Below are 103,079 nucleotides of genomic sequence, written 5' to 3'. Positions count from 1 at the left end.
TTCAATTCCATTGCCTCCTGAACCAACAACGCCAGGCCATCGATTTGCTTGCGCATGTCCACCGGTTCACGGCACAGATACACGGTCAGGTCAGTGCTTGGACGAATCACGGCGCCACCGCCACTTGCACAAACCGAGCAGGACGATGACGAGGTGGCACCGGCAAACCGCGCACATTCAACCGTTTTTCCCAGAGCAGTAGATCGGCTAAAGTGAGTCTTTGTTGCGTCGCGTACTCGCTGAGGGGAATCTCTCGAACAGAGGCGTGATAAAGATGGCCGAGCCAAAACGCCTGCATAGCATTGAGTTCTTGGACCATGAGGATCTCCTGGATAAAGAATGCCTCAGTGTGATCAGCAAAACTCAGGTTGAGAAGATGTGGTTAGTGGCGCGCTTACGTTGTTGCCACCCCACAATCGCAGTGTGGCATCGGTCGCGACAGAAGAAGGCATCTCTGACGCAACGCTGTATGGTTGGTTAAAAAAGTGTCGAGAAAAAGGAGTGCCTGTGCCGGGTTACACCCAAAGCGATAACGAATGGTCACCCGATGCCAAGCTAGCCGTGGTCATCGAAACCGCCACGATGTCGGAAACAGAGCGTGGTGCTTACTGCCGCGAAAAAGGCCTTTATCCCGAGCAAATCCAGCAGTGGAAAGCCGCTTGTCTCCAAGGGGCTGGCAGGCAAGAAGACCAGGAAAAAACGGCGCAAAAACAGCGTAAAGAAGACCGTAAGACCATCAAGCAGCTCCAAGCGGAAGTGCGGCGCAAAGACAAGGTGTTGGCAGAAACGACGTCGTTACTGGTGCTCTCAAAAAAGCTCGACGCCTTGTACGGCGAGGATCCCAGCGGCGAGGACGACTAACGCCTCTTGAGGAACGTACAAGGCTCATTGCGCTATTTGACGAAGCGGTGGCGGGTGGCGCGTCCCGTTATAAAGCGGCCGTGATTATCGACGTGAGCGAACGCACACTGAAACGCTGGCGATCTGAGTGTGGCGCTGTGGTTGAAGATCAGCGCCCCCATGCGGCGCGAGGCAGTCAGCCGCATCAGCTAACGCACGAGGAAGAACAGGCCATTTTAAACGCCTGCAATCGCCCCGAGCATCAGAGCCTGCCGCCGTCACAGATCGTGCCATTATTGGCGGATCAAGGCGTCTACCTGGCCTCCGAGTCGTCGTTCTATCGGGTACTGAAAAAGCACCAACAGCAGCACCATCGAGGTCGAATGAAACCACGCCGCCCAGTGCCCGAGCCCACCAGTTTTACGGCAACCGGGCCGAACCAGGTCTGGAGCTGGGACATCAGCTACTGTTCTTCCGTTGTGCGTGGCCAGCACTGGTATCTCTACCTGATCATGGATATCTACAGCCGCAAAATCATCGCCTGGGAAGTTCATGACACGGAAGCGGGCGAGCTGGCTAAACAGCTGCTTGAACGCGCCTTATTGCGAGAAGGCTGCTGGCATCAGCCACCGGTGTTGCATTCGGATAACGGTGCGCCGATGACGTCTTAAACGCTTAAAGCCAAGCTGACGGAGCTGGGGATGTTGATGTCTTACAGCCGGCCGAGAGTGAGCAATGACACCCCTTATTCGGAAGCATTGTTCCGCACCGTCAAATATTGCCCAGCGTGGCCCTCACAGGGGTTTGCATCGCTGAGCGCGGTACGTGACTGGATGCTGAGGTTCGAGCGAGCTTACAACGAGCAGCACCTGCACAGTGGCATTCAGTACGTCACGCCCGCTGATCGGCATCGTGGTGTCGATCAAGAACGCCTTGAGTACCGCAAAGCGGTATATGAAAGCGCGAAGGGCCGGCACCCACAACGTTGGTCGGGAAACACCCGAAACTGGGAGATAACCGGCCCGGTATCGCTCAACCCTGGAAAAGTGCACGAAATCGAACGTAATAAACAGGCTGCTTAAGGGCAGTCATTTGGACAACTGGGTTGAAAATCACCGGACTTCTGACAACCTAGACTCACTTTCGAAAACCATTGAGTCTCGCTGGCCTAGAAACTTATACCCATCTTGCTGCTAGTTTATCTAGATTGCTTTTTTATAACTAGCTCATTTAAATGATGCCATAGTGTTTTGCTTTATAGATAGCATGCTTGGCATTGCTAACGTCCAACTTATTGATAATGTTTTCAATGTGAAACTTAACTGTCCTTACTGTTATGCCAAGAATAATGGAAACTTCTGAGTACGTTTTTCCCTGGCTTGCCCAGCTCAATACATCGATCTCCCGTTCAGTAAGCTTAAAAATTACTTTACTATCATTTGTGCAAGAAATTTCTTCTTGCACAGGATTTGGAGATGGGATTAGTTTGGCTAGGGCTTCATGCGATTTCAGGAATAACATCATCAACGTGTTCATTGAACGTGACACGTTGTTTGCGAATTCCGGGTCTTGATCCCGGTTACAAATACTTAAAGCTGCAAAACGGCTTTTTGGATCATGCAGCGGAAAGCTGAAACCCGACTCAATATTGAACTCCCGAGATAAATTAAATACGGAATTATTCGTGCCATTCAAAGCTTCAGACCAAGCATAAGGTGCCACACGTTGCATCCCGAAATTGATGACTGGGTCGTGTCGATAGAGGTTGTCTCGGGAATACTGATTCACCCATTCATTAGGGTAATTTGATACTACTAGGGGCGCTCCGTTATCACGTTTAGATTTCACAAAGTAGGCATAACACCTTATGCCAAAGCGGTTTAGCTCACGTTCCATCTGATAACCAAATTCTTTCTTTATTTCATCTTCTAGATTTTTTTAATCATGATAAATATGACCTTTTGTTGACATGGGTTAATTTTTTTATTGATCATGTGGAGAGTTTGTGAAAGATGTTTTAATGGGACATAGATAGTTACTTTTTTAGTGCTAAGTTATATGTGTAATTTTAATTCGTGAAGCAGTTCAAACGCTCAGGATCTATATAAGACCTCAAGAGTCAAAAGCTTTTTGTCATGCTTAAATCTATGTCAGAGTGATTATAAATCACCCTAAATAAGATTGTGCTATGGCATCTATTGCAACATACAGGCCAGAGGCCTTGTTCCATACATTTGGTTTTTCGTAAAAATTCTCATATTTAAACCATAGCCCGTAAGTCAGATAACATAATTATTGCTGAAGAATAGAGATAAAACCCTCACGCGGATTATTTCGATAGACATCAATATAATACATTTAAACAATTCTTTTATTTTCTTCTCAGGAATGATTGCTATCTGGCATAAGTTAGTGCTAGGTTAAATCCAATCTCAACTTCAAGAAATGTGCCAATAGAAGTTCTACTTAAGTCAAATAGTACGCACTTAAGACACTTTTCTTTTTTAGAGACTATTCCTCCATAACTACTCTAACTCGCTCTCTGCTATTGCTAGCCTAACGCATACAGCTATCCCTTCTGCCGCATCATTAATTTGTGAAAGCGTGGGAAAGGAGGGGGCTATCCGAATGTTGCAGTCTTTATAATCTTTTCTGTAAGGGAATGAGGCCCCGGCAGCAGTCAAAACGATACCTGCATCGGCAGCGAGCTGTACGGTTCTGGTAGCGCATCCCGTTGGTACCTTGAGGTTGATAAAGTACCCTCCCAAGGGTTCAGTCCACTCTACTTCGTTAAGAGATCCCAAAAGGCGATGAAAGGTACTGACTACAGCATTAAATTTCGGTGCTAAAACAGATCGATGACTCTCCATTAACCGATCGAGACTACTCTTAACTTTAAGAAAGCGGGCATGTCGCAATTGATTAAGTTTATCTGGCCCTATAGACCTCAGGTCAGAATGGGACTGCCACCAACTTAGGTTTTGGTCTGATGTCGCCAAGGCGGCAAGACCGGATCCTGATAGCGTAATTTTTGATGTGGATGCAAAAACGAACGCTCTATTTTCATACCCAGCAGTAGCACTGACGTCAAGTATATCTGGAATAAAAACGCTTTTATCTGAAAGATGATGTACGGCGTAAGCATTATCCCAGAATAAGTGAAAATCCAAAGCTGCTGTTTTCATTGAACCTAGACGATGGATAGTCTCCGCCGAGTACGTGATGCCTGTTGGATTGCTGTATTTTGGCATGCACCACATGGCCTTAACCGAAGGGTCTTCAAATACCAATTGCTCTACAGTATCCATATCTGGCCCGTTTTCTATTATAGGCACAGGCAGCATAGTGATTCCGAACGACTCTAGAATGGAAAAGTGGCGGTCGTACCCTGGAACAGGGCAGATAAAGCTAATTTGCCCGGACTTTACCCATGGCTTATTCCCATTTGGAGAACCTTTCAACATGAGAAACGCAATTATGTCATGCATCAGTGCGAGGCTAGAATTTCCTGCAACAGCTATGTTTGCGGTAGATGTGCCAAGTATCCAAGAGAAAATTTGCCGGGCTTCAGATAAACCAAGTGACGGCCCTCCATAATTCCTGCAGTCGACTCCGTCTATTGAGATAAAATCGTTTGCCGATGTCCAAGACAGCATAGGTTGAGAAAACCCTAGCTGTGTAGGCGACGGCTTTCCCCTCGACATATCTAGGGATAGGCCGCGAGCTTTCAGACGGTCATACTTATTCAGAGCATCCTCGTATATCCATTGTTTCTCTTTGAGTGAAGCGAGGCTCTCGTTATCGCAAGATACTGTGATTGATTTTGGATTCGTTTTATTCATCTGAAGAATACTCTAGCTATGCTCTGCTGTGGATTCAAATCGAATGGATCTACAAAGCAGAGGGGTTGATTGGTGCCAGCAAGCCAGTCTAGTAGTAGCCCTGTACCTTTCATTTCATCCTCTAGATATACGGGGACAGCGACTGATTTCTGAAGCTCTGCAAAAGTTAAAAAACTGGCTGAACCATTTTGGTTGACTGCGGTGAGCACGTGTTGAGAAAGAAGGTTGCCGGCTCGGCTTCCTAATGTGAAGATTGCTGGGATATGCTTAAGGTCTTTTTTTTCATGAACCGTAAGTTGTATGTTTTTCTGCTGAGCTACTCTTTCTTTGCTTAAATATTGAAGGGCTATGTACTTGCGGGTTGACTCCCAAGTGACAAGTTGCATAAATGAAAGGGTCTCATCAACAATATTTTCATCTCCAGGAATGGTTACTAGCCCATCAGGTAATGATCGCGGATTTAATAAGCCTAGTATCGCTGTTCGGATCAGGTGCTGCCTGTCTTGGTTTCCTTTGGATTTGAGCCATTTGCAAAGGGAAGGGGGAGTAACAATGCCATGGGGTCTTGTATCTTTACCTCTTCCTGACTCGGAAAATAAATGTGTCCAGTCAATATTAAGCAGTACAGTATTAAACTTTGCTGAGACTTCTTCGTCCTCCACTAGCTCCATGATTGCTGGAGAAGGGTATAGAGGGTGACCCTCAGAATACTGTTTAAGTATTACTTTCCCTTCACCGCATAGAGTATCGGTCATTCTCTGCCGCTGGTTATCGTAGGATCGGCATATCATCGGAGATGTGAACAGTGCCTCGTAGTAACGCGAACCTCCAGTCAATACTGTCAATTGAACATCCTGGTGACAAATAATTTCAGCAGATTGAACTATAGTCGCAAGCGTAATGACTGCGCATACTTCCGACATATCTGCCAATGGTCCTAGTGTTTTAAGCCCCCCTGCATCACGTTTTGACTGCCCCCAAGCAATGACCAACGAAAGCTTTCCGTTTTCTTCAAGTTGTTTATAAAACTCCTGTTGTAAGTAATGAGTATCCAGCCTGCCTGCATTTTTTGAAATGGTAGGGTTTCTGAATATTTCAACCAAAGATGCGGCCATTCTCCAGCGTTTATTGTCCAAATTTCTATAAATACAACCATCTGCTAAATCAGCAATGCTGCCAATTGCTGTCTTCGCAATCTTGGAGGCATCCTGAGATATCTTTTTTTGCCATGATTTAACTGCCAAAGTCATTGCAGACGCATTAAGTTTTAAGCTGTTATAAGGTGGGGGAAGTTTCTTCCAAGTTATAATTTCCTCTAAAAGGTGAGGCGTAAGGTTAGATTCGCTGACTATCTCTCTAACGGGATTGGGTTTGTTGTTCATGTTTATTACTCAGGCTGAATGCGTTAAAAATTTGTGAACACTGTCTATTTTAGTAACATCAACTTCAGACATATACATCAGCGGCTGATCTGAATGTTGCATAAGCCATAGTGGACCGTAGTAGTCTCTGTGATAAGGTGTATCGGGAAGGTTTTCCAATAGAACAGGAATCTCTCCATTAGCCTCTCGTTCAAGACGGTATTTAAAATTCACCTTCGCTGTTTGCCCATTCAGTGACAACCCACCGGTGGAGTGTTGAGCTGTCATCGCGACATGCTTTTTGGTGGCCGAGAGAAAGTGAAGCTCTCCCTTTTTTCCATGAATAGTGAGCTTCAAAGCGTCAGGCCTAACCCGTCTAATGACCTGCAGCTTTCGATCGGTTAATGATATAGCGACATACCTTATAGCCGCCTCCCAGGCCTCGCGTCTCATGGCGATGAAAAGATCGGTATTTAGCTTCGGATCGATATAGTTTTGGAAAAAGTTAATGGAGTTTGATTTGTGACGGGCGAGCACTTGGTTCAATGATAACGTATAACCAATATAAAGCTCCTGCTTTTCATCATCGCAATAAGAGCGTGCAAGATTAGCTTCATAAATTTCACCATAGAGGCTTTTATAAAATGTTGAAGTGACAATTGACCAGTACGTATATGTTAACTGGTTACCTATGTCATCTAATGAAGCGATGCGAGCAAAGGACTCAGCTAAATTTGAGGGATCAAACAATGGTTCGAATCGAGTTGAAATATCGGAGTAGTAGTTTAAAAAAATAGGCTCTCGTTCCCCTGCCGTGTGTTCTTCAAGCCCATCACTAACCCAATCTTCATAGTCAATAATGCTCACAATATCGTCGACGTTGAGCTGGCCAAGCCAAAACTGTAATCCCTGCTGATACTCTGCCACCAAGGCAGCGGGAGTACCACAGGCGCGGTTATACTTAAACCCATCAGCAAGTACAGTCAATTTACATCCTGTAGGGCAGAGAGAATCAATTATCTGGGCTGCTTCAGCAAATCTGGTGATGGAGTGAATTTCACCAAGATCAGGTATCCCTCCTCGGTTCTTGATTGGAGATAAAGGTTTTCTAGAAAATATTGGAAAGAGCAGCTCAAGGGGCTTTCCTTTTTGTAAACAAAACTTCACATGATCTCTGACTTCAATTCGCGAAAGGTTAGCTTCCTGTACTTTATACCAACAGCTGTCGAATAAGGCCTCAGCAACGTATTCTGCTACGCCTGATTTCTTAACACCGTAAGCCCCACTATTTTTTTTTGCTCGAGCTATAGTGGCATTCAGCCGAAGAGCCATTGCGTCGTTCATTCTCATCTGCATGCTAGGAACGAAGCTGTCAAGCCAGTAGTCAGCATGGATGTATCTTGCTTTTGAAGAAACTTATTTCGCGTGTAAAGGTTATGGCGCCTATGGTTGACTAAGCGAATTAGGCGATGGCCATCAGAAATTTGAGTTCGCTGCTGCTCATATATCTTATTGTATGATAGATCCGCGAATTCTATGGCTTTATTACAGGATATATCAATGATTTTCTGTCCCATATCAACTAGCCTCCATACGCTTAGATTCTCTTTTAATAAGATTAAAAGTTATAAAATATTTTAGCTTGCGATATTTTGAGTTCTATCTTAATTAATTTTCACGTCTAAAATTAAATTAAAGATATTATGGTAAAGTAAGCTACACATAACCCTGTAAAAGCTAAGGCAAAGCGACCATGACTGGCCAAGCTCACAGTCCAAGGTGCTGCACCGATAGAAGCGGCGGCAGTCACTGCACTTATTGAAACTGGAGAAACTAGCTGTGCTACCACGAACATAGCTATCCAGATGAGATATTCCAACGCAGGGTCGGCATTAGCAAATGGGTGAAACAGAGGGAAAAATCCAGCAAATAAAATCATCGGATGAATGCCTAGTATTGTTAGTAGCGGCAGCCCCCCTATCACCACGAATGCAAAAACTGTCGTTGACGTCAGATGCTCTGACAGTGCTAGTGGAACCATCTGTTCTAAATTGTCCGCACCTAGCCTAGCTAGCGACGCCTGCAGAGTACCGCAAGCCAGAAATAAAAGGATCTCTGCTCCTGAGCGGTGGAATGTACTATGTATCGCTTTAAATGCTGATAACACTCCATAGCGATATATCATCGATCCTATACCAGCAATAGTTATGGCTAATGCTACGCTTGTGACAGTAGCTTGACCCAACACACCTTGGCTTAATACGAGTATCCCCAGAAAGAGGAAAATAGGCAGCCCCAGATTTAGTTCAGTAGTTTCAGCCGTGTGAGAGATGCTGGGCAAAGCTTTAGTATGAGGGCCAGAGCGTGTTAGAAGAGCTGTAGCTAGTGCTAGTGGTAACCCCATAAGCAGCACATGCATCCAGGGTAAACTTGGAAACATCACACTAACGGCCGCGGCTCCTACCGTGGTTGGGGCCAAAAACATAGTACCCCCGACGGCTCGCATAGCGATACGTAGATGTTGCCGATAGTCAAGAGCTGTTTTTCGAGTCAAAGTTCCGACTATCGGCACCACTGCTAAGCTAAGGAAAAAAGTCATTCCTCCATAGAGCAGAAACAGCAAACGGGGTTTATTAGATAACCATGAGTGGCCTAAAGCCTTCTCGATGATTGTAGCCACGTTCTGCTTTTCCAAATATGTACGCAAAACTCCTATGCCCAGTAGAAGTAGAATGACCGTATCGAAGGCACCAATACCTTCAATAGGAGAGAATTCCAAGTCACTTACGCTGGCGAGTCCGGCGACTATCACTAGGATCCCTACGCCAAAGCGAGCAGAGGCTTTTCTATGCCAACTGGTTGCTGTAAACACTAGAACCAGTACAAGCACCGCAAGTGTTATCCCTCTAGACCAAAATGTATCTGGTAGCCAGGTAAGATGAATGCCGATCAACCAAACCACTAGAGCCGCAGCTACGGTTGAAAGACTTCTAATCTGCAGCGTGTTGAGCCATGACAGACTACGTGTAACCCTTGTGGCCAATAAAAATTCTTTTGGCATGCCCCCGTCCCCTGATTAAGCCTTAGTCGAAGTTATACCTCGTTGATCTAAGCTTCAGACTCAAAGGGAGTGGAGTCCAATAACGATATGTGAATTCGAGTATCAGAAAATGAGATGCCTGTCCCTTGATAAATCAATATTGTGTTTCGACCATGATCACTGCTTCACGCAAGGTGTCAACAAATCGCGCCAGCGCCGGAGTCCATGTATCTGGATCGGTCGTAACGAAATACGTATCGACATCAGAAATAGGTTTCGACAGTTCCAGATAGTGAATACCAAATCTATGTTGGTGTGCTTTGACTGTCGCTAGGGGGAGCATGGCATACCCCATACCAGCAGAGACACAGCCGAGCATTGCATCTAGTGTTCCGAACTCAAAAATTCGAACTGCATTGACCCCATAAGAAGCCAGCAGTAACTCGATACGCTGGCGGTAGCTACATCCTTGTCGAAAGGCAAGAAACGCTGATGCTAACAGCTCTTCCGTGGTAGGCATGGTAGGCATAGGCTTCGGGCCTACCAGTACAAGTTGTTCGCTAAAGTAAAGGCCTTGAACACGTGATAGCGGCCATGCTCTAGGCGTCCCGCTACGAACACGCAATCAACCTGTCCGGCCAGCAATAATTTAGTCAAGTCTGCTGTGGGGCCAGTAGTGAGTTTGATATCGACCTCGGGGTGCGCGGCATAATAAGCGGTCAGAATCGGAGGGAGTCGAAGGGCTGTCGTGGTTTCCATCGCGCCGATTCGAAGTTGCCCGCAAGTCTTTTCATTAGACCTAAATAAGGCGAGCGCTTCATCATGAGTAATCAGAATACGCTCAGCATATTCCATAAGTGCAAATCCGGCAGAAGTAAGACGGGCTTGTCCCGAGCGATGAATAAGCTGGGCCCCCAGCTCTTCTTCAAGTTTTTTAATGTGAGCAGTAACGTTTGATTGCACCGTATGCAGCCGCTGAGATGCTGCCACGAAGCTGCCGGTCTCGGCTACAGCCATGAATAGACGTAACGATTTAAGTTGCATGCATTGCCCCATAAAGCAAGATTATCTTAAAAAAAGATAATTATTATCACTATAAATCGTTTTTAAGGAAGTGTCAGTAGTGCGTACGCTATATCTGCGTCTGGAACGCACTGGGGAGATTATCGGCAGGATGTCCAAACATTAGAATCAGCCGAGAACTTCATATTGCACCATATTCAGGGGAGATAGCAGCAATGCAGCGTGACTCGGTATCGATTGCCATAGTAGGACTTGGCCCACGCGGAATTAACGTGCTGGAGCGCATCACTGCGCATGCCATACATGGATCAAATACACTTCGACTTCAGCTACATCTTATTGATCCAGGCGTACCAGGGGCTGGTATTCACTATCCTTGCCAACCGGACTACCTGCTACTTAATACAGTGGCATCCCAAATTACTATGTTCATGGATCCAACCATTGAGAATGCTGGGCCACTATTGGCTGGGCCTAGTTTGTATGAGTGGGCAGTAGACAAACACTACTTAGACAATTCAGTAGGGCCTAACAGCTATCTTCCACGAAGATTGTTCGGTGAGTATCTCAATTGGGTGTTTCATTATTTACTATTACGGTTAGAGCGATATTGTGATGTTCAACTTCACCCTTGCAAGGCAGTAGATTTACACGTCGAGCCTGATAACCGTTTTATGATAACTCTGGAAGGAACTGAAACTCTTAATACTGACTTCCTATTTCTGACAACGGGGCATGCCGAAAATTATTTTGATCAGCTCGACCAAGAGAGGGAAAATTTCGTAGAGGCATATCACAAGAGTAATAACTTTCTTAACTATATAGTGGCTTCTCCAAATCCTATTGACCAACAGTTAGAAAGAATTTCTTCTGGCACTTCTGTGGCTGTTGAAGGTATGGGTTTGACATCGGTCGATACTATCGCAGCACTCACAATTGGTCGTGGTGGAAAATTTTATCGTAATGATGAAACCAACGAACTTATTTATCGCCCATCTGGCGAAGAGCCGACATTGGCTATTTACTCACGAAGTGGTCTTCCTCTCTCAGCTCGTGCGGCGAATCAGAAAGGTGTTTCAGATCAGTATCGGGCTCGTTTTTTGACTCAGGCTGCGGTTAGCAAATGGCATACTGAGAAAGTCCCTGGAGAGCTGAACTTCTCTAATGAAGTGCTTCCTTTAATTGTACGAGATATGGCTCATGCTTATTACTTAACACATGCGCGCCATCGCCATGGTGACGCCTTCGCTAACTTGTTAGATGAAGCACTTGTACGCCTAAGTGTCGAATCCGCTGATGCTGTGCTTGAGCTTTGCCTTCCAGATGTTCCTATTTTTACATGGAAATCGATTATAGAGCCGATTCCAAGTCAGGCCTTAAAGAACGAAAAGGCATACCAAACGTGGCTTTACTCATTTCTTGAGGATGACATAAAAGAAGCCCATCGAGGTAACGTCGATAGCCCATTGAAAGCTGCTTGTGATGTGCTTCGAGATATCCGTGATAATTTGCGGAATGCTATAGACTTTGGCTCTTTGTCTTCCAATTCGCATCAAGAATTCATTACTGGCTTCTTGCCTGCGATGAACCGACTTGCAGTGGGGCCACCTCTAGAACGTGTCGAGGAGTGGTTAGCACTTGCCAAAGCAGGTTATCTGATCATGACGTTTGGTCCCAACGCCTATGTGACCATGAATCCTGAAAAGGCTTCATTTGTTGTAAATAGTTCGCTGTTTCCCGAGAGTAAATTTTTTGCCGACACACTAATAAGAGCCAGAGTTCCCAAGTCATCTCCAACTATTGATAGGTCGATATTTACCCAAAAATTACTTAAACAAGGCGTTATCCGACCTTTTTTTAATGGCGATATCGAAATCGGAGGAATAGAGGTTGATGCCCACTTACATATTGTCTCATTCGAAGGCAAACCATTACACAATGCATGGGCATTGGGCACGATCTGTGAAGGTGCCAAGTTTTATACATATATCGTTCCACGCCCTTGTGTGAACTCTACTGCACTGGTCGATGCTGGGTGTACAGTTAGAGAGCTATTTGCTCAGATCCAGTCATTAACACCATTTCAAGAAAGTATTCATAGCAGTATGGCTGTATAAACGGGGCTAGGTACTTATGAATAATAGCAGAAACTTACCCGCCCTTTTAAGTGACTCTGCATAAATTATCGTGTATAAAGAACAAAGACCCATCAGAGTAAAACACGGAACCATGTCTCGGCGCTTACGTTTTGTTTCTTTAACACCTGACCAGCAACGTATCTTAAATGAAGCCTACCAGTACGGCGAAAAGAGAGCGCTACGTCGTCGGGCTCACGCCATTCTGCTCAACCACAAGGGCCATACGATTAACCAGATTCGCGATATTATCGGGGTCAAGCGCGATACGGTATCGACTTGGTTATCCCAATGGGAAGCAGACGGTATTGAAGGGCTTCAAGACAAGCCTCGCGAAGGACGCCCCCACCTTCTCAGCGAGAGTGATCTTGCTGTGTTAGAGCAACTGGTTGAAGAATATCCCCATCAATTGCCTGTCCTCCATGCCAAGTTTCAGGAGCAGACGGGCAACGTCGTCAGCCAGGACACGTTGCGGCGCGCGTTAAAAAAAAGGCTATAGCTGTAAGCGGATACGCCGTTCATTGAGGGCACAGCGTGACGAAACAGATTTTCGCCATACGCAAGAGATGATCAATGTATTGAAGGAGTGGGAAGATGAGGGTGAGTGCGATCTCTATTTCTTTGATGAAGCCGGTTTCTCGCAGTCATCGTCACTTCCTTATGCATGGAGCCCGATAGGCAAGCCCTGGGAAGTCACGGCCTACCCACACAGCAAACGGTTGAATGTACTGGGCTTTCTCACCAGAAAAGACGAGTTTTTTTACCACATGACCACCGAGTCAGTGACCACTGAGATCGTTGTAGAAGCCTTTGATCAGTTTGCGGCACATAAAGACCCTGACGCATTCGCCGTCGTGATACTGGATAATGCCAGAATGCACCGTTCCAAGGCATTCCAGCGCAAACTTATTGATTGGATGGCACATCGCATTCATCTGGTCTATTTGTCGCCGTATTCGCCGGAGCTGAACCTGATCGAAATCCTTTGGCGCGAAATCAAATACCGGTGGCTACCCTTAACAGCCTACAGTTCGTTCGATAAGCTTTGTGAAACGGTCAAAAACGTATGCAATGGTTACGGCACTAATTACTCGATAACTTATGCATAACCACTTAGAAGAGGCTGTGCTGCACTATCGAAGATCAATGCTCTAAGTGATGCTGCGGCTAAAAGTAGTTGACCTGAGTCTATTTGAAGGGGCTGCTTACCGACGAGCTCTTCATCAGAAAATGCGTATGCCGTTTTAAGAATAACGCTTAAATGGGTTCTTAGTGCTAATGCCTCTCCCCAGTCTTCTTGGCTTATATAAATTGTTTTATTATCTTTGTTTTCATTGTTCATAATTTCAAAAAAATCCTTGGTAACCTATTTCAGCTAAATTATATGAAATAATGAATTAGCTGTTGATGCCTTTTATCCCACTCACCCTCATAACCTCCCTAGTCACTGCATCATTCAATATCCCGCGCTTAGCTTCAATCAGCGTCAGCCAGTCGCGGGCGCGAGTAATCCCGGTGTAGACCAGCTCGCGGGTGAGAATTGGGTTGGGCGTTTGCGGTAGTAGCAGTGCGGTGTGCTGGAACTCCGAGCCTTGGGATTTGTGTACTGTCATCGCGAACACGGTTTCTACCGCGTGTAGGCGGGAGGGTAACACCCAGCGGATGGGTTTTTCCGGGTCGCTTGTGGGGAAGGCGACTCTAAGTAGCGATTTACCCGGCGTGCGCGGGTCGGGCACTGCTAGCGTGATGCCGATATCGCCGTTCATCAGTTTCAGGCCGTAGTCGTTTTGGGTGACGAGTACCGGGCGGCCTTCATACCAGCCTTTTTCCAGCGTGAAATCACTCCCGTACAGCAGCTTTTCTTGGCGCAATGTTTTGGCGATGCGCAGGTTCAAGCCTTCTACCCCCCACGGGCCTTTGCGCAGCGCGCATAGCAGTTGGAAGTGGCTGTAGGCGCTGAGTACCGCGCCTGCCCAGTCGTTGTAGGCGTCTGCGTTTTCCTCAAATGATTCCCCGCGCGGGCGCTGGGCATTCAGCACGTTCAGATAGTGGCGGTAGCCGGTGGGCGGGGCGATGGGCTCGCCGTTATGGTCGGTGCGGCCTTCGCCGCCGTTGATAAACTTGTCGGGGCTGCCGTGAATGACCAGCTTATCCAGCGCGGCGTCGTCGGTCAGCGTCAGGTGGTGCAGGTCCGGGTAGCCGTGGCGCAGCACCTGGTTCACTGCCTGGTGTTTTTCCTGGTCGCTTTGGGTGTGGCTTGGCTGGTTGATCGCCTGGGCCAGTTGGCCGATGCCGCTGTACTCGTTAAAGCGGTGGCTGACCCGGAGCATGGTAATCGCTTGGTCAAGCGGCTGGCCATGAGCGTCGATGTAGTCCGGCGGCAGCGGCTGGCCGGTGGCGTGTGCAAGCCAAGCGGCGGTCTCTGGCGTGTAGTGGACGGCCTCGGCGCGGCGGCACAGGTCGCCCAGTACGGCACCGGCTTCCACCGAGGCGAGCTGGTCTTTATCCCCCAGCAGCACCAGCTGCGCCTGGGCGGGCAGGGCACGCAGCACGGCGGTCATCATTTCGATATCCACCATCGAGGCTTCGTCGATCACCAGGACGTCCAGCGCTAGCGGGTTGGCGGCGTTGTGGCGGAAGTGGCGGGTATCCGGCCGGGCGCCTAATAAGCGGTGAAGCGTGGTCACCTCAGTTGGTATTGCTGCCTGAAGCTGCCCCGAGCGCGCTTCATCGCCCAATAAATTGGGCTCCCACAAGGTCGTTAGCGCTGTAAAGGGAAGTTGACTGACCTGCCCGGCGATGGATTCATTCAGCCGGGCGGCGGCTTTGCCGGTGGGCGCGGCGAGGCGGATGCGCAACGGTTGGGCATTGGGCTCTGCCAGTTGCAGGGTTTGCAGCAGGGCGAGCAGGCGCACCACGGTGGTGGTTTTGCCGGTGCCGGGGCCGCCGGTAATAATGCCGAAGCGGTTGCGGGCGGCCAGGGCGCAGGCGGTTTTTTGCCAGTCCAGGGTGGGGGTGGTGTCAAATAGAATGTTTAGCGCGTTGGCGAGTAGATCGGGATGACTGGCGTCATCCATCGCCCAATGAATTGGGCTCCTACAGGTGCCCTCTTCGCCGGTGAGGCGGTTGGCGATTTCCTGGTGGAGGGTCTGTTCGTATTGCCAGTAGCGGCGTAGGTAGAGCTTGGTGGTGTTGCCGCTGTTGCTGACCACGAGCGGTGTATTGCCGGGGCCGTCGCTTATCAGCGTGGGGTGGTTGAGCGCGGCTTGCCACTCGGCGAGCGTTAGCGTGGCGAGCACCTGGCTGGGCAGCGGCGGTGGGTCGTTTAGATCATCGCCTTCCGGCGGTAGCGAAAGCGCAAAGTCCGGCGCGCTGAGCGTGGCGTCTAGATCCAGGCACACATGGCCGCGGCCTAGCTGGTGGCTGGCAAGCGCGGCACCGAGTAGCAGCAGCGGCGGGGCGTCCGGTGCTTCCATGGCGAGAAAGCGCACCAGGGCGCGGTCCAGGTCCCGCAGCCAGCCTCGCGCCACCCAGCGCTCACAAAGCGCCAGTAGTTCGGTTGTATCGCTTAGCGCAAGGTGAGCGCTTACTTGCGTAGCATCGGCCGTGGGTGCTGGCTCGCTCGTCTCGCTTGTCTCTCTCATTTCGGCGGCGGTGTCGTCGAACAGGTCAAACGTTTGGGTGTCGCCTGGGTGGCCGTTGGTGCGTTTACTGCTCATAGCGTGGCCTCTTGCGACGTGGTTGAAACCGGCTCACCGGCAAACAGGGCATCCAGGGCTTCGATCAGTTCGACCGGGGCGGGCTCGGCAAAGACCCCGCGCCCTGGGCTGCGGCTGCCGCGCAGAAAGACCGTCATCGAGCCGCCCAGGTGCTGGTGCGGGTTGTAGTCGGGCAGGCGGGCTTTTAACAGCCGGTGCATGGCCAGCAAATATAGCGCGGCCTGTAGGTCGTAGCGTTTGGTCAGCAGCGCCTGGCGCAGAGCCTCGGGTTCGTAGGCGCTGTCATCCGGCCCCAAATAGTTGGATTTCCAGTCCAGCACGTAGAAGCGCCCCTGGTGTTCGAAGGCCAGATCAATAAAGCCTTTGAGCATGCCGTTCAGGGTGTCGGCATCCAGCGCGGGGCGCTCAACCCCTGGCAGTAAGTGCTTGCTAACCAGGGCGTCGATGGCCTGGGTATCGACCTCTTTGGCGGCGAACCAGAACTCCAGTTCGACCTGATAGCTGCCCAGCTCGGTGAGCGGTACGCTGTCGCTTTTGTTCAGCGGTAAGGGCGTGGTCAACAGCGTCGTTAGCCAACCGGCCAGCGGTGCTTGCCATGCCTGCCAGCCGCGCAGCTGCACCCGCCGCCAGAGCATATCATCAAGGCCATCGCTGTCGGTCGCGGCGCTTTCAAAGCCTTCTTTGCCTGCCCATTCCAGCAGGCCATGCAGGAAGGTGCCGGGGCCGGGGCCACGCGGAAACTTGTGCAGGTGGAAAGTCTCCGGCTGGGCCAACTGGGACAGTTCCTGAGACAGTTCCTGCGGTTCATCCAGCACCTCAAACGCCGTGGCTTCCTGGGCGGTGGTGGGTTCCAGGGGCGTGAGCACGGGGGCGGTGAGCGTGCCGGAAAGGCGCAGCGCCGAGTAGCTGGCAATCCACCAGTGTTCCTTGGCGGGGCGCGTGGGCGTGCGGGCGTGCCCCAGGGTGGTGGTTTGCTGGGGCGGGGCAAGGCGCAGCGCCGTGGGCTCGGGCGGCGCATTAACGCGAATGTCGCTGCCTTCCGTCAATTCTGCCAGCTTGGCGGCGAGTTCCTCTGGCGCGAGGGTCTTGCCGCCGTTGATCAGGTGGCCGATGGCGCTGTTTTCCAGCCCCTTGAGCGGCGCCAGCCCCAGCCAGGTGGCGTGGCGGGCGCGGGTGAGCGCGACGTAGAGCTTGCGCAGGTCTTCGCCCAGGCGCTCGCGGTCGGCGGTGGCCAGGGTGTCTTCATCGGCGCTCAGGCTGAGTTGCAGGTTGCCGTGGGCGTCGTGCCAGCGCAGCGGCAGGTCCTTGTCGCTGACCGGGCGGTGGTTGGCGATAAACGGCAAAAACACCAGCGGGTACTCGAGCCCCTTGGACTTGTGGATGGTGACCACCTTGACCAGATCGGCGTCGCTTTCCAGGCGCAGCTTGTGGCTGTCGCCGTGGCTTTCCGGGTCGGCGATGGCGTCATACAGAAAGCGAATCAGCGCGTGCTCGCCGTCCAGTTCCTGGCTGGCCTGCTGGAGCAGTTCGCCCAGGTGCAGCAGGTCGGTTAGCAAGCGCTCACCGTCTTCGAATGCCGTCAGCAAGCGGGCAGGAATGTCGAAGTCCACCATCATGCGGCGGACCAGCGGCAGTACGCCCTGGCGCTGCCACAGGCGGTGGTAGTGGCTGAACTGCTCGACCCGGGCTTCCCAGGCCAGCTCGCTTTGTTGCAGGTGGTCCAGGTCGGCCAGGCTGAGCCCCAGCACCGGCGTGGCCAGGGCGGCGCGCAGGTGGGCCTCGGCCTGGCGGGAGCTGGCCAGTGGCTCGGCGCAGGCGCGCAGCCAGCGCTCTACCTGCCCGGCCATGGGCGAGCTGAATACCTTGTCGTGATCAGAAAGGTAGACGCTTTTGACTCCGCGGCTGGCAAGTGCCAGTCGAATGGCGCGGGCTTCCTGGAGGCCGTTGACCAGTACCGCCATGTCGGAAGGCTTGAGCGGCGTGAGCGGGTCGCCTTTCTGGAAGCCGCTTTCTGCCTGTTGGCCGGCGCTGAGCAGTTCGGTCATGTGCGAGGCGCAGCGCTCGGCCATCTCGGTCTGGTAGGCGGTTTTGGAAAGCGGTTCGTCGCTTGGAAGCGCCCAGAGCGTCATGGCGGGTAGCGGTTGACCCTGGTGTACCAGCTGTTCGTCGCGGCCTTTGGCGGTCACGGGCTGGAAGGGCAGCGGGTTGTCGCCGCCTTCCTCGCGGAACAGAAAGGCCCCGGCGGGTTGCCGGTCGGCGTAGGCGAAGCAGTGGTTGACGGCCTCGACCATGGCGCGGCTGGAACGGAAATTGGTGCCAAGCGTGACGTGGCGGCCAGCGGTGTCCTGGCGGGCTTGCAGGTAGGTGAAGATATCCGCGCCGCGAAAGGCGTAGATGGCCTGCTTGGGGTCGCCGATCAGCAGAATGGCGGCGTCGCGGCGGGGCTTGGCGACCTCATACACCGCGTTGAAGATGCGGTACTGGATGGGGTCGGTGTCCTGGAACTCGTCGATCAGGGCGACGGGGAACTGGCGCAGGATCTGCGCGGCCAGGGCGTCTTTGTTGGGCCCTTGCAGGGCGCGGTCCAGGTGGCTGAGCAGGTCATTGGGGCCCATTTCGGCGCGGCGTTCCTGCTCGCGTTCCAGGCGCACCTTGCACCATTGCACGGCGTGAATCAGCAGGTCGTTGCGCGGTTCGGGCAGGGCCTTGAGGGCAGCGGGCAGCTCGGCCAGCGCTTCCCAGGCCGCTGGGCAGGGTGGCGCGCCGTCTTTCCATATCTCGGCCATGCCGTCCGGGGTGAGGCGTTTCCAGGCGGCGGGCGTCAGCGCGGGGCGTTCCAGGTCGCTTTCGCTCCATTCGCGCAGCGCGCCCAGCCAGTTGGCGCGGCTTTTGGCGTTGAAGCTTTGGCCTTTGAAGGCTTTACGCTTGGCGGCGTCTTCCAGTGCGGGCACCAGCTCGTCCAGCCAGGCGGGCCAGGGGGCTTTCAGGGTGCTCAGCGTTGCCTGGCGTTCGGCTTCGGCGGCGCTCAGGGTCTCCGCCGGGTCGGGGCGTTGGCTGCCGAGGGCGTCGCTTTCGGCGAGCAGCCGGGCGACCTGGGCGTGCAGTTCGTCGGGGGATTTCCAGTAGCGGGTAATGTGGCCGAGTGCCTCGGCGTCCAGCGGGTAGTAGAAGGTGCGCCAGTAGTCGCGCACTACTTCCTGTTCCAGCTCGTGCTGGTCGTTTTCCAGGTCGAGGGAGAACAGGCTGCCGCTGTCGAAGGCGTGTTCTCGCAGCATGCGGTAGCACCAGCTGTGGATGGTGGAAACCGCGGCTTCGTCCATCCATTCGGCGGCCAGTTCCAGGCGGCGGGCGCAGGCGGGCCAGGTGGCTTCATCGTATTGGTCGCGGAGCTGGAGGAGCAACGGGTCGTCCGAAGGCTCGGAAGCAGGCCACTCCGAGGGCGCTGTGAACCCATCCCTGGGCGCTACTTTTTCCATCCCTGGAAAAAGACCCTCTCCGTGACCTGCTTCCTTCGCGTCAGGTGCCTTACGAAAAACGCCAGCGGCTTCCACTAGCCGGTTGCGGATGCGTTCGCGCAGTTCCTGTGTGGCGGCGTTGGTGAAGGTAACGACCAGGATTTCCGGCGGCGTCAGCGGTCGCACAAAAGCGGTGTCGTCGTCGCTGTGCTGGCCGCCCAGTACCAGGCGCACGTATAACAGCGCGATGGTGAAAGTTTTGCCCGTGCCCGCGCTGGCTTCAATTAGTCTGCTGCCGTGGAGGGGGAGCGTGAGTGGGTTGAGTGGGGTGGGTTGGGTCATGCTGCACGCTCGCTCGCTATTCGCCTGTTGTGTCCCACTGAATCATGGGCACTTTAGATAATGCTAGCACGCTGTGCTAAAGAGCGGCGCATCCTGGACACTGCTTGCACTGACTTACGCTATGCCTGGGAGGGCTGGTTGTTTGAGAAGAACTGCTGTCTCTACAGTCGGATTGAGGAGATATTTATTAACCTAGGCCGCCCGGCGTTTGTTGGCCTGCTGGCAGCTGCTGGTGTCCCGCGCAATAGCGCTGCACCACAAGGCACCGATACAGCAATAAAAGAATGGCAGGCCAAACAGCCAGAGCTATTTACCAAGCGGGTAGTTAATCATCCGGGGCCCGACAGTTACTGATACTGAAAGAAGGTTGTTTCAACATTAAGGTGATATTGATCAGGTTTAGAGTTTTGAGAACGGCTTTTTTTGAAAAAGGATACTTAAATGTCAGGGTATATCAGCGATAGACGGCTTCAAGCCAGGTGTTTAGACCCGCATGCAGGGCACTCTGCTCATCCAGGAGGCCGGCCTCAACGGCATAGTACAGCCCTTCACCAGGGCGCCCCTGCCAAGCCAGCCAGGTCGCTACCTCGGCCTTAGGGCGCCGTAGCGCTTTGAACTTGGCAGGCCAAGGCAGCTCATCGATCACCCGAATGGCATGATCGAACCACGGTCGTTCGGCTGCCGTCAGGCATTGGGCCATCCAGTGTTCCAGCATGCCTTCATCGGCATTGTTGGGCATAACCCAGAGCCCCAGATCGTTCAAGCCATCATCATGACTGAATAGCAGTCCGTCCGGCGACCGTGCCCCAGTGGTTCTTCGTCGATAGCCATACTCACCCACAACATCAGAGAACTGCCTAACGGTCCGCTCGAAGCCACCGCCATGCACATGGCTATCGGCATCCAGCACCACGGCCAGCCTACCATCCTCGCGATCAATCAGGTTCTCGAGCAGCGTCGGCAGGGTATGGAGTGCCGCCTGCTTGGTGTCTTGATTGGCACCGAATCGCCGCGGCGGCGATACTTCCACATGGGTATCTAGATCCAGTGAGCGGCAAAGCGCCTCGAAGAAGCCGCGGTCCGCTTCGCCCTCGACCAGCAGGATATGATCACTCACCGCCATCACCGCACCTCGATATCGGCTTCGGTGATCTGGTAGAGCCGATCTTCATCGAAAACCGTGGCGATGGTCTTGCCGGCATCGCTCTTGCGAGCGCTCTTGCCCACCCGGAACAGCACGCCCTCAGTAGATGAGTGATCCAGAGCAGACTGGGCGAAGGTCTGGATGCAATCCCAACTGTGTGTCGTCGCAAACACCTGGATATCCAGGCGCTCGGCCAGTTCGAACACCAGATCCCACACCTTCTTCTGCACACTGTAGTGCAGCCCATTCTCAAACTCGTCAATCAGCAGCACCCCCCCTTTGGCAGGGAACATCTTCAGCACCAGTTGCAGCAGGCGCAGCATGCCATCCCCCATGCTGTTGAGCGGCACCGGCTCCTCGAAGCCCTGGAGCCTCACCTTGGCCGTGCGCTGAGCCTGTCGGCGCCGCTGCCAGTTACCCGAGGGCTCACGGCGTGAATAGCGGTCATCCTTGCTGACGAACGCCAGGTCCTCGAATTCCGGTGCGATGATCCGCAGCACGGACTTCAAGGTTTCCTCATGATCGGTCAGGGCCACCTGATCCCACTCGGCCGCCAACTCATCCATGTCCACGAAGCGGGTTGGGATATAGCTGCAGGGCAAGGTGTCCGCTAGCTCCGGGCCACGCATGCGCGATCCGATGAGCCCATTCATTTTCTGGAAATCCAGAAGGGTGGACTTCTGCCCCTTGTGCAATAAAAGCCCCTGGCTGACAAGCGAGTCGATCTCCTCATCGGCCAGCTGGGCGGGAGGCACGGCACGACGCCGGTTGCGTGTGACCGTGGCACCGTCCTGGTCAACCGTCTGCTCTTCGTACTCCAGAATCAGCACATGCTGAATGGTCAGCCTCTGTCGATCGGGCAACTCACCTATGTCGATGGCGTCACCGCCTTGAGGAAAGCGCCGTCCGGTAAACAGGTGCTCGAAGGGCAGCTCCCCTGCCTCCGCCTCATCGTCGAGGAAGAAGCGCTCATCGTGATCCGCGGCGATCTGCTCCAGCACCGTGCGATGGCCGCTGGTGGCATAGAGCTGCAGGGCCTCCAGCACGGTGGACTTCCCAGAATTGTTCCTGCCGACGACGAGGTTCACCCGTCCCAGCTTCTCGACCTGGAAGTCCTCCAGTGCACGGTAGTTCTTGATCACGAGTGACTGCAGCATGCGGGAGTCTCGATGGAATTAAGTGTCAACTTATCTAGCTGAGACTATCATTTGACGGCGAAAAGTGCACGGCGGGGTGCGACATGCGCGCGATAGGCCAAGGTATTTCATCTCATGGCCCCAGACCTCAGTAGTTGGAAATCACGCACTAGATCCCTGTTTCTCTCCTCGCTGACTGTAAGCAATGGAGCACCAGGCGCACGTATAACAGCGCGATGGTGAAGGTTTTGCCCGTGCCCGCACTGGCTTCAATTAGGCGGCTGCCGTGGAGGGGGAGGCTCAATGGATTGAGGGGTGCGGGCTGGCTCATAAGAAAATATGTTTAAACCCTGTTGGGAAATCTTGGCTTGCTGAGTAAGCGTCGCTCACTAGGTATTCTTGTCATCAATAGGGCAGGCTTCGGCTAAAACCCTTGCCTGGGTGGGGGTTGGCTCATCAGTTGATGTATAGGTCTCTATATTGACCGGCAGCTTTAGGTATTCTTCAAGTACTTCATTCAGTTCGGCACAAGCCTGAGGCGGTATGTTTGTCTGAGAAATGAGCAGTAGATCAACGCCGCCGCCTTGCTTGGTATCATCAAGCCGCGAACCGAAGACACGAACGTCCACATCAGCGTCAATATACTCTTCCACCCCGGAGAGAATGATTGCTCGATGTGTTTGAGTAATACGCATAAGACAGCTCCTAAACTGTATGAGACCCCCGCCACCCGATAATCTTGTCGCCGAGCCACGCTTGGTACATTGAGTTTACGCTACCGGCCGCTTCGGTTCACTCTAGGTCGGCTCTGCCGGAAAACTCGCCGCGCTCGCTGACGCTTCAGGCCACGTGTATTCATCCCTTTACCGCATAAAACAGCGGCGCGTAGAGCGCTTCGGTCAGTGCGGCGAAGCTGTGTGCCTGTTCGCGGTGGTCATTGAACAGCCGTTCGAATCGCGGCCATTGGTGGGCCAGATAGGCACTTTGCGCAACTTCGCCGGTTTGGAAGCGGCCGCCGTCATAGGCGGTTTCGGCGGCGGCGTAGGCGTCGCTTTCCCGGCCTTTTTCGTCTGCCATCTCCGGCGTGCCTTGCTTGGTCAGCCAGGCAAAGGCGGCCTGGGGCGCCAGCGGCAGTGGGGCTTTGAGGCCTGCTTGCCAGGCTGCCATCTGGGTTTCCAGGTGGGCGCGGGCGGTGTCGGCGGCGATGGGGCCCAGCGTGATGTTGCCCGCCTTGGATAGCAGCTGAGTGGTCATCGGGCCGCTGAGATTGCCCGCCAGGTGCGCGACCCAGGGGCGCAACAGGTGGGTCCAGCGGTATTGGCCGCGTCCGCTGCCCTGGCTGATCAGGCTGCTGCTGAGTAGCAGCAGGCGGCAGCGTTCGCCCGCTTCGTTCTGGCGCAGCTCGTTCAGCCAGTCCTCCAGCACGATGCCGTCGGCGCTTTCTACGCGAACGGGTTCAGGCGCGGTTAAGGCGATGGGCCACTGGGCCAGTGCTTCTTCGTAGGCGCTGAACAGGTCGTCCATGGGTTCGGCCAGCGATTCACGCATGCGCTCGCCAAAGGCGCCCATGGCGAGCACGCCCTGGCCCTGAAAGCGTTCCAACTGGGCGTCGAGGGCTTCCAGGCGCGGCTCGCCGTTGTCCACCGCGTGGCGCTGGGCGGCGATTAACCGGTCCTGCAGCTGCCAGTTTTGCAGGCCGTCCAGCGCGAAGGGTTCGGCGTCCAGCTCGGCGATGGCTTCCTGCTCGAAATACACCCCCAGCCGGGTGTTGAAGAAGCTGCGCACCGGCTCGCGGAGAAAACCGCCGAGCTGGCCGAGGGACAGGCTCGCTGGGGCGTTTTCCAGTGGGGGCAGTTTTTCTGGCTGAGACGGTGGCGTTCTCGGGGCGTGAACGTCGCGCCATTCGTGTGCCCCACGCCATTCGTGTGCATAGGTAAACAGTCGGTCGGATTCAGCGCTGTCTTCGAAATAGCGGCGGCTAAACGGTTGCAGCGGATGTTCGGTGGTCAGGGTATCCAGCAGCGGCGCGTCGTGTTCAAAGTGCCAACCAGCGTCTAAGTGGTCGCGCAGTTGGCCCACCAATACCGAGGGCGGCAGCGGGGTGTTGTCGATCTGGCTGCGGCCGACCCAGCTAATGTAGAGCTGGTCGCGGGCGGAGAGCAGCGCTTCGAGAAACAGGTAGCGGTCGTCTTCCCGTCGGGAGCGGTCGCCGGGGCGGTAGTCGCTGCCCATCAGGTCGAAGTCCAGCGGCGGCTGGGAGCGCGGGTATTCGCCGTCGTTCATGCCCAGCAGGCATACGCGCTTGAACGGAATGGCGCGCATCGGCATCAGGGTGGCGAAATTGACCGCACCGGCCAGAAAGCGCTGGGAAAGGCTGTGTTCGTCAATCTGTGCCAGCCAGTGTTCGCGCACCAGGGAAAGCGGCAGCGGGTCCTCCAGCCGGGCTTCTCGGCTGCTTTCGAGGATTTGCTGCAGGCCGTTTTCCAGCTTGGTGAGCATCACGCTTTCCTGGGCGTCGTCGGTCAGGAAGAAGGTTTCCAGCAGCGTGCGCAGCCGCTCGACCCAACTGGCGGGATCGGTGGGCTGGCGGAAGGTCTCCCAGGTGGCTTCGAGCTTTTCCAGCAGGGTCGCCAGCGGCCCGGCAAGGCCCGCCTCCAGCCCGCCGATATCGTCAAACGGCTCGATGCCCTGCCAGGCATCGCCTTCGCCTACCGTATAGCCGAGCAACAGGCGGCGCAGGCCAAAGGCCCAGGTGTTCTGGCTAAGCCCGCCGGGTAGCTCCAGGGTCTGGCGCTGCCTGGCATTGAGCCCCCAGCGGATGCCCGCGCCTTCCATCCAGCGCTCGAGCACCGGCAGGTCGCGCTCTTCAAGCCCGAAGCGCTGGCGCAGGGCGGGGACGTCGAGCAGGTCTAGAAGGTCGCTCACGGAAAGGCGCAGCTCCGGCAGGCGCAGCAGCTTTTCCAGGGCAATCATCATCGGCAGGCGGTGGCGGCTGGCCTGGTCGGAAAGCGTGTAGGGGATGTAGCGCGGGTCATCGCTCTGTAGCTGGCCGAACACCGCTTCGATGTGCGGCGCGTAGCGGTCGATATCCGGCACCATGACGATGATATCCCGCGGGCGCAGGTCGGGGTCGGCGCTGAACGCGGCGAGCAGCTGGTCGTGGAGGATCTCGACTTCCCGCTGGGGGCCGTGGGCGATATGAAACACCAGGGAGTCATCCGCCGGGTCGAGCGCTGGCCAGTGGTTTTTTGTTTCGGCCACCGGGCGCAATTCGCGAATGTCGTCCTGGAGTTGTGTCAGCAGGCAGCCCTGTTCGCTTGAGAACGGCTCGAACATATCGATGCGCAGCGCCTGTTGCTCAAACAGGGTCTGGTAGTCGCCGGTGTCGTCGTGCTCATCCAGCAGGCGCAGGTAGTCGCGGCCCTGTTTGCCCCAGGCGGCGAGCAGCGGCTGGGCGTGGAGGTGCAGGGCATCGTCTGCGTCGCCGGTGCCGAGTACATCCAGCGCTTCGGGCATGCCGGTCTTGCGCCGTTGGCGGTAGCGGCTGGCGCGGAGCAGGTCCTTGTGCTCGATGATATCCGCCCAGTAGTACTGGCAGGGGTTGTGTACGCATAGCACCACCTGGCAGCAGCGTGATAGCGCCGCCAGGGCTTCCAGGGTTTGTTGGGGCAGCGACGAGATGCCGAATATCATCAGCCGCCGGGGCAGGCCCGGTGGGCAGGCCTGGCCGTCAAGCTGTTCGGTGGCTTTCAGGAAGCGCCGATGCACCTGGGCGCGGCTGCTGTTGAGGCCCGCATCGCCCTGGGTGGCGCCCACGTCGTCACGCAGAATGCGCCACAATGCGGGCTGCCAACGCTGGTGGTCTTCCAACGGGCGGGCTTCGCCGCGGGCGGTGATCAGCACGTCCTCGCCGTTGGCCCAGGCGTCCAGCCAGTCGGCACGATACACCTGGTACTGGTCGAACAGGTCCGCCAGCCGCTCGGCCAACTGGTAATGCTTGCGCTGGTCACGGTCGACTTCCAGGAACTGCGCCAGCGGGGCGAAGACGTCTTGCTCGGCAAGCGTCGGCAGCAGGCGTAAAAGCCGCCAGACCAGCCGCGACTTATCAAACGGCGAGGTTTCCGGGACGGGGTCTTCATTATGCCCTACACCGTTCTGGACAGTGTGAGTCAGCACCGTGCGGTAAGCCTGCCACAAGAACCGCGCGGGCAGCATCACATCAAGCGCTGCGGCGATGCCCGCGCCGCCGTTTTCCGGGTCTTCCGCCAGCGCCAATTTCAGCCACTGCCCGATACCGTTGCTCTGCACCAGAATGGTTTCATTTTCCAGCGGCCCCAGCGGGTGCAGACGCATCCACTCCACCGCTAGCCCGCGCAAATCTTCCAGGCGGTTGCCGTGAACCACCATAAAACCGGGCGTCAGTGGCGTTTGCGAAAGCAGCAAGTTTGCAGGCATGCACGAGGTTCCTTCACGGCAGTGGTGGTGGCTAAGTGCATGGTGCCATAAGTTAACGTCTTGCGGGATGCGCGATATATCGCCAAGCTATGCCGATACCGTGAACAAAGCTGAGAGATATTTTTCCATGACCGAGCCGACTAACCATTCCCGCCGCCATTCTGCCACCGTGGTTGATGGCCCCGGTAAAGCCGCCAGCCGTGCCATGCTGCGTGCCGTGGGTTTTAACGACGACGATTTCAAAAAGCCTCAGGTGGGTGTTGCCTCGACCTGGAGCATGGTGACGCCGTGCAATAGCCACATTGGCGAGCTGGCCGAGTTTGCTCGCGATGGCGCTGACGCGGCAGGCGGCAAGGGCGTGATTTTTAACACCATCACTATTTCCGATGGTATTGCCAACGGCACCGAGGGCATGAAGTACTCGCTGGTATCCCGCGAGGTAATCGCCGATTCCATCGAGACCGTGGCGGGCTGCGAAGGCTTTGACGGCCTGGTGGCCATTGGCGGTTGCGACAAGAACATGCCTGGCTGCGTGATGGGCCTGGCGCGGCTCAATCGCCCCAGTGTGTTTGTCTATGGCGGCACCATCATGCCCGGCGAGGGCCACACCGATATCGTCTCGGTGTTTGAGGCCATGGGCGCCCACTCGCGCGGTGATATCGACCTGATCGAACTCAAAAATATCGAAGAGACGGCGATTCCTGGCCCTGGTTCCTGCGGCGGCATGTACACCGCCAATACCATGGCCTCGGCCATTGAGGCGCTGGGCATGAGCCTGCCGGGCAGCTCGGCGCAGAACGCCATTTCCCGCGATAAACGTGAAGACTGCCAAGCGGCGGGTGAAGCCGTGCTGGCGCTGCTGGAAAACGATATCAAGCCCTCTGATATCATGACTCGCGAGGCATTTGAAAACGCGATTACCGTCGTGATTGCACTTGGCGGCTCGACCAACGCCGTGCTCCACTTAATCGGTATGGCGCGCACCCTTGATGTGGAGCTTTCGCTTACCGACTTCACCGAGATTGGTAAACGCGTGCCGGTACTCGCTGACCTGCGTCCTAGCGGCCACTACATGATGAGCGAGCTGGTGGCGATTGGCGGCATTCAGCCACTGATGAAAATCCTGCTGGAGGCGGGCCTGCTGAATGGTGATTGTCTGACGGTTACCGGCAAAACGTTGGCTGAAAATCTGGCCGACGTCGAGCCGTACCCGCTGGATCAGCAAATCATCGCGCCGCTAGGCAACCCGATTAAGGCCGAAAGCCACCTGCGTATTTTGTTCGGTAACTTAGCGCCGGAGGGCGCGGTGGCTAAGATTACCGGCAAGGAAGGCACGCGTTTTAGCGGTTCGGCACGGGTGTTTGGCTCTGAGGAAGAAGCTCAGGCGCGGATTAACGACGGCACGGTGGTCGCGGGTGACGTGGTGGTGATTCGCTACGAAGGCCCCAAAGGCGGCCCCGGCATGCGCGAAATGCTCACGCCTACCTCGGCGATTATGGGCCGTGGGCTTGGCAGCGACGTGGCGTTAATTACCGATGGCCGCTTCTCTGGCGGTAGCCACGGCTTTGTGGTCGGTCATGTCTCGCCGGAAGCTTTTGAAGGCGGCCCGCTGGCGCTGGTCGAAGACGGCGACGCGATTACCATCGATGCGGTGGCCGATACCATCGAAGTGGATGTTGCCGATGAAGAGCTGACGCGCCGCCGCGCGGCTTGGCAGCAACCCGAGCCACGTTATCGCCGTGGTGTATTAGCGAAGTATGCCAAGTTAGTGAGCTCCGCTAGCACCGGCGCAGTGACCGATATCGAAGAGTAAAGGACAGTAAACAGTAAAGAGTAAGCTGTCATTGGCATGTCAAACGCCAGGGATAACCTGGCGTTTTTATTGTGGTGAGGGCACGTTTCAATGACGACGCAACCGCACTCCAAAACGTCGCGAATTAGCGAGGTCTTCAAGGCGTTTTTGCTGCTGGGGGTAACGTCCTTCGGCGGGCCGGTGGCGCACTTGGGTTACTTCCGCACCGAGTTCGTTGCGCGCAGAAAGTGGTTGAGCGAAAGCGCCTACGCTGATCTAGTCGCGCTATGCCAGTTTTTACCCGGACCCGCCAGCAGCCAGGTGGGGTTTGCCCTTGGGCTGATGCGGGCGGGCCCCTGGGGCGCTGCCATGGCGTGGCTGGCATTCACGCTGCCGTCGGCCATTGTGCTGGTGTTGTTTGCCTTTGGGGCGGCGGTGCTGGACGGCCCCATCGCCAGCGGCATTATTCACGGTTTGAAGGTTGTCGCCGTGGCGATTGTTGCCCACGCGGTGTGGGGCATGGCGCGAAATCTGTGCCCGGATAAAGCCCGCGTGGGCATCGCGCTGGTGGCGGTGTTTGCCGTGGTGGCGGTGAGCGGGCCGCTAGGGCAGGTGGCGGCCATCACGCTAGGCGGCTTAGTCGGGTTGGTGCTATGTCGTGATAGTGCCGCTGCCCCGGTAAGCGAGTCGCTTTCATTCCCGGTTTCCCATCTCACAGGGCTGGTCGCCTTAGGCCTATTCGGCGGATTGCTTATTCTACTGCCGCTGATAGCGGCGGTGTCTGACGTACAGGCGTTAGCGGTGGCCGATGCGTTCTACCGCGCTGGCGCGCTGGTGTTTGGCGGCGGGCACGTGGTGCTACCGTTATTGGAAGCGGAGGTGGTGCAGTCCGGCTGGGTGTCGGCGGAAGAGTTTTTGACCGGTTACGGTGCCGCCCAGGCGATACCCGGGCCATTGTTTACTTTTTCGGCCTATCTTGGCGCGCTGATTCCCGCAGGCGGTAGTGTGCTGATCGCCTTGCTGGCGCTGCTGGCGATTTTTCTTCCCGGTTTTTTGCTGCTGGTGGGCGTGTTGCCGTTCTGGAGCCGCTTTCGTCAGTGGGGGAGTGCGCAGGCGCTGATGCGCGGTGCTAACGCGGCGGTGGTGGGTATCTTGGGTGCGGCGCTCTATCAGCCGGTATGGACCAGTGCGATTCTCGGCCCCTACGAGTTTGCCCTGGCACTGACCGGTTTCTTGCTATTAACCGTGTGGAAGTTGCCCGCGTGGGCGGTGGTGATCGTGGTGGCATTGGGTGGTGTTTTTATCGCACCCTAAACATGCTTCGCTAAATACTCATCTTAAACAAAGCCCGGCATAAAAAAACGGCCCCAAAACGCGTGAGGTGAACTGCGTTTTGGGGCCGTTTGTTTTAACAGTTTATTTATGTTCGATAAAGGGCTCTTTTCAGGGCGCGTTAATGCAGTGGCGCCTCCGTCTCTAAGGTGCGACGCAAATCGTAGAGCTCGTCTACGTTAAGGTGCTCAAGCCTTCCGGCGAGAAGATCGCTTACCTTCTGTACCGGTAGCCCCGCCCGCTGGGCAATTTCACGGCTGCCGAGTTCGGAGACGGCGATAAGGCGGATAATAATACGCATCAGGCGCGTACGTTTTTCTAACTCCCTGACGTCAAGTTCGTCAGGGCAGCTTCGCGGAGGGTCGGTCAATTCCGCATTTGCATATGAGCGTGCCGTACTCATGAGGCTCCATCAGGTCTGAAATGACACCGATACAATGCCGCTAAGTGACGGGCTTTTCAATACCTGTGCGCGGTAAATTTGGTGGTACCTCAAAGCGCCCGCATGGGGGTGTGCTCTGGTAGACTATCGGCCTTATTTTTAACGTGGCGTTGAAATCGCCGAGGAGAAAAGCATGTCGTCAAACAGCGCGCCCAAAGTGGGGGTGATTATGGGGTCTAAGTCGGATTGGCCCGTCATGGAACATGCCGTTGCCATGCTGGAGCGTTTAGGCGTGGCGTATGAAACGCGCGTGGTGTCGGCCCACCGCACGCCTGATCTGCTGTTTGACTACGCAAAAGGCGCGGCTGAGCGGGGGCTGCAGGTCATTGTGGCCGGTGCCGGCGGTGCCGCGCACCTGCCTGGCATGGTCGCCTCGCAAACGCCGCTGCCTGTGTTGGGCGTGCCGGTGGAGTCGAAGGCGTTGAAAGGGCTCGACTCACTGCTTTCTATCGCGCAAATGCCTGGCGGTATCGCCGTGGGGACGTTGGCGATTGGCAAAGCGGGTGCGACCAACGCAGGCCTGCTGGCGGCACAAATCGTCGGCCTGCAAGAGCCTGCCGTGCGCGAGGCCGTCGACGCTTTCCGGGCTGAGCAAACCCGCACCGTGCTCGATAACCCTGACCCGCGCCCTGACGCAGAGTAAAGGAGGTGAACATGAATATTGGCGTCTTAGGTGCAGGCCAACTCGGGCGTATGCTGGCATTAGCGGGCTATCCGCTGGGCAATCGCTTCACCTTTTTGGACACCACCGGCAAGCCAAGCGCCGGGATCGGTGAGGTGATCATAGACCCTGATAACCAGCATTTGGCGGAGTTTCTCGCCAACGTCGACGTGGTGACCTATGAGTTTGAGCATCTGCCGGTATCGCTTGTGCGCGAAATCGAAAAGCACAAGCCAGTCTACCCCAACAGTCGTGCGATTGAGGTGTGTCAAAACCGTGTAGAAGAGAAAGCGCTGTTTGATCGGCTGAATATTCCCACTCCCGCCTACCGTATCGTCGAGAGTGCCGAGCAGCTTGAAGCCGCCGCCCACGAGCTGGGTTGCCCGGCGGTGGCGAAATCGGTCACCGAAGGCTACGACGGCAAAGGCCAAGCGGTGCTGAAAGCGCCGGAACAGGCGCGCGAGGCGTGGGCAAGCATCGGCCACACACAGCTGATCGTTGAAGCGTTCGTGGACTTTGTCCGTGAAGTCTCGATGATTGCTGTGCGAGGCCGTGACGGCGAGGTCAAGTTTTACCCCATGGCGGAGAACCAGCACGTTGATGGGATTTTGCGTTACTCCATCGCACCGCTGCCGGATCTCGATGCCACTGTACAACACACCGCCGATAACTATATTCGCGCCTTGCTGGATGAGCTGGACTACGTCGGTGTGCTGGCGCTTGAGCTGTTTCAGGCCCGTGATGGTGGCTTACTGGCCAATGAGATGGCACCGCGTGTCCACAACTCCGGCCACTGGACCATGAATGGTGCGGTGACCAGCCAGTTTGAAAACCACCTGCGCGCGGTTCAAGGCTTGCCGCTGGGTGAGACACAAGCGATTGCGCCGACCTGCATGGTGAATGTGATTGGCCGTGAACCGCAAAGTGCTGAGGTGTTGCGCCTAGGAAATGTACACTTGCACCGTTACGACAAAAATGAGCGCGCCGGTCGCAAGCTTGCGCATATTAACCTGGTGGCAACAAACCATGCCGAGCTTTTGAAAAAGGTTCAGGCGTGCGTGGCACTGCTGCCGGATGCTCCGGCGCCCGCCTTTCATTTTGTGCCCTAACGAGCATGCCGCTGGCACTTTTTTCTCTTTTGTACTAAAAATAGTGGGTTGTTTATTCAGGCCGCCAACGAGCGGCCCGAACAGTCTGAGGCGCTTTAACTTATCGGTTTCACCTAAAACAATTTCTTAATGCTTACAGTATTGGGTACATAACAAAAAGCCACAACCGAATACTGGCACCCAACGTCAGCGCATAAAAACGGAGTTTGCATGCCTAACGCTTCATCTACCGTTCCACCTACCGCGGCAGCGTCGGGGCTGCGCAGTGACTTTCGACGTGATCACTACGTTACGCTCAAACGGCTGCGCAGTGAAAAAGTGCGCTTACTTTACGACAAACTGTGGCAACCGGTGCTGACAAGCGTTATAGCGGCTATGTTATTAGTAGCGGCGCTGTGGCCTGTCGTGTCAACTGGTATATTGCTTGGCTGGTTGGCGGCGGTGATCGTGGTGTCTGCTGTGCGCCTGGGTATTGCGTACCGTTACCATCAGTTGCCAGTTAGGCAACAGCAGCGCCAGCGCTGGTTGTGGCGTTTTACTGCGGGGGCCATCGCTGGAGGCTGTGTGTGGGGAGCGGGAAGCTGGCTGCTGTTTACTCCGGAACATAGCAGTCAAGTGGCGGCACTCTCTATTGTGATGGCTGGCATTACCGCAGGGGGCGTCACTACGCTTTCCGCCGTGTGGTGGGTAGCGCTGGGGTTTGTGCTGCCGATTCTGCTGCCTTTATTCATGCGGTTTATATGGCTCGGTACGCCCTTGGCGATGTTGATTGGGGTGGTGCTGGTGTTGTTTTTGGGGTTGATCTTTGTGGCCAGCCGCCGCTTCAGCTGCATTATCCACGATAACATCGCCCTGCGCGTTAGCATGGCCGCGCGTGAATCCATGCTCTTAGAGAGTGAAAACCGCTATCGCTCGATCTTTAACCATTCCCCGCTTGGGATGTTGCACTTTGACTGCGACGGTAAAATTACTGATTGCAACGATAAGCTGCTGATTATCTTAGGTGTGGAACGCGGACAAATGATGGGCTATAACATGCTGGTGCCTTCCGCTGATCAGGCCGTAGCCAAAGGGGTGCGCGATGCGCTATCGCGTGGTACGGGCTACTACGAAGGTACCTATGTATTGCCTAAAGCCGAGCAGGGCACGCCGCTGCGGGTATTTTTCAATGCGGTGCATAGTGCTGGGGAAGAGCAAGTCGGCGGCGTGGCGATCATCGAAGATTTTACCGAGCGCAAACGCTACGAGGCGATTATTTACCGCCAAGCTTACTACGATGCGCTAACTGACATGCCTAATCGGCGGCTATTTATCGAACGTCTTGAGGTCCTGTGGCGTTCCCAAACGCCATGCCGTGGCATGCTGATGTTTATGGACCTGGACCGCTTCAAGCTGATCAATGACACGTTGGGGCATGCCGCAGGGGATGACTTACTGGTGCAGGTCGCCCGTCGGCTAAATAGTTGTCTCGGCGATAACGACACTGCAGCGCGTCTAAGCGGCGATGAGTTTGTGCTGCTCGCACGTTTTGATGATGCCTCAGATAGCGCTATAAAGACCCACGCCGCGACGTATGCCGAGCGTGTACAGCAGGCGTTATCCGCGCCGTACCAACTGGAAAGCCGCTGGGTCGATGTTACGCCAAGTATTGGGTACACCTGCATTGACAGTGCTGAGTGTGATCATGAAGAGGCGCTCAAACAGGCTGATATTGCTATGTATCGGGCGAAAAGCGCAGGGCGTGACCGCATGTGCCGTTATCAGGCCGAGATGCGCGATGATTTTCAGCGCGACGCCGAGCGGGATATCGCCCCTTATCATTAATTAAAGCGTCGCTAACGCAAAAGCCCGGCAGGTGCCGGGCTTTTGCGCGCATGGATAATGCTTTCGTGCGTATTCTTTTACCTTCTTACCTGATTTCTTACTCTTCGCCAAAGTAGCGCTGGTGAATGTCGTCGTAAGTGCCGTCTTCTTGCAGTGTTTCAAGCGCGTCATTGAACTGCTTGGCGAGTGCGTCATCGCGCTGGCGGAAGGCGATACCAAAACCATCGCCAAAGTACGCTTTTGGCTCAGTGATCATTTCGCCGATCACTTTGTAGTCGCGCGTCTCGCTGTCGAGCAGCGTGGCTTTGCCAACCGGATAGTCGAGGAAAAGAATATCGAGACGCTGGGCTTCCATATCGAGCACCATATCGTCGGCGGTCGCGTAGCGGTTAACGTCGGCGACATTGCCGTACATGTCGGTGACGTAATTGTCCTGCAGCGTGCCGCGCTGAACGCCGATGGTGAGATCTTCAAGCGATGCCTCTGTGGTTTCTGCTAGCTCGCTGTTAGTGGGTGCAAACCAGGCAGAAGGTGGCGTGAAGTAAGGCTCGGAGAAGAGCACTTGCTCACGGCGCTTATCATTAATCGTCATCGACGACATAACAGCATCGTACTTGCGTGCCATTAGGCCGGGGATGATGCCGTCCCAACCTTGTACCACCCACTCGCACTGAATGCCGATTTCGGCGCACAGGGCGTTACCCAGGTCGATATCAAAACCGGTTAACTCACCGTCGGGGGTGCGGTATTCCATCGGTTCGTAAGGCACGTCCACGCCGATGCGAATCTCATCGTAATCGCGCGCTTGAGCGCTGGTGGCGGCAACGGCTAAGCCGAGAAGCGACAATGACAGCACTCTTTTCATGGTGTTGCTTTGCATATGAAAACTCTCCAAAAATGATGGGTTCACCTGATGGTGATCGCCTTTAACTTACCCTAGCAAAGCGTTGAGAGGCAAAGGCACCTCCTGACACCTGTCACCCTGAGCGTGTCGCAGGGCGTTATGTCATTGGCCGCAAATGGGCGAGCAGCTTCTTTTCTAAATAGCGGAAGAAGTAGAGAATCGCAAAGGTGAGGCAGAGATAAATCGCTGCCACAAACAAAAACGCATCAAACGGGGCATAGAAACGGGCATAAACAAAGCGGGCGGCACCGGTGAGGTCCATGATCGTAACTACGCTTGCGATGGCGCTGGCATGGAGCATAAAAATCACCTCGTTACCGTAGGCGGGCAGGGCGCGGCGAAAGGCGCTGGGCAACACGATACGGCGTAGGGTGAGTGCCGGTGACATGCCGTAGGCGCGCGCGGCTTCTATTTCTCCTTTGGGGGTCGATTTGATGGCGCCGTGAAAAATTTCGGTGGTGTAGGCAGCTGTGTTGAGGGTGAACGCGACCAAGGCGGGCACGAAAGGCTCTTTCAAAATCACCCACAACCACGTCTCTTGAATTCCATCGACAAATACCACGCCGTAGTAGATCAAATAGAGCTGGATCAAAAGCGGCGTGCCGCGAAACACATAGGTGTAGGCAAAGATGGGCCACTTGATAAAGTGCCGCTTGGACCCTCGGCCAATGGCCAGCGGTACGGCAGCAATTAGCCCAATCAGCAGCGAGAGAAAGACCAGCTGAACGGTCGTGGACAATCCCTCGCCGTAATAGGAGAGCGTTTGTAGGGTAAAAATGCTGTTCTCAGCGAGCAGCGATTCCACTTGATTAATGAGCGCTTCCATTAGTCCGCCTCCCCATAGCCGATGTTATAGCGCTTTTGCAGGCGAGCAAACATCCATTCGGACACGCTGGCAATCAAAAGGTAAATCACCGCGACGGTCATCATAAACACAAACGGCTCGCGGGTGGCTTTCGACGCTTCAGCGGCCACGCGCACCATGTCTGATAGGCCGATGACCGAGACAAGCGCCGTGGTTTTTAATAGCACCATCCAATTATTGGAAAGCCCGGGAAGCGCATGGCGCATCATCTGGGGGAAGCGAATACGCCGGAACACCAGCGCGTCACTCATGCCGTAGGCTTTGCCTGCTTCAATCTGGCCTTGATCCACCGCCATGAACGCGCCGCGAAAGGTTTCGCCCATGTAGGCACCAAAAATCAGCCCGATGGTGACAACCCCGGCAACAAAGGCGTTGATATTGATAAAAATATCAACATCAAACTGGTAATAGAGAAAGTCAGTAATGACATTGACACCTATCTGGCCGCCAAAGAACAGCAGCATCATCAGCACAAGATCCGGCACGCCGCGAATTACCGTGGTGTAAAACGTAGCGGTACGGTGCGCGAGCCAACTGCGCGACATTTTGGCACTGGCGGTCACAAGCCCCAGCACAATTGCCAGCGCCAACGCGAGGAGGGCTAGCGAAATCGTAACCCCGGCCCCCTCAAGCAAACGCGGGCCGTAACCGTGTAGGTCAAGCATGGTGAGCCTCGCAAAACATATCAGTATTTAGGCGCAAGAAATTGCTTTAAGCGCGGCGATTGGGGGTTGCCCAGCACATCGGCGGGTGCCCCAGACTCTTCAACCAGGCCTTGATGCAAGTAAATCACCTGGCTGGACACATCGCGGGCAAACCCCATTTCATGGGTGACCACAATCATCGTGCGGCCCTCGTCGGCCAGGTCGTGCATGACCTTGAGCACATCACCGACCAGTTCTGGGTCGAGCGCGGACGTCGGCTCGTCGAAAAGCATGACTGCCGGGTCCATGGCCAGCGCTCGGGCGATGGCGCCACGTTGCTGCTGCCCGCCGGACATTTGCGCCGGGTAGGCATCGGCGCGATGAGAAAGCCCCACCCGCTCAAGCAACGCATTGGCGTGTTCAATGGCCTCTTTCTTGGGCTTACCCAGTACGTAGATAGGTGCCTCGATGATATTTTCCAGAAGCGTCATGTGTGCCCAAAGGTTGAAGCTTTGAAACACCATCGACAGACGAGCGCGCATCCGCACGACCTGTTTCCAATCGGCCGGCTCGCGCCCACGCTTGGTAGTTTTAAAGCGAACTTCTTCACCGTGAACGATCAAATCGCCTTCGTTGGGCTGCTCTAACAGGTTCATGCAGCGTAAAAAGGTGCTTTTACCCGAGCCGGAGGCGCCAATCATCGTGATGACGTCGCCCTTATGGGCGTGGAGAGACAGGCCTTTGAGGACTTCCGTATCGCCAAAGCGCTTTTTTATATTGCGCACTTCAAGGGGAATAGGCGTTGCGGCCATAGCAGGGCTCCAAAACATTGGCTCTAAAAACAGAGGCTCCAAAACGTGAGCGCCAAGAACGGGATGTCGCGCAGCTGGCGCGATTATTCTCGTGAAATAGCGCTCAGCGCGAAAAAGGGAGCGATTCTATCATTGATTATCATTATGTGGGGCGGCGCTTGATGTGACTAATAAGCCAGCACGGGCGCCAATGTCTACGTTGGCATTGGGGAAAACGACGTGTAGTGGCGCCTCAAGAACACGGATGTCTCCTTGTTTTCCGTCGTGCGCAAGAAGCGTGCCGGGTGAAAAGGCGGTGAAATTGGGCGTTTCATCGGCAAAGTAAAACTGAAAATCCTCGGATTGGCGTCTAATTTCATGCGCGACGCGGAAAAACGCCATCTGCTCGGGGGGAGCTTGCGCTGGGGCTTGACCACTCGCCAAGGCGCTAAGGAGTTCAAGCATCGGTGCGAGGGATGCAAGGTCGTTTTGCCCAAAAGGGGCCACGCGCCCGAGTTCAAACGTGAACGCCTGCGCGCCGTGGTAGTGCTTGCTGTAGTGAGAAAAGGTGTCGCTAGGCCCGCGTTGGTGCAATACCGCTTGCATATCGGCCGCCGCCAGCCAGCGCCATTGATGTGGCTTGGTGTCGGTGTCGGCATACGGCTCGACCACAAAGCGGGGGTAGCAGCTATCGCGAATGGCGGTGTGTAAGTCGTAGTGCAGTGGGGATAGTGTGTCGTGGCGAGCGTAAAATGCATCCACTTGTGCCATGAGCTCGCGGGCGCGAGCTGGCTCATGCCCAGTGGCGGACATGCTGCGCTCGAACAAGCGGTTAAGGTTGGTGGTCATAAAGCGCTGGCCTGCACGCAGCGCAGGCAGGTTGCCGAGTATCACCAACACCGGCGCACCCAACGTTAGTACGTTGGCCTCGATGCGCGCGAGAAGTTCACCTACAAGCTCAACCGGCGCGGTTTCATTGCCGTGAATCGCGGCGGAAAAAACGCAGGCCTGAGCGTTCTTGGTATAGGTAAACGGCGTAAGCTCTAGCACGCCAGGGGCGAGCAGTGTGTAGTGACCCGAAGAGAGCGAGCCTTGACGATGCGACGTCGGTGCGCCTTCAAGCGTCCAATCAAGCCATTCGTTCAGCATGGCCAACTCCTGTGAAGTAATTCGATGTTCTTTGTCGAAATCATTCGCTTTTATCTGCTAATGGCTCGGCTATTGTGTCGTGCATACGTTTTATTGAGCGATCACCATTGTAAAGGAGGTCACGATGACAAAGATATTGGTGCTTGACTACTCCATGTATGGCCATATTGATGCCATGACGCAGGAGCTGGCCACAAAAACGGCGAGGCTTTTTTATAGCGATTATCCGGCAATACGTTCGGCAATCGCATTGCCCAGCGTTTTTGTATTGCCCTGGCCACCCATATCACGCGTTAACACCTCCGGGTTTCCTTCGCCAAGCACGGCTTCGATGGCGTCGACCACCGCCTTTGCGGCGTCTTGATAGCCACTGCCTTGAAAGCCTAAGTGCTCCAGCATCATCGCGCCCGACCAGATTTGCCCGATGGGGTTGGCAATGCCTTTGCCGGCGATATCCGGCGCGCTGCCGTGTACCGGCTCAAACAGGCTCGGGAAGTTGCCTTCCGGGTTGATATTGGCCGAAGGCGCGATGCCGATGGTGCCGGTACACGCAGGCCCTAAGTCGGAGAGAATATCGCCGAACAGGTTGCTGCCTACCACCACATCGAACCAGTCTGGGTGCAGCACGAAGTTGGCGGTTAAAATGTCGATGTGGAATTTATCCACCGCAACGTCTGGGTATTGCTTGGCCATGTTGGCAACGCGCTCATCCCAGTAGGGCATGGTGATGGAGATGCCGTTGGATTTGGTCGCCGAGGTGAGTTTTTTGCGCGGCCGCGTCTGCGCCAGGTCAAAAGCGTACTTCAGCACGCGGTCCACCCCGGTACGGGTCATCACCGTCTCTTGCATGACCACTTCGCGCTCGGTGCCTTCAAACATTTTGCCGCCGACGCTTGAGTACTCGCCTTCGGTATTTTCGCGCACCACGTAAAAATCGATATCGCCTGGCTCGCGGCCTGCCAGCGGGCTTTTAATGCCCGGCATCAACTTGCACGGGCGCAGGTTGATGTATTGATCGAACTGGCGGCGGAACTGCAACAGCGACCCCCACAGTGAGATGTGATCCGGTACCGTGTCGGGCCAGCCCACCGCGCCGTAGAAAAGCGCGTCAAAATCTTTCAGCTGCTCAAACCAGTCGTCCGGTAGCATCTGGCCGTGTTTGAGGTAGTAATCGCAACTGCCAAAGTCAAAAGTATGAAAGTCGAGATCAAGGTTGAAACGCTTGGCGGCGGCTTCAAGGGCGCGCACGCCTTCGGGCATCACTTCGGTACCGATACCGTCGCCCGCAATGACAGCAATACGCTGTGCCATGTCGCTCTCCTGGGATAAATAAAATAAATAGGATAAAAAGGTAACGTTAGGCTGACGGACAGGCTTCGCCGTGCGCTACATTGATGAGTTCATCGGTGGGAAAGTTAAGCTCAGCGGCGCGCTCGCGAAGTTGCGCTTCAGTATCGGCGGCCATCTTCGGTGTACGCGAAAGAATCCATAGATAGTCGCGGTTAGGGCCTGCCACCAGCGCCCACTGATAGTCGTCATCGAGCGCCAAGATGTTATAGCCGCCAAAGAAAGGGCCAAAAAAGCTCACTTTCAGCCGACCAACACTCTCACCTTCAATAAAGTACGCGCGCCCTTCGGCTTCATCCCACGTTTGCTCTTGTGTGTTATAGCCGCGGTTGATAACCCGAACGCCGTCGTCACTGCGCAGGCTGTAGGTGGCGGTTACACAATCTAAGCCGCGCTCAAAGGAGTGGTCTAAGCGGGCGATTTCATACCACTGGCCGAGGTAGCGGTCGAGTTCAAAGTTTGTCACTGGCTCAGTGCCAGAAGGGATACCGGTACAGCCAATAAGTAAAACAGTCGCGGCAAGGCCGCTGCCAAGCAGTTTAAGCATGGTGCATCCTGGTGAGCGGTTGCTGATTAAAGTAGCGACAGAGTAACCCATACAGGTCAGGGTACGCATCGGCGAGCCGCTCGGGGGCTGAGAAAAATGTCTCACAGCAAACGGCAAAGCACTCACCTGGGTGGCTCGCGGCGTAGTCATCGATAGGCGTTGGCCGGGCTTGGACGCCCGCTGCGCCGGGCGGTCGAAAGGTGTTTCTTCAAGCGCTGGATGAAGCGTTATGCGTTTACGCACAAGAAACTGCCAGGCACGCTGGCCCAAGCGTTCAGCCTCCTCCTCTGAGAGTGAGCGCAGCAGCGCCATGCGCTGGCACGCCGCGTGCCAGTCGGCCGCCGGAACGTGCCAGATGAAAAGCGAGAGCTGAACCAGCGAAACAGCAAAAACGGATTTAGCCAGTGTTTGTTACCGTAAAAAATGAATGTTGCCAATTTTCTTGCCATTTTGGTGCAGTCGTGAAGAATGATGCGCCTTCAATGTATTAAAAGGCGTACAAAACCATGGATTTTACTCTTCCACCGGTGTTGACCGCGATGATTGATCGCGGCAACGGTCTGCTCTGGGGTAGCGTGCTGATTTACCTGTTGATTGGTGCAGGCCTATATTTCACCGTGATGACGCGTGGTATTCAGATTCGCTACTTCGGTCACATGTTCAAACTGCTACGTAGCTCCCGCAAGTCCAACGGCGGTATCTCGTCGTTCCAGGCGCTCTCGACAAGCCTGGCGGCGCGGGTGGGTACTGGTAACCTGGCCGGGGTGGCCGTGGCGATTTACTTCGGTGGCCCCGGCGCCATCTTCTGGATGTGGATGACCGCGATGGTCGGGATGGCGACCAGCTTTGTGGAATCCACCCTGGCTCAGGCCTACAAGACAGATCATGGTGACAACACCTTCCGTGGTGGGCCGGCACGCTACATTGAGCGTGGCTTAGGGCTGCGCTGGTTGGCGGTGGTGTTCTCGATTTGCTTGATTATCGCCTTTGGCCTGGCGTTTAACAGCGTGCAGGCAAACTCCATTGCCCAGGCGATGGAGCAAGCATTCGCCATTCCTACTTGGTTGGTGGGGCTGGTGCTGATGGCGGTGGTGGCCCCGATCATCTTTGGCGGGGTAAAGTCGATCGCTAAAGTCGCTGAGTTAGTGGTGCCGCTGATGGCGCTACTATATCTGTTGCTGGCGCTGGTCGTTGTCGGCATGAATATCAGCGATCTTCCCGCCGCCTTCATGACGATCATTAAAAGTGCTTTCGGGTTTGAGCAAGCCGCCGGCGGTGCGATGGGGTATGCGGTGTCGCAGGCCATCATCAACGGTATTCAGCGCGGGCTTTTCTCTAACGAAGCGGGGATGGGTTCAGCCCCCAACGCCGCCGCCACCGCGACCACTCAGCCGGATCACCCGGCGGCACAGGGCTTTATCCAGATGTTAGGGGTGTTTCTCGATACGTTGGTGATTTGCACTGCGACGGCAGCGATTATCATCATGGCCGGGCCGGAGCTATTGGCGAGCGATGAAGCCAACGGCATTCAGCTCACTCAGGCGGCGCTTTCCAGCCATGTCGGCGAATGGGGCGGCATGTTCATCGCTGTAGCGATTCTGCTGTTTGCGTTTACCTCGGTCATCGCCAACTACTCTTACGGTGAGTCCAATATCGAGTACCTTGCCGGTCGCAAAGCGCCATTGGCGGTATTGATCTACCGCCTGGCCGTATTGGGCATGGTGATGGTTGGTTCGGTGGCAAGTCTTGGCGCTATCTGGAATTTCGCCGATCTTTCCATGGGTATGATGGCGCTCATTAACTTAGTGGCGATTCTGCTGCTGTCACCCATTGCCTTCGCGCTGCTCAGAGACTACGACGAGCAGTTGAAAGCGGGTAAGGAGCCGGTCTTTGACCCCGCTAAATTCCCCAAATTAGCGAATAAAGTGGACCCTACCGCCTGGCCGAAGCGAAAGTAAGCAAAGCAACCCACAGTATGTCCCCACCGCGCACCGTTGCGGTGGGGCTAAATGGAGGCAATGTGATGCCACGCGCTGAGCGACTTGAGCAGATTTACACCATCGTCGATCAGATTCCCGCCGGGAGGATAACCACCTACGGCCGCATCGCGGCCATGACCGAGGGCGCCACGCCGCGCATGGTAGGCACGGCGATGCGCAAACTGCCGGAAGGGCACACGCTGCCGTGGCATCGGGTGATTTCAGCCACTCGACGCGTGGCCGATCACGGCGGGGCGGCGCGCCAATTGGAAATGCTACGCGAGGAGGGCGTGGTCCCCGATGCCAAAGGCCGTCTTCCCGCGCATCTTATGTGGCCCTAGCCGCCGGTTTGCTACTGCTCTTCGAGATTGGCGCCAGATTTCCACGACCAATCGCGCCAGCGCAGATCAAACAGATCTTTACGACGGTCTTTTAAGTTAGTTACCGAGCCTTCGGCGCGCAGAACCGTCAATCGCGTTAAGTCGAGATCGGAGAACAGCACCATCTCGGTATTGGGGGTGGTTTCGGCGAGAACCGCATCGTGGGGGAAAGCAAAATCGGAGGGCGAAAACACCGCCGACTGGGCGTACTGAATATCCAAGTTCTCAATTGACGGCAGGTTGCCGACACTGCCGCACAGCACCACGTAACATTCATTTTCGATGGCGCGTGCTTGAGAGCAATGGCGCACGCGTAGGTAGCCGTTCTTGGTATCGGTCCAGAAAGGCACGAACAGGATGTCCATGTCCTGGTCGGCCAGCAGCCGACTCAGCTCAGGAAATTCGGCGTCATAGCAGATCAAAATCCCCACGCGACCGGCGTCGGTATCAAATACCTGCAGATTGTCGCCGCCCTCGATAACCCAATCGCGGCGTTCCTGCGGCGTAATATGCAGCTTAGCTTGGTGCTCGACGTTGCCGTCGCGGTGAAAGAGATAGGCGATGTTGTAGAGGCGGTCATCCTCGCCCACCTCAATCATTGAGCCGCCTACAATGTTGATGTTGTAGGAGACCGCCATGCGCGACAGTTCGGTTTTGAACTTCTCGGTGAAACCCGCTAAAAAGCGAATCGCGCCCATTTGGTCTTGCTGCGCGGCGCGGTCTTGCAGGCCCATCAGCGGGGCATTAAAAAGCTCCGGAAAGACCGCAAAGTCGCTTTGATAGTCGGAAAGCGCGTCGACAAAGTACTCAATTTGCTGAAGGGCTGCGTCCACTGAGTCGAACTCGCGCATTTGCCACTGCACGGCGCCAACGCGCACCTGCGTTGGGCGAGTATCCAGCACATTGTCTGCCGGCTCAAAGAGGATGTTGTTCCACTCTAGCAGCGTAGCGTAGCCTTTGGATTGTTCGTCTTCGGGTAAGTATTTGCGCAGCAGGCGCTTGACCTGAAAGTCATTGGCGAGCTGGAAGGAGAGAATGGGATCGTGAATCTCCTTGCGCGAGACCTTTTCGATGTACTCGGCGGGGCTTAGCTCGTGAGCGTGCTGATAATACTCAGGAATGCGCCCGCCAGCTAAAATGGCGCGCATATTATGCGAACGGCACAGCTCCTTGCGTGCTTCGTAAAGGCGACGGCCGAGACGATAGCCACGATAATCGGGATGAATCAATACATCGAGCCCGTACATGGCATCGCCATCGGCATTATTGAGAATGGTCTCGCGATGGCCGATCAAGTCATCGTATTTGTGCGGGTTGGAGAACTCATCGTAATCCACTTGCACGGTGAGCGCGACGCCAACAATGATGCCGTCGTCTTCGATCGCAATCTGCCCGTCGGGAAACGCTTGAATCAGTTTGTCGATGGTGTGCTTTGGCCAGGCGCCGCCAATGTCGTGATAAACAGCATCCATCAGCATTTTTAACTGAGAGTAATCCTCAGAGGCTAAGTTGCGCAGGTTTAAATGCAGGTCTTCTAAGGACATATCAGGGGTTCCCGTTAATCATTAACATTGCCGCTATCTTAACATTGCCGCTATCTTAACATTGGTGTGCGTTTACTGCTGAGCACGCTTGACACGACGCGTAGCAAGCACCTGTTTTAGCGGCTGGGTTAGCCGCTGCGCCATGACGACGCCGGCTAAAATCAAAAGCCCTCCAAGGACATGAAAAACGGCTAAACGCTCGACCAAAAACACCATTGCAATAACCGCGCTGAAAAGCGGCATCAGGTTAATGAAAATGCTTGCTTGGCTGGCGCCGATCTGGCGCACGGCGCGCATCCACAAAAACGTGGTAATAATCGAAGCAGGAATGCCCGCGTACAGAATTAGCCAAACATTGTGGCTATCGATGGGCGTCATCGGCCCGATTAGGTACGGCGGGAGCAGAAACAGCACCGCAAAGCAGACTTGCGCATAAAGCATGACCCACGGCGGTAGCCCCATCTGCCAGCGCTTGAGCATCACGCCATAAAGGGCGTAGCAGGTGGCGGCGAGGACCATCAGCGCATCCCCTGGCGAAACCTCAAGGCGCATAAGCGACAGCGGGTTGCCTTGCCCCAACAGCACGGTGACACCAAAAAACGCCAGCACACCGCCGGCAATGCCGCCAAGCGTCGGCGGTTCACGAAGAATCAGCGCGCTTAAAAGCACCGTGAGCAGTGGCACCATGGCAGCTAAAATGCCCATGTTGGTAGCAGATGTCGTTTCTGCTGCCACGTAAGCGAGCCCTTGCCAAAGCCCCATACCGAGCATGCCGAGCACCGCAAGCTTTGGCCATTCGCGGCGGATATCCGCGCGGTAGCGCCATGCAGCGGGCAGCACAAACGGTGTTAACACCAAAAGTGCGAGCAGCCAGCGTAAAAAGGCAATGCTACTCGGGGCAATCGTCCCCACGGTAAGCTGATTGATGGTCATATTACCCGACCAGATCAACACTGTGGCCAAGGGCGGTAAGAAGTAAATGAGCGGCATTGTGTCACCTGTTTTGTTAGCCGGGTAATGTGACGTGTCTTGCGTCAGACAGCAAGGGGTGTACGCAGCGCGTCGGATGTCATACGCTTGTTTTAATCAAGACCAAATAATACCAATTTTCTCGTTAGGAGGCCGTGATGACCGCTTATCCACACCTGTTTCAACCGCTCACCTTAGGACCGCTGTCGCTGCCCAACCGCATGCTGATGGGCTCGATGCATACCAATTTGGAAGAGGCACCGGACGGTTTTACCCGCCTGGCGACGTTTTACGCCGAGCGTGTGCGTGCGGGCGTGGGGTTGATTGTGACCGGCGGTATCGCGCCCAATGCCCAAGGGGCGGTGTTTCAGGGCGCCAATGCGCTCACCGATGAGACGCAGCTGGAAGAGCATCGTCACGTAGTGGACGCCGTGCACCGCGAAGGCGGGCACCTGTGCATGCAGATTTTGCACGCCGGCCGCTACGCCTACTCGCCGGACTTAGTCGCGCCGTCGCCGATTCAAGCGCCGATTAATCCCTTTACCCCGCGCGAACTTAGCGGCGATGAGGTCGAACAGCAAATTCACGATTACGTGCGCTGTGCGCGGCTGGCCCAGGCAGCGAGCTACGATGGCGTGGAGATCATGGGGTCGGAAGGCTACCTGATCAATCAGTTTCTCTGCCGTCGGACCAACCATCGTGAAGATCAATGGGGCGGCGATTTTGACAACCGCGCCCGTTTTGCCATTGAGATCGTTCGCCGGGTGCGCGAGGCGGTAGGGCCTGATTTCGCGCTGATTTTTCGCCTCTCGATGATCGATTTGGTCGATGAGGGCAGCAGCTGGGACGAAGTGGTGACCTTGGCGAAAGCCATTGAGACTGCCGGGGCGGATGCGCTCAATACCGGTATCGGCTGGCACGAAGCCCGCGTGCCCACTATCGTGACGAGCGTGCCACGGGCCGCGTTTACGCAAGTGACGCAAAAACTGCGCGCCGAGGTCAAAATTCCGCTGATCACGACCAATCGCATCAATATGCCCGAGGTGGCAGAACGCGTGCTTGCCGAAGGGCACGCGGACATGGTCTCCATGGCGCGGCCGTTTTTGGCCGACCCTGAGTGGGTGGCTAAGGCGCAAAACGGTAAGGCGGACGAGATCAATACCTGTATCGCTTGTAACCAAGCATGCTTGGATCACACCTTCGCTGGGAAGCTGACCTCTTGCTTGGTTAACCCACGTGCGTGTCATGAAACCGAATTCGCCCTTGAGCCTGCCGCAGCACCCAAGCGCGTGGCGGTGGTCGGTGGTGGCCCGGCGGGGTTAGCCACGGCCGTGAGCGCCGCTAGTCGTGGCCATCAGGTGACGCTATTTGAGCGCCATGCCGAGCTTGGCGGCCAGTTTAACTTTGCGCGTAAGATCCCCGGCAAAGAGGAGTTCAACGAGACGCTGCGCTACTTCCGTGCAATGCTCGATAAGTACGCGGTGGAGGTGCGTCTCAATACGGCAGCGAGCGAAGATCAACTGGCGGATTTTGATGATGTCGTGCTAGCCACCGGTGTGCGCCCGCGCGAACTTGCGCTGCCCGGTGCTGACCACCCCAAGGTGCTTTCTTACGCCGAGGCGATTGCTCAGCCAGAGCGTGTGGGCCAAAAAGTGGCGATTATCGGCGCAGGCGGGATTGGCTTTGATGTGGCCGAACTGTTGGTCACTCAAGAAGCGACGGCGTTGGATCTCGCGGCCTGGTGCGACGAATGGGGCGTGGATTTAAGCGTTAGCCAGCGTGGTGGTCTTAAAGCACCCGAGCTGCCCCAGGTGCCCCGCGAGGTCACCATGTTGCAACGCAAAACCTCAAAACCAGGCAAGCACTTGGGCAAAACCACCGGCTGGGTGCATCGCGTCTCGCTCAAACAGCACGGTGTGGCGATGCTTGCCGGGTGCGAGTACGTCAACATCGACGACGATGGCCTGCATATCACGCATGAAGATACGCCGCAGACCTTAGCGGTCGATACGATAGTCGTTTGTGCGGGGCAGGAATCAGTGCGTGAACTGCTGGCGCCCCTTGAACAGCGCGGTATCAACGTGCATGTGATTGGCGGCGCTGACGAGGCATCGGAGCTTGATGCCAAACGGGCGATCGACCAAGGTATGCGCCTGGCGGCGGCTATGTAAAAACCAGTGTGCGGATGACGTCAAAGGACAAAGCGCGCTAGGCTTAGTATGCGGCTCTCTCAGGAGAGCCGCTCGCGCTTTAGGTACGAGTCATCTTCAGATAATAAGGATTTTGCCCATGACGTCAGAATGTAGCCCGCGTTTTTTGGCCAGTGACAATACATCCGGCATGTGCCCGGAAGCGATGGAAATGCTGCTGAAGGCTAATCACGAGGATGACTTAGCGTACGGCAATGACCGCTGGACGGCCCGTGCGGCGGATCGCTTTCGCGAGATGTTCGACTACGACTGCGACGTGTTTTTCGTCTTTAACGGTACGGCGGCCAATTCGCTGGCGCTTTCCGCTATGGGGCGCAGTTATCACAGTGTGATCTGCCATGAGTTGGCGCATATCGAAACCGACGAGTGCGGCGGGCCGGAGTTTTTCTCCAACGGTGCGAAGCTGCTCACTTCGCCTGGCGCTAACGGTAAGCTGACGCCAGAGGGTATCGAGGCACTGGTGACCAAGCGCAGCGATATTCATTACCCCAAGCCCAAGGTTATTTCGCTTACTCAGGCAACCGAGGTCGGCACGGTTTACTCCCGTGAAGAGCTTATCGCCATTCGTGCCATGGCGGATAAATACGATCTGCGCCTACACATGGATGGTGCCCGCTTTGCTAACGCCTGTGTGGGGCTCAATGCCACGCCGGCAGAGTTGACGTGGCAGGTCGGCGTTGATGTGCTGTGTTTTTCCGGTACCAAAAACGGGTTGGCCTTTGGCGAAGCCATTTTGTTTTTCAACCGCGACCTCGCCGAAGACTTTGCTTACCGCTGTAAACAGGCAGGACAACTTGCTTCCAAAATGCGCTTTATCTCTGCACCCTGGCTAGGGCTTTTGGAAAACGACGTGTGGCGGCATAACGCCACGCATGCCAATGCGATGGCGCGTTATCTGGCTGATGGCCTGGCCGATTTCCCCCGTGTTTCGCTGATGTTTCCCGTCGAAGCCAATAGCGTCTTCGTTGAATTACCCGCGGGCGCGATTGAAGCGTTGAAAGCAAAAGGTTGGGCCTTCTATACCTTTATCGGTGCGGGCGGTGCACGGTTTGTGTGCTCTTGGAATACGTCGACGGCATTGCTGGATCAGCTTTTGGACGATATCCGCGCGACCTTGAACGTATAAACCTCCCCGCCTGGCTCGCGTCGTCGCTATGGCGAGGCGGGCGCTGCGTTCAATGTGCCATGTCATATTCAACGCAACTTACCGACGTATTGGGTTCTCTTAAGCATTAGCAACAGGCCACTTTACGCTGCGTTGAAGGAAATGCCATCACGTTTCGCTAATGCTGGCTAAGCTGATAGAGCGATACTTGGAAGTGAATCAACCCGCTGGGTTTTTTAGCTTCCGAGTTTGGGCTATAGGAGAGTTCCATGAGCATCTTTGACCACGTTCAAGACCGTTTCGCCCGTGTTCAGCAAGAAGACATGAGCCTGGAGGAATACCTAGCGCTGTGTAAGCGCGACCCTAAGGCGTATGCCAGCGCGGCGGAGCGAATGTTGGAAGCGATTGGTGAACCCGACGTCATCGATACGGCAAAAGACCCTCGGCTTTCGCGGATTTTTTCCAATAAGGTTATCCGCCGGTATCCGGCCTTTGCCGAATTTCACGGCATGGAAGAGGCCATTGAGCAGATCGTGTCTTACTATCGCCACGCGGCTCAGGGGTTAGAGGAGCGCAAGCAGATTCTTTACCTACTGGGGCCGGTAGGCGGGGGGAAATCATCGTTGGCGGAGCGCTTGAAGCTTTTGATGGAGCGGATGCCGTTTTATGCCATTAAAGGCTCGCCAGTGTATGAGTCACCATTGGGGCTTTTCTCGCCTGAGGAAGATGGCGAGCTCCTGGAGAAGGAGTACGGTATTCCGTATCGCTACTCAAAGAGCGTGATGTCGCCCTGGGCGGCCAAACGGTTGAAAGAGTACGGTGGCGATATTTCGCAGTTTCGCGTGGTGCGGCTTTATCCGTCGCGGCTTAATCAAATCGCCATCTCCAAAACCGAGCCGGGCGATGAGAATAACCAGGATATCTCGTCGCTGGTGGGCAAGGTGGATATCCGCCAGCTGGAGCTTTACTCACAAGATGACCCTGACGCCTACAGCTTTTCCGGCGGCCTTTGTCGCGCCAACCAAGGGGTGATGGAATTCGTTGAGATGTTTAAAGCGCCGATTAAGGTGCTGCATCCGCTGCTCACGGCAACGCAGGAAGGCAATTACAACCCCACCGAGGGCATGGGCGCGATCCCGTTTGATGGCATTATTCTTGCCCACTCCAACGAAAGCGAGTGGCAGGCATTTCGCAATAATCGCAACAATGAGGCGTTTCTCGACCGGGTGTATATCGTCAAGGTGCCTTACTGCCTGCGCGTCTCCGAAGAGATCAAAATCTACCAGAAACTGCTGGAAGACTCCTCGCTACGCCACGCCCCCTGCGCGCCGGATACACTGCGCATGCTGGCGCAATTCTCGGTACTTTCGCGCTTAAAAGTGCCGGAAAACTCCAGCATCTACTCCAAAATGCGGGTCTACGACGGCGAAAATCTCAAAGACACGGATCCGCGGGCGAAGTCGATTCAGGAGTACCGCGACGCGGCGGGCGTGGATGAAGGCATGGAGGGGCTTTCGACCCGCTTTGCGTTCAAAATCCTCTCCAAAGTCTTCAACTTCGACAGTACCGAAGTCGCCGCTAACCCGGTGCATCTGCTGTATGTGTTGGAGCAAGCGTTGGAGCGCGAACAGCTGCCGTCTGAGGTTTTTGAGCGCTACCTGGGCTTTATCAAAGAGTTCTTGGCGCCGCGCTACGTCGATTTCATCGGCAAGGAGATTCAAACCGCGTATTTGGAATCGTACAGCGAGTATGGCCAGAATATCTTTGATCGCTACGTGATCTACGCCGATTTTTGGATTCAAGATCAAGAGTACCGCGACCCGGAAACCGGTGAGCTGTTGGATCGTCAGGCGCTCAACGAAGAGTTAGAGAAAATCGAAAAGCCAGCGGGTATTTCCAACCCCAAAGACTTTCGCCACGAAGTGGTCAACTTTGTGTTGCGGGCGCGAGCGCAAAACAACGGCATGAACCCGAGCTGGCAGTCGTACGAAAAACTCAAAGGTGTGATTGAGCACAAGATGTTCGCCAATACCGAAGAGCTGTTGCCGGTGATTTCGTTCAATGCCAAAGCGTCGAAATCCGATCATAAAAAACACGAAGATTTCGTCGAACGGATGAAAGAGCGCGGCTACACCGAAAAGCAGGTGCGCCTGCTTTCTGAGTGGTATCTACGCGTGCGTAAATCACAGTAGGCGCGGTTTGCGTGTTTTACGCTTGATGCCTGTTTTAGGAGGTCATATGACCTACTTTATTGATCGACGCCCCAATGCCAAGCACAAGAGCGCGGTAAATCGGCAGCGTTTTTTGGAGCGCTATCGCAAGCATATCAAGCGCTCGGTAGAGGAAGCAGTCAACCGCCGCTCCATTACCGATATGGAGCGCGGCGAAAAGGTGTCGATCCCCGCCAAAGATATCGCCGAGCCGGTGTTCCAGCATGGGCACGGCGGAGAGAGAAGCATTGTTGCGCCGGGTAACAAGGAGTTTGTTGAGGGAGACAAAATCCGCCGCCCCGACGGTCAGGGTGGCGGTGGTGGTGCCGGCGAAGGAGGGGCGTCGAATCAGGGCGAAGGCATGGACGAATTCGCTTTCACCCTAAGCCGGGAAGAGTTTCTGGAATTTGTCTTTGACGGCTTGGAGTTGCCGCATCTGCAGCGCAAGCCGCTGAAATCAATGGAAGAAGTAAAAATGGTGCGGGCGGGGTTAGCGCGCGAGGGGGTGCCGTCGCGGATCAGCATTACCCGCTCGATGCGCGAGGCCTATGCTCGGCGTATCGCGATGCGCGCTCCAATCAAGCGTGCTCTGAGAGAAGCAGAAGCGGCGCTAACGGCAGAAGAGCGAAAAGACCCAGTATTACGCAACCCTGCCCGCATCAGCGAGCTAATAGCGGAAATCGAGCGGCTGAAAAAGCGTATCGAAGCCGTGCCGTTCATCGACACCTACGATCTGCGCTACCACCAGTTGCAAGCGCAACCGCAGCCTTCCAGCAAAGCCGTGATGTTCTGTGTGATGGATGTGTCCGGTTCGATGACACAACACCATAAAGATATCGCCAAGCGCTTTTTTTTGCTGCTGTATCTCTTTTTGGAGAAACACTACGAAAAAGTGGAGCTGGTGTTTGTGCGTCACCACACCACGGCCCGCGAAGTCGGCGAGGAGGAGTTTTTCTACTCTCGCGAAACCGGCGGAACCATCGTGTCGAGTGCCTTGACGCTGGTGAATAACATTATCGAGACGCGTTACCCGCCGAACCAATGGAACCTTTATGTGGCACAGGCCAGCGACGGCGATAACTGGGACGATGATTCCGGCACTTGCCGCGAGTTACTGGTCAAAGAGCTGATGCCACAGCTGCAGTATTACACCTATGTGGAAATCACGCCCCACGACCATCAATCGCTGTGGCAGGAGTATGAAAATGTGGCGGCACAATTTCCCGAGCGTTTCGCCATGCGCAAGATTGTCGAAGCGGGCGAGATCTACCCGGTGTTCCGCGAGCTATTCAAGCGCCGCTTGAGCCAAGCCGGTTAAGGAGGTTTTGATGAGTGCTCATGGGAGTAAAAAACGCCAGCCCATTGCGACCGGCTCTGACTGGAACTTTGCCGTGTTGGAACGCTTTGATGCCGAGCTTGCAAGGCTTGCCGACGAGTATCGCCTGGATACGTACCCCAATCAGATGGAAATCATCACCACCGAGCAGATGATGGATGCTTACGCTAGCGTTGGCATGCCGGTGGGCTATCACCACTGGTCCTTCGGTAAACAGTTCTTGGCCGTCGAGCAGGCGTACAAACGCGGGCAAATGGGATTGGCGTATGAACTCGTGATCAACTCCAACCCTTGCATTGCCTACCTCATGGAAGAGAACACGTTGATGATGCAGGTGCTGGTCATGGCACATGCCTGCTACGGTCATAACTCATTTTTTAAAGGGAGCTACCTGTTTCGCACGTGGACAGATGCCGACTCCATCGTCGATTACCTGGTGTTTGCACGTAAGTACATCGCCAAGTGTGAAGAGCGTCACGGGGTGGCGGCGGTAGAGCAGCTGTTAGATGCCTGTCACGCGCTGCAAAACTATGGTGTTGATCGCTACAAACGTCCCTCGCCCATCTCCGCACAGGAAGAGGCCAAGCGCCAAGGGGAGCGCGAAGCGTATCTGCAAACCCAAGTGAACCTGCTGTGGCGAACCATTCCGGATGCCCCCGACGGCAGTGAACCGCTGCCTGGCTCGCTATCGCAGGAGGACGACCCGCTTGGGCTTCACGTCGGCGGTGTATACCCGCCGGAGCCGCAGGAAAATCTACTCTACTTCATCGAAAAGAATGCCCCGCTTCTCGCACCCTGGCAGCGCGAAATGGTGCGTATCGTGCGTAAATTAGCGCAGTATTTTTACCCTCAGCGGCAAACGCAGGTGATGAACGAGGGCTGGGCGTGCTTTTGGCACTATACGCTGATGAACCGCTTGTATGACGAGGGTAAGGTAGACGAAGGGCTGATGTTGGAGTTTTTGCAGTCGCATGCGGCGGTGATTAATCAGCCCGATTTCGATAGCCCCTATTACAGCGGCATCAACCCTTATGCGCTGGGGTTTGCGATTTTTATGGATATCAAACGTATCTGCGAAGCGCCAACGGTGGAAGATCGTCAGTGGTTTCCAGATATGGCAGGAAGCCCTTGGCGAGAAACGTTGGAATTTGCCATGCGTAACTTCAAAGATGAATCGTTTATTCAGCAGTTCTTATCACCCAAGGTCATGCGCGATCTTAAGCTTTTCATGGTGGTGGATGACGATCAAGAAGAGATGCTGAATGTAGCGGCCATTCATAACGAGCGTGGCTATCGTCGCGTACGCGAGGCGTTGGCGACCCAGTACGCGCTATCGGTGCGCGAGCCCAATATCCAGGTGGTTGAGGCGGCGATTCGCGGCGACCGCTCGCTCACCCTGCATCATGTTCAAGATAGCCGCCGACCGCTTGCGCGTAGCGTCTACCCCGTTATTCGTTATCTTCACCAGCTGTGGGGGTTCCCGGTGAAGTTGGTGTCGATGCAGGAGGGCCGTGTCATGCGACATTACCATTGGCCGGTTGAAGACAATCAGGAATAAAGGGAGTGAATGTCGGTCTTTGGCTTTTTAAGCATACCGCATGTTAAACACGACGCTAAACACGAAGAAACCCGCATGAGCGGGCTTCTTTGTGTTTAGCGTCGTAGTGGCGCTAGTTTTAACCTGCTGACGTCCAAGACTGGCACCAGCCAGCGGGTTCGACGCTGTTCTGCGGGAACAGCTGACATCCTTGATTATCTGCTGTATAGAACATGCAGTTATCGCAGCGTTCACCTTCTTCATAAGCCGGGTGGTCGCTGGCTTCACTGGCGACTTCTACGTAATTAAGCGCTTGGGCGTTGGCTGCAGATGGGTCCAGGCGCGGCAGGTCTTGGGCAAAAGCTGTCTTCGACAGGATGCCAGCACCAAGCGGCAAAGCGGCAAGGCCGAGCACGCTGTTACGCATAAAGTCACGACGACTATAATTAGCCATGATATCTCCTTTCTCGTCACGGTCTGACGTTTGGTCACGGTGGTCGGGTGGTTTTCCACCTCTTCAATGCTCCGACACGACCTGCTTTGCGGAGTTCGTCTTCATATTAGCGGAACGCACACCAGAGTGCGAATAACCTTAGTGCGATAGCGACAATTCGCCACGCGCGGTATGTGAAGGATGGCTTTCTTGTAAAGCTACGCGGCTTGGCAGGGCACTGTTATACTTCTGAAGCTGCTTCTACTTTTTATGTTTTTTCTGCGTGTAAGTGAGGTTGTGAAATGCAAAATGCTGTGATTTTAATTAATACCGAAAAGGGCCAGGTCAAAGCCGTGGCAGAGCGTTTAGCCGATGTTGAAGGGATTAGTGAAGTCTACTCGACATGTGGTCGCTACGATTTGGTCGCGATTGCACGTACCCGTGATTTTGAACGCTTGGCCGACCTTGTTACTGAACGCTTGAATTCCGTTGAGGGAATTAGCGATACCGAAACCCTCAATGCGATGCAGGTTCACTCTCGTCACGATCTTGAGACGATGTTCTCACTCGGTTGGTAAGGCGCATCGCCTTGTTGAGGGATATGGGCTGAGCGATCGGCTCACTTAAATTAGCGTTGTGTATCTAAGTGTTAAGCGGTTCGTTATTTCATGATAGGGAGTGTCGTCGTTTGGGTATGTCGTTTTTGCGCTGGCGTCGTCAAGGGCGCCGCTTAGGGGTGTCGTTGCTTTTTGTGCTGATGGCGTCCGGGCTTTGGCAGTATCAGGAGCGCCAGTACCGTGATGATTATACGTGGATGGGGGTGCCCAGTTGGGAGAGCTTAACGCCGACTTCAATACACCGTGTTTTGCGTAATAATGGCTACTTAGCGGGATGGTCCGACGTGCGGGCAGGCGCCCTATGGGTCAGCTACCAAGTAGAGGCGGTGGAAAATACCAGCATTGGCTCTCGCCCTGGCTTTAAAGCCGATTGGCGCACCCTGTGGCCGATCGGCACCGGTAGTTATGCCGGTAGCGGTTATGATCGCGGCCATTTGGCGCCCAATTATGCCATTGCTGCGGTGCATGGTCGTGATGCGCAAGTTGATACGTTTTTGATGAGTAATATGTCGCCGCAGCGGCCAAACTTAAACCGGCAACTTTGGCAGCGTTTAGAAGAAGCGGTGATGGACCACTTCGCGCCTCGTTATGAGCGCCTGCAAGTGGTAACAGGGCCTATTTATCCTGAAAATTTTATGGATAACGCCTTTAACCGCCTTGGCTTTATTGAGGTGCCCGAGGCGTTTTATAAAATCATCGTCGCGCCGCACCCGAAAACACCGCGTGCGTTGGCGTTTATCATGCCGCAGAACGTGCGGGGGAATGAGCCATTAGACGACTATTTGGTCTCCATTGACGAGGTAGAAGCACGCACGGGGCTTGATTTTTTCCCCGAGCTTTCGGCCTCGCAGGAATCAGCACTAGAAAGGCAAGTTCACACGCAAGGCTGGGCCGTTGAGCAAGTGGCGAATCGGCCGGGGCGATTCCAGTAACGTCAGCAGGGTGTGGGGATAGGTATAAGTGTATCTAGCGCGGCGCTGGTCGGTCGCGTTGTTTAATGATAGGGACGTAATAATAGAGGGAATATCGATGTTGCCTTGGTGCCCAGGAGAGGACTTGAACCTCCACAACCATACGGTCACTAGCACCTGAAGCTAGCGCGTCTACCAATTCCGCCACCTGGGCATGTCACATACGGTCTTTTAAGCGTTTTTACAATTTGCGTTCGCGTGGTGCCCAGGAGAGGACTTGAACCTCCACGACCATACGGTCACTAGCACCTGAAGCTAGCGCGTCTACCAATTCCGCCACCTGGGCGAACACAAATCTTACTTTTCTTGCTTTTGCACTAACAAATGACGAAGCATATGCACCGTCAATTATTGGTGCCCAGAAGAGGACTTGAACCTCCACGTCCATACGGACACTAGCACCTGAAGCTAGCGCGTCTACCAATTCCGCCATCTGGGCAAGTGGCGCGTATGATACCGAGGCAGCGATGAAATGCAAGACTTTTTGCGGCGCTCAAGACACCTCGTTTTGAGGCTGCCAGGCCATAAATTAAGCCTCTCTAAAACGGAGCGGCGCACTATTTTCGCTCCTTAGACGGTTGGGTGATTGATCCGGCGGCGCTATACTGCAGTCATGACCAAACAAAACTCCGATATTTTTAGCGTTTACAGCGCTGAACCTGCCCGTTCGCGGCGTATTTCGTCTGCGATATGTCACTGTTTTTTAATAACGCCATCAAGGATGTTGACTGTATGAAGCACTGGTCGTTAAGTGATGATCCGCACGCCAGCCGCGAAGCGCACAAGTACGATAACCCCGCGCCAAGCCGGGAATATTTGCTAGAAGCGCTGGAAACGTATGGCAGGCCGATTACCCATGAGGATATGAGCCGCCTACTGGGTCTTGAAGATGAAGACCTGCAGGAGGCGGTGCGCCGTCGTCTCGCTGCCATGGAGCGCGATGGCCAGGTCCTGCGCGACCGGCGTGGTGCCTATGCCTTGATTGATAAGCTAGATTTGATCAAGGGCAAGGTATTAGGACACCGTGATGGCTTTGGCTTTTTCTTGCGCGACGATGGCAAAAAGCCTGATCTCGTTTTGCCTCCCAGACAGATGCGGCGCGTATTTCACGGCGACTATGTCCTCGTGCGGGTTAGCGGTCGTGACCGCCGTGGTCGTGATGAGGCCACAATTGCAGAGGTGCTGGCGCGCAACACACAAACCATGGTGGGGGTTTACCGCAGCAACACGCCTGAATTTGGCATCCTGATCCCGGAAAATCCACGTATCACTCAAGAAGTCATCATTCCGCACAGTGCTTGCGGTGGGGCAAAAGATGGTCAAGTGATTTCTGCCAACATTACCCAGCAGCCGGCGACACGCGTTCAGCCGGTTGGTGAGGTAGTGGAAGTGCTGGGTGAACGTATGGACCCTGGTATGGAAATCGATATTGCGATCCGCAGTTATGATATCCCTGCAGAATTTCCGCCGGAAGTGCTGGACCAAATCGCCACGATCTCCGCAGAAGTAGAAGAAGATGATAAGAAAAATCGCGTTGACCTGCGTGATGTCCCGCTTGTCACCATCGACGACGAATCAGCCAAAGACTTTGACGATGCCGTCTGCGCGTGGAAAACCAAGTCAGGCAGTTGGAAGTTGCTGGTAGCGATTGCTGATGTCTCCCATTACGTACGTCCCGGTGCGCCGTTAGATGATGAGGGGCGCACGCGTGGCAACTCGGTTTACTTCCCCGGTCAAGTGGTTCCCATGTTGCCGGAGCTACTTTCTAATGGGCTCTGTTCGCTGAATCCGCAAGTGGATCGCTTGGTAATGGTTTGCGAGATGAATATCTCCAAGACCGGGGCTATCAGCCGCTACCGTTTCTACGAGGCGGTAATGAACTCTCACGCGCGTCTGACGTACAACAAAGTCGCGGCGATCCTGGATCAGGAAAGCGAGGAAGGTAAGGCGTTGCGCGAAGAGCATCAAAACCTCGTGGCGCCACTTAAAGACCTGCATGAGCTCTATTACCTGCTGCGTAAGGCGCGGGAAGAGCGCGGTGCGATTGACTTTGATACCACCGAGACGGCGATTATCTTTAATGATGAGCGCAAGATCGAAAAAATCGTGCCGCGTACCCGTAACGATGCGCATAAAATGATCGAAGAGTGCATGCTAGCGGCGAACGTGGCGACAGCGCGCTTTTTGGACAAGCACGACCTTCCGGCGCTGTACCGGATTCACGAAAAACCCACGCCCGAGCGGTTGGATAAATTACGCTTGTTCTTGAACGAGCTGGGGTTAACGCTGCCAGGTGGTGACGACCCAACACCGCAGGATTTCCAAACGCTGCGTGAAACCATCGCGGGTCGCCCCGACGCCGACATCATCCAAACGGTGATGCTGCGTACGATGAATCAAGCGGTCTACTCGCCGCAAAACGAGGGCCATTTTGGTCTGGCGTATCAAGCATATGCTCACTTTACCTCGCCGATTCGTCGCTACCCTGACTTGCTCGTGCATCGCGCGATCCGTTCGGTGCTGCGTGGGCCGCGGCAAACCAATACGGTATTGCGGGTCGAAGGTGCGCCGGTGGAGCCGCCGAGTAAGTGGTGTCCTTACACCTTTGAGCAGATGGTCGAGTTGGGCGAACACTGCTCAATGACCGAGCGTCGCGCAGATGATGCGACCCGCGACGTCGAAAGCTGGCTGAAATGCGAGTTTATGTCGGACAAACTCGGCGAAACCTTCGAGGGAACGGTGGCGTCCGTCACGCAGTTTGGCCTCTTTGTGCGCCTTGATGAGTTCTTCGTCGAGGGGTTAGTGCATGTCACTTCTTTGCCGTCTGACTACTATCATTACGAAGCAGAAAAACACCGCCTTAAAGGCGAGCGCACCGGAGCGTCGTATCGCTTAGGCGATGGGGTGACGGTTCAGGTAGCGCGCGTCGATATGGATGATCGCAAGATTGATTTCAGTCTCGCCGATGAGAAGCCGCGCCCACGCCGTCAGCCGCGCAAACAGCGTAGCGAGCAATCGGCTAAACGTCATAATAATGACGGTCAGCGCCGTTCTCGCCGCGGGCCGCGCAAGTCGTAACCTTGCGGTGGGGTGTTTTGTTATGGCTATTTTCTGCGGCTAAAAGCAAGCAAGATTGGCAACGTATAAGGATTAAGAGTGAAATCAGCGTCATCACGCCGTGGACCGCGTCCACCTGAAGGGTTAGATCAGGTGTTTGGGATTCATGCACTGGAAAGTCTGCTAGAGCGCGGTGAATCGCCTAAGGTGCTATGGATACAGCAAGGTGCGAGCAAGCGGCTTCATGCGATCATTGCACAGGCACAGTCCGCTGGTGCCAGTGTAAAAGAGCACCCGCGGGAGGCGTTGGATCAGCTAACCCAAGGGGCTGCGCATCAGGGGGTGGTGGCTTTTTGCCCGCCACTGATGCCTGAGGGTGAGGAGTCGCTATTGCTTAAGCTGCGCACATGGCAACCGGCGGCAGCGCCGCTGTTTCTTGTGCTTGATGGCGTGACCGATGTGCATAACTTCGGCGCCTGTTTGCGCAGCGCCGATGCGGCTGGTGCCCATGGGGTGATTGTGGCCAAGGATAAAGCGGCACCGCTGAACGCCACTGTGCGCAAAGTAGCGTGTGGCGCGGCGGAATCCGTGCCGGTTTACCAAGTCACCAACTTGGCGCGTACACTGGGTAAACTTAAAGATGCCGGTGTGTGGATTACCGGTGCCGCCGGTGAGGCCAGTGCCAGCGTGTATGAGATGGATTTTATCGGCCCTGTTGCGCTAGTCATGGGAGCTGAAGGTAAGGGGATGCGTCGCCTAACCCGTGAAGCGTGTGATCACTTGGCCAAGCTGCCGATGGCAGGCCAAGTCTCAAGTCTCAATGTATCCGTTGCCACTGGCATCTGTTTGTTTGAAGCGGTGCGCCAACGTCAGCTTGCAAGTCAGCCAATGTCCCACTAAAATGCTTTCGCTTGTTTATCTTGTAAACAAGCATTTGTTATACCAACTGGTTTTACCAGATCTGCTTGATGCCTTGGCACTGCCGATTAGCACGGCGGTGCTGAATGCATTTCAGTTAACTCCTTGCTTCCTTGTGAACGTATTGCCAATGGCATACGTCTCAGTGAAGCTGCCAAACCGCAAGGAGATTCCATGCGTCATTACGAAATCGTGTTTATGGTCCACCCGGATCAGAGCGAGCAAGTGCCGGCAATGGTCGAGCGCTACACAGGCATCGTCACCGAAAATGGTGGCACGGTGCATCGCTTAGAAGATTGGGGGCGCCGTCACATGGCCTACCCGATCAACAAGATCCACAAAGCCCACTACGTGTTGATGAACGTTGAGTGTGCCGGCGAGACGCTCGAAGAAATCGAGAACATCTTCCGCTTCAACGACGCTATCATCCGCAGCCTGGTTGTTCGCTGCAAAGAAGCCATCACCGAAGCGTCACCGATGATGAAGCCAGCTGAAGAAAAACGTCCGCGTCGCGAAGAAAAGCCGAGCGCTGAAACCGCGTAATTCACCCTCATTGCACGTATAAAGGAGCTCATCCATGGCACGTTTTTTCCGTCGCCGTAAGTTTTGCCGCTTCACTGCTGAAGGCGTCAAGCAGATCGATTATAAAGATCTGGATACGCTGAAGGCTTACATCACCGAAACCGGCAAGATCGTTCCGAGCCGTATCACCGGCACCAAAGCACGCTATCAGCGCCAGCTAGCAGGCGCCGTTAAGCGCGCTCGCTACCTAGCATTACTGCCCTATACCGATAGCCACCAGTAAGCCGTTAACGTGATGCTGGCACTTGCCCGATGGCTGATGCAGGCGACGCCTTATGCTGTAGGCGTCGCAGCACTTGCGTCACTAATCCCTTGGCTATTTTGGCTGGGGGCGGCGATAGCCGGGCTTGTCACACTACGTAAAGGGTTTGCCCCTGCGCTACCCGTGATTATTGCCGCCGCACTCCCCGCCGGGTGGTGGTGGATGCAAGGCGATGTGGTACCACTGGCCAGTGTTCTCCTGGTGACTTTGATGGCGGTTGTCCTGCGCGAGCGTATGCGCTGGAGTGAGGCGCTGATACTTGGCGCTATCGCAGCCTCCGTGATGGTGCAATGGGGTATTTTTACCCCGCCAGGAAGTACCGAGGCAATGCTTATGCAACTGCGCGAGAGCTCGCCAGAGGTCGAGCAGGTGCTAAGTGAGTTGACCCAGCAGGGCTTTGACACGCAAACGTTGGCTGAGCTAGTGGTTGGCGGCGTCACGGGGTTAGTGGTTTTAATCGCCGCGGTTGTCTGCTTAGTGTTAGCGCGCAGTTGGCAAGCCGGGCTTTACAACCCGGGGGGCTTTCGCGAAGAGTTCCATGCCTTATGCTTAGCACCAAAAGAACTTGCTGTTCTGTTTGTGTTGGGCGTTGTGAGTATGCTCTTTGATTTGCCCGCGTTTTCGATGCTTCTCTGGGTGCCACTGCTGATTGCGGGTATTGCGTTGGTGCATGGTGTTATTGGATTAAAGGGGATGAACGGGCTGTGGTTGGTGGCATTTTATCTATTGCTGATCACCACTTGGCCCACGATTCTCATTGTGCTGCTGTTAGGGTTAATTGATACATTCGTGAACGTTCGCGCACGCCTTGCCCGCAGCAATTGATAAGAGGTTTACGAGATGGAAGTCATTCTGCTCGATAAAATTGGTAAGCTGGGTAGCCTGGGTGACAAAGTCACCGTTAAGCCCGGTTACGGTCGTAACTATTTAGTGCCTTACGGTTTAGCCGTTCCGGCCACTAAAGAAAATATTGCCGCTTTCGAAGCCCAACGTGCTGAGCTTGAAGCCCAAGCCGCAGAGCGTAAGGCGGAAGCCGAAGCGCGCGCTGAGCAGCTCAACGACATTGAGTTGTCGCTGGTGTCTAAAGCCGGTGATGAAGGTAAACTGTTTGGCTCAATCGGTCCGCGCGATTTGGCAGACGCTATTTCCTCTGCCGGTATCGAAGTGGCGAAGAGCGAAGTGCGCATGCCGGAAGGCCCGATTCGTCAAACTGGCGAATATGACATCGCCCTTCGCTTGCACGCTGAAGTGGATGCCGCGGTTCGTATCGTCGTCGTCGCAGAGTAATTCTGCACGCCGTATACGGCTGGCTTAAAAGGCGCGGGAAATCCCCGCGCCTTTTGCTGTTTATAGTGATCCAATTTCCGTCTCGCTAAGACAGACGTTCCGGATGGGTTACGATATCGCGTTATTACGTCTGATTTTCACGCCTGCTTTTATTACGCTGAGCTAAGGAGTTCGTTATGCAGGACATCGCTGATCAAGAAACGGCAGCGCTGAAACTGCCTCCGCACTCCCTTGAGGCAGAGCAGTCGGTGTTAGGCGGGTTAATGCTCGATAACCAGGCGTGGGATAATATTTCGGACCGCTTGGTCGCTGACGATTTTTATCGTTACGAACACCGCCTAGTGTTCAATGTGATGAATCATTTGGCCGAAGCGGGGCAACCGCTTGACGTGGTGACGCTGTCTGAGGCGCTTGAGGGGCGTGACCAGCTTGATACCGTAGGCGGTTTAGCCTTTCTCGCGGAGCTTGCGCGCAATACACCTTCGGCCAGTAATATCCGCGCTTATGCCGATATCGTTCGCGAGCGGGCGACACTGCGTAAGCTGATTCGTGCGGCGAATCAAATTGCGGAAGGGGCGTTCGCGCCGCAAGGGCGCCCAGCGGATGAGCTTCTGAACGAAGCAGAAAGCTTGGTTTTTCAAATCGCCGAAGAACGGCCGAAAACCGGCGGCCCCATCGGTATGAGCGATCTTTTGACCAAAGCGGTTGATCGCATCGACGAGCTTTTCAACCTCAAAGGCGAGATGACCGGCCTCTCTTCTGGATTTCGCGATCTCGATGAGATGACCTCAGGTCTACAGCCTTCTGACATGGTGATCATTGCTGGAAGGCCCTCAATGGGCAAGTGTTTAATGAGTGGGTCGCGGTTGGTAGACCCTAACACTGGCGCTCTGGTCACTATTGATGAACTAGTGGCTCGTCAACAAGCGCCGCTTCTGACGTTAACCGATGATTTTAGGCTCAAGCAATCGCGTGCATCGGCGTTTGTTGATGATGGTAAAAAGCCCGTTTTCCGTGTTCGCACCGCGACAGGGCGGGAAGTGGCAACAACGCTAACGCACCCGTTCTTAACCGGGGAGGGCTGGCAGCCGCTGCAGAAAATAGCCGTTGGCGAACGCATTGCGGTGCCCCGTGAAATACCCGTATTTGGCCATGAAGCAATACCCGAGCACCAAGTGAAAACCTTGGCGTTTATGTTGGCTGATGGCGGCACAACACAAACCTGCCCCATGTTCACCAACAGTAGCTCGAAACTACGCGCTGATTTCACTCAAGCGGTGAGCCACTTTCCTGGCGTAACGTGTCGCTTGGTTGAACGAGACCTAAAAAGCGCCGATCGAACGCCTGCGTTGCGGGTGAGTCGGGATGCAGTGCGCTTACACCCTTTGAGAGAGCAATTTTCACAAGCGTTGCGTGAGAAGCTTCAGGCGCAAGGCATGACCGGGGAGGCGCTCGCCTCGTTGCTAAACGTGAGTAAAGCGGCGGTTAGTGCTTGGTGCAATGGGACGTCTGTTCCCGTTCAGCCAACGTTTATGCGCCTTTGTGAGACGCTGAACATGCCTTTAACGAGTGACTACTCTGCGTCTGACTATAGCGCTGTGGCAAAAAACGCCCCAAACCCTGTAAGGCATTTTCTTGAAGCGCATGGCGTGTGGGCAAAAAAGGCATTACACAAGCGAGTGCCAGACTGCGTATTTCGGTTACCTAAACAGCAATTAGCATTGTTTCTAAACCGTCTCTTCGCCTGTGACGGCAGTGCCTTTGTGCAGGCGAATGGTCAAGGGCGTATCAGCTATGCGTCATCAAGCCGTGAATTGATCCGTGATGTGCAGCATTTGCTATTACGTTTTGGAATTTTGAGCAAAATTCGTGAGAAGCAAAATCGCTACGCCAATCTGCGCCAATCACCTTGGGAACTTGAGATACTCGACCAGGCCAGTCAAAAACGTTTCATCCGCGACGTTGGTATCTTGAGTAAAGAGCGGGCATTAGCAGCGCTTAGTGTCTGTATTGACACTAAGCGCACGCATAGTAACCGTGATAGTTTGCCTAAATCGGTCAATCGCTATGTACTCGCTAAAAAAGGAGAGCGTTCACGGCGCGAGCTTTTCGAGCAATCGGGTAAAACCTTACCGGTTGGTTATAATCCACATTTGTCAGGAAGTAGTGAACGTAGCCTATCGCGCCACCGAGCTGCCGAGTTTGCCCAGCTGTTAGATGTCGATGTTTACCTCGAAAATTTAGCCTCATCCGATGTTTATTGGGATGAGGTTGTCGCCATCGAACCGCTCGGCATGCGGCAGGTCTACGACTTGACTGTGGATGACACGCATAACTTCGTCGCGGAAGATATTTGTGTCCATAACACCACGTTCGCTATGAATATGGTTGAGCATGCGGTGATTTCAAGTGATAAGCCGGTCATGGTGTTCTCCATGGAGATGCCGGCGGAATCCTTGATGCTCAGGATGCTGTCCTCGCTCGGGCGAATTGATCAAACCCGCGTGCGTACCGGTCAGCTAGAAGACGAGGATTGGCCGCGTCTGACCTCAGCGGTGAATTTGCTCAAAGATAAACAGCTCTTTATCGATGATACCGCGGCACTTTCGCCCAACGAGATGCGTTCGCGGATTCGCCGTGTGGTGCGCGAGCACGGCAATATGGCCTTGATCATGATCGACTATTTGCAGCTCATGCAGATTCCTGGCTTCTCGGAAAACCGCACCGGTGAAATTTCCGAAATTTCACGCTCACTCAAAGGGTTGGCTAAAGAGTTTAATTGCCCAGTGGTCGCGCTTTCTCAGCTGAACCGCTCGCTTGAACAGCGCCCTAACAAACGCCCGGTGATGTCAGATTTACGCGAATCCGGCGCGATTGAGCAGGATGCTGACGTGATTGCTTTTGTGTATCGCGATGAGGTGTATAACCCGGATAACCCAGATAACCAGGGGTTGGCAGAGTTGATTATCGGTAAACAGCGTAACGGACCGATTGGAACGGTTCACATGGCGTTTATCGGTAAATATACGCGTTTCGAGGATTTGGCGCCGGATAGCTATGGTGAAGCATTTGGCGGCTAACTTGAGCCTTGGCGGCGAGCCCGTATAATGCGCAGCCTTTCACGCTTATTTGTGCATTTCATCATACGATAGGGGATTAGCGATGGCAGGTGGTTTTAAACGTGGTAATCGGCAGCGTACACCCAAACTTCAAGGGCGGGGGGAACTTCAGGCGCTGGAGAGAGAAGGGCCGTTTAAAGAATGGCTGGGGATGCCGGATCTGTACCGCTATTTTCTTACTGTCGACGGTGAGAAATACAGCTATCAGACCGAAGACCCGGAGGTGCCGGTGGCTATCGGTGACAACGTGGTATTTCGCTATAAAGAAACCAAAGCGGGGAATTGGATTGACCGCAATTCCTTGGGCAAAGCCATCGACCCTTCCGAGTACCAATAGGGAAAGTGAAAGGCTGTGATGTTACTTGCACGGATGCTTTCTCGCCGGGTATGAGTGAACCAGGTATGAGCGAGCCGAGTATGGATGAATAAGTGAGGAACTCTCTTATATTGCGATCGTCATATGGCTGACATATAAACGCCATTGGAATGTCATTGGGTGACGTCATGCTAACCTGTGTAGGTAAGGGCCTGCACCGGCACACCCAGTGACACGACGTGAATAGCGATAAGGTTGATAATAGGAGGGACCCATGGAACTTAAAGCATTTAAGGCCTTTGTTGAAAAACACGATAATTTCGAAATTCGTGTCATTACGCACGCAGGAAGCCATTTTTATCAAGCCGAGCTGGAAGACGTGGAAGGCGAGCGCCATATGCTAACCCAACGAGGTAAGCCAATGCTCTTTCGTTCGCTTGACGACGTTTACAATGAACTCAAGCGCGCTGGCATCCATCGCGCGTATTTGGTGCAGCATGTGCCTCATGACGAAGTGATCGGCCGCGATGCTCACTATAGCGAGCCATTGACGTCGCGCATGCCACTGGTTTTTTAAGCGCCTATCTTTTAAACACCTATCTTTTAAGCGCCTACCTCGCTCGCGATTGGCGTTTTTCCCACCATTGCCCCAGTTTTACCCGCCGGCGAGCAAAAAAGCGATAACTGGCGTCCATTACGGCGCACGCAACGGGCAAGCAAGAAACCCATACCAGCCGCCGGTAGCCCAGTACCGCATAGAGGGCCCGGCTGGCATCCATACCGATGTACCACCTTCCTTGGTTATCCAGCACGTGCAGTTTGCCCATCATGGCATCAAAATGAGTGTTGTAATCGTCTGCGTAAAAATGCTCATCTTGAATGTCGACCAGTTTAACGCGCTCGCGGTGGCGGTGTTTGCCAAGCCACTTGACCTCAATACGGCAGAAGGGGCAGTGGCCGTCGTGAAACAGCGTCACCGGTGCTTTGGCGTCTAACGTGCGAAAACGGCTCATGATGCTGCCTCTGGGTTTCGATGGGTTTTGTCATAGTAACCGTCGGTGTGGGTGGCATCGCCGTAACCGGGTGCGGTGTCGAGTTGGGCGAGAAAGGCGTCGGCTTGTTGGCGCATGGCGTCACGTTTTTCCGTTTTCATTCTGGCGAGTGAGCCGTATATCAGCTTCATGCGTGGGTTTTGGCTCAGCTCACTCTCATGTGTTTCCAGAAAGTGCCAGTATAGGCTGTTTAACGGGCAGGCTTTGGCCCCGGTGACTTGCTTAGGCGAGTAACGGCAGTGTTGGCAATGATCTGACATCCTGTCGATATATTTACCCGACGCGCAGTAAGGTTTAGAGCCCATCAAGCCGCCGTCAGCGTGGAGTACCATGCCGAGCGTATTGGGCAGTTCAACCCACTCGCAGGCATCGGCGTAGACGGCGAGATACCAATCGCACAGGGCTTCTGGCTTCACACCGCACAGCAGGGCAAAATTGCCCGTCACCATCAGGCGTTGAATATGGTGGGCGTAGCTGTTGTCGATTGTCATCTCAATTGCGCGCTGTAAGCAGCGCATGTCGGTGTTGCCATCCCAATAAAATGCTGGCAAATCGCGAGTAAAGCCCAACCGATTTTCGCGCTTATAGTTCGGCATTTGCGTCCAGTACAAACCGCGCACGTATTCGCGCCAGCCGAGAACCTGCCGAATAAACCCTTCCACTGCGTTAATCGGTGCCGACCCTGTGTCATAGCAAGTGGTAGCGGCTTCGCACACTTCGCGCGGTGAAAGTAGGCCAATGTTCATCGCGACCGCTAAACGCGAGTGAAATAAAAATGGGTCGGTATCGCTGATGGCATCCTGATAGCGGCCAAAATCGGGCAGGCAGTGGTCTAGAAAATGGCGTAGCTCTACCAGCGCCTGGCGCCGTGTGACCGGCCAGTTAAACGTCTCCAGCGTACCCATATGCTGACTAAAGTGTTGCTGTGCCACAGCCAGTGCTTCGCGCGTTAGCGCATCGTGTTGGTGTTGTGGGGGGCGAGGTACTTCAAACGTTTCCGGCAATGGCTCACGGTTATCATGATCGAAGTTCCACTTTCCGCCAGCAGGTTCGCCATTCTCCATCAAAAGGCCGGTACGTTTACGCTGTTCGCGATAAAAATACTCGAGCCGTAGCTGTTTGCGTCCTTTAGCCCATTGGGCAAAATCCTCGGGCGTGGTGAAAAAACGGTCATCTTCAAAAAGCTGCCACGGTAAAGCGGCATCTTCGCGCTTTTGTATGGCGTGCCAAAGTCGCCATTCGCCGGGTCTTACCGCTTGAATATGGTCGCAGTTGTAAGCATTTGCTAACCGCTCGGCTTCACTGAGTATATCGTGCGTGTTATCGGCGTCGCCCAACGCGCTATAGTGAACGGTGAAACCTTTTTCGCGCAGCGTTTGGGCAAAATGTCGCATTGCCGCCAAAAAAACACCGATTTTGTGGATATGGTGAGGGACGTATTGCGCTTCATTTGCCACTTCGCACAGGGCAATGACAGCGTTTTCCGGGGCCTGGCGAAGCGTCGGCAGTGAAAGTGTCAGCTGGTCACCTAATACGACAATAAGCGGCTGGGACATGAGTTTGCCTATAGTTATACAAATTGTACTGATAGTATAACTTCATGCTGCCCATTTGCGAAAAATGTTAAAATGGATTCATACATTACGTGTTTGCCCACGTGGCGCGTTTGCGAGAGGAGATTTGCATGACCACAGAAGTTGCGATGGATCAGCCGGGAGAAGGCCGCCTAGCCCACGCCCAAAGTGACCACCCCCCTATTCCGCGAGCAAAAGTGGGGGTTGTGCTGGCGAACCTTGGGACACCGGATAATACCGACTACTGGTCAATGCGCCGCTATCTCAGTGAGTTTCTTTCTGACAAGCGTGTCGTCGATTATGCCAATTGGAAGTGGCAGCCGCTTTTGCAGTTAATTATTTTGACCAAGCGCCCGTTCTCTTCTGGCGAGGCCTACAAAAGCATTTGGAACACAGAAAAAGACGAAAGCCCGTTGTTGACCATTACCCGCGCACAGACAGAAAAAATGACCGAACGTCTCAAAGCGCTTTACGGCGATGATGTCGAAGTCGATTTCTGTATGCGCTATGGCAACCCATCGACGGAAAGTGTGCTCACACGGATGAAAGAGAAGGGCTGCGAGCGTATCGTCTTCTTCCCGCTCTACCCGCAGTACGGCTCGCCCACGACCGCCACGGCTAACGATCAGGCCTTCCGCACGCTGATGAAAATGAAGTGGCAGCCTTATATCCGCACGGTACCGGCTTACTATGAGCATCCCGCCTATACTCAGGCGCTGGCGAACTCGGTTCAACAAGCGTATGACAGTTTAGACGGGCGACCGAGCAAACTCGTGGCCAGTTACCACGGTGTACCGGAGCGCTATCTGCTCGAAGGCGACCCTTACCACTGCCAGTGCCAGAAAACCACGCGCTTGCTACGTGAAAAACTTGGGTTTAGTAAAGAAGAGGTCGATACCGCGTTTCAGTCGCAGTTCGGGCCCGAGAAATGGGTAGGTCCGCAAACAGTGAACCACGTTGCGGAGCTCGCCAAACAAGGTCATAAGCATATCGCGGTGTTGTCACCGGCGTTCTCCTCGGATTGCGTGGAAACCTTGGAAGAAATCCAAGAAGAGATCCACGACAGTTTCATGGCAGCTGGCGGTGAAACATTCACTTATATTCCCTGCCTAAATGACCGTGATGATCATATCGAAGCGCTGACGCAAGTGGTTAATAATGAGCTTCTCGGCTGGCTTGGCTGATACGCTTGATACAAAACACACGGTATCTAACGGCGAGCATAATGGCTCGCCGTTTGCCTTTCTGCTATGTCTATAATTCATTACCACTTTTTGGTACAACAACACCAGATAACAGATGAATACAACAAATAGCGTCATATAGCATGGCCTGTATTGAGACTAATACGCTGACCGGTATAGTTCCATTCGTTGCCGATAAGGAGAGTCCCTTGATTCAACTGGCTGTGCTGCTGGGGTTTGTATTAGCGGCAGTGTCACCGCTGCTGCACCGTTGGTGTGGGGATCGAACAAGCTTGATGCTGGCTTTGTTTCCAGCGCTTTTGTCAGTGTGGTTACTCCTGCAAGCGCCAACGGTCATGGCCGATGGCGCTATGCTGCTGCAGTGGGCTTGGGTGCCATCGCTAGGTATTAGCCTGTCGTTTTTGCTCGACGGCTTATCGCTGCTGTTTGGCTTGTTGATCACTGGCATCGGCGCGTGCGTATTGGTGTATGCCGGTGAGTATTTGAAAGGCCACCCGGATTTAGCGCGCTTTCACATCGCGCTGATGGCTTTTATGGCGTCTATGCTGGGTCTGGTGATGGCGGATGGGCTATTAACGCTGTTCGTGTTTTGGGAACTTACCAGCATTACCTCCTACCTCTTGATTGGCTTTAACCATAGCGATATCGAAGCGAGAAAGTCAGCACGGCAAGGCCTCTTCGTGACCGTTGGCGGCGGACTAGCGTTGATGGCGGGGGTGACGCTTTTAGGCGTTGCCACTGGCAGCTGGTCGCTTCACGAGATTCGGGCGTTAGATACCGATTTGCGTGAACATGCCCTGTATACGCCGATGCTGGTCTGCTTGCTTCTCGGCGCCTTTACCAAGTCGGCACAGTTTCCGTTTCACTTCTGGCTGCCTAATGCCATGGCGGCGCCCACGCCTGTATCCGCGTACCTTCACTCGGCGACGATGGTGAAAGCAGGGATTTATCTTTTGGCGAGGCTGCAGCCGGAACTTGGCGGCACAGAGCTTTGGGTGGGCACGCTAACGTTAGTGGGCGGTGTCACGATGTTTACTGGCGCTTTTATGGCGATTCAGTTTACCAACATCAAAAAGCTGCTGGCATACTCCACCATCATGGCGCTGGGCACGCTGACGCTGCTCCTCGGCATTGGTACCCAGGGCGCGATGGTGGCGTTTGTGGGGTTTTTGCTCGCCCATTCGCTCTATAAAGGCGCGCTCTTTATGGTGGCAGGGATTTTGGATTACGAAACCGGTACCAAAGACGTGACGGTGATGGGCGGTTTGCGCCCCTTGATGCCAATCACGGCGGGGATCGCTCTGCTTGCGGCTTTGTCCTTGGCCGGTGTGCCGCCGCTGCTGGGGTTTATTGGCAAAGAGCTGATGTTTGAATCCGTGCTTGATGCCAGCCGCTTTGGCGGGTTCCTGATTTTGCTGGCGTTTGTCTCGGCACTTCTGACGATTGCTGTCGCGGCCGTCGTTGCGTTGCGTCCGTTTTATGGCAAGCGCCACCAGACACCGCGTGTGCCCCATGAGGCCCCTCTCAGTATGCTGATAGGGCCGGGGCTGCTTGCCGGGCTGTCACTGATCATCGGCGTGGCGCCTTCGCTTGTAACGGGGATGGTTACCGCGACGGTGTCCGCCATCGCGGGTGAGCCTGTTGAAGCGTATTTGTCGCTCTGGCACGGGGTGAATTTACCCCTTGTGATGTCGGTGGTGAGCCTGGGCTTGGGCTACTGGCTATTCCGGTACTGGGATCGCGTGCACGGTAAATTGTTGTTGCTGGCACCGATTATGCGAAATGGGCCGGAAGCCGGTTATGAGGCCATCATGGCAGCGTTTGTGCGCTTTTCTGAGTGGCAAACGCGTCTGCTGCAAAATGGCTACATGCGTAACTATATCCTCGTTATGCTGCTGACGCTGATTGGGTTGGTGGGCACGTCGCTGCTGGTGCGCCATTCCCCGATTATTGCGTTTGAGTTCGATGTGCGTTTCCACGAAGTGGTGGTGGTCGGCACGATGGCCATGGGGGCGCTGTTTGCCGCGATTGCGCGCTCACGCTTGGGGGCGGTGGTTTCCGTCGGCGTGATGGGCTTTTCGATTGCGATGATTTTTATCCTCTTTAGTGCGCCCGATTTAGGTATTACCCAGCTGCTGGTGGAAACGCTCACCGTCATCCTGTTGGTGTTGGTGCTCTTCCGTTTGCCACGGTTTTCCAACCTATCCACCAGCCTTGAGCGAATTCGCGACGGGGTGGTGGCAGCCACCGTGGGAATATTGATTTGTCTGTTGATTCTCACGGCGTGGAGCATCCAGCAGTTTGAGCCGATTTCAGGTTACATGGTGGAAAACAGCGTGCCGTTGGGTCACGGGCTGAATATCGTCAACGTCATTTTGGTCGATTACCGGGCGCTGGACACCCTCGGTGAGATGTTCGTGCTCGCGCTTGCCGCGATCGGCGTCATTGCCATGTTAAAGCTTCGCCACGACGCTTCAGCAATACCTCCATCAGCCACTGGGGGTAAAAAAACGGTGGCCAAGGAGTCCTACGATGGTTAAGTCAGGCACGCTGATTCTCAATACGGCGGCGCGTTTTCTCATGCCGCTGCAGCTTTTATTCTCGGTGTTTTTGCTCCTGCGCGGCCACGATGAGCCAGGCGGAGGTTTCATTGCCGGTTTGGTCGCCGCTGGCGCATTCACGCTTTACCTATTCGCGTTTGGGGTGACGGCCACTAAAGAAGTGCTGCGCATGGTCGACCCGCGCGATTTGATCGGTGTTGGACTCCTGCTGGGGATGATTTCGGTGTTTCCAGCGTGGTTTCTTGATCAACCCTTTTTAACCGCCCAGTGGTGGACGATCCCGGTGATCGACTTTAAAGCCTCCACTCCGCTGATATTCGATATTGGCGTCTATTTAGCGGTGCTAGGTTCCGTGACGGGCATGGTAATGACGCTCATGGAGGTGGATAAAGATGAGCCATAAACCCCAGGTCACAATACGCGTAACAAAACGGGGAGGTTACCTATGGAGCCGTTAATGGCGATTGGGGTCGGGCTTTTATACGCCACCGCTATTTTTCTTATGCTGCGGCGCTCGATTGTTAAACTGGTTATCGGGTTGATGCTGCTCTCAAATGCCGCCAATCTGCTGATTTTTACCACCGCAGGGATGACCCGAGGTGCTCCGCCGCTGATTCCCAAAGGAATGTCCGCTCCGCTGGGGGACGTGGCCGACCCTCTGCCGCAAGCCGTTGTTCTCACCGCGATTGTCATTGCTTTCGGGGTGCTGGCGTTTGCGGTAGTGCTAATTCGGCGGGCCTATGAAATCGTTAAAGCCGATGATTTGGATAAGATGAAGGATACCGACACGTGAGGCCTGAAGTCGCACTCCCTGTCCTACTCCCTTTGCTTTCCGGCGCTATTTCACTGCTATTTTGGCGCTCGCGCCCGATGCAGCGTTTTATTGCGGTCAGCGGCAATATCGCACTGTTCGTGGTGAGTGTGTGGTTATTTATCGCGACGCTTTCAGATGACTACATCACGATACAGATGGGCGGATGGCCGGCACCGTTTGGAATCACGCTCATCGCCGATATGCTCAGTGCCGTCATGGTATTGATGACGGCGATCATCGGTTTGGCGATGGGTATTTACTCGCTAGCGACGACAGGGCGAGAGCACGAAAAGTTTGGCTACTACCCGCTGATGCACTTGTTGTTGGCCGGTGTGGCCGGAGGGTTTTTGACCGGCGATATCTTTAACCTCTACGTGTGGTTTGAGGTAATGCTGGTCTCCTCCTTTGCGCTTTTGATACTCGGCGGTGAGCGCCCGCAGATGGAAGGGGCGATCAAGTACGTTACCCTTAACCTGTTCGCTTCAGTGATTTTTCTCACCGCTATCGGCCTAACATATGGCACCGTCGGCACGCTGAACATGGCTGACATTGCGCTGCGTTTCGATGAAGTTGAGCACAAGGGAATGCTCGAAGTCCTTGCGGTGATGTACATGATTGCCTTTGGTATCAAGGCGGCCGCCTTTCCATTGTTTTTCTGGTTGCCCGCCTCTTACCACACTCCGCCGGTGGCAGTATCGGCGCTATTTGCCGGGCTTTTAACCAAAGTGGGCGTCTATGCCCTGTTTCGTGTTTTTACGTTGCTGTTCGATCAATCTATGGGGTATGTGCAAACGATCTTACTGTGGGGCGCTGGCTTTACGATGGTGACCGGCGTGCTAGGAGCTGCGGCACAGCATGAGTTTCGACGTATTTTGTCGTTTCACATCGTCAGCCAGATTGGCTACATGATCTTGGGGCTAGCGCTTTATACACCGCTTGCGATCGCTGGCGGCGTGTTTGCCGTCGTGCACAATATCGTGGTTAAGACTAACCTTTTCTTAATCAGCGGTATCACCTATCGGCTGCAAGGTACCTACCAGCTGAAAAAAATGGGTGGACTTTATCGTGAACGCCCTTGGCTGGCCGTTGCCTTTTTTATCTCAGCGTTTTCGCTGGCGGGTATTCCTCCGCTGTCGGGTTTTTTTGCCAAGTTCGTCATTGTGCGTGCGGGTATCGAAGCTGGCGCCTATGTCATTACGGCCGTCGCATTGGGGGTTAGCCTGATAACGCTCTATTCGATGGTTAAAATTTGGAATGAGGTCTTCTGGAAATCGTTACCCGATGACAATGTGGTGCCCGAAGAAACCACTCCCAGTGGAGACGACGGCCGCTTGGTTAAGCCAAGTCTATGGATGATGTACCTGCCGGTGGTGGTTTTGGCGCTTTTTTCGCTCCTTATCGGTGTGTTTGCGGAGCCCGTTATGCAGGTGATGAACCTCATTGGCAGCCAGTTATTTCACCCGGCGGGTTACATTGACGCCGTTTTGGGTGAAGCGGTTCGCTCTGCCCCTGAGGAGGCAAGCCCATGATCGGTGCCATCTGGAATTTGTTGCTGGGGATCGCTTGGGTACTGCTGAGCGGGGACTTTTCTGGCTTGAACCTACTCGTCGGGATGGTGTTTGGTTATATCACGCTGGTACTGATTGAGCCGCACCTGGATTCGCTTAAAGGCTACCCGGCGCGCATACCGCGTATGGTGGGGTTTCTTGGCTTTTTTATTAAAGAGCTGACCCAAGCGAACTTGCGCGTTGCGTTCGATATTATTACCCCGCCTTGGCATATGCAGCCGGGGGTTATTGCGATGCCGTTGGCTGCGCGAACAGAAATGGAAATCACCCTCGTGGCCAACTTAATCTCGCTGACGCCGGGGACGCTGAGCCTAGATGTCTCTGATGACCGTAAAGTGCTGTATATCCATGCTATGTTTCTCGACGATGAAGAAGAACTACGGCGCAACCTAAAAGAGATGGAGCATCGGGCCTTGGAACTATTTCGCTAATGGAACACGTCATACTCATCAGCCAAGTGATCATGAGCTTGGCGCTTATCTTGGTGTTCGTCCGCGTTGTGCGCGGCCCAAGCCTCCCTGATCGTGTGGTGGCGCTGGAGCTTTTTTCCACCACCATTGTCGGCCTAGTGGCGGTTTATACGATCAAAACAGGTGTGGCGAGCTTTCTTGATGCGGCGATTGTGATTGCCCTGATGGGATTTCTCGCCTCCATTGGCTTTGCGCGCTTTCTGGAACGAGGAGGGCCTCGGGATGATTGATTTTATCAAGGGTACGTTGATCATCGTTGGTGCGCTTTTGATGCTGCTTGCCGCTGTCGGATTGTTGCGCCTGCCTGATCTGCTCACACGTATGCACGCGACCACCAAAGCCGCCGCTTTGGGCGTGATTTTGATGATGCTAGCGGTGGCCATGCACTTTGCCGAAGTGAGCGTGGCGGCCCGCGCGTTTGCCATCATCGTCTTCATTGTTTTAACGGCGCCGGTTGCGGCGCATGTGATTGGTCGTGCCGGTTACTTTGTGGGTTCTAAACTCTGGAGCGGAACGGTAAAAGACGAGCTTCGACCTAACTACGACCCACTGACGCACGAACTTAAAAGCGGCATGGAAACTCAGGAAAACGCCAAGCGCCAGCCGCGAGATGCGGATCCTGATTAACCGTTCTTATTTACCCACATGGCCAATAAAAAAGCGGGATGCTAAATGCATCCCGCTCTATATCTTTATAAGACTTTCTCGATGGCCTGCTCAAGTGCGTCTACGCTGCGATTAGTGTGGTGCAACTTATCGAGACCAAACAGACCAATGCGGAACGTCTGGAAGTTGTCGCCCTCATCGCACATCAGTGGCACCCCGCCTGCCACTTGTACGCCTGCCTGGGCGAGTTTGCCTACCAGGCCGCTATCTTCTGTATAGCACACCACCACGCCGGGAGCTTCAAAACCTTCCGCCGCGACGCTTTTAAAGCCATGGCGGTTGAGCATGGAACGCACGCCGTAGCCAATCGCCTTCTGTTCCTCTTTCACCTTGGCAAAACCGTAGTCGCGGGTTTCTTGCATGATGTCGCGTAGGCGGCGCAGGCCATCGGTGGGCATGGTGGCGTGATAGGCGTGCCCGCCGTTTTCGTAGGCTTGCATAATGCTATGCCACTTGCCGAGATCGCAGGCAAAGCTGTTGCTCTGAGTCTCGGATAGACGCTGGGTTGCACGGTCCGAGAGCATCACCATGGCGCAGCAGGGCGAGCCGCTCCAGCCTTTTTGTGGCGCGCTCACGACGACGTCGATGCCTAAATCCTGCATATCAACCCATAAGGTGCCGGCCGCAATAGCATCAAGGACAAACAAGCCGCCGACCTCGTGGGTCGCTTGGGCGACGGTGCGAATATAGTCGTCTGGAAGCAGCAGGCCCGCTGAGGTTTCCACTTGCGGTGCGAATACGACGGCGGGTTTTTCGGCGCGAATGCGCTCGGCCACTTCTTCAGCCGATACCGGTTCGAAAGGCGATTGCGAGTTTTCCACGTCAAGGCGGCGTGCTTTCAGCACCGTGTGTTGATCGGTTAACCGACCCATCTCGATGATTTGCGTCCAACGATAACTAAACCAGCCATTGCGGATGACCAGCGTTTTTTGATCCACGGCAAATTGGCGCACAACCGCTTCCATACCAAAGGTACCGCTACCGGGCACAATCACCGCCGCGTGAGCGTTATACACGTCTTTCAGTGTCGCGGAAATATCCCGCATCACGCCTTGAAACTGTTGAGACATATGATTGAGCGAGCGGTCTGTATAGACCACTGAGTACTCAAGCAAGCCGTCGGGGTCGACGTTGGGTAGCAGGCCAGCCATGGCGTTCTCCTAATGGGTTGTTAATCACGCTAAAGACGCACTTTTATCATAAACAAAAAAACATGATGTAAGAATACGAGTAATAGAGCGCCAAGGCTAAAGCGGGAGAAATATCGCTATCCGCGCCGTGCTGGAACGAAGAACCCCCGAATCAAAGCGCGGCATGATTCGGGGGGTGTACTCACCGGAAAACGGTTTATTGCGTCAGCATTTTGTAGAGTTCGTCTTTTAGCGCGAGACGCTCTTTCTTTTTCTCCTCAATCGTAGGGTCGGAGACAGGCAATTCTTCCTTTTCGAGACGTTCAATGTCCGTAGTGACCGTGTCGTAGCGTTCAAATTGTTTACGAAAATGCGCATCCTGAGTTTTCAATACATGTATCTGTTCTTTCAACTCGGGAAATTCGTGGGCTAGGTCGTGGTGCTCAATATCCATGTTCGTGCTCCTAATGTTGAGTTGGATGTTTTTTGGATCATCATGAAAGATGAACCGGGTTCTAGAAGTTGGCTATATATAGTAATGGGAGCATTAATCGCTAAAATAATCCATGTCTTACGTCAATAATGAGTCCTTAATAAATCATGTTTTATGCACAAAGGCACACCGGCCTGGCTGCCGCGCAGCCACGTAACCTCGCTTTTTACGCTTAGCGCGGTGGCAGGTTCTCTGGCCCAAAGGCATCGGGCAGTAGGGTGTCGATGGTGTAGGTCTTTAGGACTTCGCCCTGGTGAGATAGGACGAAGATACGCGTGTTGGGCGTGGCAAACTCACGAATTCGCTGTCGGCAGTCGCCGCAGGGTGTGCACAGGTGATCGCCCGGGCCCATGACGTAGACGGTGGCCAATTGGCGCTGCCCAGCGGTGATCATCGCGGCAATCGCTGACGCTTCCGCGCAAAGCCCTTTATAGTGAGCTACCTCCACGTTGCAGCCGACAAAGTGCTGGCCGTCAGCGCTTTCCATTACCGCTGCCACCGGGTGGTGGGAGTAGGGCGCATAGGCGTTTTCACGCGCGTGAATCAGTGTTTGAACAACCGGCTCTGCTACTTGGTTCATGCGTTTTCCTGGGGCCTTTAAACGTGGTCGGCGTTGTCGCGCAAGACGGTATCCAGCGCAATGGTCATCATGTCGTTAAACGTGGTTTGTCGATCGGCGCTGGAGAGCGAATCACCTTTCAAGATATGGTCCGACACCGTGCAAATGGTTAGTGCGCGGGCACCAAATTCCGCCGCGACGCCGTAAAGCCCCGCTGCCTCCATTTCGACACCGACAATGCCGTAGCGTTTGAGCAGCTCAGCCATCTCGGTTTGCGGGTTATAGAACAAATCCGCTGAGAAGATGTTGCCGACTTTCACGGGTACGTTTTGGGCGTTGGCCGCGGCGACCGCGTGCTGGGTCAGGTCGAAGTCGGCGATCGCGGCAAAGTCGTGGTCGTTGAAGCGCATGCGGTTGACTTTGGAATCGGTACACGCGCCCATGCCGATGACTACATCGCGAACGTTGACGTCATCGCGCACCGCGCCGCAAGACCCCACGCGGATGATCGATTTGACGCCGTAATCGGTAATCAACTCTTTGGCATAAATAGAGACCGAGGGAATCCCCATGCCGTGCCCCATTACCGAAATCTCGCGGCCCTGATAGGTGCCGGTGTAGCCGAGCATGCTGCGCACATCGTTCACTTGGCGCACGTTGTCCAGATAAGTCTCGGCGATGTATTTTGCGCGCAGCGGGTCGCCGGGCATCAGCACGGTATCGGCGAAATCGCCGGGGGCGGCGTTAATGTGTGGGGTTGCCATCTAGAATCTCCAAAAACGATGATCAATCAGTAACGCGACTCACGCGATTCACGCGGCGTTAGATAAAAAGCTGTCGCCATCGGCCATGGCGGGAAGCGTGAAGAAGTCGGCGAGCGTTTGGCCAATATCAGCAAAGGTGCCGCGCTCGCCCAAGGGGCCGGGGGCAAAGCCAGCGCCGGAGACCATCACGGGTACGTATTCGCGGGTATGCTCGGTGCCTTCCCAGCTGGGGTCGCAGCCGTGATCGGCGGTAAGCAGCAGCAGGTCGTCATCGTTGAGGGCGGCAAAAAGCTCGGACAGCTTGGCATCAAAATCTTCCAGCGCGGCGGCATAGCCCGGTACATCCCGGCGGTGGCCGTAAACCGAGTCAAAATCGACGAAGTTGGCCATGATCATCGTCGGGCGGTCGCGGGTTTGCGTAGCGGTACGCACGACCTCGGAAATCGTCGCTTCCATCAGCGCATCGTGGCCGCTGGCTTTCACCTTGTGCGTGATACCGCAGTGGGCGTAGATATCGGCAATTTTACCAATCGAGACCACTTCGCCCCCGGCCTCGGCGAGCTTTTGCAGTACGGTGGGGCTTGGCGGTTCGATGCTGTAATCGCGGCGGTTGCCGGTGCGGGAAAAGTCAGCGCTGTTGTGGCCGATAAAGGGGCGGGCAATCACACGGCCAATGTTGTAGGGCTCGAGCAGTTCGCGCACGGTTTCGCACAGTTCATACAGCCGCTCAAGGCCGAAGTGCTCCTCGTGGGCGGCAATTTGGAATACGGAATCCGCCGAGGTATACACAATCGGCTTGCCGGTGTTGACGTGCTCTTCGCCCAGGCGTGCGATGATTTCGGTGCCGGAGGCGTGGCAGTTGCCGATTACGCCGGGCAGGTTCGCCTCTTCGACAATCTTGTCGAGCAGCTCTGCGGGAAAGCTAGCGGTTTTATCGAGAAAATAGCCCCAGTCAAAACGGACCGGCACGCCAGCAATTTCCCAGTGGCCGGAAGGGGTGTCCTTGCCGCTGGAGATTTCTTTGGCGTGGGCGTAAGCGCCGTTCAGTGTTTGAGGAAGGGACACGTCTTCGGCGACGCTGCCCGTGGCATCGCGGTGGGCATGAAATAACCCCAACGCGGCCATGTTGGGCAGTTTCAGCGGGCCTTGGCGTTCGGTGGTATCGGCCTTACCACGCGCACAGGCGGCGGCAATATGGCCTAGCGTGTCAGCCCCGGCATCGCCAAACTCAGCAGCGTCGGGGGCGCTGCCGATGCCGAAGGAATCGAGCACAATCACAATGGCACGGCGCATTAGGCCTCTCCTCGGAAGGTATCTTGAAGTAGTGTATCGGCGGTTGCGGGGGCGTCACCCAAGGTGACAGCATCTCGCAGCTGGGCCGCGGCACGCGCGGCGGCATCTTCGCTCCGGGCGTGTACGATAGCCAGCGGTCGCTGATTGTCGACTCGGTCGCCCACTTCGGCAATCTCGCTAAAGCCTACGCTATGGTCGACGCTGGCGTCGTTGCGCAGACGGCCACCGCCCAGTTCCACCACGCTCATACCCACGGCGCGGGTATCGATGCACTGCACAATGCCGCTCTGTTCTGGATAGACCGCTTGGATGACCGGTGCGGTGGCCAAGTAATGCTCTGAGCGCTCCATGAAATCAGCGGGGCCACCGAGCTCGTGGACCATGCGGGCGAATACGTCAGCCGCGGCACCCGAGGTCAGCGCTTTTTCCAGCTTCGCTAGGGCCTCTTCACGGCTGGCGACCAGCTTGCCCGCCATCAGCATTTCCACCGCCAGTTCGCGGGTTACCTGCATGACGCGGCTGTCAGGCCGCTCGCCGCGCAGTAGCGCCAGAGTTTCGACGATCTCGACGGCGTTACCCGCGCAGGGAGCCAGCGGCTGGCTCATGTCGGTGAGCAGGGCGGTGGTGGGTGTGCCCGCTTGAGTCGCGACGTTCGCAATGCTTTTGGCCAGTTCGCGGGATTTTTCTGGGGTGGGCATAAAAGCGCCGCTGCCGACTTTGACGTCCATCACTAGGGCGTCCAGACCCGAGGCTAGCTTTTTCCCCAAAATTGAGGCGGTAATCAACGGGATGGATTCTACCGTGGCGGTCACGTCGCGCACGCCATAGATGCGTTTATCCGCCGGTGCCAGGTTGCCGGTCTGGCCGATAATCGCCACACCGGTGGATTTGACCACCTTGCTAAAGCGCTCCGGCGCGGGGTAGGGGTTGTAACCCGGTATCGACTCCAGCTTATCCAGCGTGCCGCCGGTATGGCCCAGGCCGCGTCCTGAAATCATCGGTACGAACGCGCCGCACGCCGCGACCCATGGGCCAAGCACTAAAGACACCAAATCGCCCACACCGCCGGTGGAATGCTTATCCACAATCGGGCCCGGCAGGTTGAGCGAATCCCACTGCATAACGTGGCCGGAGTCGCGCGTTGCTGTGGTAAGCGCGACGACTTCTTCACGGCTCATGCCATTTAAAAACACCGCCATAGTGAAGGCGCCAATTTGCGCATCGCTAATACGGTCGTCGGCAATGCCCTGCACAAACGCCTCGATTTCTTCTAACGGCAGCGGCTCGCCGTCGCGCTTTAGGCGGATCAGCTCTTGGGGGAGCAGGGCGTGGTGAGAAGCGTTCGCCACCATTAGTACCCTCCTTGTTCGGCGACGGAGGCGTTGCCGGTCAATGTCGCCATTACATCCGCTAAAAGGCTCGACGCGCCGAAACGGAAGTGTTTAGGCGTAACCCACTGGGCGCCCATGATCTCAGTGGCCAGGGCAAGGTATTCAGCGGCCTCTTCAACCGTTTTGACTCCGCCGGCGGCTTTAAAGCCGACATCTTTACCGCTGTCTTTGATCGCCTTCAGCATAATCTCAGCGGCTTCGAGCGTGGCGTTGACCTCGACTTTGCCCGTGGAGGTTTTGATGAAGTCGGCGCCGCCCTCGATGGCGATTTCGCTGGCGCGTTTGATCAGCGCCGACTCTTTGAGTTCGCCGGACTCGATGATGATCTTTAACAGCGCTTGGCCGCCGCATGCTGCGTGGCACATTTCCACTAGCTCAAGGCAGGTTTCTTCGTCGCCCGCCATGAGCGTGCGGTAGGGGAATACCACGTCGACTTCATCGGCCCCTGAGGCAACGGCCTCGCGGGTGGCGCGGGCGGCCGCCATGATGTCATCGCCGCCGTCGGGAAAGTTAGTGACGCTGGCGATTTTGACCTCACCGCTAAGCTTGTGGGCAATGAGCGCGCGGCGTGCCGTCACGATAAATTGCGGGTAGATACATACCGCCGCAGGGTGGCCAAAGGGCGTTTTTGCCTGCTTGCACAGCGACTCAATGGTGGCGTCGGTATCGTCAGCGTTAAGGCTGGTTAAGTCCATCAGCAAAAGCGCCTGACGCGCGGCTTGGGTGAGGTTAATCGAAGCAGTCATGGGCATCTCTTGGGTTAAAAAAGTCAATAGTAAAACGTTAGATGGCGTCAAGCACTGGCACTGCTTAACGCCAGGAAAAAGCCAGCGATGGTCGCTGACATCAAATTAGACAGCGTCCCGGCGAGCACCGCCTTTACGCCGAAGCGGGCAATTTCATGGCGGCGCGAAGGCGCGATGCTACCCAGCCCACCGAGCAAAATAGCAATCGAGGACAGGTTAGCAAAGCCGCACAGCGCAAAGGATAAAATGGCCATGGTGTGGGGCGTCATGACTTGGCCGGTCGCGGCAACCACTTTCTCGCCATCAAGGTAAGGGGCCAAGTTGATATAGGCGACGAACTCGTTGACGACCAGCTTTTGACCGATAAACGAACCGGCAAGATTGGCTTCTTCCCATGGTACACCGAGCAAAAACGCCAGCGGCGAGAAGAGCCAGCCGAGGATCAGCTCCAAGCTTAGTGATTCCATGCCAAACCAGCCGCCGATGCCGCCGAGCATCCCGTTGATCAGCGCAATCAGGCTGATAAACGCAAGCAGCATCGCCCCGACGTTCGCGGCCAGTTTCAGCCCGGAGGTGGCGCCACTCGCCGCCGCGTCGAGAACGTTGCTGGGTCTGTCGTCATTGTGTTCCTGCTCTTCTTCGATCTTCGAAACACTATCTTCCGGCTCTTGGGTCTCCGGCATGATCAACTTGGCAAACAAAAGCCCGCCCGGGGCGGCCATAAACGACGCCGCGACCAAATACTCCATGGGAATACCCAGCGCTGCGTAGCCGGCCAAAACAGAGCCTGCCACTGAAGCCAAGCCGCCACACATTACCGCGAACAGCTGTGAAGGCGTCATGCGGGCGATAAACGGGCGCACCACCAGCGGTGCTTCGGTTTGGCCGACAAAGATATTCGCCGTGGCAGAGAGCGACTCGGTCCGTGAGGTGCCAAGCGCTTTTTGTAGCGCGCCACCAAGAATCCGGATGACCCACTGCATGATGCCAATGTAGTAAAGCACGGCGATCAGCGAGGAGAAGAAAATAATCACGGGCAGGACTTTGATCGCGAACACAAACCCGACGTTTTCCACATCGGCGAGCCCACCAAACAGGAACTCAATACCGTCGTTGGCATACAGCACGACTTGGCTCACGCCGCTCGATATGGTTTGCAGCACGGTTTGCCCAACGGGCACGTAGAGCACAAACGCGCCGATACTCGCTTGAATCGCGAAAGCACCGATCACCGTGCGCAGCCGGATGGCTTTACGGTCGTAAGAAAAGAGCAGGGCAATGGCAATCAGCGTCACCATACCGATCAAACTCATTAGCATTGTCATAGAGGGAACCTTTTACCCTGTGCGGTACCATTGTCGTCGGCGTGCTGAAAGCGTAGCAAAAACGCTCAAACGCTAGGCGTTCGTCGTATGTTCGTCAAGCGCAAGAGAATCACTTAGTCGAGTGGGAGCCTGGCAAGGCATGCTTAAGCGCTCTGCTGCGCCGACTGAATCGCGGTTAGCGCGATGGTGTAGACGATATCGTCCACCAGCGCGCCGCGGGATAAATCGTTCACCGGCTTGTTTAAGCCTTGCAGCATGGGCCCGACGCTGACCACTCGCGCGCTACGCTGCACTGCTTTGTAAGTGGTGTTGCCGGTGTTGAGGTCGGGGAATACGAACACGGTGGCGCGACCTGCCACCGGGGAGTCCGGGGCTTTTTGTTTGCCCACGCTTTCATTCGCGGCGGCGTCGTATTGCAGCGGACCGTCAATGGCGAGATGTGGCGCGCGTTGTTTGGCGATGCGCGTCGCTTCGCGCACTTTCTCTACTTCCGCACCGCTGCCGGAATCGCCTGTGGAGTAGCTGATCATCGCCACCCGCGGCTCAATGCCAAATGCTTCGGCTGAGTGGGCGCTTTGCAGGGCGATTTCGGCCAACGTCTCGGCATCCGGGTCGGGGTTGACCGCACAGTCGCCGTAAACCACGACCTGCTCGGGCAGTAGCATGAAAAAGATCGATGATACCTGGTTGTATTCAGGCGCGGTTTTGATCAGCTGAAACGCCGGGCGCACGGTATTGGCGGTGGTGTGGACGGCGCCGGAGACTAGGCCATCTACTTCGCCAAGCTGCAGCATCATGGTTCCCAGCACGACATTGTCGTGTAGCTGGGCGTCGGCGGTGATGTCGTTGAGTTTGCCACGGCGCAGCGACACCATCGGTTCGATATATTGGGCGCGGGTGCTCTCCGGGTCGATGATGGTGAGATCCTCTGGCAGCGTAAAACCGCGATGACGGGCGACGTTCACGATCTCTTCACGGTTTCCTAGCAGCACGCAGTTAGCGATGCCGCGGCGCTGGCAAATAATGGCCGCCTCGATGGTGCGAGGCTCGTTACCTTCCGGCAGCACAATGCGCTTGTTCGCCTGTTGCGCGAGCTTGACCAGCTGATAGCGAAACGCGGAAGGCGAAAGCCGCCGGGTAAAGCCGCGATTGAGGTGGTTTTTAAGGGTATCTTTCAGCCAGTCCAAATCGATGTGGGCGGCGACAAATTGGGCGACGCGTTCGGCACGCTCAAAATCATCCACGGGGATTTCCGCGCTGAGCTGACTGAGATGCGTTGCCGTGGTCAAGCTGTTGGTGTCGACGGAAAGCACGGGTAAACCAGTGTGCAGGGCCGGGCGGCACATCTCAATCATATCCGCGTTGGGGGTAAAGCCGTTGGCGAGGAGTACACCGGCCAAGCGCGTGCCGTTCATGGTCGCGAGTGCCGCAGCCATCACCACGTCATCGCGGTCGCCGGAAGTCACAATGAGGCTTCCGGGGGTAAAGATATGCAGCGCATTGGCCGCGCTTCGGGCACATAGGCTGGTAGTAAGTACGCGACGTTGGGTCGCTTCACCTTCGTTAAGCAGCGTCGCGTTTAATGCGCGGGCGACATCCAATGTGCGCGGCGCACTCAGTGCCTTGCTGTAGGGCACCACGCCAATCAGGTGGAAGCGCTCGGTGGCAAGCGCTGGCGAGTGACGGCGCAGCTCCTTGAGTACCGGCTCTTCAAGCTGCGGTTTAATGGCGCCTGGGGTGGCCGTCAGATCATCCAAGTGACCATCATCTTGCGCGTAGGGAAGGTTGCGCATACGCATGAGAATACACCCCAAGGTGCGCGACGAGCGGATGCCGCCAAAGCTTCGGGCGTGCATATCCAGCTCTTCTGCGAGCTGCTGCGGTGCCTCAAGATCGCCGGTACCCACCAAAATAATGCGCGCATTGAGCGCGTTCGCTAGCTGGGTGTTGGTTTGGGTGGCGTAGGTGGTGTGCGTGGTCGGCACGACCCCCTCCACCACGACCAAGTCTAGTGCTGAGCCATCGCGCTCGGCCTGTTGTGTCACTTGGTCATAACGCTCGATGACGCTTTCCATTAAGTCATCGATCTGGTTGTCGCGCAGCAAACGTTCCAGGCGTGCTTGCGTGATCGGCGAAGGAGGGCGTTGTGGCAATGTGCGCGATACCAGCGCGGTCGAGCGGTCAAGGCCGGGGCCGTTGAGCTCGTCCTGCATAAACGGCTTGAGAAAGCCGGCCTTCAGGCCAATGGTGTCAAGCGCCTGAATGAGCCCCAAACAAGCAGAAGTTAAGCCTGCCCCTTCACTGGTGGGTACCAAAAGAATCGTTTGTGGCGCGGTTTGTGTGCTCATGCGCGGGTCTCCAAGCAGTGGCGGGTTTCGGCGGCAATGCGGCCTTCTTCATCGGTGGGGATGACCCATACCTCGGGGCCGCTGCCAGCATCAATACGGTCTTCGCGGCCGCCGCGGGTAATGGCGTTCCTGTCGTTATCCAGCGCCAAACCAAAGTGGGGCAGCAGATGGATAACACGCTTGCGCACCTGAGAAGAGTTTTCGCCGATACCGCCGGTGAATAGCACACCGTCAAGCGTGGGCAGCGCGCAGGAGAGCGCGGCAAGCGACTTCGCCACGCGGTAACAGAACACGTCAAAGGCCAAGCGTGCGCCTGCGTGCTCCCCGTCGGCAGCGGTTTCGATTTCGCGCATGTCGTTGGTGAGCCCGGAAAGCCCATAAAGGCCGCTCTGTTTATTTAATACACGGTCGATGTCATCCAGCGACCAGCCGAGCTGACGGTGCAGGTGGGCGTGTAGGCCAGGGTCCACATCGCCGCTGCGTGTGCCCATGGCAACACCTTCCAGCGGCGTTAATCCCATGCTGGTATCTAGGCTCTGGTTTTGCCACACCGCGCTGGTGGAGCAACCGTTACCCAGATGTGCGACCAGCCAGCCACCGGCACCGCGCTCGCTTATGTCGCCAGCGCGCTGGCTAACGAACGCGTGGCTGGTACCGTGAAAGCCGTAGCGGCGAATGCCGTGCTGCGTATACAACGCCTCTGGCAGTGCGTAGCGGTACGCCTGTGGCGGCAGCGTTTGATGAAACGCCGTATCGAATACCGCCACTTGCGGCAGGTCAGGAAATAATGCCCGCGTCGCGGCAATGCCCGCTAGGTTCGCTGGGTTATGTAACGGGGCCAGCGTAGCGGTGGTTTCAATCGTGTCGATGACGTTTTTATCAATCAGTGCCGCTTGCGTGAAGTGCTCACCGCCGTGTACCACGCGGTGGCCGATTGCTGCTGGGGAGCGCTCCTCTAATCGTGCAAAGATAGCTTGCAGCGCTTGAGCGTGGTCGGCCCCGGAAAGCGGCTGTTGAAAGCTCTCGCCGCGGCTGTTGCTTCCCTGGAGGCGCGCATCGGAGCTGTCTAACCGCTCGGCGAGTCCGGCAAGGCGTGGTGCCTTGGGGTCACTATCAATCAGGGCATATTTAATCGAAGAAGAACCGCAATTAATCACGAGGACAGGTGCGTTCATAGGGGCCTTAGCTCAGCGTAAAATTAGACCTTAGGTTAACATTCTGCAGCGCAGAAAAGCAGGGTTAGTACGGGGCTGTTAGCGAACCTGATGAGTGCAAATCGACATGGTGGGTGCCGCAGCGGGAATTGATATACCACGTGGGCTTTGTCTGCGCGGAAGTAGCTAAGGCTTCGTTAACACGTGGCTGTTCGGTCTAAACGGGGTGTCGACGATAGAGCCACCACATGTCCACACCGAAGGAGTAAACCAGCGTGATGAGCGCGCTTAGGGCGAATAACGCGGATACGTCGCTTGGGGTGAGCGGGGTTAGTGCCAGCAGTAAGGCGGCTACCTGCCAGACGCATACCGCTTTGCGTCGCCAGCTGGGAAAAAGCGGCGCTTTTAGCCACGGATAAATGTTGCTGGCCAACACAAAGCCGTAGCGCATCGCCCCGATCAACAATACCCAGGGGGCAAGCTCGGCGGTTGTGATCAACGCCAGGCAAAGTAGCAGAATCAGTAGGGCATCCAGCTCCATATCAAAGCGTGCGCCGAAGTCGGATTCGCAGTGGGTGCTCCGCGCGACAAAGCCATCGACACCATCGAGCAGCAGGGCAGCGGCAGCGATGCCTAACCACTGCCATTGGCCAACGACGGAAACGTTGGCGATAAGTCCACCGGCGATAAGCGCTATCAGCGCACTGCGCACCAGCGTGACGCGGTTGGCCCACCCTAAGGCGCCGTGCGGCCAGAAGCGCACGATAAGCACCCCAATCAAGCCATAGACCAGAAGCGCCACCGCCCATTCGCCAGTGCCTTGTATCAGGCGGGGGAACCCATGGCCTGCCAACACCAGCACCAGGCCGACGAGCACCACTTCCACCGCCGTATACAACCGCTTAGACAGCGCTAAAGTGGACGGGTCATTGCGATACAAGAACATCGCGACGCTCCCAAGAGTCAATAGGGTTGGCTGTTGCAAAGTTATTTCCATGTACCATTCTTGTAGAAGAAGGTGGCGTTGTCGAGTAAAGTCGCTTACGTTGGAATAATACCCAAACACGCTGACGAAGAAAGGATGATGCATGGCAAATCAAGGTGCCACGGCTTTCTGGCTAAGCGCTCCCGGTAAAGGAGAACTGCGCCAAACGCCGCTGCAATTATCGGATATCGAAGCCCCAGTGGAAGTGAAGGCGTATTACAGCGGGATTAGTCGCGGGTCCGAATCGTTGGTCTTTCATGGGCGCGTGCCTAGCTCTGAACATGAACGTATGCGCGCCCCATTTCAGGAGGGCGATTTTCCCGCGCCGGTTAAATATGGTTATAGCAGCGTCGGTGAGGTGGTCGCCGGCCCCGCGGCACTGAGAGGTAAAATGGTATTTTGCCTCTATCCGCATCAGGATCGCTACGTCGTTCCTGCCAGCGCGGTGCATGTATTGCCTGAGGGCACCCCGGTTGAGCGCGCCATTCTTGCGGCCAATATGGAAACCGCATTGAACGGCGTATGGGATGCAAGGCCGCTTCCCGGTGAGCGTATCAGTGTTATCGGTGCGGGGGTGGTGGGAGCCCTGGTGGCGTATCTTTGCCAGCGCGTCATCGGCACCGACGTGCAGCTGGTGGATACCAACCCACAGCGTCAAACAGTGGCCGAAGCGTTAAACGTTTCATTTGCTTTGCCCGACAACGCCCAGGCGGCGCAAGACCTTGTGATTCATGCCAGCGGCCACAGCGAAGGGCTGAATACAGCGTTTTCGCTTGCCGGAATGGAAGGTCGTATCATCGAAATGAGCTGGTATGGCGAAGGCAACGTTCCGGTGTCGCTCGGTGGGGCGTTTCATTCGCAGCGGCTGACCCTGCGCGCTAGCCAAGTCGGCCGGTTACCCACGCACCAACAGCCGCGTTGGGATTTTGAGCGGCGTCTTACGTTAGCGCTGCGCTTGCTTAGCGACCCGGCCTTGGATGCGCTGATTAGCGGTGAATCCGCTTTTGCCGATTTGCCCCAGGTGGCGGCCGATATTTTTGCCCCAGACAGCGGCGAGCTCTGCCACCGGATACGGTATTAAACCAAATGTGTGATTGAGAAATATGTCACTGATTGAAAAAAGGAGCTTTTATGTACCGTCTTTGCGTTCGTGATCACCTGATGATTGCCCACAGTTTCAACGGCGAGGTGTTTGGCCCCGCGCAGCAAATGCACGGCGCAACGTACGTGGTGGACGTTGTTTTTCAGCGCCCCGAGCTCGATAGCGACGGCTTGGTAATTGATATCGGCCTGGCGAGTGAATCCCTCAAAGCGATGTTGGCCGACTACAACTACCGCAACTTAGACGAAGTCGAGTCGCTTAAAGGGCACAACACCACGACCGAGTTCATGGCCAAGGTGATTTTTGACCGTATTGCTGGGGCAATCCAGCAAGGCGAGTTAGGCGAAACGGCAAAGGGTATTGAGCGAGTGGAAGTCAAGCTCCACGAGTCGCACATCGCTTGGGCAAGCTACGAGGGCGCCCTGTGAACCAGCGCTTGACCTTGGTTGTCGCGGGCGACCCGGCTCAGCGCACCGGCGGTTATCTTTACGATGCCCATATCACCTACGCGCTGCGCGAGGCTGGCTGGCAGGTAGATGTTGTCGGGCTTGAGGGCCGTTTTCCTGACGCGGATAGCGTCGCAGAAAAATCCTTAGACGTTGCCTTAACGGCCCAGCCCGACGGCCGCCAGGTGGTTATCGATGGCCTCGCCATGGGCGCGCTGCCCGAGGTGATAATACGCCACCACGCGCGGCTCGATATCACTGCGTTGGTGCATCACCCGCTGGGCGATGAGCAGGGGCTAACAGCGGCCAAACAAGCGCAGTTCCACCACAGCGAAATGACGGCGCTGGCGGCGGTGGCGCGCCTTATCGTGACCAGCCACTTTACTCGGCGCCGCCTGGAGATACTGGCTGCCGAGGTAGGGGTTAGGCTGGCCCCCATCAATGTCGTGGAACCCGGCGTGACGCCTGCGCCGCTAAGCGAGCCCACGCGCGACGGGCGCTTGAACCTACTTTGCGTTGCCACCGTCACACCGCGTAAAGGCCAGGATATCTTGGCCAAAGCGCTTGGGCCGCTGTCGCAGCTTAATTGGCAGTGCCACTGCTACGGCAGTAACGAACGTGCCCCCGAGTTTGCCAATCGCGTGGCGACACTAATCGATGAGCATGGGCTTACCGACTCGCTACGCTTGCACGGCGAATGCGATAGTGCCGAGCTTGAAGCCGCTTACCAGCGTGCCGATGTGTTGGTGCTGCCGTCTTGGTACGAGGGCTATGGCATGGTGGTGACCGAAGCGTTGTCGCATGGCTTACCGGTCATCACCACAACAGGCGGCGCGCTAAATGACACCTTGCCCGATGCGGCTGGACTGAAAGTGCCACCTGGGGATAGCGACGCGTTAACCGCTGCACTGACGCGCTTTATCACCGAACCTTTGCTGCGCGAGCGCCTTCGCCAAGGGGCTAAGCAGGCACGCGAGAAGCTAAACGATTGGCAAGCAGCGGGTGAGCAGTTCGGCCGAATTCTCGAATCTTCCACGTCAGACGGATATTTTGCTGCCGATTGGCTCGCGCTGCGTGAGCCGGTGGACGCCAAAGCTCGCAGCCAGCATTTGGTCGACCTGGCGGCTACGTGGTTAATGACAGATCGGCCGTCGGCACGCAGGAAGCCGCTTGAGATAGTGGATCTCGGCTGCGGCCGGGGCAGTAACGTGTGTTTTCTCGCTCCGTTCTGGCACGGCCCACAGCACTGGCAGTTAATCGACCATGACCCGGTGCTACTGCAACAGGCACGCAAGCGTTGCGCCGTATTACGCGACGGTGATAGTCAATCGGTTACAGTGAAAACGCTGACTTGCTCGCTTACCGAGCTTTCTTCACGCTGGCCGGTTCAGGCGGATGTGATCAGTGCCTCGGCGCTTCTGGATCTTGTTTCCGCCGAGTGGCTCGATGTTTTGGTAGCGCGCTGCGCTGAGTATCGCCAGGCGCTGTTGATCGCGTTAAGTATCACCGGTGAATGGCATCTCACCGATGCCCGCGACGCGCCACTTAAAGACCCAGACGACGCGTATATTCATGCGTTGTTCAACGCCCATCAGCAGCGCGATAAAGGCTTCGGGGCGGCACTCGGCGGCCGGGCGCATTGTGAGCTGGTCAAGCGCCTCAACGCCGCTGGCTTTTATGTGGAAGAAGCCGCATCGCCTTGGCGGCTAAAAGCGGGCCAAGCCGAACACACCGCACTGCTTCACCCGCTAATCGACGGCTGGGCCCAAGCGGCAATAGAACAGGCCCCAGAGGCACGTGAGCGGATTAACGCCTGGCGCGCCCAGCGTTTGGCGCAGGTGGAGGCTGGTGATCTAGGTGCGTTTGTCGATCACCGGGATATGTGGGCGAGGCCTGCGCATGGCTAAGTGCACAGCCGTGAAGCGGCTTGCGATTAGCGTCGGCGTGTTGTTGGCCGTGGCGCTTTTGCTTGACCCGCGCGCGATTATCCGTGAGGTGCAGGCGTTTTCGCTGCCCTGGCTTGTGCTTGGATTGGCGATTAGCGTCTTGCAGGTGCTGCTGTGTGCTTGGCGCTGGCGCCTAACGGCGGGATTGGTCGGCGTGCCGCTGCGCTACTGTTACGCGGTGGCGGAGTATTACCTGTCACTGTTCATCAATCAGGTGTTGCCCGGTGGCGTGCTGGGGGATGCCGGGCGTGCGTTACGCCACGCGCAGCAGACATCAAAGCGCGGTAACGCCTGGCGGGCGGTGATTATCGAGCGCGCTTCGGGGCAGCTGGCCGTGGGGCTATTAACGGCGCTGGCGCTGGTCAGTTCACCTTTGTGGCACGCGGTGCTGGGAAAAAGTGGTTACTTTTGGCTGGCGGCAGGCGCGGTTAGCGTTGCGCTTGGCGTTGGGTTAATCGCGGTGGTCATGCCGGAGCGGGTACACCTGCAGGGCTGGGTGAGCGCTTTGTGGGCGGATATTCACCGTGGGCTCTGGCATGGCGGGGTGTGGGCCTGGCAGCTGGCGTCGTCGATGCTGATTGTCTTCAGCTACGCTTTAGTGATGCTGTGCGCGGCGCGAGCGATCGGGGTCGATTTACCGGCCAGTGTGCTGTTGGCGCTGGCACCGCCGCTGTTACTCTCCATGCTGATTCCGCTCTCCGTGGCGGGCTGGGGGCTTCGCGAAGGTGCCGCCGCCAGCGTCTGGGCGTGGGTGGGGTTAGCGCCCAGCCAGGGCGTGGCGGTGTCGCTGGCGTACGGGGTGATCGTCTTGGTCGCGACATTGCCCGGGCTTTGGGTCGCACTTTCGCGCCGCCGCCGTGCTACGCCTGCCGGGTCAGGCTGTATCGGGCCCGTTCAGACAGAGGTCAAACAGGGTGTCATCCCCACAGCTGAAACGCCGCGCACGCGGGCGCAGGGCCGTGGCCAGGGTGTCGATTGGCGTCATGGCAAGGCCGGGGCGGCCCGATCCAATCAGCAGTGGCGCGACGAGCAGGTGCAATCGCTCAACCACACCGGCTTCGATGAACTGCGAGACGGTTATCCCCCCGCCTTCGACCAATATGCGCGCGTAACCCCGCGTCTTCAGGTGGGCGATGACCGCCGCAGGTGAGAACTGCCCGTTAGCCATCAGTGGCAATGGTTGCCGCCGAACATGCGGGGCCGGGGCGGGCAGCGATACCTCAGGCCCGAGCAAATGCAGCGTGGGGGCCGCGTCGTCTTGAAAGAGCGTCAGTGTCGGCGGCACGCGGCCACGCGGATCGAGAATGACACGCACAGGATTCGCGCCGCTGGCATGGCGTACGGTCAGCTGCGGGTTATCGGCGCTGGCCGTGCCCGCGCCGATAATCACCGCATCGCACAGCGCGCGCAACCGGTGCAGATGCACCAAACTCTCGTGGCCGTTGATGTAGTGCGAATGGCCGCTTTCGGTGGCGATGCGCCCGTCAAGGCTTTGCCCCAGCTGAGCGATCACCCACTCTTGGCGCGACACCAACGGGGTCAAGCCGTCGAGAAGGTCGGTGGTGTCGGGCGTCGCATTATTGTCGGACATGGTGGTGTTATCAGACATGGCGCCTCCGTGCGGTGCAAGAGGGATTTATCATGCGCGGGCGTCAGCGGCCGTGCAAGCACCAGTTTTTTTGAATCAAGGCGAGCCTGAATAAAAAGCGAGGAAGCTTCTATGTACCACGTTGAACGTGCCATTTTCGATATTCGCCGTGGGCTACCGGTGGTGATCCACACCGGTTCGCGCCCGCTGCTGGTGCAAGCCTTGGAAGGCAGTGATTCGGTGGAAGGGTTGGCTGCACTGTCAGGCTCGCGCCCGACACTGGTATTAACGCGTCACCGCTTAGCCGCGATGGGGCACTCGATCAGCGCCGAGGCGGCAAGGCTACCGTTGGCCACCGAAATGAGCACAGTAACCCTGCATGACTTAGCGGTGGCAAAACCGCACGGGGAGAAACAGCGCTTAATTGGGCTTTCCCCGGCGGGGCCGGGCGAGCGCAGCGCACTGGCGTTGATGCGTCGCGCACTGCTGTTGCCTGCGGCTTTGTGTGCCGACGTGGATGAGGCGCAGCAAGGCACTATCGAGGCTAAGATTTCGCAGGGTGAGCTTTTACGCTTGGACGCCGGTGACGCCTTGACAGCGCTTCACGGGGCGGCGGGGATGCTCAAGCGCGTTAGCGAAGCGGATATTCCGCTGGAGAATGCCCAAGCGTCGCGGTTTGTGCTGTTCCGTGAGCCCGATGGCCTGCGCGAGCACGTGGCAGTGGTAATTGGGGCCGTGGAAAACGCCGAGGTGCCGGTGCCGATTCGCCTGCATTCCGCCTGCTTGACCGGGGATCTGTTTGGTAGCCTGCGTTGCGACTGCGGCGAGCAGCTGCGCAATGCCGTGGCGGAAATCAGCGCCATGGGCGGCGGGGTGCTGCTCTATCTGGCGCAAGAAGGCCGCGGCATTGGGCTTGCGAACAAGCTTCGGGCTTATACCCTGCAAGATGCTGGGCTAGATACGGTCGATGCCGATCAGGTGCTTGGGTTTGGCGACGATGAGCGCCGCTACGGCGTCGCGGTGGATATGCTGAATGCGCTGGGGATTACCCAGGTGCAGCTTTTGACCAATAACCCGCTGAAAATGGCGGCACTACGCGACGGCGGTATCGAGGTGGTCTCTCGGCAAGCGCTTTACGGCAGCGTGACCGATCATAACCAGCGTTATCTCACCGCCAAGGCGAATCGCTCGGGCCACTACCTTCACGACGCCCTGCGCGACGTGCTCAATGACGCGCAGCCCAATGGCTAAACCACGTATGTCATCAGGCTAATGGCGGTAACTGTGCGGTTTCTTCCACCACTTGAGCGAGCAGGCGCCCGTAATGATGCACTAAGCGCTCGCCAAGCGCTGCCGTGGCCTGAGTGGCGTTACCCGCAATGCCCGTGGGCGATAAATCCTCCGCCAGCCAGGCAAACGGCGCCGCTCCTTCAGGGCCTACTAGCGCGCTGGGATACCGGGCTGGAGATAGGGCGTTCGTTGCCTTCTGCATGTTGACCTGCTCCGGTGCCAAGTAAAGCATCATCGCGGTTTCCAGCGCGCCGCCGTGCAAACCACGGCGAAGTTCCTCAGCATCGAGCGCGGCTTCCAAGGGCGGCAAACGCGTATACGTGGCTTTGACCACGCGCATGTCATGGCGACGGCGCAGCGTTAGCGCCGCAAGGTCCATCACCGCTTTGTTGCCGCCGTGGCTGTTGATCAGCACCAGCCGCTGGATGCCCGCTCGGGCGATGCTGTCGCCGTAGGCCTCTAGGATTTCGATGGCAAGCCTGGCTGGCAAGCTCAAGGTGCCGGGGAAACTTGCGTGCTCGTCGCTTGAGCCAATCGTCATGGGGGGCAGGCATAGCGCCATCACGTCATCCGATAGCGCGTCACACATGGCCTGCTGTAGGCCGAGGCCAATGGTGGTATCCGTGCTTAGCGGCAGATGCGCGCCGTGCTGTTCGGTAGCGCCGAGAACCAATACCGCCACCGGATCGCGGTTGGCTATGGCGTTTAGTTCAGGGGCGGTTAGGTGCTGCCAATCAAGGTGCATATAGAGCCTTAACGGTGAAACGGGTTAATTCAGTAAGGTGTGATCGGCACGACAGGCGTAAATATCGCCGGACGCCAGCCTATCTGCGCCCGCCGCAAGCCACGCGTGTACCTCGGCGTCACTTTTCCAGCCTGACCAGCGAAACGTGCGCTGTTCGCCAGCGACAATATTGTAACGGTAGTCACCGAGCGCGCTTAAACGCTTGACGCAGGCGTGGCTGACCTCCAACGCGCCGCTAACAAATTCAACGGATAGGGCGGCGACCGGTTGGCTAAGCCCGGCTAAAACGTCGGCTTCAAACCCTTCCACGTCGATTTTAATAAACGCAGGTTCGCCATATTCGGCAATCAGCGCATCAAGCGTTGTAACGTTCACACGCTCACGCTCGGCCCAGTGGAGGTGAGCAAACCCCGCGTTATGGCGACCAATCTGCTCGCGCCACTGATCGGCGAGTGTGGAAACGGTTAAGTTGGCTGGGCTGATGGCGAGTTCAGCGTGGCCGGGGGTTGCTCCTGCCGCCAAAGGGAGCAGTATGACATCGTTACCCACTATGCGGCGACACCAGCGCGTTAACAGCGGTTGCGGCTCCAGTGCTACCACGCGGGCGCCAAGGGAGTGGAATGCCGCGCTGCGATCACCTAAGTGGGCGCCGACATCAAAGGCCAGCGTGCCGGGCAATAAAAAAGGTCGATACAGGTTTTTAAGCCCGCGCTGACGGCCTGGGCGCCAGTAGATCAGAAGCGAGCGCGCAATGCCAAAAGCGCTTAACCAGCGCGCTTTGACGGCTTCTCGCCTGGTGGTATCGCGCATTAATAAGGCTCCTTAAGCGCTGAAGCTAGCACACGACGGCGAGCCGGTGTGAAGCAGGAAAATGACTGGATGGGCATATCGCCGGGCTGTTCCGGTGGCGGTGGCGTGGGGGTGCATGCAGGTGGTGGCGGGCAGGCACGTGCGGCTTTTAAGCGCCGCGCGTAGTCGCTGAGTAGCGCCACCTCGCGTTGATCAGGGGTGTCGAGTAGCTGCCATCGCGCAAGGCGCTCGCCGATGCGGATACTGCTGGTCAGCTTGACCAGCAAGGTAGAGGCTACAAGGCCGAGCCAAACGGGCGCCAGCCAACCTAGTGCCGCTGGCGAGAGCCACCCTAACGCGATAACCCAAGCGCCCCCAGCCAAGGTAAATCCGCGTGTGCGCAGCCACGCCTCCTGCCACGTTAACGAGCGTTCACTTCTGGGTTGGGTATGCCACTCGATAGCCCGCCCGCATAAGATATTGATGATAAATACGCTGTGCCACGCCATCATCAGTGGGGCGAGCAACGCGGCAAAGCTGATTTCCAGTAACGTACTCGCCGTTAGCTTCAGGCGGCCGCCAAAATTCTTGGGAGTTTGGTGAAGAGCAAGCGTTAGCCCCATGAGCTTGGGGGCAATCAGCAGCAAAAGCGTGGTGCCCAGCAGCCCCCATGCAAGCGGTGTGGTATATAGCGTTTGCGTGTTGGTTAATGTTGTATAACCGATTAGCCCACTAGTCCATAAGAGCAGGGCGAGCCATACCGGGGATGAGAGGTAGGCAAAGGCGCCGAAAAAGAAGTGCCAGCGACTCAACGGGTGAAGCCCGGCGCCGGTGAGTAGCCGCAGATGCTGCAGGTTGCCCTGCAGCCAGCGCCGGTCACGCTTGGCGAAGTCGAGTAAGTTGCTCGGCATGGCTTCAAAGCTTTGGGCTCTCCTTGAGGGCAGCGTCGTATCCAGCAGCACCTTCCAACCGTGGCGGCGCAGTAATGCCGCCTCGACAAAGTCGTGGCTCAATAGCTCGCCCCCCAGCGGCGGCTTTCCCGGTAGCGTAGGTAGGCCGCTGCTCGCCATAAAGGCACGAGTACGCACGATGGCGTTGTGGCCCCAATAGTTGGCGGTATCGCCCTGCCAAAAACTCTGCCCGGCGGCGAGCATCGGGCTGTAAAGGGCGGCGGCAAACTGAACCAAACGCCCGAACAGGGTGATTTGCCCCACGGGTATCGGCACGCTCTGAATAAGCCCGACATCGGGTTGCTGCTGCATTTTTCGGACTAAGCGTAAAAGCGTGGTGCCACCCATGATGCTGTCGGCGTCGAGCACAATAAAGAAATCGTAACGACGCCCCCAACGACGGCAAAAATCAGCGATATTGGCCGCCTTGCGGCCGTGATTATTCGCCCGGCGACGATAATGTAGGCGTAGCTGTCCTTTCAGGCGACGCTGAAGGGCGGCCACGTGGGCCGCTTCGCTGGCAGCGGTTTGCGGGTCTTGCGTATCGCTTAATATAAAAACCTCAAAATGCGCGTTGATGAACGAAGCGGTATGGCCAGGCTGTGCTAAGAGAGAGCGGCAGCTGGCTTCTAGCCCCGCGAATGTGGCCTCGGGCGGCTCCTGAAAAATCGGCATGATCAAGGCCGTGCGGCTGGCATCCTGTAGGTCGGGCGTTTCGGGTGCGTCTTGATGGCGAGCCAGCGTTAGCGGGTCTCGTTGCAACAAGCAGACAAGAAAACCGCATAGCGCACTCCAGAAGGCGAGCGCAATCCAGGTAAAGGTCAGGGCAAACAGGGTAAGCAACACGGCCTGCAAGCCCCAAGGCAATCCACCCGTGACGCGCAGCATGGCCGTGCACCCTGCAATGCTGGTGGTCAGCACCAGCACAGTAAGCCCCCAACGGCGCAGGCGCAGCCCCGGTATGAAAGGGGAGGCTGGGGCGTTAGGCATCCTCGTCTCCATGCTTGGGAAGCGGGTCAATCACGTAGTTCCAGGTTTCGCTGAGCGTTTCCCCGTGCAGCGTAAGCGCCAGGCGCACATCCAACGGTGACGCCGTGGGCTTAACGCGAAAGGTGGCACGCCAGGTGTTATCGGGCAAGGCTTTCACCTGTGGCAGCGTAACGGCATCGTCGGGCGCATCGAGTCGCAGCGCTACCGGCTGGTCGGCGGATAACCGCGCTAACTCGCCGCCGGCAAAATCGACCACCCATTGGCGCTGATCGGCACTTTGAGAGTCGGCCTCGCCGGGCACTGCCGCGCTGCCTTGTCGGGTGCGGATGACCTGGGCAAGCAAGGGGTCAGTCGGTGCTTGCTGGCGTGTTTGGGTTTGGTAGCGAAGGCTTAAGGATTCACCCGCTCGCAGCGGCGTCTCACTGACCCAGTACGCGACGATGTTATCGTGGGTTTCATCCGGAGAGGGCAGCTCGACAAGCTCTACATGCCCTTTGCCCCAATCGCCCTGCGGCGTGACCCATTGGCTAGGGCGACGGTGGTACTGCGCTTCTTCGTCTAGGTAGCGGGAAAACTCGTGCTCGCGCTGCATGAGCCCAAACCCCTGCGGGTCTGTGTCCAGAAACGCCGATACTCTGACCCGGCGAGGGTTATTTAGCGGCCGCCAGATCCATTCGCCGCGGCCGGTTTCCAGCAACAGCCCGTCGGAATCGTGCACGCGGGGGCGCACATCGTCCGGGCGATTGCGGCTCATATCGCCGTAGGCAAACATGCTGGTGAGCGGGGCGATGCCGAGTTTTGTCACGTCATCGCGCGCATAAAGCGTAGCGTCTACGTCAACCTGGGTTTGGTGACCCGGCTCAAGGCGGAAATGGTATGCGCCGCTGAGCGAGGGGCTATCCAGCAGCGCCATCACGTGCACGGCGGTGTCATTTGCCTCAGGCGTGAATAGCCAAAATTCGCGAAACGCCGGGAACTCTTCACCGTCCGTATCCTCGTTGCTCGATAAGGCGGTGTCGATGGCTAACCCGCGGGTGGAAAGGCCGTACACCTGATCGCGCCCTATCAGGCGAAAGTAACTCGCGCCCAGAAATACCGCGAATTCGTCTCGGTAGCCTGACGTGTTGAGCGGGTAATGAAGGCGAAAGCCTGCGTGCCCCGTGCCTTGTAGATCGGACGTCTGAAGTTCTTCCGCCTGGCCTTCGTAGATGAAATCGTCGGAATCGAAGGTAAGCGACGTGGTTTTTTCACCCTCGACGAGGTGCAGCATGACCGGGTGGGGAAACAGAAAACCGCTATGAAACAGCTGCAAAGAGAAGCGGCTATCATCGCCCCAATAGGCGCGCGCCGGATCAAAACGAATCTGCCGGTACGTGTCGTAGTCGAGTGATTTCAGCGCCTGGGGAAGCGCGTGGTTTGGCGGGGAGTAGGATGCTTCAGCCAGTGTCTGAGCGTGCTGACGGAGCGTACCCTGCCATTTGCTCAGTTCGGCGTCGCTGGGCTCGGCCATCGCGGTAGTGCTGAATATCAGCCATCCTAATGTCAGTAAGCGTTTCAGCACGTCGCGCTCCTTGAAGTAAAAAAATAGAAAATTAAACAATACTTGTACGCGTATTTATTACAGTACACGATAGACGTGTGTTTCAGTGCTGTTTTTAGTGCCTAATAGGAGTTTTATTCATGCCCGCTTGCGTTTCGTCAGCGTTAAAAACACCATGCTGCGACTTTTTATAACCGCAGCGGCGCTTAACGTGCTGCTGGTAGCGCCGCTTTGGTGGCGGTTTAACGACATCGGCGCCCGGCTGATTGCCTGGGAGCCTTGGCTTGTTGTGCCGCTTTTGCTGTTGTTGCCACAAGGTATTTGGCGCCGCTGGCTTGTCAGCCTTTGGCTGTTGTGGCTGGCGCTGATAAGCGTGGCTAACATCGGTGACGGCGCGACCTACGCGGCCTTTGGTCGATCGTTCAACCTCTATCTCGACCTGCCGCTTGTGCGCTCGGTATTTCACCTGCTTGAAGGTAATGTAGGTCAACTGGCTGCGTTCAGCCTCATGGGCGTGGCGATTGGGCTGCTTGTCGGGGTATTTGTGGCGGCTGTGCGTCTGCTTTTGCCGTCGCGCCCTTATTCGCTGCGCGAACTCCGAGGCAAAGTGGCGTTGGGGGTTGCGGTGCTGAGTGCTTTGCTCATTACGTTAGAGCTCAACGGGCAGCGTCTTGTGCCGTTTGCGCGAGTACCGATGATCAACACGGCGATGTTTCAATGGGAGCAGGTGACGCAGACTCATGCTGCTCGTCAGGATTTCGCCCATACGTTGGCGCAATCGCCGCTGACAGTTAAGCCGCTCCCGGGCCTTGCGGGGCGCAATGTGCTGCTCACCTTTGTCGAGTCTTATGGTATGGCGGCAATCGAGAGCCCGCGCTATCGCGATGTGCTGCGTCCTACACTGGCAGAAATGCAGACGCGGCTTGAAGCGCGGGGTATTCATGTGGTGTCGGGGCTTCTGGCGTCGCCTATCCGTGGTGGTCAGTCGTGGCTCGCTCATGCCACGGCGCTTAGCGGGCGGAAAGTGGAAAACCAGATGTGGTATCGCCTGCTGTTGGAGAGCGATCACGGCACCCTGGTGGATGACTTCAACGCCACTGGGCATCGCACGCTGAGTGTGATGCCCGCGATTACCCGCGCCTGGCCGGAGGGGCGTGCCTATGGTTTTGATGCGATCTACGCGGCGGATGATCTGCCCTACGCCGGGCCGCCGTTGCACTGGGTCACGATGCCGGACCAATACACGCTCGATTATACCGCGCGCCATTTGCTGAATGATGGACCCTTATTTGCGCAGATCGCGCTGATTTCAAGCCACGCTCCCTGGACGCCGATCCTCCCCGTGCTGGATGACTGGTCGTTGATTGGCGACGGCACCATTTTTGCTCCTTGGCAAAACGCGGGCGATCCGCCCGATGTGCTATGGCAAGACCTGGAACGCATCTGCGACCACTACGCCTGGTCGGTCGACTACGCGGTCAAGGTGGCCGGGCGCTTTGCCGAGCGCGTGGTGAATGAACAAACGCTACTGATCATTTTGGGCGACCATCAGGCCGCGCCCTTGATTACTGGCGAAAACGCCAGCAACGCCGTGCCGGTGCATGTCATCAGCGCCGACCTCGCGCTTTTAACGCCCTTCATCGCGCGTGGGTTCGTGCGCGGGACACAGCCGCCATCGGTGGATTCAGCGGAAAACATTGCGGGCATGCAACAATTACGCCGCTGGCTACACGCCGATTTTGCTGCCCAAACGCAAGAGAGCTCTCCATGATTCAGCCCGGCATTCTAAGCGGGAGTAGCGGCACTACCATAGCCAGCTGCCAGGGCGAGCGGGCGGCTCACCTTTGCGCAGGGTGAGCCAGCCAGTCACGCAGCGCACAACGAGCCAAACGGCCAGCAGCAGCCCGAGCAGTGACCCCACCACCGTTAATACGCTTAAAGTGAACACAATACAGAAGTAAAGCAGTCCGATCCAAAAGGTGCGGATCAGGTAGCGATAGTGTTCCTTTAGCCAGGGAGCGGCTTCTTTGCGGTAAACGTAGGCAAAGACAACGCCGATTAAGGTGGTTAAGTTGGCCGTGATTAGCCCCGCTAGATACAACGCATAGAGAACCTGCGGCATGCGGGTTTCATCGCGCGTTACATCGCTATCAGGCCTATCGGTATTTGATACATCGGTATTTGACATAGTGAACTCTCAGGTGAGGTGTAAGAGGGAAAACGCGGCTTAGAATCGCCTTAATAGAGGCGAAAATCGCGATAATTGGATAGCTTCTGCTGCTCTTCCACGACTTTACGGTAGCGCTTGTACTCCCACTGGTATTGCGCAGGGTCAAGGCTAATTGCCGCTTCCACGCAGGCGTTGACGCCGGTGGCAGAGGTGGTGTCCTCATTGCTATATACACGCTCGTCGGCATTGAGAAAGTGAATCTCAAAGCCTTGGCCCGGCACGCGCTTGGCAACGCCTGTCACCACGCGCGCCTGGGTGCGAGCGACCAGTTTGGGCAGGAGGGTGCCGGTGTAGGCATCGCGATGGAAAAACGGCGCAAACACGCCGCTTCCCCAGCTCGGTTCTTGATCGGGTAGAATCCCAATCGCTTCAGAGCGTTTGAGCGCTTTTAACAGAGCCGCAACACCGCGAGGGTTGGTGGGCACTAACGTTGCCCCCATGCGCTCGCGGCCTTGGCGAATGTCCGAGTCAAGTGCGGCAATTTTGGGCGGCTCGTACATCGCTGTAAACGGAAAATGGCTCGATAGCCAGAAGTTGAGCACTTCCCAGTTGCCAAAGTGAGGCGCGAGCACAATCACGCCACGGCCCTCTGCGCGGGCGTCATCAAGTTTGTCGCGGCCGTGAACGTGAATAATGCTGGCCTCAACGCGCTCAGGCGGTGCCATCCAGGCATGACCCAGCTCTAGCATGGTAGCGGTGGAGTGCCGTAAGCTATCGCGTGAAAGGTGTTGACGCTCGCAAGCGTTAAGATCCGGATAAACGGCATTGAGGTTGATGTCCGTCACCGAGCGTTCGCGTTGGCTGAAGCGATGTACCAGCGGGCCCAGCCGACTCGCCAGCCACCACAGCCGCGTTAGTGGCCAGCGGGAGAGCCGCCGCCATAGCCAAGCAATGGCCCCGGCACGAGAAAAGAGCGGAGGGTCGCTTTTTTGCGCGTCACTAGGTGTTGGGGCCATAAGTCAGAGCAGCCAAGTGTCCACATTGCTTGGCACGCGTTTCTCCTGCAGACCCTTGAAGCCTTTAACGCAGCGTACAATCAGCCACACCGCGAGGGCTAATAACAGCGGGAAGCCGATCAGCACAAAGGTGAGCAGGGAAAAGAGCGTGGCGTAGAGAAGGCCAATCCAGAACGTGCGGATTTGGTAGCGGAAATGCTCGTCTAGCCAGTGAGGGCCCTTGCCGCGATAAACGTAAGCAATGACCACCCCAATTAGCGAGGTAAAACCGACCACAAAACTGGCAAGGAAAAGCGCATACACCACCAAGGCCATAGTGGTGTCCGGCCCTTGGCCCGTTTTGCTAATGATGTCACCCTCAGCGGGCGTTGTATTCTCTTCACCTTCGCGCATACGATGTCGTCCCTAGTAACGTGCTGATCAATGGCGTATTGCGCACTATGATAACGCGCCGTGCGGTACTTAGCATTAGCGCAGCGGGGCATTAGCGGGCTGGTCGGGAGACTTCCAGCAGGTTGCCATCCGGGTCGCGTAGGTAAACCGACTCAATAGGGCCGTTGGCGCCTTGGCGCGCGACCGGGCCAAGCTCAATCTCGATGCCCAACGCGTCAAGGTGCTGTTTGAACTCGGTGAGGGGCAGCTGGCAGCGCAGGCATAAATCTAAGCTGCCAGGCGTTGGTGTGGCGGAAACGGGGGCAATGTCGGTATCGGTTTGATGCAGCCGCAGGGCGGTATCACCGAGCATCAAGTCGACCCGCTGGGCGTCGCGGTAGCGTACATCAAGCCCCAACACACGCGAATAAAAGTCCACCGCGCGCGCCATATCGGTCACAGTAACGACAAGATGGTCCAGACCTGAGAGCATGCCACAATCCTTAACGTATGAGATTTGTCGAGAGAATACGATGATGTGGCGCTGTCCGCTATGCCTTGACCCAAGAAGCGAGCTTTATCACCGCGATCAGCGCCGTGAGTACCATCAGTGTGCCACGTGCGCGCTGGTTTTTGTGCCCAAGCCGTGGCACTTATCCGCCGCTGAAGAGAAAGCGGAATACGACCGTCACGAAAACTCTCCTTATGATGCGGGTTATCGTCGCTTTCTGAGTCGCTTGTTCACCCCGCTCAATGAAAAGCTGGCGCCCGGTGCTGAAGGGTTAGATTTTGGCTCAGGCCCAGGGCCAACGCTTTCCGTGATGTGCGAAGAAGCGGGCCATCCGATGGCGATTTATGACCCTTTCTATGCGCCAGAGACTTCGGTGTTAGAAAATAGCTACGATTTTATTACCGCCACTGAGGTGGTGGAGCATTTATCTGCCCCCGGTGAGGTGTTGGCTCAACTGGTTGCCTGTCTGCGCCCTGGTGGCTACTTAGGGCTTATGACCAAACGCGTGAAAGACCGCGCGGCCTTTGCTCATTGGCATTATATTCAAGACCCGACCCATGTAGCGTTTTTCAGTGAGTCGACGTTTTGCTGGTGGGCGCGGAACGAAGGATTTTCGGTGGAGTTTCCAAGCGCCGACACGGTGATCATGCAAAAGCATTGACTTTCCTATCAATAGTTTGAACAGTTGCATGACGTAATAGCGCCGTAGTGACACACCTCCTCAAAGTCGGGCCGGGATTTTATGCGATTGAAGTCCAGACCCAAGTAGGAAGAAAAGCGTTCCAGCAGGCGATA

88 protein-coding genes, 3 tRNA genes and 4 pseudogenes are annotated in these 103,079 nt (G+C 55.9%); 42 read left to right on the top strand and 53 right to left on the bottom strand.

The genetic code is table 11. The features are described from left to right. Both tnpB and M8006_RS07975 read right to left on the bottom strand, forming a co-directional pair. The coding region (tnpB, locus tag M8006_RS18370; RefSeq protein ID WP_430886813.1) for an IS66 family insertion sequence element accessory protein TnpB at positions 1 to 83 on the bottom strand (83 nt) is incomplete at its 3' end. 23 nt (positions 84 to 106) lie between these two features. Beyond that, the gene (locus M8006_RS07975) at positions 107 to 319 is read right to left on the bottom strand and encodes a hypothetical protein (protein ID WP_250080957.1); all 213 of its coding nucleotides are present in this window, start codon (positions 317 to 319) and stop codon (positions 107 to 109) included. A gap of 59 nt (positions 320 to 378) precedes the next feature. Here M8006_RS07975 and M8006_RS07970 point away from each other — a divergent pair. After that, positions 379 to 1,922 (top strand): annotated as a pseudogene (locus M8006_RS07970) (IS3 family transposase). Between the two features lie 148 nt (positions 1,923 to 2,070). Here the strand turns inward: M8006_RS07970 and M8006_RS07965 are convergent. The 7 genes from M8006_RS07965 to M8006_RS18155 form a co-directional block, all read right to left on the bottom strand. Beyond that, positions 2,071 to 2,736, bottom strand: coding sequence for a helix-turn-helix transcriptional regulator (locus M8006_RS07965; protein ID WP_250080955.1), 666 nt, complete (start codon positions 2,734 to 2,736; stop codon positions 2,071 to 2,073). Positions 2,737 to 3,365: 629 nt separating this feature from the next. After that, entirely contained in the window at positions 3,366 to 4,682 is a 1,317-nt protein-coding gene (locus M8006_RS07960; RefSeq protein ID WP_250080953.1) for an aspartate aminotransferase type Ic, read from the bottom strand. Beyond that, a complete protein-coding gene (locus M8006_RS07955; protein WP_250080951.1) occupies positions 4,679 to 6,064 on the bottom strand; it encodes a hypothetical protein in 1,386 nt (461 codons plus the stop codon). The genes M8006_RS07960 and M8006_RS07955 overlap by 4 nt, the downstream gene beginning before the upstream one ends. A gap of 9 nt (positions 6,065 to 6,073) precedes the next feature. Continuing rightward, positions 6,074 to 7,387, bottom strand: coding sequence for an L-tyrosine/L-tryptophan isonitrile synthase family protein (locus M8006_RS07950; protein ID WP_250080949.1), 1,314 nt, complete (start codon positions 7,385 to 7,387; stop codon positions 6,074 to 6,076). Between the two features lie 343 nt (positions 7,388 to 7,730). Then, a complete protein-coding gene (locus M8006_RS07945; protein WP_250080948.1) occupies positions 7,731 to 9,104 on the bottom strand; it encodes a hypothetical protein in 1,374 nt (457 codons plus the stop codon). A 133-nt stretch (positions 9,105 to 9,237) separates the two neighbouring features. Next, positions 9,238 to 9,708, bottom strand: coding sequence for a LysR substrate-binding domain-containing protein (locus M8006_RS18160; protein ID WP_347709751.1), 471 nt, complete (start codon positions 9,706 to 9,708; stop codon positions 9,238 to 9,240). Then, entirely contained in the window at positions 9,624 to 10,127 is a 504-nt protein-coding gene (locus M8006_RS18155) for a LysR family transcriptional regulator (RefSeq protein WP_284046985.1), read from the bottom strand. The genes M8006_RS18160 and M8006_RS18155 overlap by 85 nt, the downstream gene beginning before the upstream one ends. 194 nt (positions 10,128 to 10,321) lie before the next feature. Between M8006_RS18155 and M8006_RS07935 the strand changes: the two genes are divergently transcribed. Both M8006_RS07935 and M8006_RS07930 read left to right on the top strand, forming a co-directional pair. Beyond that, entirely contained in the window at positions 10,322 to 12,223 is a 1,902-nt protein-coding gene (locus M8006_RS07935) for an FAD/NAD(P)-binding protein (RefSeq protein ID WP_250080947.1), read from the top strand. 112 nt (positions 12,224 to 12,335) lie between these two features. Beyond that, positions 12,336 to 13,350, top strand: a protein-coding gene (locus M8006_RS07930) for an IS630 family transposase (RefSeq protein ID WP_250080945.1) whose coding sequence is annotated in 2 segments (ribosomal slippage) — positions 12,336 to 12,736 and positions 12,735 to 13,350 — 1,017 coding nt in all. Because the reading frame shifts where the segments join, the coding sequence is not laid out codon by codon here. Here the strand turns inward: M8006_RS07930 and M8006_RS07925 are convergent. Genes M8006_RS07925 through recB form a run of 3 tightly spaced genes read right to left on the bottom strand, consistent with a single transcriptional unit; the run spans position 13,341 to position 19,757 of the window. After that, complete coding sequence (locus M8006_RS07925) at positions 13,341 to 13,583, bottom strand: hypothetical protein (protein WP_250080944.1); 243 nt, start codon at positions 13,581 to 13,583, stop codon at positions 13,341 to 13,343. The genes M8006_RS07930 and M8006_RS07925 overlap by 10 nt on opposite strands. Before the next feature lie 55 nt (positions 13,584 to 13,638). Next, on the bottom strand, positions 13,639 to 15,960 hold the full coding sequence (gene recD, locus M8006_RS07920) for an exodeoxyribonuclease V subunit alpha (RefSeq protein ID WP_430886812.1): 2,322 nt from the start codon (positions 15,958 to 15,960) through the stop codon (positions 13,639 to 13,641). Continuing rightward, positions 15,957 to 19,757: an exodeoxyribonuclease V subunit beta gene (gene recB / locus M8006_RS07915; RefSeq protein ID WP_250080941.1), complete on the bottom strand. Its 3,801-nt coding sequence runs from the start codon at positions 19,755 to 19,757 to the stop codon at positions 15,957 to 15,959. The genes recD and recB overlap by 4 nt, the downstream gene beginning before the upstream one ends. 247 nt (positions 19,758 to 20,004) lie before the next feature. Here recB and M8006_RS07910 point away from each other — a divergent pair. Then, positions 20,005 to 20,111: pseudogene (locus M8006_RS07910) on the top strand (IS481 family transposase); the annotation flags it as partial. 100 nt (positions 20,112 to 20,211) lie between these two features. On the opposite strand, the gene M8006_RS07905 reads toward M8006_RS07910, so the two are convergent. From M8006_RS07905 to recC, 5 genes and pseudogenes are all read right to left on the bottom strand, one after another. Continuing rightward, positions 20,212 to 20,874 carry a DUF3226 domain-containing protein gene (locus tag M8006_RS07905; RefSeq protein ID WP_250080940.1) on the bottom strand — a complete coding sequence of 221 codons (663 nt, stop codon included), beginning with the start codon at positions 20,872 to 20,874 and terminating at the stop codon, positions 20,212 to 20,214. Positions 20,875 to 20,879: 5 nt separating this feature from the next. Beyond that, positions 20,880 to 22,058 carry an AAA family ATPase gene (locus tag M8006_RS07900; RefSeq protein ID WP_250080938.1) on the bottom strand — a complete coding sequence of 393 codons (1,179 nt, stop codon included), beginning with the start codon at positions 22,056 to 22,058 and terminating at the stop codon, positions 20,880 to 20,882. Positions 22,059 to 22,245: 187 nt separating this feature from the next. Further along, positions 22,246 to 22,368, bottom strand: a pseudogene (locus tag M8006_RS18365) (UvrD-helicase domain-containing protein); the annotation flags it as partial. A gap of 58 nt (positions 22,369 to 22,426) precedes the next feature. Beyond that, positions 22,427 to 22,732 carry a nucleotidyltransferase domain-containing protein gene (locus tag M8006_RS07895; protein ID WP_250080936.1) on the bottom strand — a complete coding sequence of 102 codons (306 nt, stop codon included), beginning with the start codon at positions 22,730 to 22,732 and terminating at the stop codon, positions 22,427 to 22,429. 160 nt (positions 22,733 to 22,892) lie between these two features. Beyond that, entirely contained in the window at positions 22,893 to 26,492 is a 3,600-nt protein-coding gene (gene recC / locus M8006_RS07890) for an exodeoxyribonuclease V subunit gamma (RefSeq protein WP_250080934.1), read from the bottom strand. A gap of 127 nt (positions 26,493 to 26,619) precedes the next feature. On the opposite strand from recC, the gene ilvD reads away from it, so the two are divergent. Further along, positions 26,620 to 28,305 carry a dihydroxy-acid dehydratase gene (ilvD, locus tag M8006_RS07885; RefSeq protein WP_250080932.1) on the top strand — a complete coding sequence of 562 codons (1,686 nt, stop codon included), beginning with the start codon at positions 26,620 to 26,622 and terminating at the stop codon, positions 28,303 to 28,305. Positions 28,306 to 28,395: 90 nt separating this feature from the next. Then, the gene (gene chrA / locus M8006_RS07880) at positions 28,396 to 29,598 is read left to right on the top strand and encodes a chromate efflux transporter (RefSeq protein WP_250080929.1); all 1,203 of its coding nucleotides are present in this window, start codon (positions 28,396 to 28,398) and stop codon (positions 29,596 to 29,598) included. A gap of 139 nt (positions 29,599 to 29,737) precedes the next feature. Here chrA and M8006_RS07875 read toward each other — a convergent pair whose 3' ends face one another. Further along, complete coding sequence (locus tag M8006_RS07875) at positions 29,738 to 30,019, bottom strand: XRE family transcriptional regulator (protein ID WP_250080928.1); 282 nt, start codon at positions 30,017 to 30,019, stop codon at positions 29,738 to 29,740. 172 nt (positions 30,020 to 30,191) lie between these two features. On the opposite strand from M8006_RS07875, the gene purE reads away from it, so the two are divergent. From purE to M8006_RS07860, 3 genes are all read left to right on the top strand, one after another. Next, positions 30,192 to 30,701, top strand: a complete 510-nt coding sequence (gene purE, locus M8006_RS07870; RefSeq protein WP_250080926.1) for a 5-(carboxyamino)imidazole ribonucleotide mutase — start codon at positions 30,192 to 30,194, stop codon at positions 30,699 to 30,701. 11 nt (positions 30,702 to 30,712) lie between these two features. Beyond that, positions 30,713 to 31,828 (top strand): 5-(carboxyamino)imidazole ribonucleotide synthase, encoded by a 1,116-nt coding sequence (locus M8006_RS07865; protein ID WP_250080924.1) that lies wholly within the window; start codon positions 30,713 to 30,715, stop codon positions 31,826 to 31,828. Positions 31,829 to 32,038: 210 nt separating this feature from the next. Further along, a complete protein-coding gene (locus tag M8006_RS07860; protein WP_250080921.1) occupies positions 32,039 to 33,652 on the top strand; it encodes a diguanylate cyclase domain-containing protein in 1,614 nt (537 codons plus the stop codon). A gap of 97 nt (positions 33,653 to 33,749) precedes the next feature. Here the strand turns inward: M8006_RS07860 and M8006_RS07855 are convergent, their stop codons facing one another. From M8006_RS07855 to M8006_RS07825, 7 genes are all read right to left on the bottom strand, one after another. Then, positions 33,750 to 34,517: a transporter substrate-binding domain-containing protein gene (locus M8006_RS07855; RefSeq protein WP_250080971.1), complete on the bottom strand. Its 768-nt coding sequence runs from the start codon at positions 34,515 to 34,517 to the stop codon at positions 33,750 to 33,752. A 136-nt stretch (positions 34,518 to 34,653) separates the two neighbouring features. Continuing rightward, the gene (locus tag M8006_RS07850; RefSeq protein WP_250080919.1) at positions 34,654 to 35,382 is read right to left on the bottom strand and encodes an ABC transporter permease; all 729 of its coding nucleotides are present in this window, start codon (positions 35,380 to 35,382) and stop codon (positions 34,654 to 34,656) included. Next, complete coding sequence (locus M8006_RS07845; RefSeq protein WP_250080917.1) at positions 35,382 to 36,086, bottom strand: ABC transporter permease; 705 nt, start codon at positions 36,084 to 36,086, stop codon at positions 35,382 to 35,384. Before M8006_RS07845 ends, M8006_RS07850 begins: the two co-directional genes overlap by 1 nt. 20 nt (positions 36,087 to 36,106) lie before the next feature. After that, positions 36,107 to 36,877 (bottom strand): ABC transporter ATP-binding protein, encoded by a 771-nt coding sequence (locus M8006_RS07840; protein WP_250080914.1) that lies wholly within the window; start codon positions 36,875 to 36,877, stop codon positions 36,107 to 36,109. A 129-nt stretch (positions 36,878 to 37,006) separates the two neighbouring features. Then, complete coding sequence (locus tag M8006_RS07835; protein WP_250080913.1) at positions 37,007 to 38,005, bottom strand: succinylglutamate desuccinylase; 999 nt, start codon at positions 38,003 to 38,005, stop codon at positions 37,007 to 37,009. A gap of 222 nt (positions 38,006 to 38,227) precedes the next feature. Next, complete coding sequence (locus tag M8006_RS07830; RefSeq protein ID WP_250080911.1) at positions 38,228 to 39,316, bottom strand: tartrate dehydrogenase; 1,089 nt, start codon at positions 39,314 to 39,316, stop codon at positions 38,228 to 38,230. Positions 39,317 to 39,362: 46 nt separating this feature from the next. Continuing rightward, positions 39,363 to 39,899, bottom strand: a complete 537-nt coding sequence (locus M8006_RS07825; RefSeq protein ID WP_250080968.1) for a lipocalin family protein — start codon at positions 39,897 to 39,899, stop codon at positions 39,363 to 39,365. Positions 39,900 to 40,405: 506 nt separating this feature from the next. On the opposite strand from M8006_RS07825, the gene M8006_RS07815 reads away from it, so the two are divergent. Together M8006_RS07815 and M8006_RS07810 are read left to right on the top strand one after the other, a co-directional pair. Next, a complete protein-coding gene (locus M8006_RS07815) occupies positions 40,406 to 41,857 on the top strand; it encodes an alanine/glycine:cation symporter family protein (RefSeq protein WP_250080909.1) in 1,452 nt (483 codons plus the stop codon). A 65-nt stretch (positions 41,858 to 41,922) separates the two neighbouring features. Beyond that, positions 41,923 to 42,219 (top strand): MGMT family protein, encoded by a 297-nt coding sequence (locus M8006_RS07810; RefSeq protein WP_250080907.1) that lies wholly within the window; start codon positions 41,923 to 41,925, stop codon positions 42,217 to 42,219. 11 nt (positions 42,220 to 42,230) lie between these two features. On the opposite strand, the gene M8006_RS07805 is transcribed toward M8006_RS07810, so the two are convergent. Beyond that, the gene (locus M8006_RS07805) at positions 42,231 to 43,802 is read right to left on the bottom strand and encodes a bifunctional GNAT family N-acetyltransferase/carbon-nitrogen hydrolase family protein (protein WP_250080905.1); all 1,572 of its coding nucleotides are present in this window, start codon (positions 43,800 to 43,802) and stop codon (positions 42,231 to 42,233) included. Positions 43,803 to 43,874: 72 nt separating this feature from the next. After that, a complete protein-coding gene (locus M8006_RS07800) occupies positions 43,875 to 44,792 on the bottom strand; it encodes a DMT family transporter (protein ID WP_250080904.1) in 918 nt (305 codons plus the stop codon). 137 nt (positions 44,793 to 44,929) lie between these two features. Here M8006_RS07800 and M8006_RS07795 point away from each other — a divergent pair, with 137 nt between their 5' ends. The 5 genes from M8006_RS07795 to M8006_RS07775 all read left to right on the top strand — a co-directional run bounded on the left by M8006_RS07795 (position 44,930) and on the right by M8006_RS07775 (position 53,190). After that, complete coding sequence (locus M8006_RS07795) at positions 44,930 to 46,942, top strand: NADPH-dependent 2,4-dienoyl-CoA reductase (RefSeq protein ID WP_250080902.1); 2,013 nt, start codon at positions 44,930 to 44,932, stop codon at positions 46,940 to 46,942. 118 nt (positions 46,943 to 47,060) lie between these two features. Continuing rightward, the gene (locus tag M8006_RS07790) at positions 47,061 to 48,107 is read left to right on the top strand and encodes a threonine aldolase family protein (RefSeq protein WP_250080901.1); all 1,047 of its coding nucleotides are present in this window, start codon (positions 47,061 to 47,063) and stop codon (positions 48,105 to 48,107) included. 248 nt (positions 48,108 to 48,355) lie between these two features. After that, complete coding sequence (locus M8006_RS07785; protein ID WP_250080884.1) at positions 48,356 to 50,278, top strand: PrkA family serine protein kinase; 1,923 nt, start codon at positions 48,356 to 48,358, stop codon at positions 50,276 to 50,278. A gap of 46 nt (positions 50,279 to 50,324) precedes the next feature. Then, positions 50,325 to 51,614, top strand: coding sequence for a YeaH/YhbH family protein (locus M8006_RS07780; protein WP_250080883.1), 1,290 nt, complete (start codon positions 50,325 to 50,327; stop codon positions 51,612 to 51,614). 10 nt (positions 51,615 to 51,624) lie between these two features. Continuing rightward, positions 51,625 to 53,190, top strand: a complete 1,566-nt coding sequence (locus tag M8006_RS07775) for a SpoVR family protein (RefSeq protein ID WP_250080882.1) — start codon at positions 51,625 to 51,627, stop codon at positions 53,188 to 53,190. Between the two features lie 118 nt (positions 53,191 to 53,308). Here the strand turns inward: M8006_RS07775 and M8006_RS07770 are convergent, their stop codons facing one another. Beyond that, positions 53,309 to 53,623, bottom strand: coding sequence for a high-potential iron-sulfur protein (locus M8006_RS07770; protein WP_250080881.1), 315 nt, complete (start codon positions 53,621 to 53,623; stop codon positions 53,309 to 53,311). 281 nt (positions 53,624 to 53,904) lie between these two features. Between M8006_RS07770 and M8006_RS07765 the strand changes: the two genes are divergently transcribed. Together M8006_RS07765 and M8006_RS07760 are read left to right on the top strand one after the other, a co-directional pair. Beyond that, on the top strand, positions 53,905 to 54,180 hold the full coding sequence (locus M8006_RS07765) for an Lrp/AsnC family transcriptional regulator (RefSeq protein WP_250080880.1): 276 nt from the start codon (positions 53,905 to 53,907) through the stop codon (positions 54,178 to 54,180). Positions 54,181 to 54,296: 116 nt separating this feature from the next. Continuing rightward, positions 54,297 to 55,151: a DNA/RNA non-specific endonuclease gene (locus M8006_RS07760; protein WP_250080965.1), complete on the top strand. Its 855-nt coding sequence runs from the start codon at positions 54,297 to 54,299 to the stop codon at positions 55,149 to 55,151. A 106-nt stretch (positions 55,152 to 55,257) separates the two neighbouring features. Here the strand turns inward: M8006_RS07760 and M8006_RS07755 are convergent. The 3 genes from M8006_RS07755 to M8006_RS07745 form a co-directional block, all read right to left on the bottom strand. Next, positions 55,258 to 55,344: transfer RNA gene (locus tag M8006_RS07755), tRNA-Leu, on the bottom strand. 45 nt (positions 55,345 to 55,389) lie between these two features. Further along, positions 55,390 to 55,476 (bottom strand) — tRNA-Leu (locus M8006_RS07750). 66 nt (positions 55,477 to 55,542) lie between these two features. Then, positions 55,543 to 55,629: transfer RNA gene (locus M8006_RS07745), tRNA-Leu, on the bottom strand. 293 nt (positions 55,630 to 55,922) lie between these two features. Between M8006_RS07745 and rnr the strand changes: the two genes are divergently transcribed. From rnr to M8006_RS07700, 9 genes are all read left to right on the top strand, one after another. Further along, complete coding sequence (gene rnr / locus M8006_RS07740; RefSeq protein ID WP_250080879.1) at positions 55,923 to 58,268, top strand: ribonuclease R; 2,346 nt, start codon at positions 55,923 to 55,925, stop codon at positions 58,266 to 58,268. Between the two features lie 78 nt (positions 58,269 to 58,346). Next, positions 58,347 to 59,147, top strand: a complete 801-nt coding sequence (gene rlmB / locus M8006_RS07735; RefSeq protein WP_250080878.1) for a 23S rRNA (guanosine(2251)-2'-O)-methyltransferase RlmB — start codon at positions 58,347 to 58,349, stop codon at positions 59,145 to 59,147. A gap of 192 nt (positions 59,148 to 59,339) precedes the next feature. Next, positions 59,340 to 59,708 carry a 30S ribosomal protein S6 gene (gene rpsF / locus M8006_RS07730; RefSeq protein WP_179928856.1) on the top strand — a complete coding sequence of 123 codons (369 nt, stop codon included), beginning with the start codon at positions 59,340 to 59,342 and terminating at the stop codon, positions 59,706 to 59,708. 34 nt (positions 59,709 to 59,742) lie between these two features. Next, positions 59,743 to 59,970: a 30S ribosomal protein S18 gene (rpsR, locus tag M8006_RS07725; RefSeq protein WP_179928855.1), complete on the top strand. Its 228-nt coding sequence runs from the start codon at positions 59,743 to 59,745 to the stop codon at positions 59,968 to 59,970. 12 nt (positions 59,971 to 59,982) lie between these two features. Then, on the top strand, positions 59,983 to 60,834 hold the full coding sequence (locus M8006_RS07720; RefSeq protein WP_250080877.1) for a hypothetical protein: 852 nt from the start codon (positions 59,983 to 59,985) through the stop codon (positions 60,832 to 60,834). A gap of 15 nt (positions 60,835 to 60,849) precedes the next feature. Beyond that, positions 60,850 to 61,296, top strand: a complete 447-nt coding sequence (gene rplI, locus M8006_RS07715) for a 50S ribosomal protein L9 (RefSeq protein WP_250080876.1) — start codon at positions 60,850 to 60,852, stop codon at positions 61,294 to 61,296. Positions 61,297 to 61,472: 176 nt separating this feature from the next. After that, a complete protein-coding gene (gene dnaB, locus M8006_RS07710) occupies positions 61,473 to 64,376 on the top strand; it encodes a replicative DNA helicase (RefSeq protein WP_250080875.1) in 2,904 nt (967 codons plus the stop codon). 82 nt (positions 64,377 to 64,458) lie between these two features. Further along, positions 64,459 to 64,752 (top strand): hypothetical protein, encoded by a 294-nt coding sequence (locus tag M8006_RS07705; protein ID WP_250080874.1) that lies wholly within the window; start codon positions 64,459 to 64,461, stop codon positions 64,750 to 64,752. 253 nt (positions 64,753 to 65,005) lie between these two features. After that, positions 65,006 to 65,308, top strand: coding sequence for a DUF6482 family protein (locus M8006_RS07700; protein ID WP_250080873.1), 303 nt, complete (start codon positions 65,006 to 65,008; stop codon positions 65,306 to 65,308). Between the two features lie 34 nt (positions 65,309 to 65,342). On the opposite strand, the gene M8006_RS07695 is transcribed toward M8006_RS07700, so the two are convergent. Both M8006_RS07695 and M8006_RS07690 read right to left on the bottom strand, forming a co-directional pair. Beyond that, a complete protein-coding gene (locus tag M8006_RS07695; protein WP_250080872.1) occupies positions 65,343 to 65,744 on the bottom strand; it encodes a thiol-disulfide oxidoreductase DCC family protein in 402 nt (133 codons plus the stop codon). Next, the gene (locus tag M8006_RS07690; RefSeq protein WP_250080871.1) at positions 65,741 to 67,339 is read right to left on the bottom strand and encodes a cryptochrome/photolyase family protein; all 1,599 of its coding nucleotides are present in this window, start codon (positions 67,337 to 67,339) and stop codon (positions 65,741 to 65,743) included. The genes M8006_RS07695 and M8006_RS07690 overlap by 4 nt, the downstream gene beginning before the upstream one ends. 128 nt (positions 67,340 to 67,467) lie before the next feature. On the opposite strand from M8006_RS07690, the gene hemH reads away from it, so the two are divergent. The 8 genes from hemH to mnhG all read left to right on the top strand — a co-directional run bounded on the left by hemH (position 67,468) and on the right by mnhG (position 74,602). Further along, the gene (gene hemH, locus M8006_RS07685; protein ID WP_250080870.1) at positions 67,468 to 68,541 is read left to right on the top strand and encodes a ferrochelatase; all 1,074 of its coding nucleotides are present in this window, start codon (positions 67,468 to 67,470) and stop codon (positions 68,539 to 68,541) included. 212 nt (positions 68,542 to 68,753) lie between these two features. Continuing rightward, entirely contained in the window at positions 68,754 to 71,102 is a 2,349-nt protein-coding gene (locus tag M8006_RS07680; RefSeq protein WP_250080963.1) for a putative monovalent cation/H+ antiporter subunit A, read from the top strand. Then, complete coding sequence (locus M8006_RS07675) at positions 71,095 to 71,526, top strand: Na+/H+ antiporter subunit B (RefSeq protein WP_179928846.1); 432 nt, start codon at positions 71,095 to 71,097, stop codon at positions 71,524 to 71,526. The genes M8006_RS07680 and M8006_RS07675 overlap by 8 nt, the downstream gene beginning before the upstream one ends. 42 nt (positions 71,527 to 71,568) lie before the next feature. Further along, on the top strand, positions 71,569 to 71,916 hold the full coding sequence (locus M8006_RS07670; RefSeq protein ID WP_250080869.1) for a Na+/H+ antiporter subunit C: 348 nt from the start codon (positions 71,569 to 71,571) through the stop codon (positions 71,914 to 71,916). Next, a complete protein-coding gene (locus tag M8006_RS07665) occupies positions 71,913 to 73,466 on the top strand; it encodes a Na+/H+ antiporter subunit D (RefSeq protein ID WP_250080868.1) in 1,554 nt (517 codons plus the stop codon). The genes M8006_RS07670 and M8006_RS07665 overlap by 4 nt, the downstream gene beginning before the upstream one ends. Next, on the top strand, positions 73,463 to 73,936 hold the full coding sequence (locus M8006_RS07660; RefSeq protein WP_250080867.1) for a Na+/H+ antiporter subunit E: 474 nt from the start codon (positions 73,463 to 73,465) through the stop codon (positions 73,934 to 73,936). The genes M8006_RS07665 and M8006_RS07660 overlap by 4 nt, the downstream gene beginning before the upstream one ends. After that, a complete protein-coding gene (locus M8006_RS07655; RefSeq protein WP_250080866.1) occupies positions 73,936 to 74,205 on the top strand; it encodes an MrpF/PhaF family protein in 270 nt (89 codons plus the stop codon). The genes M8006_RS07660 and M8006_RS07655 overlap by 1 nt, the downstream gene beginning before the upstream one ends. Continuing rightward, complete coding sequence (mnhG, locus tag M8006_RS07650; RefSeq protein ID WP_250080865.1) at positions 74,198 to 74,602, top strand: monovalent cation/H(+) antiporter subunit G; 405 nt, start codon at positions 74,198 to 74,200, stop codon at positions 74,600 to 74,602. The genes M8006_RS07655 and mnhG overlap by 8 nt, the downstream gene beginning before the upstream one ends. Before the next feature lie 65 nt (positions 74,603 to 74,667). Here the strand turns inward: mnhG and M8006_RS07645 are convergent, their stop codons facing one another. From M8006_RS07645 to M8006_RS07595, 11 genes are all read right to left on the bottom strand, one after another. After that, entirely contained in the window at positions 74,668 to 75,792 is a 1,125-nt protein-coding gene (locus tag M8006_RS07645) for an aminotransferase class V-fold PLP-dependent enzyme (protein WP_250080864.1), read from the bottom strand. A 196-nt stretch (positions 75,793 to 75,988) separates the two neighbouring features. Beyond that, entirely contained in the window at positions 75,989 to 76,225 is a 237-nt protein-coding gene (locus M8006_RS07640) for an HP1242/YdcH family protein (protein ID WP_250080863.1), read from the bottom strand. A 211-nt stretch (positions 76,226 to 76,436) separates the two neighbouring features. After that, entirely contained in the window at positions 76,437 to 76,844 is a 408-nt protein-coding gene (cdd, locus tag M8006_RS07635) for a cytidine deaminase (RefSeq protein ID WP_250080862.1), read from the bottom strand. Between the two features lie 17 nt (positions 76,845 to 76,861). After that, positions 76,862 to 77,587, bottom strand: a complete 726-nt coding sequence (deoD, locus tag M8006_RS07630; RefSeq protein WP_250080861.1) for a purine-nucleoside phosphorylase — start codon at positions 77,585 to 77,587, stop codon at positions 76,862 to 76,864. Positions 77,588 to 77,635: 48 nt separating this feature from the next. Next, entirely contained in the window at positions 77,636 to 78,880 is a 1,245-nt protein-coding gene (locus tag M8006_RS07625) for a phosphopentomutase (protein WP_250080860.1), read from the bottom strand. Further along, on the bottom strand, positions 78,880 to 80,232 hold the full coding sequence (deoA, locus tag M8006_RS07620) for a thymidine phosphorylase (RefSeq protein WP_250080859.1): 1,353 nt from the start codon (positions 80,230 to 80,232) through the stop codon (positions 78,880 to 78,882). Before deoA ends, M8006_RS07625 begins: the two co-directional genes overlap by 1 nt. Further along, positions 80,232 to 81,023 (bottom strand): deoxyribose-phosphate aldolase, encoded by a 792-nt coding sequence (deoC, locus tag M8006_RS07615; protein ID WP_250080858.1) that lies wholly within the window; start codon positions 81,021 to 81,023, stop codon positions 80,232 to 80,234. Before deoC ends, deoA begins: the two co-directional genes overlap by 1 nt. A gap of 41 nt (positions 81,024 to 81,064) precedes the next feature. Next, on the bottom strand, positions 81,065 to 82,342 hold the full coding sequence (locus M8006_RS07610) for a NupC/NupG family nucleoside CNT transporter (protein ID WP_250080857.1): 1,278 nt from the start codon (positions 82,340 to 82,342) through the stop codon (positions 81,065 to 81,067). Positions 82,343 to 82,485: 143 nt separating this feature from the next. Then, entirely contained in the window at positions 82,486 to 84,690 is a 2,205-nt protein-coding gene (gene pta / locus M8006_RS07605; RefSeq protein ID WP_250080856.1) for a phosphate acetyltransferase, read from the bottom strand. Then, entirely contained in the window at positions 84,687 to 85,865 is a 1,179-nt protein-coding gene (locus M8006_RS07600; protein ID WP_250080855.1) for an acetate/propionate family kinase, read from the bottom strand. The genes pta and M8006_RS07600 overlap by 4 nt, the downstream gene beginning before the upstream one ends. A gap of 196 nt (positions 85,866 to 86,061) precedes the next feature. Next, positions 86,062 to 86,829, bottom strand: coding sequence for a CDP-alcohol phosphatidyltransferase family protein (locus M8006_RS07595; RefSeq protein WP_347709750.1), 768 nt, complete (start codon positions 86,827 to 86,829; stop codon positions 86,062 to 86,064). Between the two features lie 103 nt (positions 86,830 to 86,932). Between M8006_RS07595 and M8006_RS07590 the strand changes: the two genes are divergently transcribed. The 4 genes and pseudogenes from M8006_RS07590 to M8006_RS07575 all read left to right on the top strand — a co-directional run. After that, complete coding sequence (locus M8006_RS07590) at positions 86,933 to 87,910, top strand: zinc-dependent alcohol dehydrogenase (protein ID WP_250080854.1); 978 nt, start codon at positions 86,933 to 86,935, stop codon at positions 87,908 to 87,910. Between the two features lie 50 nt (positions 87,911 to 87,960). Further along, positions 87,961 to 88,359, top strand: coding sequence for a 6-pyruvoyl trahydropterin synthase family protein (locus M8006_RS07585; RefSeq protein WP_250080853.1), 399 nt, complete (start codon positions 87,961 to 87,963; stop codon positions 88,357 to 88,359). Then, complete coding sequence (locus M8006_RS07580; RefSeq protein WP_250080852.1) at positions 88,356 to 90,284, top strand: glycosyltransferase; 1,929 nt, start codon at positions 88,356 to 88,358, stop codon at positions 90,282 to 90,284. The genes M8006_RS07585 and M8006_RS07580 overlap by 4 nt, the downstream gene beginning before the upstream one ends. Beyond that, positions 90,277 to 91,092: pseudogene (locus M8006_RS07575) on the top strand (lysylphosphatidylglycerol synthase transmembrane domain-containing protein); the annotation flags it as partial. The gene M8006_RS07580 and the pseudogene M8006_RS07575, both read left to right, overlap by 8 nt. Positions 91,093 to 91,197: 105 nt before the next feature. Here M8006_RS07575 and M8006_RS07570 read toward each other — a convergent pair. Then, positions 91,198 to 91,932: a RibD family protein gene (locus tag M8006_RS07570; RefSeq protein WP_250080851.1), complete on the bottom strand. Its 735-nt coding sequence runs from the start codon at positions 91,930 to 91,932 to the stop codon at positions 91,198 to 91,200. 111 nt (positions 91,933 to 92,043) lie between these two features. Between M8006_RS07570 and M8006_RS07565 the strand changes: the two genes are divergently transcribed. After that, positions 92,044 to 93,162 (top strand): GTP cyclohydrolase II, encoded by a 1,119-nt coding sequence (locus M8006_RS07565; RefSeq protein ID WP_250080850.1) that lies wholly within the window; start codon positions 92,044 to 92,046, stop codon positions 93,160 to 93,162. A 13-nt stretch (positions 93,163 to 93,175) separates the two neighbouring features. Here M8006_RS07565 and M8006_RS07560 read toward each other — a convergent pair whose 3' ends face one another. Genes M8006_RS07560 through M8006_RS07545 form a run of 4 tightly spaced genes read right to left on the bottom strand, consistent with a single transcriptional unit; the run spans position 93,176 to position 98,236 of the window. Then, entirely contained in the window at positions 93,176 to 93,946 is a 771-nt protein-coding gene (locus tag M8006_RS07560; protein WP_250080849.1) for a creatininase family protein, read from the bottom strand. Between the two features lie 24 nt (positions 93,947 to 93,970). Beyond that, positions 93,971 to 94,756 carry an FkbM family methyltransferase gene (locus tag M8006_RS07555; protein ID WP_250080848.1) on the bottom strand — a complete coding sequence of 262 codons (786 nt, stop codon included), beginning with the start codon at positions 94,754 to 94,756 and terminating at the stop codon, positions 93,971 to 93,973. Beyond that, positions 94,756 to 96,675 carry a glucans biosynthesis glucosyltransferase MdoH gene (gene mdoH, locus M8006_RS07550; protein ID WP_250080847.1) on the bottom strand — a complete coding sequence of 640 codons (1,920 nt, stop codon included), beginning with the start codon at positions 96,673 to 96,675 and terminating at the stop codon, positions 94,756 to 94,758. The genes M8006_RS07555 and mdoH overlap by 1 nt, the downstream gene beginning before the upstream one ends. Continuing rightward, positions 96,668 to 98,236: an OpgD/OpgG family glucan biosynthesis protein gene (locus M8006_RS07545; RefSeq protein ID WP_347709749.1), complete on the bottom strand. Its 1,569-nt coding sequence runs from the start codon at positions 98,234 to 98,236 to the stop codon at positions 96,668 to 96,670. Before M8006_RS07545 ends, mdoH begins: the two co-directional genes overlap by 8 nt. Positions 98,237 to 98,390: 154 nt before the next feature. On the opposite strand from M8006_RS07545, the gene M8006_RS07540 reads away from it, so the two are divergent. Further along, positions 98,391 to 99,986 carry an alkaline phosphatase family protein gene (locus M8006_RS07540; protein ID WP_250080846.1) on the top strand — a complete coding sequence of 532 codons (1,596 nt, stop codon included), beginning with the start codon at positions 98,391 to 98,393 and terminating at the stop codon, positions 99,984 to 99,986. Positions 99,987 to 100,019: 33 nt separating this feature from the next. Here M8006_RS07540 and M8006_RS07535 read toward each other — a convergent pair whose 3' ends face one another. The 4 genes from M8006_RS07535 to M8006_RS07520 form a co-directional block, all read right to left on the bottom strand. After that, positions 100,020 to 100,403 carry a DUF4870 family protein gene (locus M8006_RS07535; protein WP_250080845.1) on the bottom strand — a complete coding sequence of 128 codons (384 nt, stop codon included), beginning with the start codon at positions 100,401 to 100,403 and terminating at the stop codon, positions 100,020 to 100,022. A 50-nt stretch (positions 100,404 to 100,453) separates the two neighbouring features. After that, positions 100,454 to 101,401, bottom strand: coding sequence for a lysophospholipid acyltransferase family protein (locus tag M8006_RS07530; protein WP_250080844.1), 948 nt, complete (start codon positions 101,399 to 101,401; stop codon positions 100,454 to 100,456). Between the two features lie 3 nt (positions 101,402 to 101,404). After that, on the bottom strand, positions 101,405 to 101,794 hold the full coding sequence (locus M8006_RS07525; protein ID WP_250080843.1) for a DUF4870 family protein: 390 nt from the start codon (positions 101,792 to 101,794) through the stop codon (positions 101,405 to 101,407). A 91-nt stretch (positions 101,795 to 101,885) separates the two neighbouring features. Further along, complete coding sequence (locus tag M8006_RS07520) at positions 101,886 to 102,266, bottom strand: VOC family protein (protein WP_250080842.1); 381 nt, start codon at positions 102,264 to 102,266, stop codon at positions 101,886 to 101,888. Between the two features lie 40 nt (positions 102,267 to 102,306). Between M8006_RS07520 and M8006_RS07515 the strand changes: the two genes are divergently transcribed. Then, a complete protein-coding gene (locus tag M8006_RS07515; RefSeq protein WP_250080841.1) occupies positions 102,307 to 102,945 on the top strand; it encodes a class I SAM-dependent methyltransferase in 639 nt (212 codons plus the stop codon). Positions 102,946 to 103,079 lie beyond the last annotated feature (134 nt).

It is taken from the genome of Halomonas llamarensis (assembly GCF_023555005.1).
GTDB lineage: Bacteria > Pseudomonadota > Gammaproteobacteria > Pseudomonadales > Halomonadaceae > Vreelandella > Vreelandella llamarensis.
This window is presented reverse-complemented; position numbering and strand designations above follow the sequence as displayed.

Coding starts and splice junctions, on each gene's coding strand:
- M8006_RS07975 (WP_250080957.1), bottom strand. CDS start 319: ATGGTCCAAGAACTCAATGCTATGCAGGCGTTTTGGCTCGGCCATCTT.
- M8006_RS07965 (WP_250080955.1), bottom strand. CDS start 2,736: ATGGAACGTGAGCTAAACCGCTTTGGCATAAGGTGTTATGCCTACTTT.
- M8006_RS07960 (WP_250080953.1), bottom strand. CDS start 4,682: ATGAATAAAACGAATCCAAAATCAATCACAGTATCTTGCGATAACGAG.
- M8006_RS07955 (WP_250080951.1), bottom strand. CDS start 6,064: ATGAACAACAAACCCAATCCCGTTAGAGAGATAGTCAGCGAATCTAAC.
- M8006_RS07950 (WP_250080949.1), bottom strand. CDS start 7,387: ATGAACGACGCAATGGCTCTTCGGCTGAATGCCACTATAGCTCGAGCA.
- M8006_RS07945 (WP_250080948.1), bottom strand. CDS start 9,104: ATGCCAAAAGAATTTTTATTGGCCACAAGGGTTACACGTAGTCTGTCA.
- M8006_RS18155 (WP_284046985.1), bottom strand. CDS start 10,127: ATGCAACTTAAATCGTTACGTCTATTCATGGCTGTAGCCGAGACCGGC.
- M8006_RS07935 (WP_250080947.1), top strand. CDS start 10,322: ATGCAGCGTGACTCGGTATCGATTGCCATAGTAGGACTTGGCCCACGC.
- M8006_RS07925 (WP_250080944.1), bottom strand. CDS start 13,583: ATGAACAATGAAAACAAAGATAATAAAACAATTTATATAAGCCAAGAA.
- recD (WP_430886812.1), bottom strand. CDS start 15,960: ATGAGCAGTAAACGCACCAACGGCCACCCAGGCGACACCCAAACGTTT.
- recB (WP_250080941.1), bottom strand. CDS start 19,757: ATGACCCAACCCACCCCACTCAACCCACTCACGCTCCCCCTCCACGGC.
- M8006_RS07900 (WP_250080938.1), bottom strand. CDS start 22,058: ATGCTGCAGTCACTCGTGATCAAGAACTACCGTGCACTGGAGGACTTC.
- M8006_RS07895 (WP_250080936.1), bottom strand. CDS start 22,732: ATGCGTATTACTCAAACACATCGAGCAATCATTCTCTCCGGGGTGGAA.
- recC (WP_250080934.1), bottom strand. CDS start 26,492: ATGCCTGCAAACTTGCTGCTTTCGCAAACGCCACTGACGCCCGGTTTT.
- ilvD (WP_250080932.1), top strand. CDS start 26,620: ATGACCGAGCCGACTAACCATTCCCGCCGCCATTCTGCCACCGTGGTT.
- chrA (WP_250080929.1), top strand. CDS start 28,396: ATGACGACGCAACCGCACTCCAAAACGTCGCGAATTAGCGAGGTCTTC.
- M8006_RS07875 (WP_250080928.1), bottom strand. CDS start 30,019: ATGAGTACGGCACGCTCATATGCAAATGCGGAATTGACCGACCCTCCG.
- purE (WP_250080926.1), top strand. CDS start 30,192: ATGTCGTCAAACAGCGCGCCCAAAGTGGGGGTGATTATGGGGTCTAAG.
- M8006_RS07865 (WP_250080924.1), top strand. CDS start 30,713: ATGAATATTGGCGTCTTAGGTGCAGGCCAACTCGGGCGTATGCTGGCA.
- M8006_RS07860 (WP_250080921.1), top strand. CDS start 32,039: ATGCCTAACGCTTCATCTACCGTTCCACCTACCGCGGCAGCGTCGGGG.
- M8006_RS07855 (WP_250080971.1), bottom strand. CDS start 34,517: ATGAAAAGAGTGCTGTCATTGTCGCTTCTCGGCTTAGCCGTTGCCGCC.
- M8006_RS07850 (WP_250080919.1), bottom strand. CDS start 35,382: ATGGAAGCGCTCATTAATCAAGTGGAATCGCTGCTCGCTGAGAACAGC.
- M8006_RS07845 (WP_250080917.1), bottom strand. CDS start 36,086: ATGCTTGACCTACACGGTTACGGCCCGCGTTTGCTTGAGGGGGCCGGG.
- M8006_RS07840 (WP_250080914.1), bottom strand. CDS start 36,877: ATGGCCGCAACGCCTATTCCCCTTGAAGTGCGCAATATAAAAAAGCGC.
- M8006_RS07835 (WP_250080913.1), bottom strand. CDS start 38,005: ATGCTGAACGAATGGCTTGATTGGACGCTTGAAGGCGCACCGACGTCG.
- M8006_RS07830 (WP_250080911.1), bottom strand. CDS start 39,316: ATGGCACAGCGTATTGCTGTCATTGCGGGCGACGGTATCGGTACCGAA.
- M8006_RS07825 (WP_250080968.1), bottom strand. CDS start 39,899: ATGCTTAAACTGCTTGGCAGCGGCCTTGCCGCGACTGTTTTACTTATT.
- M8006_RS07815 (WP_250080909.1), top strand. CDS start 40,406: ATGGATTTTACTCTTCCACCGGTGTTGACCGCGATGATTGATCGCGGC.
- M8006_RS07810 (WP_250080907.1), top strand. CDS start 41,923: ATGCCACGCGCTGAGCGACTTGAGCAGATTTACACCATCGTCGATCAG.
- M8006_RS07805 (WP_250080905.1), bottom strand. CDS start 43,802: ATGTCCTTAGAAGACCTGCATTTAAACCTGCGCAACTTAGCCTCTGAG.
- M8006_RS07800 (WP_250080904.1), bottom strand. CDS start 44,792: ATGCCGCTCATTTACTTCTTACCGCCCTTGGCCACAGTGTTGATCTGG.
- M8006_RS07795 (WP_250080902.1), top strand. CDS start 44,930: ATGACCGCTTATCCACACCTGTTTCAACCGCTCACCTTAGGACCGCTG.
- M8006_RS07790 (WP_250080901.1), top strand. CDS start 47,061: ATGACGTCAGAATGTAGCCCGCGTTTTTTGGCCAGTGACAATACATCC.
- M8006_RS07785 (WP_250080884.1), top strand. CDS start 48,356: ATGAGCATCTTTGACCACGTTCAAGACCGTTTCGCCCGTGTTCAGCAA.
- M8006_RS07780 (WP_250080883.1), top strand. CDS start 50,325: ATGACCTACTTTATTGATCGACGCCCCAATGCCAAGCACAAGAGCGCG.
- M8006_RS07775 (WP_250080882.1), top strand. CDS start 51,625: ATGAGTGCTCATGGGAGTAAAAAACGCCAGCCCATTGCGACCGGCTCT.
- M8006_RS07770 (WP_250080881.1), bottom strand. CDS start 53,623: ATGGCTAATTATAGTCGTCGTGACTTTATGCGTAACAGCGTGCTCGGC.
- M8006_RS07765 (WP_250080880.1), top strand. CDS start 53,905: ATGCAAAATGCTGTGATTTTAATTAATACCGAAAAGGGCCAGGTCAAA.
- M8006_RS07760 (WP_250080965.1), top strand. CDS start 54,297: ATGTCGTTTTTGCGCTGGCGTCGTCAAGGGCGCCGCTTAGGGGTGTCG.
- rnr (WP_250080879.1), top strand. CDS start 55,923: ATGAAGCACTGGTCGTTAAGTGATGATCCGCACGCCAGCCGCGAAGCG.
- rpsF (WP_179928856.1), top strand. CDS start 59,340: ATGCGTCATTACGAAATCGTGTTTATGGTCCACCCGGATCAGAGCGAG.
- rpsR (WP_179928855.1), top strand. CDS start 59,743: ATGGCACGTTTTTTCCGTCGCCGTAAGTTTTGCCGCTTCACTGCTGAA.
- M8006_RS07720 (WP_250080877.1), top strand. CDS start 59,983: ATGCTGGCACTTGCCCGATGGCTGATGCAGGCGACGCCTTATGCTGTA.
- rplI (WP_250080876.1), top strand. CDS start 60,850: ATGGAAGTCATTCTGCTCGATAAAATTGGTAAGCTGGGTAGCCTGGGT.
- dnaB (WP_250080875.1), top strand. CDS start 61,473: ATGCAGGACATCGCTGATCAAGAAACGGCAGCGCTGAAACTGCCTCCG.
- M8006_RS07705 (WP_250080874.1), top strand. CDS start 64,459: ATGGCAGGTGGTTTTAAACGTGGTAATCGGCAGCGTACACCCAAACTT.
- M8006_RS07700 (WP_250080873.1), top strand. CDS start 65,006: ATGGAACTTAAAGCATTTAAGGCCTTTGTTGAAAAACACGATAATTTC.
- M8006_RS07695 (WP_250080872.1), bottom strand. CDS start 65,744: ATGAGCCGTTTTCGCACGTTAGACGCCAAAGCACCGGTGACGCTGTTT.
- M8006_RS07690 (WP_250080871.1), bottom strand. CDS start 67,339: ATGTCCCAGCCGCTTATTGTCGTATTAGGTGACCAGCTGACACTTTCA.
- hemH (WP_250080870.1), top strand. CDS start 67,468: ATGACCACAGAAGTTGCGATGGATCAGCCGGGAGAAGGCCGCCTAGCC.
- M8006_RS07675 (WP_179928846.1), top strand. CDS start 71,095: ATGGTTAAGTCAGGCACGCTGATTCTCAATACGGCGGCGCGTTTTCTC.
- M8006_RS07670 (WP_250080869.1), top strand. CDS start 71,569: ATGGAGCCGTTAATGGCGATTGGGGTCGGGCTTTTATACGCCACCGCT.
- M8006_RS07660 (WP_250080867.1), top strand. CDS start 73,463: ATGATCGGTGCCATCTGGAATTTGTTGCTGGGGATCGCTTGGGTACTG.
- M8006_RS07655 (WP_250080866.1), top strand. CDS start 73,936: ATGGAACACGTCATACTCATCAGCCAAGTGATCATGAGCTTGGCGCTT.
- mnhG (WP_250080865.1), top strand. CDS start 74,198: ATGATTGATTTTATCAAGGGTACGTTGATCATCGTTGGTGCGCTTTTG.
- M8006_RS07645 (WP_250080864.1), bottom strand. CDS start 75,792: ATGGCTGGCCTGCTACCCAACGTCGACCCCGACGGCTTGCTTGAGTAC.
- M8006_RS07640 (WP_250080863.1), bottom strand. CDS start 76,225: ATGGATATTGAGCACCACGACCTAGCCCACGAATTTCCCGAGTTGAAA.
- cdd (WP_250080862.1), bottom strand. CDS start 76,844: ATGAACCAAGTAGCAGAGCCGGTTGTTCAAACACTGATTCACGCGCGT.
- deoD (WP_250080861.1), bottom strand. CDS start 77,587: ATGGCAACCCCACACATTAACGCCGCCCCCGGCGATTTCGCCGATACC.
- M8006_RS07625 (WP_250080860.1), bottom strand. CDS start 78,880: ATGCGCCGTGCCATTGTGATTGTGCTCGATTCCTTCGGCATCGGCAGC.
- deoA (WP_250080859.1), bottom strand. CDS start 80,232: ATGGTGGCGAACGCTTCTCACCACGCCCTGCTCCCCCAAGAGCTGATC.
- deoC (WP_250080858.1), bottom strand. CDS start 81,023: ATGCCCATGACTGCTTCGATTAACCTCACCCAAGCCGCGCGTCAGGCG.
- M8006_RS07610 (WP_250080857.1), bottom strand. CDS start 82,342: ATGACAATGCTAATGAGTTTGATCGGTATGGTGACGCTGATTGCCATT.
- pta (WP_250080856.1), bottom strand. CDS start 84,690: ATGAGCACACAAACCGCGCCACAAACGATTCTTTTGGTACCCACCAGT.
- M8006_RS07600 (WP_250080855.1), bottom strand. CDS start 85,865: ATGAACGCACCTGTCCTCGTGATTAATTGCGGTTCTTCTTCGATTAAA.
- M8006_RS07590 (WP_250080854.1), top strand. CDS start 86,933: ATGGCAAATCAAGGTGCCACGGCTTTCTGGCTAAGCGCTCCCGGTAAA.
- M8006_RS07585 (WP_250080853.1), top strand. CDS start 87,961: ATGTACCGTCTTTGCGTTCGTGATCACCTGATGATTGCCCACAGTTTC.
- M8006_RS07570 (WP_250080851.1), bottom strand. CDS start 91,932: ATGTCTGATAACACCACCATGTCCGACAATAATGCGACGCCCGACACC.
- M8006_RS07565 (WP_250080850.1), top strand. CDS start 92,044: ATGTACCACGTTGAACGTGCCATTTTCGATATTCGCCGTGGGCTACCG.
- M8006_RS07560 (WP_250080849.1), bottom strand. CDS start 93,946: ATGCACCTTGATTGGCAGCACCTAACCGCCCCTGAACTAAACGCCATA.
- M8006_RS07555 (WP_250080848.1), bottom strand. CDS start 94,756: ATGCGCGATACCACCAGGCGAGAAGCCGTCAAAGCGCGCTGGTTAAGC.
- mdoH (WP_250080847.1), bottom strand. CDS start 96,675: ATGCCTAACGCCCCAGCCTCCCCTTTCATACCGGGGCTGCGCCTGCGC.
- M8006_RS07540 (WP_250080846.1), top strand. CDS start 98,391: ATGCTGCGACTTTTTATAACCGCAGCGGCGCTTAACGTGCTGCTGGTA.
- M8006_RS07535 (WP_250080845.1), bottom strand. CDS start 100,403: ATGTCAAATACCGATGTATCAAATACCGATAGGCCTGATAGCGATGTA.
- M8006_RS07530 (WP_250080844.1), bottom strand. CDS start 101,401: ATGGCCCCAACACCTAGTGACGCGCAAAAAAGCGACCCTCCGCTCTTT.
- M8006_RS07525 (WP_250080843.1), bottom strand. CDS start 101,794: ATGCGCGAAGGTGAAGAGAATACAACGCCCGCTGAGGGTGACATCATT.
- M8006_RS07520 (WP_250080842.1), bottom strand. CDS start 102,266: ATGCTCTCAGGTCTGGACCATCTTGTCGTTACTGTGACCGATATGGCG.
- M8006_RS07515 (WP_250080841.1), top strand. CDS start 102,307: ATGATGTGGCGCTGTCCGCTATGCCTTGACCCAAGAAGCGAGCTTTAT.